The organism is Actinoplanes awajinensis subsp. mycoplanecinus, from assembly GCF_001509495.1.
Taxonomy (GTDB): domain Bacteria; phylum Actinomycetota; class Actinomycetes; order Mycobacteriales; family Micromonosporaceae; genus Actinoplanes; species Actinoplanes palleronii.
Genome location: NZ_LLZH01000257.1, coordinates 1 through 91077, shown reverse-complemented (window position 1 = coordinate 91077; position 91077 = coordinate 1). Strand labels below are relative to the sequence as shown.

At 69.5% G+C, this 91077-nt stretch carries 103 protein-coding genes, 4 tRNA genes, 2 pseudogenes and 1 riboswitch; of the genes and pseudogenes, 21 read left to right on the top strand and 88 right to left on the bottom strand.

All coding sequences use genetic code 11. The annotated features are described in order from the left end of the window. Positions 1 to 112: 112 nt before the first annotated feature. Entirely contained in the window at positions 113 to 484 is a 372-nt protein-coding gene (locus ADL15_RS25465; RefSeq protein ID WP_067696211.1) for a hypothetical protein, read from the top strand. A gap of 72 nt (positions 485 to 556) precedes the next feature. On the opposite strand, the gene thiC is transcribed toward ADL15_RS25465, so the two are convergent. From thiC to ADL15_RS25420, 9 genes and pseudogenes are all read right to left on the bottom strand, one after another. Further along, complete coding sequence (gene thiC, locus ADL15_RS25460; protein ID WP_067696204.1) at positions 557 to 2074, bottom strand: phosphomethylpyrimidine synthase ThiC; 1518 nt, start codon at positions 2072 to 2074, stop codon at positions 557 to 559. Between the two features lie 70 nt (positions 2075 to 2144). Further along, on the bottom strand, positions 2145 to 2918 hold the full coding sequence (gene thiD / locus ADL15_RS25455; RefSeq protein WP_067696201.1) for a bifunctional hydroxymethylpyrimidine kinase/phosphomethylpyrimidine kinase: 774 nt from the start codon (positions 2916 to 2918) through the stop codon (positions 2145 to 2147). A gap of 152 nt (positions 2919 to 3070) precedes the next feature. Then, positions 3071 to 3661 (bottom strand): annotated as a pseudogene (locus ADL15_RS25450) (thiamine phosphate synthase); the annotation flags it as partial. Further along, complete coding sequence (locus tag ADL15_RS25445; RefSeq protein ID WP_067696193.1) at positions 3655 to 4401, bottom strand: thiazole synthase; 747 nt, start codon at positions 4399 to 4401, stop codon at positions 3655 to 3657. The pseudogene ADL15_RS25450 and the gene ADL15_RS25445, both read right to left, overlap by 7 nt. Before the next feature lie 2 nt (positions 4402 to 4403). Then, positions 4404 to 4604 (bottom strand): sulfur carrier protein ThiS, encoded by a 201-nt coding sequence (gene thiS / locus ADL15_RS25440; RefSeq protein WP_067696191.1) that lies wholly within the window; start codon positions 4602 to 4604, stop codon positions 4404 to 4406. Then, the gene (gene thiO, locus ADL15_RS25435) at positions 4595 to 5653 is read right to left on the bottom strand and encodes a glycine oxidase ThiO (RefSeq protein WP_067696188.1); all 1059 of its coding nucleotides are present in this window, start codon (positions 5651 to 5653) and stop codon (positions 4595 to 4597) included. The genes thiS and thiO overlap by 10 nt, the downstream gene beginning before the upstream one ends. Next, positions 5650 to 6216, bottom strand: a complete 567-nt coding sequence (locus ADL15_RS25430; protein ID WP_232344325.1) for a thiamine phosphate synthase — start codon at positions 6214 to 6216, stop codon at positions 5650 to 5652. Before ADL15_RS25430 ends, thiO begins: the two co-directional genes overlap by 4 nt. A 32-nt stretch (positions 6217 to 6248) precedes the next feature. Beyond that, positions 6249 to 6359, bottom strand: a riboswitch (TPP riboswitch). A gap of 34 nt (positions 6360 to 6393) precedes the next feature. Beyond that, positions 6394 to 8040 (bottom strand): ABC-F family ATP-binding cassette domain-containing protein, encoded by a 1647-nt coding sequence (locus ADL15_RS25425; RefSeq protein ID WP_067696185.1) that lies wholly within the window; start codon positions 8038 to 8040, stop codon positions 6394 to 6396. Between the two features lie 26 nt (positions 8041 to 8066). After that, positions 8067 to 8687, bottom strand: coding sequence for a class I SAM-dependent methyltransferase (locus tag ADL15_RS25420; protein WP_067696183.1), 621 nt, complete (start codon positions 8685 to 8687; stop codon positions 8067 to 8069). Positions 8688 to 8782: 95 nt separating this feature from the next. On the opposite strand from ADL15_RS25420, the gene ADL15_RS25415 reads away from it, so the two are divergent. After that, positions 8783 to 9619 (top strand): hypothetical protein, encoded by an 837-nt coding sequence (locus ADL15_RS25415; protein WP_067696179.1) that lies wholly within the window; start codon positions 8783 to 8785, stop codon positions 9617 to 9619. On the opposite strand, the gene truA is transcribed toward ADL15_RS25415, so the two are convergent. The 56 genes from truA to ADL15_RS53220 form a co-directional block, all read right to left on the bottom strand. Beyond that, complete coding sequence (gene truA, locus ADL15_RS25410; protein ID WP_067696176.1) at positions 9608 to 10432, bottom strand: tRNA pseudouridine(38-40) synthase TruA; 825 nt, start codon at positions 10430 to 10432, stop codon at positions 9608 to 9610. The genes ADL15_RS25415 and truA overlap by 12 nt on opposite strands. Positions 10433 to 10507: 75 nt before the next feature. Beyond that, the gene (gene rplQ / locus ADL15_RS25405; RefSeq protein ID WP_067696173.1) at positions 10508 to 11068 is read right to left on the bottom strand and encodes a 50S ribosomal protein L17; all 561 of its coding nucleotides are present in this window, start codon (positions 11066 to 11068) and stop codon (positions 10508 to 10510) included. Positions 11069 to 11104: 36 nt separating this feature from the next. After that, positions 11105 to 12127, bottom strand: a complete 1023-nt coding sequence (locus tag ADL15_RS25400; RefSeq protein WP_067696170.1) for a DNA-directed RNA polymerase subunit alpha — start codon at positions 12125 to 12127, stop codon at positions 11105 to 11107. 84 nt (positions 12128 to 12211) lie between these two features. Further along, on the bottom strand, positions 12212 to 12838 hold the full coding sequence (gene rpsD / locus ADL15_RS25395; RefSeq protein ID WP_067696167.1) for a 30S ribosomal protein S4: 627 nt from the start codon (positions 12836 to 12838) through the stop codon (positions 12212 to 12214). A gap of 15 nt (positions 12839 to 12853) precedes the next feature. Next, positions 12854 to 13261: a 30S ribosomal protein S11 gene (gene rpsK, locus ADL15_RS25390; RefSeq protein ID WP_014440747.1), complete on the bottom strand. Its 408-nt coding sequence runs from the start codon at positions 13259 to 13261 to the stop codon at positions 12854 to 12856. Between the two features lie 17 nt (positions 13262 to 13278). Continuing rightward, positions 13279 to 13659, bottom strand: a complete 381-nt coding sequence (gene rpsM / locus ADL15_RS25385) for a 30S ribosomal protein S13 (protein WP_067696164.1) — start codon at positions 13657 to 13659, stop codon at positions 13279 to 13281. Between the two features lie 169 nt (positions 13660 to 13828). After that, complete coding sequence (gene rpmJ / locus ADL15_RS25380) at positions 13829 to 13945, bottom strand: 50S ribosomal protein L36 (protein ID WP_014687778.1); 117 nt, start codon at positions 13943 to 13945, stop codon at positions 13829 to 13831. Between the two features lie 50 nt (positions 13946 to 13995). Continuing rightward, entirely contained in the window at positions 13996 to 14217 is a 222-nt protein-coding gene (gene infA / locus ADL15_RS25375; protein WP_007073013.1) for a translation initiation factor IF-1, read from the bottom strand. A 214-nt stretch (positions 14218 to 14431) separates the two neighbouring features. After that, positions 14432 to 14872 carry a DUF1707 SHOCT-like domain-containing protein gene (locus ADL15_RS25370; protein WP_232344324.1) on the bottom strand — a complete coding sequence of 147 codons (441 nt, stop codon included), beginning with the start codon at positions 14870 to 14872 and terminating at the stop codon, positions 14432 to 14434. 107 nt (positions 14873 to 14979) lie between these two features. Continuing rightward, positions 14980 to 15813 carry a type I methionyl aminopeptidase gene (map, locus tag ADL15_RS25365; protein WP_067696160.1) on the bottom strand — a complete coding sequence of 278 codons (834 nt, stop codon included), beginning with the start codon at positions 15811 to 15813 and terminating at the stop codon, positions 14980 to 14982. 3 nt (positions 15814 to 15816) lie between these two features. Beyond that, positions 15817 to 16470: an adenylate kinase gene (locus tag ADL15_RS25360; RefSeq protein ID WP_067696155.1), complete on the bottom strand. Its 654-nt coding sequence runs from the start codon at positions 16468 to 16470 to the stop codon at positions 15817 to 15819. Positions 16471 to 16544: 74 nt separating this feature from the next. Further along, positions 16545 to 17885: a preprotein translocase subunit SecY gene (gene secY / locus ADL15_RS25355; protein ID WP_067696152.1), complete on the bottom strand. Its 1341-nt coding sequence runs from the start codon at positions 17883 to 17885 to the stop codon at positions 16545 to 16547. A 231-nt stretch (positions 17886 to 18116) separates the two neighbouring features. Continuing rightward, positions 18117 to 18566 (bottom strand): 50S ribosomal protein L15, encoded by a 450-nt coding sequence (rplO, locus tag ADL15_RS25350; protein WP_067696149.1) that lies wholly within the window; start codon positions 18564 to 18566, stop codon positions 18117 to 18119. Then, the gene (gene rpmD / locus ADL15_RS25345; RefSeq protein ID WP_014687772.1) at positions 18566 to 18748 is read right to left on the bottom strand and encodes a 50S ribosomal protein L30; all 183 of its coding nucleotides are present in this window, start codon (positions 18746 to 18748) and stop codon (positions 18566 to 18568) included. The genes rplO and rpmD overlap by 1 nt, the downstream gene beginning before the upstream one ends. Then, positions 18748 to 19371, bottom strand: a complete 624-nt coding sequence (gene rpsE / locus ADL15_RS25340) for a 30S ribosomal protein S5 (protein ID WP_067696146.1) — start codon at positions 19369 to 19371, stop codon at positions 18748 to 18750. Before rpsE ends, rpmD begins: the two co-directional genes overlap by 1 nt. A 13-nt stretch (positions 19372 to 19384) precedes the next feature. Then, positions 19385 to 19780, bottom strand: a complete 396-nt coding sequence (rplR, locus tag ADL15_RS25335) for a 50S ribosomal protein L18 (RefSeq protein ID WP_067696143.1) — start codon at positions 19778 to 19780, stop codon at positions 19385 to 19387. Beyond that, positions 19777 to 20316, bottom strand: coding sequence for a 50S ribosomal protein L6 (gene rplF, locus ADL15_RS25330; protein ID WP_067696140.1), 540 nt, complete (start codon positions 20314 to 20316; stop codon positions 19777 to 19779). Before rplF ends, rplR begins: the two co-directional genes overlap by 4 nt. A 14-nt stretch (positions 20317 to 20330) precedes the next feature. Then, positions 20331 to 20738 carry a 30S ribosomal protein S8 gene (gene rpsH, locus ADL15_RS25325; RefSeq protein WP_014440735.1) on the bottom strand — a complete coding sequence of 136 codons (408 nt, stop codon included), beginning with the start codon at positions 20736 to 20738 and terminating at the stop codon, positions 20331 to 20333. 77 nt (positions 20739 to 20815) lie between these two features. Then, positions 20816 to 21001 (bottom strand): type Z 30S ribosomal protein S14, encoded by a 186-nt coding sequence (locus ADL15_RS25320; protein WP_014440734.1) that lies wholly within the window; start codon positions 20999 to 21001, stop codon positions 20816 to 20818. 1 nt (position 21002) lies between these two features. Beyond that, complete coding sequence (gene rplE / locus ADL15_RS25315; RefSeq protein ID WP_067696137.1) at positions 21003 to 21572, bottom strand: 50S ribosomal protein L5; 570 nt, start codon at positions 21570 to 21572, stop codon at positions 21003 to 21005. Continuing rightward, positions 21572 to 21892: a 50S ribosomal protein L24 gene (rplX, locus tag ADL15_RS25310; RefSeq protein ID WP_157441595.1), complete on the bottom strand. Its 321-nt coding sequence runs from the start codon at positions 21890 to 21892 to the stop codon at positions 21572 to 21574. The genes rplE and rplX overlap by 1 nt, the downstream gene beginning before the upstream one ends. Then, positions 21889 to 22257, bottom strand: a complete 369-nt coding sequence (gene rplN / locus ADL15_RS25305; protein WP_007465279.1) for a 50S ribosomal protein L14 — start codon at positions 22255 to 22257, stop codon at positions 21889 to 21891. The genes rplX and rplN overlap by 4 nt, the downstream gene beginning before the upstream one ends. A gap of 92 nt (positions 22258 to 22349) precedes the next feature. After that, the gene (rpsQ, locus tag ADL15_RS25300; RefSeq protein ID WP_067696132.1) at positions 22350 to 22625 is read right to left on the bottom strand and encodes a 30S ribosomal protein S17; all 276 of its coding nucleotides are present in this window, start codon (positions 22623 to 22625) and stop codon (positions 22350 to 22352) included. After that, positions 22622 to 22855 carry a 50S ribosomal protein L29 gene (gene rpmC, locus ADL15_RS25295; protein WP_067696129.1) on the bottom strand — a complete coding sequence of 78 codons (234 nt, stop codon included), beginning with the start codon at positions 22853 to 22855 and terminating at the stop codon, positions 22622 to 22624. The genes rpsQ and rpmC overlap by 4 nt, the downstream gene beginning before the upstream one ends. Beyond that, positions 22855 to 23280, bottom strand: coding sequence for a 50S ribosomal protein L16 (gene rplP / locus ADL15_RS25290; RefSeq protein WP_014687763.1), 426 nt, complete (start codon positions 23278 to 23280; stop codon positions 22855 to 22857). The genes rpmC and rplP overlap by 1 nt, the downstream gene beginning before the upstream one ends. A gap of 3 nt (positions 23281 to 23283) precedes the next feature. Beyond that, on the bottom strand, positions 23284 to 24111 hold the full coding sequence (rpsC, locus tag ADL15_RS25285; protein WP_067696127.1) for a 30S ribosomal protein S3: 828 nt from the start codon (positions 24109 to 24111) through the stop codon (positions 23284 to 23286). Continuing rightward, positions 24111 to 24569, bottom strand: a complete 459-nt coding sequence (gene rplV, locus ADL15_RS25280) for a 50S ribosomal protein L22 (RefSeq protein ID WP_067696124.1) — start codon at positions 24567 to 24569, stop codon at positions 24111 to 24113. The genes rpsC and rplV overlap by 1 nt, the downstream gene beginning before the upstream one ends. 31 nt (positions 24570 to 24600) lie before the next feature. After that, positions 24601 to 24882, bottom strand: a complete 282-nt coding sequence (rpsS, locus tag ADL15_RS25275; RefSeq protein ID WP_067696121.1) for a 30S ribosomal protein S19 — start codon at positions 24880 to 24882, stop codon at positions 24601 to 24603. Positions 24883 to 24896: 14 nt separating this feature from the next. Next, positions 24897 to 25736: a 50S ribosomal protein L2 gene (gene rplB / locus ADL15_RS25270; RefSeq protein WP_067696117.1), complete on the bottom strand. Its 840-nt coding sequence runs from the start codon at positions 25734 to 25736 to the stop codon at positions 24897 to 24899. 12 nt (positions 25737 to 25748) lie between these two features. Beyond that, the gene (rplW, locus tag ADL15_RS25265; protein WP_067696114.1) at positions 25749 to 26051 is read right to left on the bottom strand and encodes a 50S ribosomal protein L23; all 303 of its coding nucleotides are present in this window, start codon (positions 26049 to 26051) and stop codon (positions 25749 to 25751) included. Further along, on the bottom strand, positions 26048 to 26695 hold the full coding sequence (gene rplD, locus ADL15_RS25260) for a 50S ribosomal protein L4 (RefSeq protein ID WP_067696111.1): 648 nt from the start codon (positions 26693 to 26695) through the stop codon (positions 26048 to 26050). The genes rplW and rplD overlap by 4 nt, the downstream gene beginning before the upstream one ends. Then, on the bottom strand, positions 26692 to 27342 hold the full coding sequence (gene rplC / locus ADL15_RS25255; RefSeq protein ID WP_067696108.1) for a 50S ribosomal protein L3: 651 nt from the start codon (positions 27340 to 27342) through the stop codon (positions 26692 to 26694). Before rplC ends, rplD begins: the two co-directional genes overlap by 4 nt. Before the next feature lie 10 nt (positions 27343 to 27352). Beyond that, positions 27353 to 27661 (bottom strand): 30S ribosomal protein S10, encoded by a 309-nt coding sequence (gene rpsJ, locus ADL15_RS25250; RefSeq protein ID WP_007073037.1) that lies wholly within the window; start codon positions 27659 to 27661, stop codon positions 27353 to 27355. 373 nt (positions 27662 to 28034) lie between these two features. Next, positions 28035 to 29228: an elongation factor Tu gene (gene tuf / locus ADL15_RS25245; protein ID WP_067696106.1), complete on the bottom strand. Its 1194-nt coding sequence runs from the start codon at positions 29226 to 29228 to the stop codon at positions 28035 to 28037. Positions 29229 to 29346: 118 nt separating this feature from the next. Then, positions 29347 to 31443: an elongation factor G gene (gene fusA / locus ADL15_RS25240; protein ID WP_067696228.1), complete on the bottom strand. Its 2097-nt coding sequence runs from the start codon at positions 31441 to 31443 to the stop codon at positions 29347 to 29349. Positions 31444 to 31527: 84 nt separating this feature from the next. After that, positions 31528 to 31998, bottom strand: a complete 471-nt coding sequence (gene rpsG / locus ADL15_RS25235) for a 30S ribosomal protein S7 (RefSeq protein ID WP_067696103.1) — start codon at positions 31996 to 31998, stop codon at positions 31528 to 31530. Between the two features lies 1 nt (position 31999). Continuing rightward, positions 32000 to 32374, bottom strand: coding sequence for a 30S ribosomal protein S12 (gene rpsL, locus ADL15_RS25230; protein WP_007465318.1), 375 nt, complete (start codon positions 32372 to 32374; stop codon positions 32000 to 32002). A gap of 411 nt (positions 32375 to 32785) precedes the next feature. Continuing rightward, positions 32786 to 33265 carry a hypothetical protein gene (locus tag ADL15_RS25225; RefSeq protein WP_232344323.1) on the bottom strand — a complete coding sequence of 160 codons (480 nt, stop codon included), beginning with the start codon at positions 33263 to 33265 and terminating at the stop codon, positions 32786 to 32788. An 80-nt stretch (positions 33266 to 33345) separates the two neighbouring features. Further along, a complete protein-coding gene (locus ADL15_RS25220; RefSeq protein ID WP_067696100.1) occupies positions 33346 to 33690 on the bottom strand; it encodes a hypothetical protein in 345 nt (114 codons plus the stop codon). Between the two features lie 82 nt (positions 33691 to 33772). After that, the gene (locus tag ADL15_RS25215; protein ID WP_067696097.1) at positions 33773 to 37663 is read right to left on the bottom strand and encodes a DNA-directed RNA polymerase subunit beta'; all 3891 of its coding nucleotides are present in this window, start codon (positions 37661 to 37663) and stop codon (positions 33773 to 33775) included. Positions 37664 to 37766: 103 nt separating this feature from the next. After that, positions 37767 to 41207 (bottom strand): DNA-directed RNA polymerase subunit beta, encoded by a 3441-nt coding sequence (gene rpoB / locus ADL15_RS25210; protein WP_067696094.1) that lies wholly within the window; start codon positions 41205 to 41207, stop codon positions 37767 to 37769. 603 nt (positions 41208 to 41810) lie between these two features. Beyond that, positions 41811 to 42188: a 50S ribosomal protein L7/L12 gene (gene rplL, locus ADL15_RS25205; protein ID WP_067696091.1), complete on the bottom strand. Its 378-nt coding sequence runs from the start codon at positions 42186 to 42188 to the stop codon at positions 41811 to 41813. A 54-nt stretch (positions 42189 to 42242) separates the two neighbouring features. Next, positions 42243 to 42791: a 50S ribosomal protein L10 gene (gene rplJ / locus ADL15_RS25200; protein ID WP_067696089.1), complete on the bottom strand. Its 549-nt coding sequence runs from the start codon at positions 42789 to 42791 to the stop codon at positions 42243 to 42245. Between the two features lie 286 nt (positions 42792 to 43077). Further along, a complete protein-coding gene (locus ADL15_RS25195) occupies positions 43078 to 43773 on the bottom strand; it encodes a hypothetical protein (RefSeq protein WP_067696086.1) in 696 nt (231 codons plus the stop codon). Then, the gene (locus ADL15_RS25190) at positions 43770 to 44573 is read right to left on the bottom strand and encodes an ATP-binding cassette domain-containing protein (RefSeq protein ID WP_067696083.1); all 804 of its coding nucleotides are present in this window, start codon (positions 44571 to 44573) and stop codon (positions 43770 to 43772) included. Before ADL15_RS25190 ends, ADL15_RS25195 begins: the two co-directional genes overlap by 4 nt. 71 nt (positions 44574 to 44644) lie before the next feature. Then, positions 44645 to 45361, bottom strand: a complete 717-nt coding sequence (rplA, locus tag ADL15_RS25185; protein ID WP_067696080.1) for a 50S ribosomal protein L1 — start codon at positions 45359 to 45361, stop codon at positions 44645 to 44647. Positions 45362 to 45436: 75 nt separating this feature from the next. Next, positions 45437 to 46159, bottom strand: a complete 723-nt coding sequence (gene nusG / locus ADL15_RS25180; protein ID WP_067696077.1) for a transcription termination/antitermination protein NusG — start codon at positions 46157 to 46159, stop codon at positions 45437 to 45439. Between the two features lie 46 nt (positions 46160 to 46205). Continuing rightward, positions 46206 to 46589, bottom strand: a complete 384-nt coding sequence (gene secE / locus ADL15_RS25175) for a preprotein translocase subunit SecE (RefSeq protein ID WP_067696074.1) — start codon at positions 46587 to 46589, stop codon at positions 46206 to 46208. 108 nt (positions 46590 to 46697) lie between these two features. Continuing rightward, positions 46698 to 46770: transfer RNA gene (locus ADL15_RS25170), tRNA-Trp, on the bottom strand. Positions 46771 to 46850: 80 nt separating this feature from the next. Then, positions 46851 to 47246, bottom strand: a complete 396-nt coding sequence (locus ADL15_RS25165) for a MaoC/PaaZ C-terminal domain-containing protein (RefSeq protein WP_067696071.1) — start codon at positions 47244 to 47246, stop codon at positions 46851 to 46853. Continuing rightward, positions 47246 to 47698 (bottom strand): MaoC family dehydratase N-terminal domain-containing protein, encoded by a 453-nt coding sequence (locus tag ADL15_RS25160; RefSeq protein WP_067696068.1) that lies wholly within the window; start codon positions 47696 to 47698, stop codon positions 47246 to 47248. The genes ADL15_RS25165 and ADL15_RS25160 overlap by 1 nt, the downstream gene beginning before the upstream one ends. Before the next feature lie 74 nt (positions 47699 to 47772). Then, a complete protein-coding gene (rpmG, locus tag ADL15_RS25155; protein ID WP_014687739.1) occupies positions 47773 to 47940 on the bottom strand; it encodes a 50S ribosomal protein L33 in 168 nt (55 codons plus the stop codon). A 109-nt stretch (positions 47941 to 48049) separates the two neighbouring features. Beyond that, a tRNA-Met gene (locus tag ADL15_RS25150) sits at positions 48050 to 48122 on the bottom strand. Between the two features lie 47 nt (positions 48123 to 48169). Then, positions 48170 to 48242, bottom strand: a tRNA-Thr gene (locus tag ADL15_RS25145). Between the two features lie 95 nt (positions 48243 to 48337). After that, complete coding sequence (locus ADL15_RS25140) at positions 48338 to 50869, bottom strand: putative bifunctional diguanylate cyclase/phosphodiesterase (RefSeq protein ID WP_067696065.1); 2532 nt, start codon at positions 50867 to 50869, stop codon at positions 48338 to 48340. 53 nt (positions 50870 to 50922) lie between these two features. Further along, positions 50923 to 51105 (bottom strand): hypothetical protein, encoded by a 183-nt coding sequence (locus ADL15_RS53220; RefSeq protein WP_157441594.1) that lies wholly within the window; start codon positions 51103 to 51105, stop codon positions 50923 to 50925. A 221-nt stretch (positions 51106 to 51326) separates the two neighbouring features. Between ADL15_RS53220 and ADL15_RS25135 the strand changes: the two genes are divergently transcribed. Continuing rightward, a complete protein-coding gene (locus ADL15_RS25135) occupies positions 51327 to 51722 on the top strand; it encodes a hypothetical protein (RefSeq protein ID WP_067696062.1) in 396 nt (131 codons plus the stop codon). A 4-nt stretch (positions 51723 to 51726) separates the two neighbouring features. Here ADL15_RS25135 and ADL15_RS25130 read toward each other — a convergent pair whose 3' ends face one another. From ADL15_RS25130 to ADL15_RS25120, 3 genes are all read right to left on the bottom strand, one after another. After that, positions 51727 to 52536: a sulfurtransferase gene (locus ADL15_RS25130; protein ID WP_067696221.1), complete on the bottom strand. Its 810-nt coding sequence runs from the start codon at positions 52534 to 52536 to the stop codon at positions 51727 to 51729. 88 nt (positions 52537 to 52624) lie between these two features. Beyond that, positions 52625 to 53260, bottom strand: a complete 636-nt coding sequence (locus tag ADL15_RS25125) for a LysE family translocator (RefSeq protein WP_067696059.1) — start codon at positions 53258 to 53260, stop codon at positions 52625 to 52627. 54 nt (positions 53261 to 53314) lie between these two features. Further along, entirely contained in the window at positions 53315 to 53806 is a 492-nt protein-coding gene (locus ADL15_RS25120) for a YajQ family cyclic di-GMP-binding protein (protein ID WP_067696056.1), read from the bottom strand. 148 nt (positions 53807 to 53954) lie between these two features. Between ADL15_RS25120 and ADL15_RS25115 the strand changes: the two genes are divergently transcribed. From ADL15_RS25115 to ADL15_RS25075, 9 genes are all read left to right on the top strand, one after another. Continuing rightward, positions 53955 to 54035: transfer RNA gene (locus tag ADL15_RS25115), tRNA-Tyr, on the top strand. Positions 54036 to 54218: 183 nt separating this feature from the next. Continuing rightward, positions 54219 to 55106 carry a zinc metalloprotease HtpX gene (gene htpX, locus ADL15_RS25110; RefSeq protein WP_067696053.1) on the top strand — a complete coding sequence of 296 codons (888 nt, stop codon included), beginning with the start codon at positions 54219 to 54221 and terminating at the stop codon, positions 55104 to 55106. 127 nt (positions 55107 to 55233) lie between these two features. Further along, positions 55234 to 56502, top strand: a complete 1269-nt coding sequence (locus ADL15_RS25105; RefSeq protein WP_067696050.1) for an MFS transporter — start codon at positions 55234 to 55236, stop codon at positions 56500 to 56502. Positions 56503 to 56580: 78 nt separating this feature from the next. Beyond that, positions 56581 to 57057 (top strand): DUF1707 SHOCT-like domain-containing protein, encoded by a 477-nt coding sequence (locus tag ADL15_RS25100; RefSeq protein ID WP_067696047.1) that lies wholly within the window; start codon positions 56581 to 56583, stop codon positions 57055 to 57057. A gap of 100 nt (positions 57058 to 57157) precedes the next feature. Continuing rightward, positions 57158 to 57724, top strand: a complete 567-nt coding sequence (locus ADL15_RS25095) for a TetR family transcriptional regulator (RefSeq protein ID WP_067696043.1) — start codon at positions 57158 to 57160, stop codon at positions 57722 to 57724. Continuing rightward, positions 57721 to 58728 (top strand): LLM class flavin-dependent oxidoreductase, encoded by a 1008-nt coding sequence (locus ADL15_RS25090; RefSeq protein WP_083971715.1) that lies wholly within the window; start codon positions 57721 to 57723, stop codon positions 58726 to 58728. Before ADL15_RS25095 ends, ADL15_RS25090 begins: the two co-directional genes overlap by 4 nt. A gap of 19 nt (positions 58729 to 58747) precedes the next feature. Beyond that, positions 58748 to 59554, top strand: a complete 807-nt coding sequence (locus tag ADL15_RS25085) for a GNAT family N-acetyltransferase (protein ID WP_067696035.1) — start codon at positions 58748 to 58750, stop codon at positions 59552 to 59554. Then, positions 59551 to 60210 carry an MOSC domain-containing protein gene (locus ADL15_RS25080; RefSeq protein ID WP_067696032.1) on the top strand — a complete coding sequence of 220 codons (660 nt, stop codon included), beginning with the start codon at positions 59551 to 59553 and terminating at the stop codon, positions 60208 to 60210. Before ADL15_RS25085 ends, ADL15_RS25080 begins: the two co-directional genes overlap by 4 nt. Before the next feature lie 30 nt (positions 60211 to 60240). Continuing rightward, positions 60241 to 60627: a GNAT family N-acetyltransferase gene (locus ADL15_RS25075; RefSeq protein WP_338025572.1), complete on the top strand. Its 387-nt coding sequence runs from the start codon at positions 60241 to 60243 to the stop codon at positions 60625 to 60627. 642 nt (positions 60628 to 61269) lie between these two features. Here the strand turns inward: ADL15_RS25075 and ADL15_RS25070 are convergent. The 8 genes from ADL15_RS25070 to ADL15_RS25040 all read right to left on the bottom strand — a co-directional run bounded on the left by ADL15_RS25070 (position 61270) and on the right by ADL15_RS25040 (position 68571). After that, on the bottom strand, positions 61270 to 61647 hold the full coding sequence (locus tag ADL15_RS25070; RefSeq protein ID WP_067696026.1) for a hypothetical protein: 378 nt from the start codon (positions 61645 to 61647) through the stop codon (positions 61270 to 61272). A 384-nt stretch (positions 61648 to 62031) separates the two neighbouring features. Next, complete coding sequence (locus tag ADL15_RS25065; RefSeq protein WP_067696024.1) at positions 62032 to 63486, bottom strand: NADH-quinone oxidoreductase subunit N; 1455 nt, start codon at positions 63484 to 63486, stop codon at positions 62032 to 62034. After that, positions 63483 to 63608, bottom strand: a complete 126-nt coding sequence (locus ADL15_RS56520; RefSeq protein ID WP_269748375.1) for a hypothetical protein — start codon at positions 63606 to 63608, stop codon at positions 63483 to 63485. Before ADL15_RS56520 ends, ADL15_RS25065 begins: the two co-directional genes overlap by 4 nt. Next, on the bottom strand, positions 63605 to 65167 hold the full coding sequence (locus ADL15_RS25060; RefSeq protein WP_067696021.1) for a complex I subunit 4 family protein: 1563 nt from the start codon (positions 65165 to 65167) through the stop codon (positions 63605 to 63607). The genes ADL15_RS56520 and ADL15_RS25060 overlap by 4 nt, the downstream gene beginning before the upstream one ends. Continuing rightward, positions 65167 to 67080: an NADH-quinone oxidoreductase subunit 5 family protein gene (locus tag ADL15_RS25055; RefSeq protein WP_067696018.1), complete on the bottom strand. Its 1914-nt coding sequence runs from the start codon at positions 67078 to 67080 to the stop codon at positions 65167 to 65169. Before ADL15_RS25055 ends, ADL15_RS25060 begins: the two co-directional genes overlap by 1 nt. Continuing rightward, on the bottom strand, positions 67077 to 67439 hold the full coding sequence (gene nuoK, locus ADL15_RS25050) for an NADH-quinone oxidoreductase subunit NuoK (protein ID WP_067696015.1): 363 nt from the start codon (positions 67437 to 67439) through the stop codon (positions 67077 to 67079). Before nuoK ends, ADL15_RS25055 begins: the two co-directional genes overlap by 4 nt. Beyond that, positions 67439 to 68047, bottom strand: coding sequence for an NADH-quinone oxidoreductase subunit J family protein (locus tag ADL15_RS25045; protein WP_067696012.1), 609 nt, complete (start codon positions 68045 to 68047; stop codon positions 67439 to 67441). The genes nuoK and ADL15_RS25045 overlap by 1 nt, the downstream gene beginning before the upstream one ends. Further along, entirely contained in the window at positions 68044 to 68571 is a 528-nt protein-coding gene (locus ADL15_RS25040; RefSeq protein ID WP_373872938.1) for a 4Fe-4S binding protein, read from the bottom strand. The genes ADL15_RS25045 and ADL15_RS25040 overlap by 4 nt, the downstream gene beginning before the upstream one ends. 175 nt (positions 68572 to 68746) lie before the next feature. On the opposite strand from ADL15_RS25040, the gene ADL15_RS25035 reads away from it, so the two are divergent. After that, entirely contained in the window at positions 68747 to 69337 is a 591-nt protein-coding gene (locus tag ADL15_RS25035; RefSeq protein ID WP_067696006.1) for a Uma2 family endonuclease, read from the top strand. On the opposite strand, the gene ADL15_RS25030 is transcribed toward ADL15_RS25035, so the two are convergent. Together ADL15_RS25030 and ADL15_RS25025 are read right to left on the bottom strand one after the other, a co-directional pair. After that, positions 69309 to 70268, bottom strand: coding sequence for a complex I subunit 1/NuoH family protein (locus ADL15_RS25030; RefSeq protein ID WP_067696003.1), 960 nt, complete (start codon positions 70266 to 70268; stop codon positions 69309 to 69311). The two genes, ADL15_RS25035 and ADL15_RS25030, sit on opposite strands and share 29 nt — an antisense overlap. Continuing rightward, on the bottom strand, positions 70268 to 70939 hold the full coding sequence (locus ADL15_RS25025; protein ID WP_083971709.1) for an NADH-quinone oxidoreductase subunit C: 672 nt from the start codon (positions 70937 to 70939) through the stop codon (positions 70268 to 70270). The genes ADL15_RS25030 and ADL15_RS25025 overlap by 1 nt, the downstream gene beginning before the upstream one ends. A 64-nt stretch (positions 70940 to 71003) precedes the next feature. Here ADL15_RS25025 and ADL15_RS25020 point away from each other — a divergent pair, with 64 nt between their 5' ends. Next, a complete protein-coding gene (locus tag ADL15_RS25020) occupies positions 71004 to 71549 on the top strand; it encodes a SigE family RNA polymerase sigma factor (RefSeq protein ID WP_083971708.1) in 546 nt (181 codons plus the stop codon). Then, positions 71546 to 72520, top strand: a complete 975-nt coding sequence (locus ADL15_RS25015; RefSeq protein ID WP_067695993.1) for a hypothetical protein — start codon at positions 71546 to 71548, stop codon at positions 72518 to 72520. Before ADL15_RS25020 ends, ADL15_RS25015 begins: the two co-directional genes overlap by 4 nt. Before the next feature lie 6 nt (positions 72521 to 72526). Here ADL15_RS25015 and ADL15_RS25010 read toward each other — a convergent pair whose 3' ends face one another. The 4 genes from ADL15_RS25010 to ADL15_RS24995 all read right to left on the bottom strand — a co-directional run bounded on the left by ADL15_RS25010 (position 72527) and on the right by ADL15_RS24995 (position 77425). Next, positions 72527 to 73828: a DUF2252 domain-containing protein gene (locus ADL15_RS25010; protein WP_067696218.1), complete on the bottom strand. Its 1302-nt coding sequence runs from the start codon at positions 73826 to 73828 to the stop codon at positions 72527 to 72529. 228 nt (positions 73829 to 74056) lie between these two features. After that, positions 74057 to 74596, bottom strand: a complete 540-nt coding sequence (locus tag ADL15_RS25005) for an NADH-quinone oxidoreductase subunit B (protein WP_067695990.1) — start codon at positions 74594 to 74596, stop codon at positions 74057 to 74059. A 4-nt stretch (positions 74597 to 74600) separates the two neighbouring features. Continuing rightward, entirely contained in the window at positions 74601 to 76046 is a 1446-nt protein-coding gene (locus ADL15_RS25000) for a pyridoxal phosphate-dependent decarboxylase family protein (protein ID WP_067695987.1), read from the bottom strand. Continuing rightward, positions 76043 to 77425, bottom strand: a complete 1383-nt coding sequence (locus ADL15_RS24995; RefSeq protein ID WP_083971706.1) for an MFS transporter — start codon at positions 77423 to 77425, stop codon at positions 76043 to 76045. The genes ADL15_RS25000 and ADL15_RS24995 overlap by 4 nt, the downstream gene beginning before the upstream one ends. On the opposite strand from ADL15_RS24995, the gene ADL15_RS24990 reads away from it, so the two are divergent. Further along, the gene (locus ADL15_RS24990) at positions 77424 to 78815 is read left to right on the top strand and encodes a gamma-glutamyltransferase (protein ID WP_067695980.1); all 1392 of its coding nucleotides are present in this window, start codon (positions 77424 to 77426) and stop codon (positions 78813 to 78815) included. The two genes, ADL15_RS24995 and ADL15_RS24990, sit on opposite strands and share 2 nt — an antisense overlap. 33 nt (positions 78816 to 78848) lie before the next feature. Here ADL15_RS24990 and ADL15_RS24985 read toward each other — a convergent pair whose 3' ends face one another. Beyond that, entirely contained in the window at positions 78849 to 79775 is a 927-nt protein-coding gene (locus tag ADL15_RS24985; RefSeq protein ID WP_067695977.1) for an NAD-dependent epimerase/dehydratase family protein, read from the bottom strand. Positions 79776 to 79876: 101 nt separating this feature from the next. Between ADL15_RS24985 and ADL15_RS24980 the strand changes: the two genes are divergently transcribed. Beyond that, entirely contained in the window at positions 79877 to 80581 is a 705-nt protein-coding gene (locus ADL15_RS24980; RefSeq protein WP_067695974.1) for a TetR/AcrR family transcriptional regulator, read from the top strand. Positions 80582 to 80742: 161 nt separating this feature from the next. On the opposite strand, the gene ADL15_RS24975 is transcribed toward ADL15_RS24980, so the two are convergent. Both ADL15_RS24975 and ADL15_RS24970 read right to left on the bottom strand, forming a co-directional pair. Further along, positions 80743 to 81546 (bottom strand): class I SAM-dependent methyltransferase, encoded by an 804-nt coding sequence (locus ADL15_RS24975; protein ID WP_067695971.1) that lies wholly within the window; start codon positions 81544 to 81546, stop codon positions 80743 to 80745. After that, positions 81524 to 81847 carry an MGMT family protein gene (locus tag ADL15_RS24970; RefSeq protein WP_067695968.1) on the bottom strand — a complete coding sequence of 108 codons (324 nt, stop codon included), beginning with the start codon at positions 81845 to 81847 and terminating at the stop codon, positions 81524 to 81526. The genes ADL15_RS24975 and ADL15_RS24970 overlap by 23 nt, the downstream gene beginning before the upstream one ends. A 62-nt stretch (positions 81848 to 81909) precedes the next feature. On the opposite strand from ADL15_RS24970, the gene proB reads away from it, so the two are divergent. From proB to ADL15_RS55625, 3 genes and pseudogenes are all read left to right on the top strand, one after another. Next, a complete protein-coding gene (gene proB, locus ADL15_RS24965; protein WP_198171005.1) occupies positions 81910 to 83022 on the top strand; it encodes a glutamate 5-kinase in 1113 nt (370 codons plus the stop codon). A 20-nt stretch (positions 83023 to 83042) separates the two neighbouring features. Next, positions 83043 to 84287, top strand: coding sequence for a glutamate-5-semialdehyde dehydrogenase (locus ADL15_RS24960; RefSeq protein ID WP_067695962.1), 1245 nt, complete (start codon positions 83043 to 83045; stop codon positions 84285 to 84287). 148 nt (positions 84288 to 84435) lie between these two features. Further along, positions 84436 to 84642, top strand: a pseudogene (locus ADL15_RS55625) (SigE family RNA polymerase sigma factor); the annotation flags it as partial. An 83-nt stretch (positions 84643 to 84725) separates the two neighbouring features. Here ADL15_RS55625 and ADL15_RS24955 read toward each other — a convergent pair. From ADL15_RS24955 to ADL15_RS55620, 3 genes are all read right to left on the bottom strand, one after another. Then, entirely contained in the window at positions 84726 to 85532 is an 807-nt protein-coding gene (locus ADL15_RS24955; RefSeq protein ID WP_067696216.1) for a prenyltransferase/squalene oxidase repeat-containing protein, read from the bottom strand. A 145-nt stretch (positions 85533 to 85677) separates the two neighbouring features. After that, positions 85678 to 86859: an adenylyltransferase/sulfurtransferase MoeZ gene (moeZ, locus tag ADL15_RS24950; protein ID WP_067695958.1), complete on the bottom strand. Its 1182-nt coding sequence runs from the start codon at positions 86857 to 86859 to the stop codon at positions 85678 to 85680. A gap of 110 nt (positions 86860 to 86969) precedes the next feature. Then, positions 86970 to 89558, bottom strand: a complete 2589-nt coding sequence (locus tag ADL15_RS55620) for a DUF3152 domain-containing protein (RefSeq protein ID WP_232344322.1) — start codon at positions 89556 to 89558, stop codon at positions 86970 to 86972. A 1120-nt stretch (positions 89559 to 90678) separates the two neighbouring features. On the opposite strand from ADL15_RS55620, the gene ADL15_RS56515 reads away from it, so the two are divergent. Next, positions 90679 to 90804, top strand: a complete 126-nt coding sequence (locus ADL15_RS56515) for a hypothetical protein (protein WP_269748374.1) — start codon at positions 90679 to 90681, stop codon at positions 90802 to 90804. Positions 90805 to 91077 lie beyond the last annotated feature (273 nt).

Genomic DNA, 91077 nt, shown 5'->3' with positions numbered 1-91077 from the left:
CCCGGCCCGCAAGACCGCCCCCCGAGCGCCCCGGGCACCCCGCAAAGCGGCACCCAAAACCCCACCCCCGGCCACCGGTGACAAAACACCCGCCACCCAGGACATCCCGGCTATGGCCGTACCGGAAAAAGACGCCGCGGCGAACGACGCACCCGGACCGAAGCCACCAACTCCCCGGAAGCGCGCCGCCCGCCGCAAGCCCCGCAAAACCGCGGCAACCGGAACCGATCCGCAGACCGCAACCGCAAAGGCCGACACCACAACGGCCGACAAGACGAAGGCCGAAGCGGAACGCCAAGCCGCCACCGACCTCGCCACCCGCAACCAGGCCGTCGACGCCGCCATCACCCGCAAAGCCGAGCGCGACCAGGCCGCCGCCGACCGCGCCCGCCGCGAGCGCGTGGCCCGCCGCACCGCCCCCCGCGACCCGGTCTTCGACTTCCTCCCCCGCGCCGCCAACCAGCCCCCGGACGAAACCGACTAGCCCGCGCCGCCAACCAGCCCCGGACGAAGCCGACTAGCTCGCGCCGCCAACCAGCCCGCCGGACGACACCGGCTAGTTCGTGATCGGCAGGTAGACCCGCGCGCCGCCGTCCACGAACTCGGTCGACTTGGCCTTCATCCCGGCCGCCCGCAGCTCGTGGCTGATCTTCATGGAACAGAATTTCGGGCCGCACATCGAGCAGAAGTGCGCCGTTTTCGCGGGTGCCGCCGGCAGCGTCTCGTCGTGGTAGGCGCGGGCGGTCTCCGGGTCGAGGGCGAGCTCGAACTGGTCCTCCCAGCGGAAGTCGAACCGGGCGTGCGACAGCGCATCGTCCCAGTCCTGCGCGCCGGGGTGGCCTTTCGCCAGGTCCGCGGCGTGTGCCGCGATCTTGTACGCGATCATCCCGGCCTTGACGTCCTCCTTGTTCGGCAGGCCCAGGTGCTCCTTCGGGGTCACGTAGCAGAGCATCGCGGTGCCGAACATCCCGATCATCGCGGCGCCGATCGCGGACGTGATGTGGTCATAGGCGGGCGCGATGTCGGTGGTCAGCGGCCCGAGCGTGTAGAACGGCGCGCCGGCGCACAGTTCGACCTGCAGGTCCACGTTCTCCTTGATCTTGTGCATCGGCACGTGGCCGGGGCCCTCGACCATCACCTGGACGTCGTACTCCCAGGCGATGTGGGTCAGCTCGCCGAGCGTGCGCAGCTCGGCGAACTGGGCCTCGTCGTTGGCGTCGGCGATCGATCCGGGGCGCAGGCCGTCGCCGAGGGAGAACGTGATGTCGTACTCCCGGAAGATCTCGCACAGGTCCCGGTAGTGCTCGTAGAGGAAGTTCTGCCGGTGCTCGGCCAGACACCAGGCCGCCATGATCGAGCCGCCGCGGGAGACGATGCCGGTGACCCGTTCGGCGGCCAGCGGCACGTATTCGAGCAGCACCCCGGCGTGGATCGTCATGTAGTCGACGCCCTGCTCGGCCTGTTCGATAACGGTCTCCCGGAACAGCTCCCAGGTCAGCTTGAGCGGGTCGCCATTAACCTTCTCGAGGGCCTGGTAGATCGGCACGGTCCCGATCGGCACCGGCGAGTTCCGGACGATCGCCTCCCGGGTCTCGTGGATCCGCGGCCCGGTGGACAGGTCCATCACGGTGTCCGCGCCCCACCGGGTGGCCCAGGTCAGCTTCTCCACCTCCTCGGCGACCGACGAGGTCACCGCGGAGGTGCCGATGTTCGCGTTGACCTTCACCAGGAACTTCGACCCGATGATCATCGGCTCGGACTCCGGGTGGTTGCGGTTGACCGGCAGCACCGCGCGCCCGGCGGCGATCTCGTCGCGCACCAGCTCGGGGTCGACGCCCTCGCGGACCGCCACGAACTCCATCTCCGGCGTGATGTCACCGGCGCGGGCGGCGGCCAGCTGTGTCCGTCCGTCCCACCAGGGTTTCCGCAGTTGCGGCAGCCCGACGGTCGGCTCGCTGCCCGGGCCGGCCGTGTCGTAGAGCCGGACCGGTGCGTTGTCACCGGTCAGCACGACCTCGGTGAACGGCACCTGGATCTCGGGACGGGAGCCTTCGACGTAGACCTTGCGCCTCATGTTTCCTCCTAATTAGGTACAAAACCGCCGGAAAAAGGCAGCACGGAACCCCGGCCGCCCTCACAAAGCCTCAGAAGGAGCGGCTGTTCCAGAAGTGATCAAGCGGTCCGGGACCCGCGCCCAGCCGCCATCGAGCGCCACCCAGCAGCGCCCCGCGCACGTACCGTTTCGCCGCCGCGACCGCCTCCGGCACCGGATCACCGGCCGCCAGCCGCACCGCGATCGCGGACGAGAACGTGCACCCCGACCCGTGGTTGTTCCGCGTCGGCACCGGTTCCCCGCGCAGCGTCGTCACGTCGCCGCCGTGCCAGAGCACGTCGCACGCGAGTTCGCTTCCGGTCACCACCACGGCGCGCGGCCCGGTCGCGCCGATCTCCGCCGCTGCCGCGGCCATCTCCGAGGTGGTCTCGACCCGGCGTCCGATCAGGGCGCCGGCTTCCTGCCGGTTCGGCGTGACAACTGACGCGTACGGCATGAGCACCGCCACCACCCCCGCCTCCCCGAGCCGGCTGCCCGACGTCGACACCAGCACCGGGTCCACCACGAGGTTCGGCAGATCCGCGACCCGTTCCGCGATCACCTTCGCCACGGCCGGGTCACCGATCATCCCGACCTTGACCGCGGCCACCGGCAGATCACTGAGCACCGCGTCGAGTTGCGCGGCCACGCTCTCGGCCGGCACCGAGTGGATCCCGGTCACCCCGAGCGTGTTCTGCGCCGTGATCGCGGTGACCACCGAGACGCCGTAGGCCCCGAGCGCCGCAAAAGTCTTCAGATCCGCCTGAATCCCGGCTCCCCCACCGGAGTCCGACCCGGCAATGGTCAACACCACCCGCGGCGTCACCCGCCCACCCCCAGCTCCGGCAGCCGGCTGGCTCCCAGAGGTGCATCCGGCCCCCCGAGAGACCCCTCAGAACCAGCCGGGCCCCGCGAGCCGGCCAAACGCCCGGACCACTGGCTGGTCGTCAGGGGTGCCTCCGGCCCCCCGACACACCCCTCAGGACCAGCCGGCAGGCGGGGGCGGGCGGCGGCGAACGCGCCGGCCAGGGTGCGGGCGACCCGCTCCGGGTTGGCGGCTCGCATGATCGCGCCGAGGACGGCGATCCCGGCCGCGCCGGCCGCCGCGCACTCGGCCGCCCGGGCCGCCGAGTCGATACCGCCGAGCGCCAGCCACGACACCGCGCCGGCCAGCGCCGCCGCGCGATCGGGGCCCAGCGCCGGCCCGTATCCGGGCTTGGTCGCGGTCGGGTAGACCGGCGAGAGCATCACGTAGTCCACGTCGGACATCGACTCGGTGCCGTGGCAGGAGCGCCCGACCAGCGGCACCCCGGCCGGCACCGGGTCGGCCGCGGCCAGGTGCACGGCACCGCCGCCGAACGGGTCCGGGCCGGCCACGATCAGCCGTCCGGACGGGACCACCCGACGGAGGGCGGTGATCAGGGCGGCTCTTTCGTCGTACGGTAGATCGCGCTCCCGGAGGACCACCCACCCGGCGCCGCCGCGGACCGCCGCGGCCACCACCTCGATCAGCGGCCCGGCAGCGGACCGCCGGTCGGTGAGCACCACGAGCCCGCCCGGCGTCACCACACCGGGATCCCTTCGTCCTGAGTGGACGCCACCGCGTGGAAGCGACGCGGGATCCGGCCGGCCTGACGAGCGAGTCGCCCGGCCGCCACCGCGTGCCGCATCGCGGCCGCCATCACGGCCGGCTCGTCGGACCGGGTGATCGCGCTGGCGACCAGTACCGCGTCGCAGCCCAGCTCCATCGCGAGCGCGGCGTCCGAGGCGGTGCCGATCCCGGCGTCCAGCACCACCGGCACGTCGACGGTCTGCCGGATCAACTCGATGTGGTGCGGGTTGGCGATCCCGAGACCGGAACCGATCGGCGAACCGGCGGGCATCACCGCGGCGCATCCGGCGTCGGCCAGCCGGCGGGCCAGGATCGGGTCGTCGGTGGTGTACGGCAGGACCGTGAACCCGTCGGCGACCAGCACCTCCGCCGCCCGGAGCAGCTCGACGCCGTCCGGCAGCAGGGTCCGCTCGTCGCCGATCACCTCCAGCTTGATCAGGTCGGTCTCGAACGCCTCCCGGGCCATCTGCGCGGTCTTCACCGCGTCCCCGGCGGTGAAGCAGCCGGCCGTGTTCGGCAGGATCCGCACCTTGAGCCGCTCCAGCATCGGCAGCAGCCCCGGCCCGGCCGCCTCGACCCGCCGCAGCGCGACGGTGACCAGGTCGGTTTCCGAGGCGACGATCGCGTCCTCGAGCGCGGCGAGGCTGTGCGCGCCGCCGGTGCCGAGGATCAGTCCGTTCGGTGGCAGCAGGCTCATGCTCAGCCGCCCTGTGCCGCGGTGAGCACTTCGACCGCGTCCCCGTCGGCCAGATCGACCTGCGCCCAGGTGGAGCGCGGGACGACCGAGCCGTTCACGGCGACCGCGACGCCGCGGTGCGCGTCGGTGATCTCGGCGACCAGGGTGGCCACCGAGCAGACGTCAGGCCGGGTCTCGTGCCGGCCGTTGACCATCAGGCGCATCCGAACCTCCCGGGGGTGAAATCCTCGATGAGCGGGTCGGCCGAGCCGGTCAGGACCAGGTCGGCGATGAGCTGGGCGGTGATCGGCGCGAGCAGGATCCCGTTGCGGTGGTGCCCGGAGGCGACCACCACCCGGCCGGTGAGCCGGCCCAGGACCGGCGCGTTGTCCGGGGTGCCGGGGCGGTGCCCGACGGTGACCTCGGCGAGTTCGTGCTCGGACAGGCCGGGCACCAGGTCGAGGGCGGCGCGCAGCAGGTCGTGCACCCCGCCGGCGGTGGGCCGGGAGTCGGTGCGCTCCTCCTGGGTGGCGCCGACCACCACCTCGCCGTCGGCGCGGGGCACCAGATAGACGTGCCGGCCGTCGGCGGCGCCGTCGATCACGTGCCGCAGGATGCCGGGTTCGCCGCGGAGGCGGAGCACCTGACCCTTGATCGGCCGGATCGGCAGGCCGGTGAGGGCGGCGGTGCCACAGCCGGCCGCGACAACAACGGTGTCTTCCTCCAACTCGGACAGATCGGAGATCACGGCTTTCTTCCAGCGCGAATCCAGGATCGCCCGGAGGCGGGCGACGACCCGCCGCGGATCCACCTGCCGCTCGGTCGGTGCATAGGCGCCGGCCCGGATCCGCGGCGACAGCGCCGGCTCCCGGTCCCGCACCTGTGACCCGGTCAGCGGCGACAGTTTCTGGTGCTTCCACTCCCGCGCCATCTCGGCCACGTCGTCGGCGGTCAGCGCGACCCCGAGCGTCCCCACCTCGTCGTAGCCCACGTCACCGAGCGACGCGGCGAACGCCGGCCACAGCCGGTTGGACGCGTCAAGAAGCCGCTCCAGCTGCGGAAACTCGAAGAGCGACTCACCGCCCGGCGCGAGCATCCCGGCGGCGACGTGCCACGCTCCGGCGGATCCGTCCGGCGCCGGGTCATAAACGGTGACGTCCGCCCCGCGCCGCAGCAGTTCCGCGCCGATCGCCAGCCCGATGATCCCGCCGCCGACGATCCCGACCCGCTGGCCGTTCTTGTCAGGGCCGCGCTTGCCAAGGCCGCTGCTCATGTCAGGGCCGCCAGGAACGCCGCGGCCTGGCCGCGCGGGTCGACGGCGAAGGCGGAGACGGCCGCGATCCCGTGCGCGTGCTTGGCCAGCAGCCCCGCCCGTTCCAGGATGATGCCGCCGATCGCCAGCACCGGCACGCCCGGGACGGCGGCGGCCACGACCGCTATCCGGTCCGGGCCGAGGGGCGGTGGCAGGCCGTCTTTTGTGGAGGTCTCAAAGGCCGGACCCACCCCGAGGTACGTCGCGCCACTCGCGACCGCGGCCCGTGCCGCCTCCGGGGTACGACAGGTCGCCCCGACCACCAGGTCCGGCCCGAGCACCCGGCGCACCACGTCGACGGGCAGGTCGTCGGCGCCCACGTGCACGCCGTCCGCGCCGGCCGCGAGCGCCACCCCGATCCGGTCGTTGACCAGGCACATCGCGCCCGCCGCCCGGCAGATCGGGATCGCTTCGAGGGCCAGCGCATAGGCCTGCGCGTCGGTGGTCTTGACCCGGATCTGCACGGCGACACCCGGCTGGGCCACCCCGCGCACGACGTCGATCGAGTCGGTGATGACATGCAACCTGGGGAATGCTTGCCTAGATCCAAACAAAGCGTCCACGACGCACTCCTCCCTGCGCCGGCATTACCCGGATCAGGTTCTACGGTCGGAGGCCGCTTCAGCCTCCCTCTCAGCCCGGTGCCCGGACTCCCGTGGGTTTCTTGTAACCGGACCATAACCGGTCCGTGATGGAGTTGGCTAGCGCACATCCCAGACGGGTTCCGGCACCTCGACCACCTCGTTGTCCGCTCTGAACAGCACGAAACGATCGAAGGACCTGGTGAACCAGCGGTCGTGGGTGACAGCTATCACGGTGCCGTCGAACGCCTTCAAACCCTCTTCGAGAGCCTCCGCCGAAGCCAGGTCCAGGTTGTCGGTCGGCTCGTCGAGCAGCAACAACGTCGCACCGGACAGCTCCAGCAGCAGCACCAGGAACCGGGCCTGCTGTCCACCGGAGAGGGTGCCGAACCGCTGGTCGCCCTGCGCGCCAAGCTCGTACCGGCTGAGCGCCTTCATGGCGCCGGCCCGGTCCACACCGGAACGGTGCTCGTCACCCCGCCAGAGGATCTCGATCAGCGTCTTCTCGACAAGTTCGGGCCGGTCGTGGGTCTGCGAGAAGTGACCGGGCCGGACCCGCGCGCCGAGTCGCGCCACCCCGTTGTGCTTGACGTGGGCCAGCGGCGCGCCGTCGACCGGCTGGTGCTCCAGGTCGGGTTCGGTGCCGCCGGCCGCGAGCAGCCGCAGGAAGTGCGACTTGCCGGAACCGTTCGCGCCGAGCACCGCGACCCGGTCGCCGTACCAGATCTCCAGGTCGAACGGGAACGTCAGGTTCTCCAGCTCGACCTGCTGGCAGATCACCGAGCGCTTGCCGGTGCGGCCGCCGCGCAGGTTCATCCGTACCGACTGCTCCTTGGGCGGCAGCGGCGGCGGGCCGGCCTCCTCGAACTTGCGCAGCCGGGTCTGTGCCGCCTGATAGCGCGACGCCAGGCCGTCGTTGTACGCCGCCTTGTTCTTCAGCATGAAGACCAGCTCGCGGATCTTCTCGTGCTCCTCGTCCCAGCGGCGGCGCAGCTCTTCCATCCGCTCGTGCCGGTTCATCCGGGCCTCGTGCCAGGACGCGAAGTTGCCCGGATGGGTCCACGCCCCGCCGCCCTCGACCGCGACCACCCGGTCGGCGGTCTGTGCGAGCAGCTCCCGGTCGTGCGAGACGAACAGGATCGCCTTGCTGGACTCCCGGATCCGTTGCTCCAGCCAGCGCTTGGCCGGCACATCGAGGAAGTTGTCCGGCTCGTCGAGCAGCAGCACCTCGTCGTTGCCGCGCAGCAGCAGGTCCAGGGCGAACCGTTTCTGCTCACCGCCGGAGAGGGTGCGGACCACCCGGTCCTTGGTCTCTTCCCAGGGCTTGCCGAGGATGGCGACCGCGACCGTGTCGAAGACCACCTCGGCGTCGTACCCGCCGACTTCGCCCCAGGTGGCCAGCGCGTTCGCGTACGCGATCTGGCTCTTCTCGGTCTCGTCCAGCGCGGCCGTGGCGCCGGCCAACCTCGAGCCCGCGTCGCGCAGCGGCGGGGCGACCAGCGACAGCGCCAGGTCCTCCAGCGTGCGGTCGTCGCCGATCATGCCGATGAACTGGCGCATCACGCCCAGCCCGCCGACCCGCGCGACGGTGCCGGACTGCATCGGGATGTCCCCGGCCACCATCCGCATCAGCGTGGTCTTGCCCGCACCGTTCGGACCGACCAGCGCGACCTTGGCGCCCTCACCGACTCGGAACGACACGTCGGCGAACAGCTCCCGGCCGTCCGGCAGCACAAAACCGGCACCGGCGACATCCACGTAACCCATGCCCGGCATCCTGCCCGGTCAGAGCCTCAGACGGCAGCGGGTTTTCTGGTAACCCTCAGCACGCGGAAGCCCTTCTGGCTGGCGATCCGCTCGACCTGCCAGTCCAACTCGGTCAGCCAGGTGTGCAGCGAGTCACCACCGAGGTTCCGGTTGATCACCAGCCAGGCCACGCCGTCCGGCGCCAGCCGGGGCAGCCAGCGGGCCATCAGCGCGCGCAGCTCGGTCTTGCCGACGTGGGTGGGCGGGTTGCTCCAGATCTGGTCGAACACCACGTCGGCCGGCACCTCGTCCGGCGCGTGCACCCGGATCCGGGCGGCCAGGCCGAGGGTGGCGGCGTTCTCCACGGTCAGCTCGCGGGCCCGGGAGTTGACGTCGATCGCGTGGACCGTGGTCAGCGGCGCCTCGGCGGCGAGCACGCAGGCGATCGGGCCGTATCCGCAGCCCAGGTCGAGCAGGGTGCCCTCGGTCTCCGGGCCGGGCAGGCCGGCCTTGCGGAGCAGCACCGCGGTGCCCGGGTCCAGTCGCCCGGCGGAGAACACCCCGTTGGCGACGGCGAGCCGGTAGTCCCGGCCGGCCACGCTGAACTCGATGTCTCTCCGGCGCAGCGGGGTGTCCGGATCGGTGCTGAAGTAATGCTCGGCGGTCACCCGACCAGTCTCCCGCGTCATAACGGACGAGCAACCGCCGGGTGCCGGACACGCTGTGCGTTCATAGATCGACGTCCGCGCCTAGCTTGTCACCCATGCGGTACGCCACCCCGAACCGCTCCGCTCACCGCGCCACCTCGGCCCCCGACTTGACGCTCCTGGTCCGCCCCCTGGTCCTGTTCCGCACGTGGCTCGTCCGCCAGGCTCCCCGGCCCACCGCCGGTCAGCATCGGCAGCCCGCGCGGCCCCGGGTGCACACACGGCTTCTGGTCCGCCCGCGGCGGCACGCCTGGCGCGAGCCCCACGCCACAATGCACCTGCTGACCCGCGGCCTGGCCGCCCTGATCGTGCTGGGCATCTGCCTGATGCTCGGTTTCCTCATCGTCTCCGACGAAGGCCGTGATCCGGCCGCGGCCACCGACCGGACCATCGCATCCCGGGCCGCCGATCCGAGTCCGCTCACCGTCGCCGAGACGTTTCCGGCCGGCGCCGCCGGCTACCAGGTGGAGAACGCGGTGGCCGAGACCGATTGCACGGTCGCTGTCACCGGCGCCTTGCGGTCCGAGCTTTCCGGGTACGGATGTTCGCAGGCGGTCCGGGCCACCCTCGCCGTGCCGGACAGCGGGTACCTGGTCACCGCCGGGGTGCTGAACCTCGCCGACACGCAGAGCGCGAACGCGGTCGCCGACCGGGTCCGCGCCCTGGTCGAGACGGGTGACGGCAGCTTCACCGCGATGACCGGCGCGCAGATACCGTCCGGCACCCCGGTCGGCTGGCGGGCCCGCGGCCACTACCTGCTGTACTGCGTGATCACCGGGCCGGCCGGTGAGCCGGTGCCGAGCGGCGAGCCACTGCTCGGGCAGATCACCAGCCACCTGCTCGACGACTACCTGAGCGACCTGGTCCTGGCCCGCCGCGCGTCAGGCTCGTAGCCGCCGGGTGGCGTCGGCGCGGGACGCGTACTCGTCGGCGGCCGGGTAGCCGACCGCGACCAGGGTCAGGCCGTGCGCGCCGGCCACGGTCACCTGGTTGGAGCGTTCCCGCAGGGTGAGCAGCGTCGCCGGCCACTCCGGCCCGCGGCGGCCCTCACCGACCGCGATCATCGCGCCGACCAGGCTGCGCACCATGGCCTGGCAGAACGCGTCGGCCTGCACGGTGGCCACCAGGGTCCGGTCCGGGTCGCGCCGCCAGTCCAGCTTGTTGATCGCCCGGATCGTGGTGGCGTGCTCCTTGCGCTTGCAGTACGCGGCGAAGTCGTGCTCGCCGAGCAGCCCGATCGCGGCGGCGTTCAGCCGGTCCAGATCGAGCGGGCGGGGCCAGCCCAGGGTGTCGTGGCGGCGGAGCGGGTCCGGGCCCCAGGGGTCGTCACAGACCCGGTACTCGTACCGGCGGAACGTCGCGGAGAAGCGGGCGTCGAACGTGTCGGGGACCGGGATGATCGCCTTGACCCGGGCGTCGCCGGGCATCAGCCCACCCAGCCGGCGCAGCAGCGACCCGGCCAGCTCCGCGTACCGGCCGGCCGGCAGGTCGATGTGGCAGACCTGGCCGGTGGCGTGCACCCCGGCGTCGGTACGCCCGGCCACGGTCAGGCCCAGCGGCGTCTCAGCCCCCGGGTCGCCGAGGATCCGGTGCAGTGCCTCGGCCAGCACCCCGGCCACCGTCCGCTGGCCGGGCTGGACGGCCCACCCGGCGAACGCGGCGCCGTCGTACGAAATCTCAAGTCGTAGGCGGATGGTGTCGGTCATCCCGCAGCGCGCTCCTCTAACCGCAGCCAAAGGAAAAGCCCGGCACCCATCGGGTGCCGGGCCGTTCCAGAAAAATCACGCCTTGGCGTCGTCGTCCTTGGCGTCTTCCTTGGTCTCGCTCTTGTCACCGGAAGCGCTGACCGGAGCCTCGGCGTCCTGGTCGTCGGCGACCGCCTCGGGGGCGGTCTCCTCGGGAGCCAGGGCCTCGAGCTTGTCCTGCTGCGCGGTGGCCTTACGAGCGGCGGCCTTGGCGGCCGGCGCGGTGGTGGCCGCGACCTGAGCCTCCTCGACCAGCTCGATGACGGCCATCGGAGCGTTGTCGCCCTTGCGGGGACCGGTCTTGGTGATCCGGGTGTAGCCACCGGGACGACCCGCGTACCGCGGAGCGATCTGCTCGAACAGGGCGTACACGACGTCCTTGTCCTTCACGATGCCCAGAACCCGGCGACGGGCGTGCAGGTCACCGCGCTTGGCCTTCGTGATGAGCTGCTCGGCCAGCGGACGCAGCCGCTTGGCCTTCGTCTCGGTGGTCTTGATCTTCCCGTGCCGGAAGAGCTCGGTGGCCAGGTTCGCCAGGATGAGCTTCTCGTGGGCCGGGCTGCCGCCGAGGCGGGCACCCTTGGTGGGCGTGGGCATTTCAGATGCTCCTTGAAAAGATGGCGCAACCGAGCTTTACAGCTGCTCGGTCTCGCGGTAGTCGTCGGTGTCGTAGTCCACGTCGCCGAACGAGTCCACGACGTGCGCCGGGTCGAAGGAGGGCGCGCTGTCCTTCAGGCCCAGGCCCATTCCGGCGAGCTTCATCTTGACCTCGTCGATCGACTTCTGGCCGAAGTTCCGGATGTCCAGAAGGTCAGCCTCCGTACGCCCTATCAACTCGCCCACGCTATTGATGCCCTCGCGCTTGAGGCAGTTGTACGACCGGACGGTGAGGTCCAGCTCCTCGATCGGCAGCGCCAGGTCGGCAGCGAGCTGCGCGTCCTGCGGCGACGGGCCGATGTCGATGCCCTCGGCGGTCTCGTCCAGCTCACGGCACAGGCCGAAGAGCTCGACGAGGGTCGAGCCGGCCGAAGCCAGCGCGGTCCGCGGCGAGATGGACGCCTTCGACTCGACGTCGATGATCAGACGGTCGAAGTCGGTGCGCTGCTCGACACGGGTCGCCTCGACGCGGTACGTGACCTTGAGCACCGGCGAGTAGATCGAGTCGACCGGAATCCGGCCGATCTCGGCGCCCGCGCTCTTGTTCTGGGCCGCGGTGACGTAGCCACGGCCACGCTCCACGGTCAGCTCCATGTCGAGCCGGCCCTTGCTGTTCAGCGTCGCCAGCTTCAGATCCGGGTTGTGCACCGAGACACCGGCCGGCGGCTGGATGTCGCCGGCGGTCACGTCGCCCGGGCCCTGCTTGCGCAGGTACATGCTGACCGGCTCGTCGTGCTCTGAGCTGACGGTCAGTTCCTTGACGTTCATGACCAGCTCGACCACGTCCTCCTTGACACCGGGGATCGTGGTGAACTCGTGCAGCACGCCGTCGATCTTGATGCTGGTGACCGCCGCGCCCGGGATGGACGACAGCAGGGTCCGCCGCAGCGAGTTACCGAGGGTGTAGCCGAAGCCCGGCTCCAACGGTTCGATGGTGAACCGGGAACGGGTCTCGCTGATCGACTCCTCAGAGAGAGTCGGCCGCTGGCTGATGAGCACGCTGTACTTCTTTCTGTCAGGCCAACCGCTATTTGATGGCCGTCTGATGTGCCCGGCGCTTGAAGAAAGCGCCGGGCAGCTTTGTTACTTGGAGTAGAGCTCGACGATCAGCTGCTCTTGCACCTGCGTGTCGATGACAGCGCGGGCCGGGAGCGTGTGAACGAGGATCTTCATCTCCGCCGGGATGGGCTCGAGCCACGCCGGCACCGGCCGGGAACCGGCCTGGGCCTGCGCGACGACGAAGGGGGTCATTTCCTTCGACTTCTCGCGGAGCGTGACGATGTCGTGCTCCTTCACCCGGTACGACGGGATGTCGACCTTGACACCGTTCACCAGGAAGTGGCCGTGCTTGACCACCTGGCGGGCAGCGTCCCGGGACGAGGCGTAGCCAGCCCGGTAGACGACGTTGTCGAGCCGCGACTCGAGGATCTGCAGCAGCACCTCACCGGTCTTGCCGGGCTTGGTGACAGCCTCCTCGTAGTAACCGCGGAACTGCTTCTCGAGAATGCCGTAGACGCGACGCGCCTTCTGCTTCTCACGGTGCTGGAGCAGGTACTCGGTCTCCTTGGTCCGTCCACGGCCGTGCTGGCCGGGCGGGAAGGGACGCGACTCGAACGGGCACTTCGGCCCGTCGCACTTGCTGCCCTTGAGGAACAGCTTCATTTTCTCGCGGCGGCAGCGCTTGCAGTCCGCCCCTGTATAACGAGCCATGCTTCGATCTCTCCCTTAGACCCGACGACGCTTGGGCGGACGGCAACCGTTGTGGGGCTGCGGCGTGACGTCGGAGATCTGACCGACCTCGAGGCCCGCGGCCTGCAGCGAACGGATGGCGGTCTCCCGGCCGGAGCCGGGGCCCTTGACGAACACGTCGACCTTGCGCATGCCGTGCTCCATGGCCCGACGCGCAGCAGCCTCGGCGGCGAGCTGAGCGGCGAACGGAGTCGACTTGCGGGAGCCCTTGAAGCCCACCTGGCCGGACGAGGCCCAGGAGATGACCGCACCGGTCGGGTCGGTGATCGACACGATGGTGTTGTTGAAGGTGCTCTTGATGTGCGCCTGCCCGTGGGCGACGTTCTTGCGTTCTTTGCGCCGGACCTTTTTGACTGCGGCCCCTGCGCGTGCCTTCGGTGGCATAAGTCAGTGCGCTCCTATTACTTCCGACCGGGCTTCTTCTTACCGGCGACCGTCCGCTTCGGACCCTTACGGGTACGAGCGTTGGTCCGGGTCCGCTGTCCTCGCACGGGCAGGCCCTTGCGGTGGCGGATGCCGGCGTAGCAGCCGATCTCAACCTTGCGGCGGATGTCCGCGGCGACCTCGCGGCGCAGGTCGCCCTCAACCTTGAAGTTGGCCTCAATGTATTCGCGGAGCTTGAGAAGCTCCTCTTCCGTGAGGTCCTTGGCGCGCTTGTTCAGGTCGATCGCCGTAGCGGTCAATGCTTCGACGGATCGGGTACGCCCGATGCCGAAGACGTAGGTGAGCGCGATCTCCATTCGCTTTTCGCGGGGGAGATCGACGCCGACGAGACGTGCCATTTCTGGGCGTGCTCCTCAGATGTCTCTCGGAGGTCTGTGCCCATCCCATCCCGCCTGCCCCGGCGGGCCCCGGCCTCCGACCGGGGGTGTGGCCGCTCCGTCATCGGGATGACGTCACGACCGGGACGAGCTCGTTCTGTGGTGCGGATCCTGCGCAGAAAGGCTGGACTCAGCCCTGACGCTGCTTGTGGCGCGGGTCGGTGCTGCAAATCACCATGACCCGGCCGTGCCGCCGGATGATCCGGCAGTTGTTGCAGATCCGCTTGACGCTCGGCTTGACCTTCACGGTTTGCCTTAACTCTCAGTCAGACGGGATGTGGAATCCCCGTGACCCGCTTACTTGTAGCGGTAGACGATTCGCCCACGGGTCAGGTCATACGGCGAGAGTTCGACGACGACCCTGTCCTCGGGAAGGATGCGGATGTAGTGCTGGCGCATCTTCCCGGAGATGTGTGCCAGGACCTTGTGACCGTTAGCGAGCTCAACGCGGAACATAGCGTTCGGCAGAGGCTCGATCACTCGGCCTTCGATCTCGATGGCTCCGTCTTTCTTAGGCATGTCCTCCGCTACCTGTACATCGGGTTCTGGGGCAGGCTTGCAACGTCATACCCGAGCCTGAGAGGGCTCGGACCAGCCGCGGCTTCCCTCGGTCCTCGAAGCGCTGAGGACATGAAGGAGAGGACGCTGCGCGCCAGCAAGCCAGTCTACGCGCCCCCACCTGGGACACCAAACGCAGGCTCCGCTACCCGGGGTCGGGCGTGTCAGATCGGCCTCAGCGACTGCGCCGGCCCCGGTCGGTGAGTGCACCCACACCGGTGATAATCACCGGTATCAGCACCCAGGCCGGCCAGAAGTAGTAGGCGTGTCCGGAGCTGAACGACGAGATCGCCCAGATCACCGTGCAGATCAGAAACGCGGTCAGCGCGCTCGTGAAGGTGTGCCGGCCGCCGTGGTCCGTCTCACCCTTGGCCACCGCCGCCGCCGGCTGTGGCGCCGGGCTGTGCGGCTGGACCTGTGAGTGCTGGACTCCCACGGTGCCCGGGAGATCGTCGAGAAGTCCATCGAGATCCCCGTAGGTCCGTGCGGAGTAGGCACGCTGGACCCGTTCGTCGTACTCGTTCAGATCGAGCCGGCCCTCATCGAGCGCGGACTTCAACTGATCCGCAATACGCTGGCGATCAGCATCGCCGGCGCGCATCCCCTCGCGACCCATGGGTCACAGCATGCCAGGCGAGCGCTCGGGAGCCCAGACGGCAGTCGTCCGGGCTCCGCAGTGGATTCTGCGCGATCGGGCGCCGCGCGGGTGGACCAGGCCGATTCTCAGGGCTGGCGAGCGGTCACCAGATCGCCCAGGCGGGCCCGGCCGCCGTCCGGGGCGGTGGTGACCCACACCCCGTCGTCCAGGAGCGCCATGGTGTGCTCAACGTGCGCGGCGCGGGAACCGTCCCGGGTCACCACGGTCCAGCCGTCGGAGAGCTCCACGGTCCGCGGCGAACCCATCGTGATCATCGGCTCGATGGCCAGTGCCATGCCCGCGGTGATCCGCGGGCCGCGGCCCGGCTTGCCGTGGTTGAGCACGTGCGGTTCCTGATGCATCTCGGTGCCGATGCCGTGGCCGCCGTACCCGTCGACGATCCCGTACCGGCCGCCCTTGCGGACCACCTTCTCGATGTTGAACGAGATGTCGGTGAGCCGGCCCCGGCCGTTCGCCACGCCCCGGGCCGCTGCCGCGATCCCGGCCCACATGGCGTCCTCGGCGACCTCGGCCATCTTCAGCAGCGCCGGGTCGGTGGCGCCGACCCCGACGGTGATCGCCGAGTCGCCGTGCCAGCCGTCCAGGACCGCGCCGCAGTCCAGCGAGACCAGGTCACCCTCGACAAGCACCTGCTCGGCACCCGGGATCCCGTGCACGACCTGCTCGTTGACCGAGGCACAGATCGAGGCCGGGAACCCGTGGTAGCCCTTGAACGACGGGACGGCGCCCGCGTCGCGGATCACCTTCTCCGCGACCGCGTCCAGATCGGCGGTCGAGACACCGGGCGCGACAGCGTCCCGCATCGCTTCCAGCGCGGCGAAGACCACCAGACCGGCGGCCCGCATCTTCACGATCTGTTCCGGCGTCTTCAGCTGAATGTCCAGCTCCTGACGTCGCATCTCTTAGCCCCCGTAGGACCGCAGGGCGTCTATTGCGCGCACCGTGACGTCTTCGACCGGCCCGGTCGCGTCGATGCCCACCAGCTTGCCCTGGGCGCCGTAGTAGTCGACCAGTGGCGCGGTCTTGTCCGCGTACTCCACCAGCCGGTTAGCGATGGTTTCGGCCTTGTCGTCGTCCCGTTGGAACAGCTCCGCGCCACAGCGGTCGCAGATGTTCTCTTTGCTCGTCGGGTCGAACTCGACATGCCAGATCTTGCCGCACCCGCGGCAGGTCCGACGGCCGGAGAGCCGCCGGACCACCTCGTCGTCGTCGACGACGAGTTCCATCACGAGGTCCAGCGCGGTGCCGAGGTCCGCGAGCAGCTTGTCCAGCGCGTTCGCCTGCGGCACCGTGCGCGGGAACCCGTCGAGCAGGAACCCGTCGCCCGCGTCCGGCTCGGCGAGCCGGTCACGGACCATGTTGATGGTCACCTCGTCCGGCACCAGCTGCCCGGCGTCCATGTACCGCTTGGCCTCGACCCCGAGCGGGGTCCCCTGCGACACGTTCGCCCGGAAGATGTCGCCGGTGGAGATCTTCGGTACGGCGAGATGGGCGGCGATGAACTCAGCCTGGGTCCCCTTGCCGGCCCCCGGAGGGCCCACCAACACCAGCCGCACCTACATCGCCTCGCTTCGGTCGCAAGAAGCCACGCCTACCGTCGACGCCAGAGCCCCCCGGCCCCGCGTGCCCACTACCGGAGGAACCCTTCGTAGTTCCGCTGCATGAGCTGGCTCTCGATCTGCTTGACCGTCTCCAGACCCACACCCACCATGATCAGCACCGCGGTGCCGCCGAAGGGGAAGTTCTGGTACTGCTTCTGGTCCAGCCAGATGAAGAAGAAGTTCGGCAGAACCGAGATCAGGCCCAGGTACAACGCGCCCGGCAGGGTGATCCGGCTGAGGATGAAGTCCAGGTAGTCGGCGGTCGGCTTGCCCGGGCGAATACCCGGCACGAAACCACCGTACTTCTTCATGTTCTCCGCGACCTCAGTCGGGTTGAACGTGATCGACACGTAGAAGTACGTGAAGAAGATGATCATCAGGAAGTACACCGTGATGTACAGCCAGCTGGTCGGACTCGCGAGCCAGTTCTGGATCCAGATCTGGTAGTTCGTCAGATTGTTCGAGTCGAAGAACTGCAAGTACAGCTGCGGCAGGTAGAGCAGCGACGACGCGAAGATGACCGGGACGACACCCGCCTGGTTCACCTTCAGCGGGATGTAGGTCGAGGTACCGCCGTACATCCGCCGGCCGATCATGCGCTTCGCGTACTGCACTGGGATGCGACGCTGCGCCTGCTCGATGAAGACCACCAGGCCGATGATCACCAGGACCAACGCGATCACCAGGAGGAACTTGCCGGTGCCGGCGGTCTGCTTGATCGTCCAGCCCTCGCCGGGGAGGCGAGCGGCGATCGAGGTGAAGATCAGGACGGACATGCCGTTGCCGACGCCGCGGTCGGTGACCAGCTCGCCGAGCCACATGACCACGCCGGTGCCGGCGGTCATCGTCATGACCAGAACGGTAAGAGTGAGCCAGATCGGGATGCCGGTGTTCTCCGGGATGATCTGGTAGGACGGGTTGTCCTGGTCGCACAGACCGCCGAACAGCTGGCCGGTCCGAGCCAGGGCGACGAACGCCGAGGACTGCAGGATCGCCAGGCCGAGGGTCAGGTAGCGGGTGTACTGGGTGATCTTCGCCTGACCGGACTGACCCTCCTTGCGGAGCTGCTCGAGCCGCGGGATGACCACGGTGAGCAGCTGCAGGATGATCGACGCGGTGATGTACGGCATGATGCCGAGCGCGAAAATCGAGAGCTGGAGCAGAGCACCACCGGAGAACAGGTTCAGCAGGTTCAGAACCTGGTTGCCCGACTGCTCGGTGATCTTGAGGCAAGCCTGCACATTGGTGTACGAGACGCCTGGGCTGGGCAAGGTAGCGCCGAGCCGGTAGAGCGCAATGATCGCCACCGTGAACAACAACTTCTTGCGCAGGTCAGGCGTCCGCAACGCACTCGAAAAGGCGGAGAGCAACTTCTTCCTCCTGCGCGAGGTCACCGCCGAATGGCGGATCGGGGGGAAGGCATCGGTCCGGATGACCGATATCCCTAGCTGGGAACGGACTCTAACAGTCTTGAGCCGCCGTGGTCAGCCACGGTAGCCGTCAGTGCGGCGGTGCGTTACGAGCAATCACAGAAGTGCAGGTCAGACGCCACAAGGGGATGCTCGCCGAACACGAAGTCCGGACGAGCACCCCCACAAGCCTCACAGCTGAGTGGCGGAACCACCAGCAGCAGCGATCTTCTCCTTGGCGGAGTCACTGAACGCGTGCGCCTTGATGGTCAGCGACACGCCGTTCAGCTCACCCGAGCCGAGGACCTTGACCGGGAGGTTCTTGCGAACCGCGCCGGACTCGACGAGCTCGGCCGGGCCGACCTCGCCGCCGTTCGGGAACAGCTCAGCAAGGCGGTCCAGGTTCACGACCTGGAAAACAACCTTGTTGCGCGGCTTGTTCCGGAGGCCCTTCATCTTCGGCAGACGCATGTGGATGGGCATCTGCCCACCCTCGAACGACGCCGGGGTGTTCTTGCGGGCTCCGGTGCCCTTGGTGCCGCGACCGGCGGTCTTGCCCTTGGAGCCTTCACCGCGACCCACACGGGTCTTCGCAGTCTTGGCACCGGGCGCCGGGCGCAGGTGGTGGACCTTGATCGCCATTACTCGACCTCCTCGACAGTGACGAGGTGGTTCACGGCGAAGATCATGCCCCGAATCTCGGGACGGTCCTCCTTGACCACCACATCGTTGATCCGCTTGAGGCCGAGCGACCGCAGGGAGTCCCGCTGGTTCTGCTTACGGCCGATCTCGGACCGGATCTGGGTGACCTTCAGGCGGGCCATCAGCGCACCGCCGCTTCCGCACGCGACGCCAGCATGGCCGCCGGCGCCACGTCCTCCACCGGCAGGCTACGACGAGCCGCGACCTGCTCCGGGGACTCGAGGCCCTTCAGAGCGGCCACCGTGGCGTGCACGATGTTGATCGGGTTCGAGGAGCCGAGGCTCTTCGACAGGATGTCGTGGATGCCCGCGCACTCCAGCACGGCACGCACCGGGCCACCGGCGATAACACCGGTACCAGCGGACGCCGGCTTGAGCAGGACGACACCTGCGGCAGCCTCACCCGTGATCGGGTGCGGGATGGTCGCACCGATCCGCGGGACCTTGAAGAAGTGCTTCTTGGCCTCTTCGACGCCCTTGGCGATCGCCGCGGGCACCTCCTTGGCCTTTCCGTAACCGACACCGACGGTGCCGTCACCGTCGCCGACGATCACCAGGGCGGTGAAGCTGAAGCGACGACCACCCTTGACGACCTTGGCGACACGGTTGATCGCGACGACCCGCTCGAGGTGAGGGGTCTTCTCGACGGGCGCGTTGCCGCGACCGCCCTCACGACGGTTGTCGCGGCGGCCGCCACCTTCGGTGCTACCGCCGGACCCGCCGCCACGGCGCTGCTGACCAGGCATTGGTCAATCCCTCCTAGAACTCGAGTCCGGCTTCGCGAGCGGCACCGGCAAGCGCGGCGATACGCCCCGCGTACTTGTTGCCACCGCGGTCGAAGACGACCTTGGAAATACCCGCGGCCTTGGCGCGCTCGCCGAGGAGCGTGCCAACCTTGCCGGCCAGCGCGCTCTTGTCGCCCTCGGTGCCCCGGATCGAGGTGTCGAGGGTCGAGGCCGAAGCGAGCGTGTGACCCTTGAGGTCGTCGATGATCTGCGCGGTGATGTGCCGCGAGGACCGGGTGACGACCAGGCGGGGACGCTCGGCCGTACCGGCCACGTTCTTGCGGACCCGGAAGTGACGACGCGCCTTGCCAACGGCGCGCCGTGAGGCGACACCGCCGCCATTGCGGCGCTTGAGCAGCGTGGCGGTCACTTCTTACCTGCCTTTCCAGCCTTGCGGCGGATGACCTCGCCCTGGTACTTGACGCCCTTGCCCTTGTAGGGCTCCGGCGGGCGGATCTTCCGGATGTTGGCGGCGACCTCGCCGACAAGCTGCTTGTCGATGCCCGCCACAGTGAACTGGGTGGGCCTCTCGACCGAGAACGTGATCCCCGTCGGCGGCACGATGTTCACCGGGTGCGAGAAGCCCAGAGCGAACTCCAGGTCCTTGCCCTTGGCGGTGACACGGTAACCGGTGCCGTTGATCTCGAGGGTCTTCTTGTAACCCTCGGTCACGCCCACGATCATGTTGGCGACCAGAGTGCGCGAAAGACCGTGCAGCTCCTTGGCCTTGCGCTCGTCGTTGGGGCGGTTGACGACCAGCTCGCCGCCGTCCTGAGAAACCGTGATCGGCTCCGCGACGGTGTGCGACAGTTCGCCCTTGGGGCCCTTGACCTTAACGGTCTGCCCCGTGATGGTGACGTCGACGCCGGCCGGGACCGGGATCGACTTACGTCCGATTCGCGACATGTCTAAGTCTCCAGTTACCAGACGAAGGCGAGGACTTCCCCGCCAACGCTCCGCTTGCGGGCCTGCTTGTCGGTCAGCAGTCCCTGGGACGTCGAAATGATCGCGACACCGAGACCACCGAGCACGCGGGGCAGCTCGTCGGACTTGGCGTATACACGCAGGCCCGGCTTCGAGACGCGCTTGATGCCGGCGAGGCTGCGCTCGCGGTTCTGGCCGTACTTGAGCTCAACGACCAGACGCTTGCCGACCGCGCCCTCCTCGGGCTCCTCAGACGTCCACGACGCGATGTAACCCTCGGCCTTGAGGACCTCGGCGATGTTCGCCTTGATCTTCGAGTAGGGCATCGTCACTTTGTCGTGGTACGCCTGGTTGGCGTTGCGCAGACGCGTCAGCATGTCTGCGATCGGGTCCGTCATCGTCATGGGTATTCGTCAACCTTTCTCGCCGGGGTTCCCGGGGGACCCGGGCCTACGGCGAAGCGGTATTACTAAGTCGGGTGTTACCAGGAGGCCTTGGACACGCCGGGCAGCTCACCACGGTGAGCCATGTCCCGCACGCAAACCCGGCACAGACCGAACTTGCGGTAGACCGAGTGCGGGCGACCGCACTTCTGGCAGCGGGTGTAGGCGCGCACGGCGAACTTGGGCTTCGCGGCCGCCTTGATGATCAGCGCCTTCTTAGCCATATCAGTTCTCCTTGAACGGGAAGCCCAGGAGCTTCAGCAGCGCCCGGCCCTCGTCGTCGGTCGTGGCGGTGGTGACCACCGTGATGTCCATGCCCCGCGTGCGATCGATCCGGTCCTGGTCGATCTCGTGGAACACCGACTGCTCGGTGAGGCCGAACGTGTAGTTGCCGTGGCCGTCCAGCTTGCGCCCGTCGAGACCGCGGAAGTCGCGGATACGCGGCAGCGCGATGGACAGCAGGCGGTCCAGGAACTCCCACATCCGGTCGCCACGCAGGGTGACCTTGGCGCCGATCGGCATGCCCTCACGGAGCTTGAACTGCGCGATCGACTTGGTCGCCCGGCGAACCAGCGGCTTCTGACCGGTGATGGTGGTCAGATCGCGGACCGCGCCGTCGATGAGCTTGGCGTCGCGGGCAGCCTCGCCGACACCCATGTTGACCACGACCTTGACCAGGCCCGGGGTCTGCATCGGGTTGCCGTACTTGAACTGCTCCCGGATCGCCGGCACCACCTCGGTGCGGTACTTGCTCTGCAGGCGGGGCAGCGTCTTGGTCTCAGTGGGGGCAGTCATCAGAGTTCCTTACCGGTCGTACGCGCGATCCGGACCTTGGTCCCGTTATCGTCGATCCGGTACCCGATGCGGGTCGGCTTACCCTGGTCGTCCAGCACCTGCACGTTGGAGATGTGCACGGGGGCTTCCTGAGTGACAATGCCGCCGGTCTTCGAACCACGCTGGTTGGTACGGATGCGTTCGTGCTTCTTGACTCGGTTGACGCCCTCGACCAGGACCTTGTCCTGCCTCGGGAAGGCCGCAATGACCTTACCCTTGGCACCCTTGTCCTTGCCGGCGATGACGACGACCGTGTCGCCCTTCTTGATCTTCACGGTCAGAGCACCTCCGGCGCCAGGCTAATGATCTTCATGAACCGCTTGTCGCGCAGCTCGCGCCCGACCGGGCCGAAGATGCGGGTACCGCGGGGGTCCCCGCCGTCCTTGATGATGACGGCGGCGTTCTCGTCGAAGCGGATGTACGAGCCGTCCGGACGACGACGCTCCTTGGCGGTGCGAACGACGACAGCCTTGACGACGTCGCCCTTCTTCACACCGGCACCCGGAATGGCGTCCTTGACCGTGGCCACGATGACGTCGCCGATGCTCGCGTAACGGCGACCGGAGCCACCGAGTACGCGGATGCACAGGATCTCCCGGGCACCCGTGTTATCGGCGACACGCAGTCGCGACTCCTGCTGGATCACGTCTGTCTCCTATGTCTGCCAGTTCTCCGGTGACGTACCGAAGCTTGGCGGAACGATGGTCCGCTGGGCCGGCCGCAGCCGGCCCAGCGTACTCACTTGGCCTTTTCGAGGATCTCCACGATCCGCCACCGCTTGGTGGCGGAGAGCGGACGCGTCTCCATGATCGAGACCCGGTCGCCGGTACCCGCCGAGTTGGACTCGTCGTGCACCTTCAGCTTCCGCGTACGGCGGATGACCTTGCCGTACAGGGCGTGCTTGACCCGGTCCTCGACCTCGACGACAACAGTCTTGTCCATCTTGTCGCTGACCACGAGACCCTCACGCACCTTGCGCTGAGCGCGCGGAGCGGCGGTGGTGTTCTCACTCATGCCGTCACCTCATCCGGCGCGACCGAGAGCCCAAGCTCACGTTCACGCATGATCGTGTAGATCTTCGCAATGTCCTTGCGGACGACCTGCAGTCGACGGTGATTGTCGAGCTGCCCGGTCGCACGCTGCACACGAAGATTGAACAGCTCCGCCTTGGCCTCCCGCAGCTTCGCGACCAGCTCCTCGTCGGAGCTCTCGCGCAGCTCGGCTGCCTTAACGCCCGCTGCCATTAGCTTTCACCCACTTCGCGCGTCACGATGCGGCACTTCATCGGGAGCTTGTGGATCGCGCGGCGCATCGCCTCGCGCGCGACCGTCTCGTTCGGGAAGGACATCTCGAAGAGAATGCGTCCCGGCTTGACGTTCGCGACCCACCACTCGGGAGAACCCTTACCGGAACCCATGCGGGTCTCGGCAGGCTTCTTCGTCAGGGCCTGGTCCGGGAAAATCGAGATCCAGACCTTGCCGCCACGCTTGATGTGGCGGGTCATCGCGATACGCGCCGACTCGATCTGCCGGTTCGTCACGTACGCCGGCTCAAGAGCCTGGATACCGAACTCACCGAAGACGACCCGGTTACCGCCCTTGGACGCGCCGTGGCGGTCCGGGTGGTGGGGCTTACGGAAGCCCTTCGGGGGCTTACGGGGCATCAGCACAGGTCAGCCCTCCTGCTGCGTTTCAGCCGCAGCCGGAGCCGCAGCGGTGTCATCGGCGGTCGCCGCGGCCTGAGCGGCCCGGCCGGCCTCGGTGCCGCCCGCAGTCGTGCCGGACGAACCGGAACGGCCACGGCGCGGACGCTCGGGGCGGTCGGCGCGGTCACGGCGCGGACGCGCGGGCGCCTCAGCGACGGCCTCGCGACCCGGTACGGCGTCGCCCTTGTAGATCCAGACCTTCACACCGATCCGGCCGAACGTGGTACGGGCCTCGAAGAAGCCGTACTCGATGTTCGCCCGCAGCGTGTGCAGCGGAACGCGACCCTCACGGTAGAACTCCGTGCGGCTCATCTCCGCGCCGCCGAGGCGACCGGAGACCTGCACGCGGATGCCCTTGCAGATCGGGTTCTTCATGGCCGACTGCATGGCCTTGCGCATCGCCCGACGGAAGCTGACCCGAGAGGACAGCTGCTCGGCGACGCCCTGCGCCACGAGCTGAGCGTCCGACTCGGGGTTCTTCACCTCGAGGATGTTCAGCTGGACCTGCTTGCCGGTGAGCTTCTCGAGCTCGCCACGGATCCGGTCGGCCTCCGCACCCTTACGGCCGATGACAATGCCCGGCCGGGCGGTGTGGATGTCGACGCGAACCCGGTCACGGGTGCGCTCGATGTCCACCTTGGAGATGCCGGCGCGCTCGAGGCCCTTGGACATCATGCGGCGGATCTTGACATCCTCGCCGATGTAGTCCTTGTAGAGCTTGTCGGCGAACCAGCGGCTCTTCCAGTCGGTGGAAATGCCGAGGCGGAACCCGGTGGGGTGAACCTTCTGACCCATTACTCGGCACCCTCCGTGCTCTGGGACTCGGCGGCGGCCGGCTCTGCGGCCTTGTTGGCCTTCTTCGCCGAAGCCTTCTTCGCCGGGCGGGCCACCTGGACCGCCTCGACCGCGATAGTGATGTGACACGTGCGCTTGCGGATCCGGTAAGCCCGGCCCTGCGCCCGCGGACGGAACCGCTTGAGCGTCGGACCCTCGTTGACGTACGCCTCGCTCACGAGGAGTGCGTCCGGGTCGAGCCGCTCGTTGTTCTCCGCGTTCGCGATAGCGCTCGCGAGCACCTTGTAGACCTGCTCGCTCGCCGACTGCGGCGCGAACTGCAGGACCGTCAGAGCCTCCTTCGCGGGCAGACCGCGGACGAGGTTGACGACACGGCGTGCCTTGCTCGCCGACATGCGGACGTGCTTCGCAACTGCGCGAGAGCCCGGAAGCGCCGGAGCGTCATTCTTTACTGGCATCGCTGTAACCCCTTTCTTATCCGTGGACTGACTAGCGACGACGGCTCTTGCGGTCGTCCTTCTCGTGACCCTTGAACGTACGGGTCAGAGCGAACTCGCCGAGCTTGTGGCCGACCATGGCTTCGGAGATGAAGACCGGGACGTGCTTGCGGCCGTCGTGCACGGCGATCGTGTGCCCGAGCATGTCGGGAATGATCGTCGATCGACGCGACCAGGTCTTGATGACGTTCTTCGAGTTCTTCTCGTTCTGGACTTCCACCTTCTTGAGCAGGTGGTCGTCGACGAACGGGCCCTTCTTCAGGCTGCGAGGCATCTTTTAAACTCCCGTTACCCGCGCTTGCGGGTGGCGTAGCGGCGGCGAACGATCAGCTTGTCGCTCTCCTGGCCCTTGCGGCGGGTACGGCCCTCCGGCTTTCCAGCCGGGTTGACCGGGTGACGACCACCAGAGGTCTTACCCTCACCACCACCGTGCGGGTGGTCGACAGGGTTCATGGCGACACCACGGACGGTCGGGCGCTTGCCCTTCCAGCGCATGCGGCCGGCCTTACCCCAGTTGATGTTCGACTGCTCGGCGTTACCGATCTCGCCGACCGTCGCGCGACAACGAACGTCGACACGCCGGATTTCACCGGACGGCATACGCAGAGTGGCGTAAACACCCTCACGGCCGAGCAGCTGGATACCCACGCCGGCCGAACGGGCCAGCTTGGCGCCACCGCCGGGACGAAGCTCCACACCGTGGATCGTCGTACCGACCGGGATGTTGCGCAGAGGAAGGTTGTTCCCCGGCTTGATGTCCGCGCCCACACCGGACTCGATGCGGTCGCCCTGCTTCAGGTCCTTCGGCGCGAGGATGTAGCGCTTCTCGCCGTCGGCGTAGTGCAGCAGTGCGATGCGGGACGTACGGTTCGGGTCGTACTCGATGTGAGCGACCTTGGCCGGCACGCCGTCCTTGTCGTTGCGCTTGAAGTCGATCAGCCGGTACTGCCGCTTGTGGCCACCGCCCTGGTGCCGCGTGGTGATGCGGCCGTGGACGTTGCGACCACCCTTTTTGGGCAGCGGAACCAGCAGAGACTTCTCCGGCGTCGACCGGGTGATCTCAGCGAAGTCGGCGACGCTCGAGCCGCGGCGGCCCGGCGTAGTCGGCTTGTACTTACGGATAGCCATGTCTACAACCCCTTAGCTGACCGGGCCGCCGAAGGCCTCGATGCGGTCACCGTCAGCCAGCTTCACCATGGCGCGCTTGGTCGCTTTACGCTGACCGAAGCCCGTCTTGGTGCGCTTGCGCTTGCCCTGGCGGTTGATGGTGTTAACCGTCAGCACGCGGACATCGAAGATCTGCTGGATCGCGATCTTGATCTCGGTCTTGTTCGCGTCCGGGCGGACGAGGAACGTGTACCAGTTCTGATCGAGAACGCTGTAGCTCTTCTCGGAGACCACCGGAGCGACGATGATGTCGCGCGGGTCGGCGATCGTGCTCACTTGTCGCCCTCCTCGGACTTCTCGGAGCCGCCCAGGAACTCGTCGAGCGCGACCTTGGTGAAGACGATCTCGTCGGCCACCAGCACGTCGTACGTGTTCAGCTGGCCGGCTTCGATCAGGTGCACGGAAGGCTCGTTGCGCAGCGACACCCAGTTCAGCTCGTCCTGGCTGTCCAGAACGACGAGAACCTTGTTGGTCTGCACGACCTTGCGCAGCGTCGCGATCGCGGCCTTGGTCGACGGCTTGTCGCCGTTGACGAACGCCTCGACGACGAACACGCGGCCGTCGCGGGCCCGGTCCGAGAGGGCGCCACGGAGAGCGGCGGCCTTCATCTTCTTCGGGGTCCGCTGGCTGTAGTCGCGCGGCACGGGGCCGTGCACGACGCCACCGCCGGTGAACTGCGGCGCGCGGATCGAGCCCTGACGGGCGCGACCGGTGCCCTTCTGCTTGTACGGCTTCTTGCCGCCACCGGCGACCTCACCGCGGGTCTTCGCCTTGGCGGTACCCTGCCGCGCCGCGGCGAGCTGCGCCACGACGACCTGGTGCATCAGGGGGATGTTCGCCTGAACGTCGAAGATGTTCCCGGGCAGCTCGACCGAACCGGTCTTGGTGCCCTCAATGTTGATCACGTCAACCGAGCTCACTTGGCACCGCCCTTCTTGGCTGCGGTACGGACCAGGATCAGCGCGCCCTTGGGACCGGGCACTGCGCCACGGACCAGGATCAGGTTGCGCTCGGCGTCGACCGCCTGAACCGTGAGGTTCTGCACGGTGAAGCGCTTGCCGCCCATGCGGCCGGCCATCTTGACGCCCTTGAAGACGCGACCGGGGGTCGCGCAGGCGCCGATCGAACCGGGCGAGCGGTGCTTGCGCTCGACACCGTGGCTGGCCCGCAGACCGTGGAAGCCGTGCCGCTTCATGACGCCGGCAAAGCCCTTGCCCTTGGTCTTACCGGTGACGTCGATCGAGGTACCGGCCGCGAACTCCGCGAGGGAGATCTCCTGGCCGAGCTCGTACTCGCCGGCGTCGCTGGTGCGGAGCTCCACGATGTGGCGCCGCGGCGACACACCCGCCTTCGCGTAGTGGCCGCTCTCCGGCTTGTTGACCTTACGAGGGTCAATCGCGCCGTACGCCAGCTGGACCGCGGAGTAGCCGTCCTTTTCAGAGGTGCGGACCTGGGTCACGACGCAAGGGCCGGCCTGCACCACGGTTACCGGGACAACCTTGTTGTTGTCCCAGACCTGGGTCATGCCGAGCTTGGCGCCCAGGATCCCCTTAACTTGCCTGTCCATTGTCCGGTCCCTACAGCTTGATCTCGATGTCGACCCCGGCCGGCAGGTCGAGGCGCATAAGCGAGTCGACCGTCTTCGGAGTCGGGTCGATGATGTCGATCAGACGCTTGTGCGTGCGCATCTCGAAGTGCTCGCGCGAGTCCTTGTACTTGTGCGGCGAACGGATCACGCAGAAACGGTTGATCTCCGTGGGCAGCGGCACCGGGCCTGCGACCTGCGCCCCCGTACGCGTCACCGTCTCGACGATCTTGCGCGCCGAGGAGTCGACGACCTCGTGGTCATAGGCCTTGAGCCGGATGCGGATCTTCTGTCCCGCCATGGTGGCTTCTGTTTCCTTCTCTCGATGCCGCTACGTGCAGAAGCGGTGGCTTCCGCATGCCCGCAGGACCGTTGATCCTGCGTTGTCCGACCCCCGCGGTCGGGCGTGTCGCGCCTCGTCGCAGAATGCTGTGCATTCAGCTTCCAGCCTCCACCCCCGATCTTGCTGGGGGCGGACGCGATCACGGGGATCTGGGGTACCAGGTGGCAACGAAAACACACCCGGACACCCGGCGAGGGTGGGTACCTGAACGAAGCCAGCTACCCACCCCGCGCGGACGCAACCTGACTAGTATGCCGGATTGAACCCAGCATTGCTAATCGGGGTCACCAATGAGGGGTTGTCCGCGACGTAGGTCACGGACAACCCGTCATCACTTAGTGATCTTCGTGACCGTGCCGGCGCCGACGGTGCGGCCACCCTCACGGATCGCGAACTTCAGACCCTGCTCCATGGCGATCGGCTGGATCAGCTTGACCTCCATGGAGGTGGAGTCACCCGGCATGACCATCTCGGTGCCCTCGGGCAGCGTGACGACGCCGGTGACGTCCGTGGTGCGGAAGTAGAACTGCGGGCGGTAGTTCTGGAAGAACGGCGTGTGCCGGCCGCCCTCTTCCTTCGAGAGGATGTAGACCTGACCCTCGAAGTCGGTGTGCGGGGTGCTGCTGCCGGGCTTCACGACGACCATGCCGCGCTCGACGTCCTCGCGCTTGATGCCACGAAGCAGCAGGCCGACGTTCTCGCCCGCGCGGGCCTCGTCGAGCAGCTTGCGGAACATCTCGATGCCGGTGCAAACGGTCTTGGTCGACTTCTCGCGGATGCCCACGATCTCGACCTCCTCGTTCGGCTTGAGGATGCCACGCTCGGCCCGACCGGTCACCACGGTGCCACGACCGGTGATCGTGAAGACGTCCTCGATCGGCATGAGGAACGGCTTCTCGATGTCACGCTCGGGCTGCGGGATCGCGGTGTCGACCGCGTTCATCAGCTCGAGGAGCTTGGCGGTCCACTCCGGGTCGCCCTCGAGCGCCTTGAGCGCCGACACGCGAACGACCGGCAGGTCGTCGCCCGGGAACTCGTACGTGCTGAGCAGCTCGCGGACCTCGAGCTCGACGAGCTCCAGGAGCTCCTCGTCCTCGACCATGTCGCTCTTGTTCAGGGCGACGACGATGTACGGAACGCCGACCTGGCGGGCCAGGAGCACGTGCTCCTTGGTCTGCGGCATCGGGCCGTCGGTGGCGGCCACGACCAGGATCGCGCCGTCCATCTGCGCGGCACCGGTGATCATGTTCTTGATGTAGTCGGCGTGGCCGGGGCAGTCCACGTGCGCGTAGTGGCGCGACGCGGTCTGGTACTCGACGTGCGCGATCGAGATCGTGATACCACGGGCCTTCTCTTCAGGCGCCTTGTCGATCTCGTCGAACGGGGTGTACGGGTTCAGGTCGGGGAACTCGTCGTGCAGGACCTTCGTGATGGCCGCAGTCAGCGTCGTCTTACCGTGGTCGATGTGACCAATGGTGCCGATGTTGACGTGCGGCTTAGTCCGCTCGAACTTCGCCTTCGCCACTGGTGTCCTCCTGTGGACTGGTACTTACTGGTCGCCCGGCACGCCGATAAGGCGCTCAGGACTCTGTCGACTGCTTGTGCACGTGCGGCCCTCGACGGGCCGCACGTGCCTCAACGCGTCAGGCGCCGGTGGCCTTAGCGATGATCTCCTTCGCGACGTTCCCGGGAACCTCCGCGTAGGAGTCGAACTGCATGCTGTAGCTGGCCCGGCCGGCCGTCTTCGACCGCAGGTCGCCGACGTAGCCGAACATCTCCGACAGCGGGACCAGAGCCTTGACGACGCGGGCGCCGGAGCGCTCCTCCATCGACTGGATCAGGCCGCGGCGGGAGTTGAGGTCGCCGATGACGTCACCCATGTTGTCCTCAGGGGTGGTGACCTCAACCGACATCATCGGCTCCAGCAGCGCGGGGTCGGCCTTGCGGGCCGCTTCCTTCATCGCCATGGAGCCAGCGATCTTGAACGCCATCTCAGACGAGTCGACCTCGTGGTACTGACCGTCGATCAGCGTGAACTTCACGCCGACCAGCGGGTAGCCGGCGAGGACGCCGTACTGCAGGGAGTCCTGGGCGCCCGCGTCCACCGAGGGGATGAACTCCTTGGGGATGCGACCGCCGGTGACCGCGTTGACGAACTCGTACGTGGGACCGTCGGTGGCGAGCTCAAGCGGCTCGACCGTGACGACGACCTTCGCGTACTGGCCGGAACCACCGGTCTGCTTCTTGTGCACGTACGTGAGCTTCTCCACCTTGCCGCGGAGAGTCTCGCGGTACGCCACCTGCGGCTTACCGATGTTGGCCTCGACGTTGAACTCGCGGCGCATGCGGTCCACCAGGATGTCCAGGTGGAGCTCGCCCATGCCGGCGATGATCGTCTGACCGGTCTCCTCGTCGTTGAAGACGCGGAAGGTCGGGTCCTCTTCGGCCAGGCGCTGGATAGCGGTGCCCAGCTTCTCCTGGTCCGACTTGGTCTTCGGCTCGATGGCGACCTGGATAACCGGCTCCGGGAAGGTCATCGACTCCAGGATGACCGGGTTCGCCGGGTCGCTGAGCGTGTCACCGGTGGTGGTCTGCTTGAGACCCTGGACGGCGATGATGTCGCCGGCCTGCGCGGTGGCGCGCTCCTCACGCTTGTTCGCGTGCATCTGGTAGATCTTGCCGATCCGCTCCTTGCGGTCCTTGGTGGAGTTGACCACCTGGGAACCGGAGTCGAGCGTGCCGGAGTAGACCCGGACGTAGGTGAGCTTGCCGAGGTGCTTGTCCGTCTGAATCTTGAACGCCAGGCCGGAGAACGGCTCGGTGTTCGACGGCTTGCGCAGGATCGGGGTCTCACCGTCGAGCGCGGTGCCCTCGATCGCCGGGATGTCCAGCGGCGACGGGAGGAAGTCGACGACGGCGTCGAGCATGGGCTGAACGCCCTTGTTCTTGAACGCCGAGCCGCACAGGACCGGGTTGGCCTTGCTGGCGATCGTGGCCCGCCGGATGGCGGCCCGGATCTCGTCGATCGAGACCTCTTCGCCCTCGAGGTACTTCTCCATGACCGCGTCGTCGACGTCGGCCAGGGTCTCGATCAGCTTCTCGCGCCACTCGTTCGCGGAGTCGACCAGGTCGGCCGGGATCTCCTCGATCGCGTAGTCGTCACCCTTCTGGGTCTCCCCGCGCCAGGTGAGCGCCTTCATGTTGATCAGGTCGACGACACCGATGTGGTCGCCCTCGAGCCCGATCGGGATCTGCAGGACGAGCGGCGTGGCGTGAAGCCGGTCGATCATCATCTGCACGCAACGGAAGAAGTCCGCGCCGGTCCGGTCGAGCTTGTTGACGAAGCACATGCGAGGGACGTTGTACTTGTCGGCCTGGCGCCAGACGTTCTCCGTCTGCGGCTCCACGCCGGCCACACCGTCGTACACCGCGACTGCACCGTCGAGCACACGCAGCGACCGCTCGACCTCGACCGTGAAGTCGACGTGGCCGGGCGTGTCGATGATCTGAATCGTGTAGCCCTTCCACTCGCACTTCGTGGCGGCGGAGGTGATGGTGATGCCGCGTTCCTGCTCCTGCTCCATCCAGTCCATGACGGCCGCGCCCTCGTGGACTTCACCGATCTTGTACGTGATGCCGGTGTAGAACAGGATGCGCTCGGTCGTCGTGGTCTTACCAGCGTCGATGTGCGCCATGATGCCGATGTTGCGAACCTTGGCGAGCGCGTCTGCGGCAGCCACTTCCATCCCTACTTTTCTTCGTCGTCGTCTCGTGGACCGGTACGAATGCCGTGGCCCGGCGGTTGCCGGGCCCGCAGCAGGGTCTTACCAGCGGTAGTGCGCGAAGGCCTTGTTGGACTCCGCCATCTTGTGAGTGTCCTCGCGACGCTTCACAGCGGCACCGAGGCCGTTGCTGGCGTCAAGCAGCTCGTTCTGCAGCCGCTCGATCATGGTCTTCTCGCGGCGGACCTTGGAGTACTGAACCAGCCAGCGCAGGCCCAGGGTCGTCTGGCGCGGGGTGCGCACCTCGATCGGCACCTGGTAGGTCGCGCCACCAACGCGGCGGCTGCGGACCTCGAGGGTCGGCTTCACGTTGTCCATCGCTCGCTTGAGGATGACCACCGGGTCGGTGCCGCTCTTCTCACGGGCACCCTCGAGGGCGGCGTACACGATGCGCTCGGCCAGCGAACGCTTGCCGCCGACCAGGATCTTGTTCACCAGCTGGGTCACCAGCGGCGAGTTGTAAACCGGGTCAGCGACCAGAGGGTGGCGCGGAGCGGGGCCCTTACGCGGCATGTCAGCTCTTCTCCTTCTTCGCGCCGTAACGGCTGCGGGCCTGCTTGCGGTTGCGGACACCCTGGGTGTCCAGCGAACCGCGGACGATCTTGTAGCGGACGCCCGGGAGGTCCTTAACACGGCCGCCGCGCACGAGCACGATGGAGTGCTCCTGCAGGTTGTGGCCGACGCCCGGGATGTACGCCGTGACCTCGATCTGGCTGCTCAGCTTCACGCGAGCGACCTTGCGCAGCGCAGAGTTCGGCTTCTTGGGGGTGGTGGTGTACACGCGGGTACACACGCCGCGCCGCTGAGGGCTTCCCTTCAGTGCCGGCGTCTTCGTCTTGGTCGTCTTCGCCTGGCGGCCCTTTCGGACCAGCTGCTGGATCGTGGGCACCGGGTTTCTCCGCTCCCTTCGGCCGCTTCCTGTAATACGGCCGCACCGAGTGTTCTGCCTGTGTGCGGCGACTCTCCCTGGTGGGAGTGTCCCGCACCCGCGGTCGGGCGTGTCGTCCGGCTCACGGTCCCGCCACGCGTGATTGATTCACGCGTACCGGATGTTGTCTTGGTCGAGCACGGGTTCACACCGAACCCAGCCCGTCGTGCGGCAATACCCGTCGTACGTTCCGATTCGGGTGCACGCACGAGTTGCCCGGGCGAGCCCGGGCACGAGGGGAAAGAGTACCCACCCCGAGCACCCAGGTCAAAATGAGCCCCGAGCTCCCGCGATGGACATCTCCGTATACCAGTGTACCGGGTGCCCCGGCGTGGCCATGCCGCGGTGCCGGATCCGCGCCCGCGAGGCCCCTCAGGAGCCCTCTACCACAAAGCCCAGCACCAACGCCAGCAGCGATATTCCCGCGCCGGCGCTCCCGCAGGCGATGCCGGCGGTGGCCAGCCCGGAACCGGTGAACCGCACCCGGCCCGGCGCTCCGGAGCGCCTGATCTGGCGCTTCGCGATCAGCGACGCGGTCACCGCTCCCCCACCGGCGAGCACACCGAGCAGCGTGAACGCGCCGGCGACCCAGGCGCCCGCGCCGCCGACACCGAAGCAGATGACCAGGACCGACACCAGGATGGCGCCGATGCCGGCGGTCAGGCCGCCGATCGCCAGACCGGAAGTGATCGGCACGACACGCAGCTGGACCATCCCGAACCCGGTCCCGCCCACGACGTCCATCCGCTCCACCTCCCAGCCACTGGCCGGGGGGTTCACCGGCGCCCAGCGCGGCGGCGGTCCGGACGGCGGGGGCGGCGGGTACGCGGCGGTCCCCGGGGGCTGCGTCATGTTCAGAAGCATGTCACCCGGACGAGCCGTCCCGCACCCCGGCAGGGACGCTCAGCGGGCGTGTAAGGCCGCGGGCGGGATCAGTCGGTGCCGGGTGCCAGGTTCGGCCCGGGCGCGGTCGCCAGGTGCAGCAGGCCGGCGATGGCGGCCACCACCAGCGCGGTCAGCGCCAGCACCAGCCCGATCCAGGCGAGCGTGCGGCCGCGGCGGATCCAACGGCCACCGGTCAGGTAGCCGCCGGCCGCGTACGCCTCCCTGGCGGTCTGCCGGGCCAGAAGTAACGCGATCGTGGCCGGAATCACGCCCCCGACCATCGGGCCGGTCAGCAGCCCGATCAGGCCGAGCACGAAGACCGCGCGGGCCTTCGTCGACGGCACCGGCTCCGGGTCCAGCGGGTGGCGGGTTTGCACGGCGTGAACGGTCACCCGTACATCCTAGAAGCGCCGCTGGGGCGGCCGCGCTGTTGCGCGACCGCCCCAGGCGGAACAAACGATTACCGTACGACCGTCAGCGGTACGACCCGAAGTCGAAGTCGTCCAGCGGAACTGCCTGGCCGCTGGCCGGTCCGAAGCCGTAGTCGGTCTCCGGGTACCCGGTCATCGAGTACACCTTCGCCTTGGCCTCCTCGGTCGGCTCGACCCGGATGTTCCGGTACTTGGAGATACCGGTACCGGCCGGGATGAGCTTGCCGATGATGACGTTCTCCTTGAGGCCCACCAGCGAGTCGCTGCGCGAGTTGATCGCAGCGTCGGTGAGCACCCGGGTGGTCTCCTGGAAGGAGGCCGCCGAGAGCCAGGAGTCGGTCGCCAGCGAGGCCTTGGTGATACCCATCAGCACCGGACGACCGGCGGCGGGCTCGCCACCCTCGCCCACGAGCCGGCGGTTCTCCGACTCGAAGAGCGCCCGGTCCACCAGGATGCCCGGCAGGAACTCGGTCGCACCGGAGTCGATGACCGTCACGCGCTTGAGCATCTGGCGAATGATGATCTCGATGTGCTTGTCGTGGATCAGCACACCCTGCGAGCGGTAGACCTCCTGGACCTCACTGGTCAGGTGGACCTGGACCGCGCGCGGGCCCATGATGCGCAGCAGCTCGTGCGGGTCGATGGTGCCCTCGGTGAGCTTCTCGCCGACGCCGACGTGGCCGCCGTCCGGGATGCGCAGCTTGACGCGCTTGGAGATCTTGTCGTACACGATCTCCTCGCTGCCGTCGTCCGGCACCACGATGATCTTCCGCGAGCGCTCGCCGTCCTCGATGCGCACGCGTCCCGGGGTGTCGGCGATGGGCGCCTTACCCTTCGGCACGCGGGCCTCGAAGATTTCCTGAACACGCGGCAGACCCTGGGTGATGTCCTCACCCGCGACACCACCGGTGTGGAAGGTACGCATCGTCAGCTGGGTACCGGGCTCACCGATCGACTGGGCCGCGATGATGCCGACCGCCTCGCCGATGTCGACAGCCTTGCCGGTCGGCAGCGACCGGCCGTAGCAGGCCGCGCAGACGCCCAGCTTCGACTCACAGGTCAGGACGCTGCGCACCCGGACGATCTCGACGCCGGCCGCGACGAGCGCGTCCACCATGATCGAGTTGAGGTCGTCACCACGCGACACCACACGGTTGCCCGCCGGGTCGTCGATGTTGTCGGCCAGGGTCCGGGCGTGCACACCGGTCTCGGCGTGCACGTGCACGACCAGGGTGCCGTCCGGCTCCCGCTCGCCCACCTGCATCGGAATCGCGCGGTCGGTGCCGCAGTCCTCCTCGCGGATGATGACGTCCTGCGAGACGTCCACCAGACGACGGGTCAGGTAACCCGAGTCGGCGGTACGCAGGGCGGTGTCCGCCAGGCCCTTACGGGCACCGTGCGTGGAGATGAAGTACTCCAGAACGGTCAGACCCTCGCGGTACGACGAGGTGATCGGGCGCGGGATGATCTCGCCCTTGGGGTTGGCCACCAGACCACGGATCGCGGCGATCTGCCGGAGCTGGAGGAGGTTACCGCGAGCGCCGGAGTTGATCATGACCCAGAGCGGGTTCTCCTGCGGCAGCGCGGACTCCATCTCCTTGGAGATCTCGTTCGTCGCCTTGGTCCAGATCTCGATGAGCTCGCCGCGACGTTCCTCGGCGGTCATCAGACCACGCTGGTACTGCTTGTCGATCCGGTCGGCCTCGGCCTGGTACTTGGCGAGGATCTCCGGCTTGCGCGGCGGCGCGATGACGTCGCCCATACCGATCGTCACACCGGACCAGGTGGCCCAGTGGAAGCCGGCCTCCTTGAGCGCGTCCAGGGTCGCGGCCAGCGCGACCTTGGGGAAGCGCTCGGCGAGGTCGTTGACGATCGCCGACAGCTGGCCCTTGCGGATCTCGTAGTTCACGAAGCGGTAGCCCGGGGGCAGCGTCTCGTTGAAGATCACTCGGCCGAGCGTGGTCTCGACGAGCAGCTTCTCGCCCTCGACCCAGCCCTCCGGAGCCACGGCCGGCTCGGCCTTGGCGCCGTTGTCGACCCCGATCACGTCGTGGAGACGGATCTTGACCTTGGCCTGCAGGTGCAGCTCGCCGTTGTCGAACGCCATCCGCGCCTCGGCGTCGGAGCTGAAGACCCGGCCTTCACCCTTCGCGCCCTTGGTGAGGTGCGTCAGGTAGTACAGGCCGATGACCATGTCCTGGGTGGGCATGGTGACCGGCTTGCCGTCGGCCGGCTTGAGGATGTTGTTCGAGGACAGCATCAGGATCCGGGCCTCGGCCTGCGCCTCGGACGACAGCGGCACGTGGACTGCCATCTGGTCGCCGTCGAAGTCCGCGTTGAACGCGGTACAGACGAGCGGGTGGATCTGGATGGCCTTGCCCTCGACCAGCTGCGGTTCGAACGCCTGGATGCCCAGGCGGTGCAGGGTCGGCGCACGGTTCAGCAGCACCGGGTGCTCGCTGATGACCTCTTCCAGCACGTCCCACACGACCGGGCGCTGACGCTCGACCATCCGCTTGGCGGACTTGATGTTCTGTGCGTGGTTCAGGTCGACCAGGCGCTTCATCACGAACGGCTTGAACAGCTCCAGGGCCATCTGCTTGGGCAGACCGCACTGGTGCAGCTTGAGCCGCGGGCCGACGACGATGACCGAACGGCCGGAGTAGTCGACGCGCTTGCCGAGCAGGTTCTGACGGAACCGGCCCTGCTTGCCCTTCAGCATGTCGGAGAGCGACTTCAGCGGGCGGTTACCCGGACCGGTGACCGGCCGGCCACGACGGCCGTTGTCGAACAGCGCGTCGACGGCCTCCTGCAGCATCCGCTTCTCGTTGTTGACGATGATCTCGGGAGCACCGAGGTCGATCAGTCGCTTGAGGCGGTTGTTGCGGTTGATGACCCGGCGGTACAGGTCGTTCAGGTCCGAGGTCGCGAAGCGGCCACCGTCGAGCTGCACCATCGGGCGCAGGTCCGGCGGGATGACCGGCACGCAGTCGAGCACCATGCCGAGCGGGGAGTTGCGGGTGTTCAGGAACGCCGCGACGACCTTCAGCCGCTTGAGCGCCCGGATCTTCCGCTGGCCCTTACCGGTGCGGATGATCTCCCGAAGGTTCTCCGCCTCGGCGTCCAGGTCCATGTTCTGCAGCAGCGCCTTGATCGCCTCGGCGCCCATGCCACCGGTGAAGTACTCACCGAAGCGGTCCCGCAGCTCGCGGTAGAGCAGCTCGTCGGTGACCAGCTGCTTCGAGTCGAGCTTGCGGAACGTGTCGAGCACCTCGTCGAGGCGGTCGATCTCGCGCTGCGCCTTGTCCCGGATCTGGCGCATCTCGCGCTCGCCGGCTTCCTTGACCTTGCGGCGCACGTCGGCCTTGGCACCCTCGGCCTCGAGCTCGGCGAGGTCCTGCTCCAGCTTGCCGGCGCGCTTCTCGATCTCCGAGTCGCGGCTGTTCTCGGACTGCCGCTTCTCCGCGAAGATCTCGTTCTCGATCGTGGACATGTCACGGTGACGCGACTCGGCGTCAACGCTCGTGATCACGTACGAGGCGAAGTAGATGATCTTCTCGAGGTCCTTGGGCGCCAGGTCGAGCAGGTAGCCCAGACGGCTCGGCACACCCTTGAAGTACCAGATGTGCGTGACCGAGGCGGCCAGCTCGATGTGGCCCATGCGCTCACGCCGGACCTTGGAGCGGGTCACCTCGACGCCGCAGCGCTCACAGATGATGCCCTTGAACCGGACACGCTTGTACTTACCGCAGTAGCACTCCCAGTCCCGCTGCGGACCGAAGATCTTCTCGCAGAAGAGTCCGTCCTTCTCGGGCTTGAGGGTGCGGTAGTTGATCGTCTCGGGCTTCTTGACCTCGCCGTGCGACCACTGCCGGATGTCGTCAGCGGTAGCCAGGCCGATGCGCAACTCGTCGAAGAAGTTGACGTCGAGCACTTGGACTATCCCTCGTGTTTCGTTGCTCGGGTGAATTCCAGGCCGGCGGGGGCGTCCCCGGTCGCTACCGACTCGCGTCGATGCCTACCGGGGACGCTCTCCGTCAGATCTCTTCGACGCTGCTGACGCCCTCGTTCGGGCGTCGCGACAGGTCGATGCCGAGTTCCTCCGCGGCCCGGAAGACCTCGTCGTCCGTCTCGCGCATCTCCAGAGCAACGCCGTCGCTGGAGAGCACCTCAACGTTCAGGCACAGCGACTGCAGCTCCTTGAGGAGCACCTTGAAGGACTCCGGGATTCCCGGCTCCGGGATGTTCTCGCCCTTGACGATGGCCTCGTAGACCTTCACGCGGCCAAGGACGTCGTCGGACTTGATGGTCAGCAGTTCCTGCAGCGCGTAAGCGGCGCCGTAGGCCTGCATCGCCCAGCACTCCATCTCGCCGAACCGCTGGCCACCGAACTGGGCCTTACCACCGAGCGGCTGCTGCGTGATCATCGAGTACGGACCGGTCGACCGCGCGTGGATCTTGTCGTCGACCAGGTGGTTCAGCTTCAGGATGTAGACGTAGCCGACCGAGATCGGGTCCGGCAGCGGCTCACCGGAGCGGCCGTCGAACAGCTGCGCCTTGCCGTCGCCGTTGACCAGGCGCTTGCCGTCCCGGTTCAGCAGGGTCGACTCGAGCAGGCCCTTGATCTCCTCCTCCTGAGCACCGTCGAAGACCGGAGTCGCGACGTTGCTGTCGGCGGGGGACTCGTGCGCCTCGATCGAGCGGAGCTGACGCTTCCACTCCTCGTCCTCGCCCTCCACCGACCAACCGGTCTTGGCGATCCACCCGAGGTGGGTCTCCAGAACCTGGCCGATGTTCATACGCGAGGGGACACCGAGCGGGTTCAGCACGATGTCGACCGGGGTGCCGTCCTCGAGGAACGGCATGTCCTCGACCGGCAGGATCTTGGAGATGACGCCCTTGTTGCCGTGACGACCGGCGAGCTTGTCACCGTCCTGGATCTTGCGCTTCTGGGCGACGTACACCCGGACCAGCTCGTTCACGCCCGGGGGCAGCTCGTCGCCGTCCTCGCGGGAGAACGTCCGGACACCGATGACGGTGCCGGTCTCGCCGTGCGGAACCTTCAGCGAGGTGTCCCGGACTTCCCGGGCCTTCTCACCGAAGATCGCGCGCAGCAGGCGCTCCTCCGGGGTCAGCTCGGTCTCGCCCTTGGGCGTGACCTTGCCGACCAGGATGTCGCCGGGCACGACCTCGGCGCCGATCCGGATGATGCCGCGCTCGTCCAGGTCCGCCAGCATTTCCTCGCTGACGTTCGGGATGTCGCGGGTGATCTCTTCCGGGCCGAGCTTGGTGTCGCGGGCGTCGACCTCGTGCTCCTCGATGTGAATCGAGGTGAGCACGTCCTGCTGCACGAGGCGCTGCGACAGAATGATCGCGTCCTCGTAGTTGTGGCCTTCCCAGCACATGAACGCGACCAGGAGGTTGCGGCCGAGGGCCATCTCCCCCTCGTCGGTGCACGGACCGTCGGCGATGACCTGGCCGGCCTCGACCCGGTCACCCTCGAAGACGACAGGCTTCTGGTTGACGCAGGAGCCGGCGTTCGAGCGACGGAACTTGTGCAGCAGGTAGGTCCGGCGGTGGCCGTCGTCCTGGTGCACCGTCACGTAGTCGGCGCACAGGTCCTCGACCACACCGGCGACCTCGGCGACGACCACGTCACCGGCGTCGACCGCGGCGCGGTACTCCATGCCGGTGCCGACCAGCGGCGCCTCGGCCTTGACCAGCGGCACCGCCTGGCGCTGCATGTTCGCACCCATCAGGGCGCGGTTGGCGTCGTCGTGCTCGAGGAACGGGATCATCGCGGTGGCGACCGAGGTCATCTGCCGCGGCGACACGTCCATGTAGTCGACCTCGGTGCCGGGCACGTAGTCGACCTCACCGCCCTTACGGCGGACCAGGACGCGGTCCTGGGCGAACGTGTTGTCGCTGGACAGCACGGCGTTCGCCTGCGCCTTGATGTACCGGTCTTCCTCGTCCGCCGTGAGGTAGTGCACCTCGTCGGTGACCACACCGGCCTCGACCTTGCGGTACGGGGTCTCGATGAAGCCGAACGGGTTGACCCGCGCGAACGTGGAGAGCGCGCCGATCAGACCGATGTTCGGTCCCTCGGGCGTCTCGATCGGGCACATCCGGCCGTAGTGCGACGGGTGCACGTCACGGACCTCGAAGCCGGCCCGCTCACGGGACAGACCACCCGGGCCGAGCGCCGACAGACGGCGACGGTGGGTCAGACCCGCGAGCGGGTTGGTCTGGTCCATGAACTGCGACAGCTGCGACGTACCGAAGAACTCCTTGATCGCAGCCACCACGGGGCGGATGTTGATCAGGGTCTGCGGCGTGATCGCCTCGACGTCCTGCGTCGTCATGCGCTCGCGGACGACACGCTCCATCCGGGACAGGCCCACGCGGACCTGGTTCTGGATGAGCTCGCCGACCGTGCGCAGGCGCCGGTTGCCGAAGTGGTCGATGTCGTCGGCCTCGTAGCCGTCCTCACCGGCGTGCAGCCGGCAGAGGTAGTCCACGGTCTTGACGATGTCTTCCTCGGAGAGCGTGCCCCGGACGATCGGGACGTCGATCTCGAGCTTCTTGTTGAACTTGTACCGGCCGACCTTGGCGACGTCGTACCTCTTCGGGTTAAAGAAGAGGTTGTCGAGCAGGGTCTGCGCGTTCTCCCGGGTGGGGGGCTCGCCGGGGCGCAGCTTCCGGTAGATGTCGAGTAGGGCCTCATCCTGTCCGGCGATGTGGTCCTTCTCCAGCGTCGTCATGAGCAGTTCGGACCAGCCGAAGCGCTCACGGATCTGGTCTGCGGACCAACCGATCGCCTTGAGCAGGACGGTGACGGCCTGACGACGCTTGCGGTCGATGCGGACACCCACGGTGTCACGCTTGTCGATGTCGAACTCGAGCCAGGCACCCCGGCTCGGGATGACCTTGACGCTGGTGAGGTCGCGGTCGGAGGTCTTGTCCGGCTCCTTGGTGAAATACACGCCCGGCGAACGGACGAGCTGGCTCACCACGACCCGCTCGGTACCGTTGATGACGAACGTCCCCTTGGGGGTCATCATCGGGAAGTCACCCATGAACACGGTCTGGCTCTTGATCTCGCCAGTGGTGTTGTTGGTGAACTCCGCGGTCACGAACAGCGGGGCACAGTAGGTCAGGTCCTTCTCCTTGCACTCCTCGATCGAGGCCTTGACCTCGTCGAAGCGCGGAGCTGAGAAGGACAGCGACATGGTGCCGGAGAAGTCCTCAATGGGACTGATCTCTTCGAGGATCTCTGCGAGGCCCGAGTGGGCATGCGGGTCGTCCGTCGTCCGGGCCTGCCAAGCCTCGTTGCCGACCAGCCAGTCGAACGACTCCGTCTGGAGGGCGAGGAGGTTGGGGACCTCTAGCTGCTCGGTGATCCGGCCGAAAGAGACCCGGCGGGGTGCGTAAGCGCTCGACGTACGGCTGGTCTTCGCAGGGCGGGAAGCTGCCAAGATGCGTCCTTCCGAGGACCGGTGCTGCTATGCGGCTGAGTTGCTGATGCAACTGGTCTGCGTGCACTCCAAAAGACACCCATCGAAATCCACAGACGTGGATATCAGGACAGGCGTCAAGACAGAAGGCAGCGCAAACTAGCAGTGTAGCCGCTTGGCTAACCGCTGTCCAGCCCACACCCGAAGTGTCCTGCGGAACGTGTCCCCGACGCCGCTGACCTGGCACTTCATGGTCAACGCCGTGGCCGGGGCCGCTCTGGAAACGCGGCGACTCTTCCTCGGGTGCCGGTCAGTGGGTCACCGGTGGAAATCCGATTACCCACGGTCTGGCTGTCGCAAGCGCGGAAACTTGCTGCCATCAGCGTGCCTGTCAGCGGACACACAGTCAAGGGCTGTGCCGCGGGTCGGACCGGACCGGTCGTCCGGCCGGCGCACCCAGAGGACCTTAACGCATGGATCGCCAGCTTTGGCAGCCTTTGTCGGAGCAGCCGTAACGCGCTCACCGGGGTCGCGCTGACCAGTGCGGACACTGGCCGGAAACACCGATGGCGAAGACCCGAAACGGGCCTCCGCCATCGACGAACAACGCTCTGGAGCGTTAGATCACTTGAGGGTGACCTTGGCGCCCTCGGCCTCGAGCTTGGCCTTGGCGGCCTCGGCCTTGTCCTTGGCAACACCCTCGAGGATCGCCTTGGGGGCGGCCTCGACGGCGTCCTTGGCCTCCTTGAGGCCCAGGCCGGTCAGCTCACGCACGACCTTGATGACCTGGATCTTCTTGCCGCCGTCGCCCTCGAGGACAACGTCGAAGGAGTCCTGCTCCACAGCGGCCTCGACAGCCGGGGCGGCCGGGCCGGACGCGGCGACAGCCACGGCAGCCTTGACGTCGAAGACCTCTTCGAACGTCTTCACGAACTCGGAGAGCTCGATGAGGGTCATTTCCTTGAACGCGTCGAGCAGCTCGTCGGTGCTGAGCTTCGCCATATCAGGCAACCTTTCCTAGCTTCTGATGTAAACGGTGTTCGGTTCGCGAGGCCATCAAGCGGCCTCGGCGGAACCGTCCTTCTCACGCTTGTCACGCAGGGCGTCCACCAGGCGCACGGCCTGGGAGAGCGGAGCCTGGAACGTGGCCGCGGCCTTGCTCAGGTTGCCCTTCATGGCGCCGGCCAGCTTGGCCAGCAGCACCTCACGGGACTCGAGGTCGGCAAGCTTGTTGACGTCCTCGGCCGAGATGGCCTTACCCTCGAAGACGCCGCCCTTGATGACCAGGACGGGGTTGGCCTTGGCGAAGGCGCGAAGCACCTTGGCCGCGTCAACCACGTCACCCTTCACGAAGGCGAGCGCGGTAGGACCGGTGAACAGCGTGTCGAGGCCCTCGATGCCCGCGTCGCCAGCCGCACGCTTCGCGAGCGTGTTCTTGGCAACGGAGTACTTGGCCTGCTGGCCGAGCGACCGCCGCAGCTCAGTGAGCTGCTTCACGGTGAGGCCCCGGTATTCGGTCAACACGGTGGCCGCGGAGTCACGGAAATTGTCCGTCAGCTCGGCGACGGCCGTGGCCTTGTCGGCCCGGACCGGCTTGTCCGCCATGTCCCTCCTCTCCTCAGTGCTATTGCCACTGGTCGAGAGGGTCCGAACAAGCAAAACGCCCCGGTGCAGGGGCACGGGGCGGAGTCCGGCACGCCGAGGCATGCCGCAGAATCACGAACCGTCCGCCCTGCACAGGTCGCCCGTTTGTTGCGGGACCTTCGGCCGCGATGTCCGTCTCACGACGGTCACTGCGGCGACCAGCGGTCTATGGGTGGAACTTCACGAGGAACAGTACGCGGCACACCGACAAAATTCCAAATCCCTTTCCGGTACGACCTGAGCACGATCAGGCGCGGGCCCGGCGCAGGCGCGCGTACGCGATCAGGGCGACCGAGCACCAGGCGAGACACCAGCCGGCCAGCACACCCAGCTCCCCCGCCGACGGGGCGGTGTCGTTGAGCGCCCGCGCGGTGGCCATCACCGGCGGGACCAGCCACGGAGCGACCGACCCGGTCAGACCCAGCACGATCGCCAGCACCGAGCCGGTGGCCAGGACCGCGACGCCCGGCAGCACCCGGCGGGTGACCGCCCGGGCGGACAGCGCGCCCAGCGCCACCGCGGCGGCCAGCGACAGCAGGTGAGCGAGCACACCCAGCAGGACCCCGACCGGCAGGGACGGTTCGCCCGAGCCGGCCTCCGGTCCACGGACGGCGTGGAACGGCAGCGGGGCGAGCATGGCGACGGCGCAGACCGCGGCTCCGGCCGTCAGGGCGGCCAGCAGACCGGCCACACCCTCGCGGACCGGGCCGACCGACAGCCGGGCCAGGCGGCGCTGGACGTCCGGCTCGGTGTCCAGGACCACCTTGGTCAGCCAGGCCAGCACCGGGAAGAGCGCCGCGGCGGAGTAGCCGTAGGCGGACGCGGCCGGCGCCGGTCCCCCGCCGTGGATGACACCGAGCACGGCGAGCACGGTGATCAGCGGGGCCAGCACCCGGCCGCCGTGCCAGAACCCGGCGAGCCGCATCCGGACCAGCGCGATCATCGAGCTTCCTCCTGGTGTGCGGTCAGTCGCTCCGGTCGTACCCCATCGGGCTCCCGGACCCGCAGGATCCGGTGACCGGAAGCGATCAGCTGGACCACCGTCGCGTCGGCTTCCGTGCGCGGCACCGCGATCTCGACCACCACCTCGTCGGGCCCGGCCGGGCGGCGGTCCGGCGGCGGAGCGGCCACCGGTGGCGGAGCGGACCCGAGCTGCAGCGCGCCGGCCGCAACCGTCCAGTGGGTGGTGTCCGGCAGCCCGGTGATCTCGCCGCGGTGGTCGCTGACCAGGACCGCGCCGCCGGAAGCGGTGACCTCGGCGACGATCTCCGGCACCAGCGTGCGGGCCTGCGCGTCCAGGCCCTCCCACGGCTCGTCGAGCACCAGCAGGCCGGGCCGGACCAGCAGGGCCTGGGCTAGGCCGACCTTCTGCGCGGTGCCCTTGGACAACGCGTTCAGCGGGGTGTCGGCGTGCGGGGTCAGGCCGAGACGGTCCACCCAGTGCGCGGCGGCGGTCGCCGGGGCGTGGCGCAGCCCGGCCATCGCGCGCAGATAGCCGATCGCGGTGAACGGCTGATCGGCCGGGAAACGCTCCGGGACCCAGCCGACCACCGCCGGACGAGCCCGGACGGTGCCGCGGACCGGGCGCAGCACACCGGCCGCCAGCTGCAGCAGGGTGGACTTGCCGGCGCCGTTCGCGCCGAGCACCACCACGGTCTGGCCGGGCTCGACCGTCGCGGCGGCTTCACGCAGCGCCCACGGGGCACGGCGGGCGTACCGGAACCAGACACCGTCGAAAAGCATGGCCGCAAGCTTGGCACGAAAAAGCCCCCGGGGATGTCCCCGGGGGCTTCGACGTTCGAGCGGTCAGGCGATCAGTTCTGGTTCTCGCCGCGCAGGTTCTTCACGACGAGCGGGTCGATCTGGATGCCCGGGCCCGTCGTGGTGGAGACGGTGACCTTCTTGAGGTACTTGCCCTTGGCGGCGGACGGCTTCGCCCGCAGGATCTCCTCGAGCACCGAGGCGTAGTTGTCGACCAGCTGCTCGGCCGTGAACGACGCCTTGCCGATGATCAGGTGCAGGTTCGAGTGCTTGTCCACCCGGAAGGTGATCTTGCCGCCCTTGATCTCGTTGACGGCCTTGGTCACGTCCATGGTGACGGTGCCGGTCTTCGGGTTCGGCATCAGGCCACGCGGGCCGAGGATGCGGGCGATCCGGCCGATCTTGGCCATCTGGTCCGGCGTCGCGATCGCGGCGTCGAAGTCCAGCCAGCCACCCTGGATCCGGGCGACGAGCTCGTCGGTGCCGACCTCGTCAGCGCCGGCCGCGACGGCCTCTTCGGCCTTCGCGCCCTGGGCGAACACGATGACGCGGGCGGTCTTGCCGGTGCCGTGCGGCAGGTTGACCGTGCCACGGACCATCTGGTCGGCCTTACGCGGGTCGACACCGAGGCGCATGGCGACCTCAACGGTGGCGTCGAACTTCGCGGAGCTGGTCTCCTTGGCGAGGGCGACCGCGTCCTTGGGCTCGTAGAGCTTGTCGATCTCGATCTTCTCGAGGGCGGCGCGGAACGCCTTGCTGCGGTGCGACATGTTTTTACTCCTGTGGTTGTTGGCGGGACCGCGCGACGACGGTCCCTCCCACTGAGATCACCGGTTTGCCGGTGATCAGATCTTGGTGACCTGGTTGAAGTTCAGCTCGACCGGGGTCTCCCGGCCGAAGATCGACACCAGGACCTTCAGCTTCTGCTGGTCAGCGTTGATCTCACTGATCGACGCCGGCAGCGAGGCGAACGCGCCGTCGGTGACCGTGACCGAGTCGCCGACCTCGAAGTCGAGCACCTTGATCTCGGGCTTCGACTTCTTCTCCTCGGTCTGAACGGCCGGGGCCAGCCACTTCAGCACCTCGTCGAGGGAGAGCGGCGCCGGACGGTCGACCCGGTCGGTGGCGCCGACGAAGCCGGTCACACCCGGCGTGTTGCGCACGCAGGAATACGACTCCGGCGTCAGGTCCATCCGGACCAGGATGTAACCGGGGAAGACCTTGGCCTGCACCTGGTTGCGCTTGCCGTTCTTGACCTCGACCTCTTCGCGGGTCGGCACCTCGACCTGGAAGATGAACTCCTCCATGTCGAGGCTCGTGATCCGGGTCTCGAGGTTGGTCTTGACCTTGTTCTCGTAACCGGCGTAGGAGTGCACCACGTACCAGTCGCCGGGCGCGTAGCGCAGCTTCTGCCGCAGCTCCTTGACCGGGTCATAGTCCTCGTCGGCCTCGGGCGCCTGGGCCTCCACCGGCGTTTCGTCAGCCGACTCGACCTCGACCGACTCGTCGATGTCCGGCGACGACTGCTCGTCAGCGGACTGCGCGGTCTCGTCGTCGTACTCAGGCACGCTCGCTCACTTCCAGATAAGTCACTCGGTTCGGGGTCGCGACGGGCTAGGACTTGCCGCCGAGCGCCCAGAGGATGCCCTTACCGAACCCGTAGTCCAACACCGCCACGAGCGCCGTCATCACCGTGACGAACACGATCACGACGCCGGTGTAGGTCAGCAGCTCCTTGCGCGTCGGCCAGATGACCTTGCGCAGCTCGCTGATGACCTCGCGGAAGAATCCGCCGATCCGGCCGAAGACCCCGGTGCGCTTGCGCTCCCGCTTGGTCTTCGGGGTTTCGTCGTCCTTCGTACGCTCGGCGACCGCGGTTCCGCCGCCGCGGCTTACCGGCGTGTCGTCGGTCTCGGGGGCGTCGTCACCGGCGGCGGCATCGGGGAGCAGCTCGTCGTCGCCCGGGACGTCGTCACCGGAGCGGTCCTTGTCGGCCACTGCGCCCTACTTCCGTCGTCGGTGGTGTTGAAGTTCCTGTCAGCACTCGACCGGACGCGGGAAGTTGAGCGACCCGCGCACCGGGCGGGCACGTCGAGGAGAATTGCGCAGGGGTGACAGGACTTGAACCTGCAGCCTGCGGTTTTGGAGACCGCTGCTCTGCCAATTGAGCTACACCCCTTTGCGGGACCGTCGTCTTGCGACTCACAGCCCCACGGCGCACCAGTGTACGGGTACGCCCTTGGTTATCCCAACCCGGGCCTACCGCTTCCTGACAAGCGCCTGTGCCAGAGACAGTACCTTGTCTCCGTGGCACGTGGCAGTCAGGGCGAGCTTGGTGTCGCCGTCCTCGGTGACTTCCTTCACCGTGGCCGTGACCACGACCTCGGTGCCCTCGTCGGTGTCCGGCACCGGCACCGGCCGGGCGAACCGGACGCTGAACTCCTTGACCGCGTCCGGCGCGCCGGCCCAGGCGGTCACCGCGCGGCCGACCAGCGCCATCGTGAACATGCCGTGCGCGATCACACCGGGCAGGCCGACACCTGTCGCGACCCGGTCACTCCAGTGGATCGGGTTGAAGTCGCCGGAGGCGCCGGCGTACCGGACCAGGTCGGCCCGGGTGACCCGGAAGGTCTGCGGTTCTGACACGTCAGCCATCAGGCGTTCTCCTCGCCGCGCTGGACCAGCTTCGACCACACCGTGACGACCGGCTCGCCGGCCTCGGTGCGCACCTCGGTGCGGGTGGTGATGAACCAGTGGCCACCCCGCGTGGTGATCTCGTCGACCGAGTTCACGCAGACCAGCGCGTCGCCGGCCACCACCGGGCGGGTGTAGGCGAACCGCTGGTCGCCGTGCACCACCCGGCTGTAGTCCAGGCCGAGCGCCGGGTCACCGATCACCTGGCGGCTGGCCGACATGGTGATGGCGACCGGGAACGTCGGCGGGGCCACCACGTCCGGGTAGCCGAGCGCCCGGGCGGCCTCGGGGTCGTGGTACTCGGCGTCGGTGGCACCGATCGCGCGGGCGAACTCGCGGATCTTCTCCCGCCCGACGAGGTAGGTCTCGGTGGGCGGCCAGGTGCGGCCGACAAACGTCTGATCCAGGGGCATACCCCACAAACTACAATGCGCCGCCCGGAGTGACTCCGGGCGGCGCAAAGAGAGAAACTATGTGGTGCGAGGGCTCAGCGAGTCTCGCGGTGCAGGGTGTGCTTGCCGTCGCGCGGGCAGAACTTCTTCAGCTCGACGCGGTCCGGGTCGTTGCGCCGGTTCTTCTTGGTGATGTAGTTCCGGTCCTTGCACTCCGTGCACGCCAGGGTGATCTTCGGACGTACATCTGTCGCCTTGGCCACGGCGGGGTGCCTTCCTGCTAACGGAATCTCGCTTGACGACCAGTCAGCGTAGACGCTCGGTCGGTCAACCTGCAAATAGGGCCCCGGATGAGGCCCTATTGTAAATAAGTAGCGGTGGCCGGACTTGAACCGGCGACACAGCGATTATGAGCCGCTTGCTCTACCATCTGAGCTACACCGCCGAGTCAGGCTCACGTTCAGCGCCGGGCGGCGGGAACGAGCCCGGTAGAGCCCCCTTACGGAATCGAACCGTAGACCTTCTCCTTACCATGGAGACGCTCTGCCGACTGAGCTAAGGGGGCTTGCCGCTTGCGATCACTCGCTCGCTGCAGAAGTAAGACTACACGGCCCCGGACCCGGGGTGAAATCGGTACCCCCAACAAACCGAAGACGCAGGTCAGATGACCGCTCGGAGCCTGCGCACCTCGCCCGTCGGCGTGCTCTCCGGCTCGGTCTGAGCGCTCAGCCAGGCCTCCAGCCGCTCGAACGGCAGCGGCCGGCTGAAGAGGTAGCCCTGACCGATTTCGCAGCCCATCTCCTCCAGCAGCCCGAGGGTCAGCTCGCTCTCCACGCCCTCGGCGACCACGGTCAGGCCGAACTCGCGGGCCAGCCCCACCACCGCCCGGACGATCGCCAGGTCACCGGTGTCGGTCGCCATCCCCTGCACGAAGGTGTCGTCGATCTTCACCTCGTGCACCGGCCACTGACGCAGGTAGCCGAGCGAGGAGGCGCCGGTGCCGAAGTCGTCGACGCTCAGCCGGACACCCAGGTCGCGCAGGCGATAGAGGCTGGGCAGCACCCGCTCGATGTCGCTCAGCATGCCCGGCTCGGAGATCTCGAAGGTGACCTGGCCGGGCTCCACCCGGTGCTCCTCCAGCAGCTCCTGGACCAGGTCCGGGAAGCGCGAGTCGAGCAGGGTGCGCGCCGACAGGTTGACCGCGATGGAGAGCGGGCGGTCGGCGTCCGCCCAGAGCTTGCAGTGCCGCAGGCCGGCGGTGAGCACCACTTCGGTGAGCCGGGCCAGCTGTCCGGTGTGCTCGGCCACCGCGACGAAGTCCTCCGGGGCGACCTCGCCGTGCGCCGGGTGCACCCAGCGGGCCAGGCACTCGACGCCGATCACGTGCCGGTCGGCGAGCGTCACCTTGGGCTGGAAGTAGACCTCCAGCTGGTCGTTGTCGATCGCCCGGCGCAGGTCCGCGGCGATACCCAGCCGTCGGACGGCGCGGGACTCCAGCGCCGGGTGGAACGGCTGCACGCCGTACGGAAGGGCCTTGGCCGCGTTGGCCGCCAGCTCGGCCCGCTGGAGCAGGGTCTCCGGGTCGCTGCCGTGGTCGGGGTAGACCGAGACGCCGACCGCGGTGTCCACATCGAGCGTGAGTGAGCCGACCGCCATCGGGCCGCGCAGCCGCTCGCGCATCTTGGTGGCCAGCTCCAGGGTCTCGTCGATTCCCTCGGCCCGCAGCGTCACCATGAACTCGTCGCCGCCGACCCGCCCGACCAGGGCGCCCGGACCGGCGATGCCGCGCAGGCGCTCGGCCACCTCGGCGAGCAGCTTGTCGCCGGCCGCGTGGCCCATCGACTCGTTGACGGTGCGCTGGCCGTCCACATCGAAGAGCAGCACCGCCACCACCTCCGCCTCGACCTGCACGGTCACCGACTCGGCCAGCGCGTCGATCATCCGGCGGCGGTTCGGGAGGGCGGTGAGCCGGTCGTGATAGGCGTCGTAGCGCAGGCGGTCGACCAGCCGGGAATTCTCCACCGCGACCGCGACGTGGGCCGCGATCGTCTCCAGCACCTGCACATCGGCCGGGCGGAAGGTGTTGTAGGGGCCGAGCCGGTTCATTACCTCGAGCGTGCCGATCGTGGTCTGCCCGGAACGCAGCGGAACCACGATCAGGTCGCGGGCATTCGCAGATCGCAGCTCAGCACGCCGGTCGTCGGTATCCTCAAGCTGTGGTCCGACCGCGATCGCCCGGCCGTCCCGCACCACGCCGTCACGGACCGTAACGGGAGTCGGGGAGATGTCGAACAGCCCGGCCTCGTCGTCGACCCGGGAGGTGAGCAGCACCTCCGGGTGCCGGCCCTGCGGGGCCAGCCACAGCGTGGAGAACTCGGCACGCATGAGCGTGCGGACCCGGCCGAGCAACACGTCGGGCAGGGCCCCGTCGGCCGCCTGGTCCCGCACCGCGAGGGTGAGCTCGTAGACCTCGGCCAGAGTGCGGTGCTGCCGGAAGAAGTCGGTGAAGGAGCGGAAGACGAAGACCAGCGCGGCGGCCAGGACCGCGAGCAGCAGGATCGCCCACCAGGTGGTGTCGACCACGAGCAGGACGACCAGACCGACCGCGATGTTGATCGCGGCGGTAATCAGGGCCGAGAGGCCGGCGCGCAGGGCGACCTGACCGGCATAGCGGCCCTGGACCACGGCGATGACGCTGGCGACGGCGATGTGTGAGGCCATCGCTCCGGCCATGACCGCGGTGAAGAGGACCGCCCAGGTAGCCGGTCCGACGCCTTCAGCCTTCGGCAGCGCGGCGATGACGATGAGGGTGACCGTCGCCCGGGCCGCGGAATTCGCGACGTTGAAGAAGAGCTTGGTCGGTTCCATCCGGATACGCAGGAACGACGCCGCGGCACCGACCGTCACCGCGAGGATCACCATCGGCGGCGAGAGGTAGTGCAGAGCCAGGACGAGCGGGATCTCGGTAATCGTGACGGAATACGTCTGCCGCCGAATGAAGATGTTGGTGACCGCCAAGCCGGAGGCGAAGAGTCCGACAGCTGCCAGCAGGCCGCCAGCCCAGTGGTGATACCAATTGTCGTCGGCGATCGAGAACCCGATCAAGCCGAGCATCGCGAACAGCGCCAACGGTCCAGTGATCAGCCAGGCATAGTCGGAGGAACGTCTGCTCGATGGGCGACGCCCGCTCATGACTCTCCTTGGTCAGTCGATCTGCCCGCGAGGTCGCCAACCGTTGGGGTTCGTCAGCCCCAGACGCTCTCGAGCGTGTGGTAGAGGACCGCGGAAGTGCCGGCGACCTCGTCAGAAGCTCCAGCGAAGCCGAGACCACCGATCACCACTGCGAGCGCCAAAACCAAGCCGGCAAAGCGGCCCAGCTTCCTTGAAGACATGTCGGCTCCCATGTTTTGCACGTCGCTGTTTTGCAAGCACCATGATGGTGCCACACCGCCTGTGCGACAGGGAGTGTTCAACAGCGGGTCGCCACGGCGCCGCAGTAAAACCTGGCCGAACGGCTGAGTCGACCATGGCTGTCCTCGTTGAAGAATTGGCGGCTTTATGGGCGATTTATTGGTAGAAGTGAGAACAATTCACCAAGGCGCGTCAAGGCTCCTTGACGTCAGGCTGACCTGACGGCCAGAGTGGTTGTATGGCGACTCCCGACGAGTTAGAACGACAGCACACGCTGATCACCGCTACTCGGCGTTATGACGACCTGCGGATGCGGGACGCCCTCGCGGCCATGAACCCGGATCACGACACCTCCGGCCTCTCCCCCACCGAGATCCTCGAGATGCTCGCGCTCAGCGAGGTGGTGATCCGCAAGGCCGGGTACGGCCGGCAGGCCATGGTCGGGTCCGCGCGAGCCGCCGGCACCTCGTGGACCCAGATCGGCGCCGCGCTCGGCAGCAGCAAGCAGGCCGCCTGGGAGGCGCACCAGCGCTGGATCGAGGAGCAGACCCGGCTGCACGAACAGGCCGGGTACCAGGGACTTGACCCCGACGCCGCGGACGCCGCCCGAGGGCTGGCCGGCCGCCCGGACTGAGCGGTCAGTCGCCGGTGGCGGCCGGGCGGTCGGTGGCGGCGTACTGCGACCAGGATCCCGGGTAGAGCCGCCCCTGGCCCAGGCCGGCGTGCTCCATGGCGATCAGGTTGTGGCAGGCGGTCACACCGGAACCGCAGTAGGAGATCACCTCGGCGGTGCCGTCCGCACCCGCCGCGGCGAACCGGTCGCGCAGCTCGGCGACCGGGAGGAAGCGGCCGTCCGGTGTCACGTTGTCGCGACAGGGCAGGTTGCGGGCGCCCGGGATGTGACCGGGACGCGCGTCGACCGGCTCGGTGTCGCCGCGGAACCGGGGAGCGTCCCGCGCGTCGAGCACCACGTGGCCGCCGTCGGCGGTGTCGGTCAGCGAGGCCAGCCGCTCGGCCGGCCACTCCCGCGGGGTGAAGTCGGCCCGCGGCGGGGACGGGACGTCGGTGGTGAGCTCACCGTCGTACGACAGAAGGCCTCCGTCGAGGAGCGCGGCCTGGCGGCCGATCGACCGCAGCAACCAGATCAGACGAGCGGCGATGACGCCGCCCGCATCGTCGTAGGCAACCACCCGGTCCGCGTCGCCGATGCCGGCGGCGGACATCGCCGCGGCGAAGACCGCCGGATCCGGAAGCGGATGCCGGCCCTCCGCCGGCGAGGCCGGAGCGGCAAGCGCGGTGTCCAGGTCGATGAAGACCGCGCCGGGCAGATGACCTTTCCGGTACGCCTCGGCGCCGGAACGACCGTCGAGGTACCAGCGGACGTCGGCCAGGATCACGTCACCGGCGTTGGCGCGCAGCCAGGCCAGGTCCACCACGGGGTCGATCACGCTCGCCACCTGCCTAACGGTTTCTCATCGGCTTCTCATCGGCCGAGATCTGTCACCGGCCGGAGTTCTGTCACCGGCTCGAGTTATTTCATCGGCTGGACAGGCCCAGGCGCAGGCCGAAACCGATCAGGACGGCGCCGGTTCCGGCATCGACGCTACGCCGGACCGCGCGCCGGGCCAGGAAGCCACGCGCCGCCTGCGCGCCGAAAATGATCAACGTGAACCAGGCCAGGCCCTCCACGTCGTGCACCAGGGCCAGCAGCAGGCCGACGCCGAGCGGCGACTCCCCCGGCGGCAGGAACTGCGGGATCACCGCGATGTAGAAGGCACCGATCTTGGGGTTCAGCAGGTTGGTGAAGAAGCCCTTGCCGAACGTGCTCCACAGGGTCGGCGCCACCAGCGCGGCAGCCGCCACGTCATCGGCGGCGGCGGACCGGAACGCGGCGCGGATCATCCGGGCGCCGAGGTAGAGCATGTACGCCGCGCCGGCCACCCGGAGCGCCGTGTAGGCGACGGTGGACGCGGTGAGCAGCGCGGAGACCCCGACCGCGGCGGCCGCGCCCCACACCAGGGCGCCGGTGCCGATGCCGAACGCGGTGGCGAAGGCGGGACCGCGGCCCATCGTGACGGCCGCGCGCAGCACCAGCGCGGTGTCCAGGCCGGGCGTGATGGTGAGCAGGGCACCGAGGACGGCGAAGGAGAGGACGGCGTGGGTCAGATCCATGTGCGCATTCCTGCTCCTTCTCCGAACCCGGCGATGATCAAGCCATTCGGGTGATCAGCGGTAGTTGTCGAACTGCAGGGCGACGCCGAAGTCCTCCTGCTTGAGCAGGGCGATCACCGCCTGCAGGTCATCGCGCTTCTTGCCGGTCACCCGGAGGCTGTCGCCCTGGATCTGGGCCTGCACGCCCTTCGGGCCCTCGTCCCGGATCTTCTTGCTGATCGCCTTGGCCTTGTCGGTCTCGATCCCCTCGACGATCTTGAGATCGATCTTGAAGGTCTTGCCGGACTGCCGGGGCTCCCCCGCGTCCAGGGACTTCAGCGAGATGTTCCGCTTCACCAGCTTTTCCTTGAACACGTCGAGCGCGGCCAGAGCACGATCCTCGGTCTCGGACGTGATGGTGAAGGCCTCTCCCGACTTGGCGAGCTCGGTGCCGGTGCCCCGGAAATCGAATCGGGTGCTCAGCTCCTTCTCCGCCTGGTGGAAAGCGTTGTCGACCTCCTGCCGGTCGACCTTGCTGACGACGTCGAACGACGGGTTGGCTGCCATGATCAGACTCCTGCGGCTGGGTGCTTGTCGATGTCGCTCACGGGCCGGTGAGGACCCCGCGACATGCCGACCGTACCCGGTTGCGGACCGGCCCCGCGGTACGGCTATTCTGATGTCCGCTGCTGCGGGAAACCACGGCAGTTGCCCAGGCGGATTGCCCGAGCGGCCAATGGGAGCGGACTGTAAATCCGTCGGGAAACCTTCGCAGGTTCGAATCCTGCATCCGCCACAGGCAGGAAGAACGGCCCCGGTGTCCACGGAAACGTGGCGCCGGGGCCGTTCTCGTTGTGGCGGACGACATGTCACTCTCCGGTGTGCCCAGCGAACTCACAGCGACCTCGGGGATGAACGTGCAGGAAGTTCGCGTTCTCTGGAGAGCGGGTCACGAACCCGCTCGCTGAAGGAGTCGAACGTGCACAGCCATCACAACGGACTCAAGACTGCCGCCCTGCTCGGCGTGCTCACCGGTCTCATCCTGGCCGTGGGGTATTGGCTCGGCGGCAGCACCGGACTGGTCATCGCGGTGGTCTTCTCGCTGGTCACCAACGCGGTCAGCTACTTCTTCTCGGACAAGATCGCGCTGCGGGCGATGGGCGCGCAGCCGGTCAGCGAGGCCGAGTTCCCGGCGTTGCACCACATGGTGCGTGAGCTGGCTCAGCAGGCGGGGCAGCCGATGCCGCGCCTCTACGTCTCACCGTCGATGCAGCCGAACGCGTTCGCGACCGGGCGGGACCCGGAGCACGCGGCGGTCGCCGTGACGGTCGGCATCACCCGGATCCTCGACCAGCGTGAGCTGCGCGGCGTGATCGGGCACGAGCTGTCGCACGTCTACAACCGGGACATCCTGATCTCCAGCGTGGCGGGTGCGCTGGCCGGGATCATCACGATGTTCGCGCAGCTGGCGATCTTCCTGCCGTTCGGCGGGTCGGACGACGAGGACTCGCCGAACCCGGCGTCGCTGCTGCTGATGCTGATCCTCGGCCCGCTGGCCGCGTCGGTCATCCAGCTGGCGATCAGCCGCAACCGGGAGTTCCAGGCCGACGCGTCCGGCGCCACCCTGACCGGGGACCCGCTCGCGCTCGCCAGCGCCCTCGAAAAGATCCACTACGGTACGCAGCGGGTGCCGCTGCCCGCCGACAGCCGGCTCACCAGCACGGCGCACCTGATGATCGCCAACCCGTTCGCGGGTGGTGGCCTCTCCGCGCTGTTCTCCACCCACCCGCCGATGGCGGAGCGGATCAAGCGGCTGCACGAGCAGGCGTCGCTCACCCGTGGGGCGGCTCGGCCTTACCTGCGCTGATCCGTCGTACCAAAAAATCGGACGCCGTGAGGAGCGCGACAGCGGCCTTTATTTCCGTGATGTTTCGGTGGCGCGGCGTTAGCGTCGGAGACCTTCCCGCCCGCCGCGCCCCTCGGAGGTCCCGCCCGTGACCGCATTGCGTCAGTACCTTGGCGTGTGGCAACTGCCGGGCGGACGGACCCTGCTGGTCGTCGGCATCCTGGCCCGGCTCGGCACCGGCATGACACCGCTCGGACTGCTCCTGCTCGTCGAGCAGGCCACCGGGCGGTACGCCGCGGCCGGGCTCGCCGGCGGCATCTACGCACTGGCCGGTGCGGCCCTCAGCCCGGTCGCCGGACGGCTCGCCGACCGGATCGGCCCCGCCCGCATCCTGCTCGCCACCGGAATCCTGCACCCGCTCGCGCTCGGTGGCGTGCTGCTGGCCACCAGCGGCGGCGAGGACGCGCTGCCCTGGATCTTCGTGGCGTCGGCGGCGGGCGGCGCGACCTATCCCACGCTGACCGCGGCGATCCGGCGCGCCTGGACCGACATGACCTCGGTCGGCACCGGGCAGCACGGGCTGCGGGCCGCCGCGATGGCCGCCGAGACGTCACTCTTCGAGCTGGTCTTCGTGGTCGGTCCGATGCTCGTCGCGGTGTTCATGGTGATCACCGGGCGACCGGCCACCGCGCTGATCTGCTCGGCCGTGACCACGCTCGTCGGTACGACGTGGATCTCCCGCCTGCCGGTCATGCAGCACCGCGGCGCGATCCACCCCGACCACGTGACGAAGGGGCTCGGCCCGCTGCGGGTCAGCGGCTTCCCGGCGCTGGTGCTCTGCGCCGGCGCGCTCGGTGTCGCGTTCGGGGCGGCCGGCGTGATCGTGCCGGCCTACGCGGCGCAGCACGGTGGCGGCGATTCGCTGGGCGGGGTGCTGCTCGGCGTCTGGGGTGTCGGCAGCGCGATCGGCGGCATCTGGTTCGGCACCCGGCACCCGGACATGGCGCTGTCCCGGCAGTTCGCCTGGCTGCTGGGCGCGGTCGCGGCGAGTTTCGTGGTGCTGGCGCTGATGCCCGGCCCGGTTTATCTGGGTGCGGCCCTGGTGCTCGGCGGCGTGGTCATCGCGCCCGCGCTGACCGTGGTGAACAGCCTGGTGAGCCGGGTCGCCCCGGCCGGGATGCTGAACGAGGCGTACACCTGGATGGTGACCGTGTCGGTCTCCGGCAGCGCCGCGGGTGGTGCGCTGGCCGGGGTGATCGTCGACCAGCCGGGCGGGCTGCCGTGGGCGTTCCTCTTCGCGGCCGGGGTGCTGTTCCTGGCGGCCACGGTGGCCGCCGCGCCGGAGGGGCCGGTGGCCCGGGCCGACCGGCACGCGACGATCCGGCTGGACGACGCGGTCGCCGCCGAGGCGATCTGAGCGGCACGCCGCCCCCACCGGTTGGTCTGGTTTGGATAGCCTGACGCCGAGAGACGGCGTGCGCGAAGGAGTCCGGCCATGGCCAAGGAAGTCACCGGTCCCGGCCGGCGTGCGGAGCGGCTCGACACCCTGCGCGCGGCCGACACCGACCGGCAGCAGGTCGCCGAGCAGCTGAAGGACGCGCTCGACGAGGGCCGGCTGTCGCTGCACGAGTACGACGAGCGGGTCGCCGGGGCCTACTCCGCTCAGACGTACGCGGAACTGGTTGTCCTGGTCCAGGATCTGCCCCGGCCCGGAGTCAGCGCGGCCGAGGTGCAAGCCCGGCAGAGCGCCGAGGCACGGCGCGCGGCACGACGGCTGCCGGTCGCGCTGATGGTGCTCTGGACCATCCTGGGCTCGCTGGCCGCGGTCAACGTGGTGGTGTATCTGCTGGTCTGGGCGACTGTCGACGGCTACGTCTACCCCTGGCCGGTCTGGCTGACGGTGCCCGGCGCCGCCCTCGGGGCCGTCACGGTCGGCGTCCAGGTGATCCGCCGCCATCATCGCCGGTTCTAACCCACATCCGGCGCCACCATCGCCGGTTCCAACTCACATCCGGCGCCACCATCGCCGGTTCTAAGTTGCACTCAGTGCACGCCGCGCTAGTGTCGGGAGCGTGCGACAACGCAGCCCGGAGACCTGGCGCCTGATCCGTGACTCGGCCGTCGATCTGATGGCCGAGCGGGGCTTCGACGCGGTCTCGGTCGACGACATCGTGGCCAGCGCCGGGATCTCCCGCCGGACGTATTTCAACTACTTCGCCGGCAAGGAGTCGGTGCTCTTCGACCCGGACCCGGACGACCCGCGGCTGTGGGCCGAGCTCACCGCCGCCCGGCCGCCGGGCGAGCCGCTCTGGACCGCGCTGCACCAGCTGATCCTCGGTTACACGGCGGCAACCGCCGACCGGATGATCCGGCAGCAGCGGGTGGTCGGCGCCTCCCCCGAGCTGGGCGCCTGCTCGCGGGACACCTGCGACCGGTTCTGGGACGCCGTCCGCGACTGGGCCGCGCACCGCGGCACCGCCGCGACCGACCTGCAGCTCGACCTTCAGATCAACACCGCGCGCACGGTGCTCAACACGGTGGCGCCGCGCTGGGACACGCACACCGGCATCGCCGGCCTGCACCGCTTGATCGACGAGGGCTTCACCCTCCTGCAATCTCCGGAATGGACGACCTCATGACCCGCGTACCGCTTTCCGTCCTGGACCTGGCCACCGTCCGCGAGGGGCACAGCAGCGCCGACGCGCTGCGCGGCACCGTCGACGTCGCCAAGACCGCCGACGAGCTGGGCTACTCCCGGTTCTGGGTGGCCGAGCACCACAACATGCCGGCCGTCGCGTCGACAACGCCGCCGGTCCTGATCGGTGCGGTTGCCGCGCAGACCCGGCGGATCAAGGTGGGCTCCGGCGGGGTGATGCTGCCGAACCACATGCCGTTCGTGGTGGCCGAGCAGTTCGCGCTGCTCGAGGCGCTCTACCCGGACCGGATCGACCTGGGCATCGGGCGGGCGCCGGGCACCGACCAGGCCACCGCGGCGGCGCTGCGCGGGGTCTCGCCCTACCTGACCGTCGAGCAGTTCCCGGAGCACCTGCAGACCGTGCTGGGGCTGCTCGGGGACGAGCGGGCGGCCGGCAAGACCGGGCGGCTGATGGCCACCCCGGCGCCGGAGACGTTCCCCGAGGTCTGGATCCTCGGATCGTCGACCTACGGCGCGCAGATCTCGGCGGCGCTGGGCCTGCCGTTCTGTTACGCGTACCACTTCGCCATCGCGTCCGACGTGGACAGCGCGCTGCAGCTCTACCGGTCCGGCTTCCAGCCGTCCGAGCGGTTCCCGGAGCCGCACGTGATGGTCAGCGCCTCGGTGATCGCGGCCGAGACGACCGAGGAGGCGCAGTACTTGGCCGGCCCCAGCCGGATCATGGCGCTGAGCCTGCGCACCGGACGACTCGGCCCGATCATCTCGCCCGCCGCGGCCGCCGAGCGTGAACTGTCCGATCTTGATCGGCAGATGCTGAACTCGCTGCCCGGCACCCAGTACGCGGGCACCGCCGACGAGGTGGTCGCCGACCTGGACGCACTGGTCGAGCGCACCGGCGCGAACGAGCTGATCCTGGCCGGGACCACCTATGACCCGGCGACCCGGCAGGACACCCTGGCCCGAATTGCGAAGGCGTGGGGCCTCTAGGCCGTCTTAGGATGGCGGCATGGCTTGGCAGCTGACGTCCGATGTGGAGGAATTCGCCGCGGTCACGGGCGAATTCCTCAGGTCCGCGCCGGTCCGGCACACTGTTTTTCTCACGCTTGTCGACACCTTGCGATCGCGAGGACCGCATGCGTACGGACCGGAAGACCCGTTCTTCGGCTGGTGGACGACGCCCGGTGCCGCGATCAGGGGTGTGCTCCTGCAGACGCCACCACACCCGGTGCTGTTCAGCGAGCTGCCGGCCGACGCTGTCCCGGCGGCGGTCACCGCGCTCGCCGACCGGCCGATCGCCGGGGTGAACATGCTCGCCGGCGACATCCCGCGATTCGCCGGTGATCGGCCGTACGTCGCCGGCATGAGGACCCGGCTGCATCGGCTCGGTGCCCTGACCCCACCCGAGCCGGCACCGCCCGGTGTCGCGCGCCCGGCCACCGCCGCCGACCGGGACCTGCTGGTCGACTGGTTCGCCGGCTTCGACGCGTTCATCGGCAACCGCGGGCCCGGCATCGACACCATCGAATACTCCCGCGTCACGCTCTGGACCGACGACGGCGTGCCGGTCGCGATGGCGGTCCGCTCCCGGCCACAAGCCGGGATGGTACGCATCCTGACCGTCTGGACACCTCCCGAGCTGCGGCGGCGCGGCTATGCCGGCGGGGCGACGGCCGCCGCCACCCGGGCCGCGCTCGACGAGGGCGCGAGCGAGGTGGTGCTCTACACCGACCTGGCGAACCCGACCAGCAACGCGCTTTACCACCGGCTCGGCTATCGGCCGGTGGAGGATCGAGCGATGGTGGAGTTCAGATGACGACCGGAACAGCGCTGTCGGTGAACGTCGGCCCGCCCGCGCCGAGCCTGGGCAAGGACGTGCCGACCACCGGGATCCACAAGCAGCCGGTGACCGAGCCGGTGACGGTGCGCGCGCCCGGGCCGAAACGCAGCGGCCTGCACAGCGGCGTGGTCGGCGACCACATCGGCGACACCAAACACCACGGCGGAAACGATCAGGCCATTTATGCGTACGCCAGCGAGGACTACGCGTGGTGGTCCGCCGAGCTGGGTCGCCCGCTCCCGCCGGGGCTGTTCGGGGAGAACCTGACGACGTCCGGGCTGGACCTGGCCGGTGCGGTGATCGGCGAGCGCTGGGAGTTCGGGTCCGGGCTGGTGCTGCAGGTGACGTTCGGGCGGATCCCGTGCGTGACGTTCCAGAACCGGATGGCGGAGCCGCGCTGGGTGAAGCGGTTCGCCCGGGAGAACCGGACCGGGGCGTACCTGCGGGTGGTCGTTGAAGGCCCGCTCGGCCCGGGTGACCGGATCGCGGTGGTGGACCGGCCGGCGCACGGGCTGACGGTTGCCGAGGCGTTCGAGATCTACATGCACGACCAGTCCCGGCTGGCGAGGCTGCTTGACGCCCCGGAACTGCCGCCGGACCTGCTGGCGGAGGTCACAGACCGCCTCTCCTGACCTACCCCGCCCGAGAATCTCCCCGGCGCGGTGATCCCCCCGCGGCGTGGGCTTCCCGGCGGGGTGATCTTCCCCGCGGCGCGGGCTTCCCCGCGGGGTGATTGGATGGCCGGTATGGAGATCGTGGTGACCGATGTGCCGGACAAGGGACGCTTCGAGGCCCGGGACGAGGCCGGGGCGCTCGCCGGGGTGCTGACCTACCAGATCACCGGCCCGATCATCGTGTTCACGCACACCAAGGTCGACCCGGAGTTCGAGGGGCACGGGGTGGGTTCGGCGCTGGCCAAGGCAGCCCTGGACGACGCCCGGGCCAAGACGCGAACGGTGGTCCCGATGTGCCCGTTCGTCTCGGAGTGGGTCGACAAGCACCCGGAGTACGAGCCCTTGGTCGCCCGCTCCACCCGCCGCGTGAAGTAGCCCCACCCCCGCTCCGCCCCGCCCCGCCCGGCCCCGCCCGGCCCGGTTCGGTTCGGCCCGGCTCGGTTCGGCCCCGCCCAGTTCGGCCCAGCCCCGCCCGGCGAGCACCCACGGTTCCTGTAGCGGCCCATTCCTATCGCAACCGCTCGCCAGCCCGGACCAGCGAGCGCCCATGGCGGGAATGCCGGCCCCGAAACGACGATGGGCGCTCGCCGACAGCGCGGCTGGCGCTCACGGCGGTCAAACCGGACACGACACAGCCCTGACCACCAGCCACAGGCACCCAGCTGGTCCTGAGCGCCGTTATGACAGGCCGATAACGGCCCCCACAGCCAGCCGGAAACGCCCAGCTAGCCGCCAGCGCCCTTATGACCCACCCATAACGGCCCCCACAACCAGCCGGAAACGCCCAGCTAGCCGCCAGCGCCCTTATGACCCACCCATAACGGCCCCCACAGCCAGCCGGGGAGGCCTGGCTGGCTGCCAGCGCCGTTATTACCTGGCAAAACGGGCTTGAGGACCAGCCGCTGCGTGGTGGACGCCGTCGCCTTCTGCGGGGTGCGGCTGGCGCAGCGCATCGTTACCCGCCGCCCGCCCCGCCTGGCCCCACCACGAGCGAGTCCGCTCCCGGACATGGCGGATTTAGCCCTTCTTGTCCGGCTCTGCCGCGGAAGTGTCGGTGCTGGGGGGAGAGGTAGCGGGGGCGTCGCCGGACCAGTCGACGCTCATGGCTCGGTTCACGTCGCCGCGGCGGTTGGCCTGGCGGGTGCGCAGCCACTCCGCGCAGATGTGCCGGACCGCATACCAGCGGACGCCGACCAGTCGCTGATCACTTACATCGACTACCGGGATCATGATGACGCCGTCGCGGCCCGGTGCCGGGATGTAGCGCAGTTCCTCCGGAAGGTCCGCGTCCACCGACACCAGGTCGTTGTCGAACGGCCAGGACTTGCCGGCCTGGGTCATCCGGATGACGACGGGACGGCCGCAGTGGCGGCACGGTTGGGCCCGGCTGCTCATGAAGGTTCCATCCCGTCAGATCTTGGGTGGGCCACGCTACCGGAGACAGGGCCGGGCCGAGGCTGGGCAGGCCGAATACGGATCAGGCCCGAGAACCGGCCAGGAAGAAACGCAAAGCCTCCCAGAGAAGAAACGCGAACCCGGCCGGTCAAGAGACGCCTGGCGAGTCAGGGCGCGAAACGCGGAGCGGGAAAAGGAAGAAACTCGGCATGGGCCAAGGCCGGAGAGCAGGCGCGAGGCAGGAGCACGGACGCGATACAAGGCGGGGCCTGGGGCGCGGGGCGGGAGCACGAACGCGAGGCAGGGCGAGACCCGGGACAGGGCACGGCGCGGGACAGGGCGCGACCCGCCACAAGGCGCGACCCGCCACAAGGCGAGAAGTGGTCAGGTCAGGGCGTTGAAGAGGAGTTGGGGGGCGAAGCCCACCAGTACCGCCACCACCGCTGAGATCGCCAGCGCCGCCGCCACCGGGCGGGTGACCGGCAGGCGGGGGTGCAGGGCCGCGTCCAGCAGGACCGGGTCGGCGACGGTCAGGCCGATGCGGGCGGGCAGGGTGTAGAGCGAGGTGGCCACCCGTACGTAGTACGCCAGGGCGATGACCGCGTTCAGGACCACCACGCCGGCCAGCCACGCCCAGCCGTGCTGTACCAGTGTGTTGACCACGGACAGCTTGGCGAACAGGCCGGCCAGGCCGGGTGGCAGACCCGCCAGACCGGCCAGGGACAGCACCAGCGCGGCGCCCAGCCACGGGCTGCGGCGACCGGCGCCACGGAAGTCCAGGAGGGTGCCGCCGTCGGCTTCCGGCGGGCGGAGCGCGACGACCACGCCGAACGCGATGAATTCCAGAACCACAAAGAAGATCGCGTACGCCAGGGCGGCCGGGATGCCGGCCGCACCGATCGCGAGCGCGGCCAAGATGTAGCCGGCCTGTGCGATCGACGACCACGCGAGCAGCCGGACCATCCGGGTCTGGCGCAGGGCGACCAGGTTCCCGATGGTCATGGTGAGGACCGCGAGGACGGCGAGTACGGCCCGGGCGTCCAGATGGGCGACCACCGCGGCCAGCGCCAGGACGCCACCGAGCTTGGACGCCGTGGAGAGGTAGGCGGCGATCGGTACGGGGGCGCCGTCGTAGGTGGCCGGAGCCCAGGCGTGCAGCGGGACCGCGGCGACCTTGAAGGCCAGGCCGATCACCAGCAGGGCGACGCCGACACCGGCCAGCGGGCGGAACGGGCCGGCCGCGGGAGTGAGCAGGGCCAGGTGCAGAGCGCCGGTGGCGACGTAGTTCAGGGCCGCGCCGAGCAGGGTCACCGCCGTGGAGATCACGCTGATCAGGAAGAACGTCAGCGAGGCGGAGGCGCCGGTGGTGGTGGGGCGCTGGTCGTGGGCGAAGCGGCGCAGGCCGACCAGCACGTAGAGCGGCAGCGTGAGGGTCTCCAGGCCGACGATCAGGGTGATCAGGTCGCCGGCGTAGGCGACGACCACGCCGCCGGTCATCGAGCAGGCCAGCAGGAAGCAGAACTCGCCGGCCGGTGCGGCGCCGAGACGCAGGGCCGGCGCGGAGAAGGCGAGGACACCCACGGTCAGGGCCGCGAAGAGCACCGTGGTGACCGCGGCCGGCCAGGTCGCGACCCAGGAGCAGGCGCCGGTGGTGCAGAACGTTCCCGCCGAAGGGCCGACGACCAGGGCGAGCACCGCGGTGGCCAGGCCGCCGAGCGCGGTGACGGCGAGGACCGCGGCGCGCTTGGCGACAAACAGGTCGGTCAGGAAGGCGAGGATCGCGGTGCCGGCCGCCGCATAGAGCGGCAACAACGCAAAATGATCAACCGACTGGCTCACCGCAGAACCCCCAGGCGACCGAAAACGAACAGCGGAACCCGCGCCAGGCCGCCGACAAACGGCAAGATCAGCGCCAGGTCGATGCCGAACAACAGGACCCGCAGACGACCGGAAGCGATCACGGCTGGACCCCCAACAAGGTGGCCAGCGGCAACGCCGTGTCCACCAGCACCAGCACCGGGAGCACCCCGACCAGCAGCGTCAACATGACCAGCGGCACCCAGGCGAACCACTCCACCCCGGCGATCGTCGTGCGCAGCGAGTGCACCGACGGCGTGGTCGGCCCCTGCGTCAGCCGGCGCAGCAGCCGCAGGAAGTAGGCCGCGGTCAGCGCCCCGCCCAGCGCCGCGACGGCCGCGAGCGTCAGCCACAGCGGGCCGCCCCGCTGCACCGCGCCCACCACGGCGAACGCCTCGCCCCAGAAGCCGGCCAGCCCGGGCAGGCCCAGCGAGGCGATCGCGGCGAACCCGAACAGCCCGGCCAGCCGCGGCGCGGTCTCCCGCAGGCCGCTGAGCTGGTCGAGCGAGCCGGTACCGGCGCGGTCCTTGATCGTGCCGGCCAGGAAGAACAGCAGGCCGGTGATCAGCCCGTGTGCGACGTTGCCGAGCAGCGCGGCCTGCAGGCCGGTGACGGTCAGCGTCGCGATGCCGAGCAGCACGAAGCCCATGTGGCCGACGCTGGAGTAGGCGATCAGGCGTTTCAGCTCACGCTGGCGCAGACAGATCAGCGAGCCGGCCAGGATGGCGATCACGGCGAGGACGCCGAGGGCGGGTGCGGCCCACGCGGCACCCTCCGGCGCGACACCGACGCCGACCCGGATCAGGCCGTAGGTGCCCATCTTCAGCAGGACGCCGGCCAGGATCACCGAGCCGACCGTCGGCGCCTCGGTGTGCGCGTCGGGCAGCCAGGTGTGCAGCGGCCAGAGCGGGGCCTTGATCGCGAACGCGACGGCGAGCAGGGCGAACACCACGCACTGGGTGGTCCGGGTGAGCCCGGAGGCGCCGGTCAGCATGATCAGGTTGCCGGTGCCCGCCTTGGTCACCACCAGGACCACGCCGAGCAGCAGCAGGACCGAGCCGGCCAGCGTGTAGAGCACGAACTTGCGGGCCGCCGCGCGCCGCTCCGGGCCGCCCCAACCGGCGATCACCGCATACATCGGCAGCAGGACCACTTCGAAGAACACGAAGAAGAGCAGCAGGTCCAACGAGAGGAAGGTGCCGAGGACACCGACTTCCAAGATCAAGAGCAAGACCGCGAGGGTACGACCGGAGCCGCCGTGCGGAACCTTGCGCACCGTATAGGCGCAACACAGCAGCGTCAGCAGCCCGGTCAGGACGACCAGCGGATAGGACACCCCGTCCACCCCGAGGTGGAAGCGCAGCCCGAGCGCCGGGACCCAGGACAGGTCGAGGTTCACCCAGGGCAGCAGCGGCGGCACCGGCGGTCCGTCGCCGTACGCGAACCAGCCGAAGTCGGTGGTGCTCGGTCGCACCAGCGGCACCAGGAGCGTGAGCCCGAAAGTGATCGCCGCGAAGACGGTCGCGACGATCCGGCCCTGGCGATCCCGGCCGGCCGGGAGCAGCGCCACCACGGCGGCACCCAGCGCGGGCACCAGCAGCATGGCCAGCAGCACCATCGACCCGGCGGACCAGGTCGAGTCGGCAACGTAATCGCGGTACATCAGGTGCCCACTCCCAACCACGCGACTACGCCGAGCACGAGTGCGCCCAGGAACACCAGCACCGCGGCGCCGGACAGTGCCACCCGGTGCGCCTCGGCGAACATGCCGCCGAGTTCCCGTGTCGCCGTGCCGGTGCCCTCGACCGCGGCGTCCACCACCTGCTCGTCGGCGACGGTGACCAGCCGGGCCAGTGCCTTCGCCGGCCGTACGATCAAAACGCCTTGAACGGTGTCCAGGTGGAACCCGGAAGCGAACAGCGGCCTGGCCCGGCCCAGCGCCTCGACCGGGTCCACGCCGGGCGCGGCCCACCAGAGCCACCACGCGGTGCCGGCCCCGGTCGCCAGCAGCAGCATCGGCAGCAGGATCGCGACGCCCAGGTGCGGGTCGTCCATCTCCAGGGCGTGCCGGAAGCCGGGCGCGAACGCGGCGAGCCCGAGCAGCGCGGCCGGGACCGTGAGGATCAGGATCGGCCAGCGCATCAGGCCGGGTGGGTCGTGCGGTACGGCCGTGGTGCGGTACCGGGCGTCGTCGAAGCCGATCTCCCAGCGCGGCCCGTCCGGACCGTGCTCGCGGGACGGCCCGAAGAACGCGCGGAGCAGCAGCCGGGTCGCGTACCAGGCGGTGACACCGACCGCGAGCAGCGCGGACAGCCAGACCAGCCAGGCGGCCCAGACCGGCACCGGCTCGCCGCCGTCGGTGGCGTGCGCCGCAGCGGTCAGCACGTTCTCCTTCGACCAGAACCCGGCCAGCGGTGGCAGCCCGGCCAGCGCGCCCAGGCCGATCACGAACGACCAGAACGTGACAGGCATGTGCTCGCGCAGCCCGCCCATCCGGGACAGGTAGTTGGTGCCCACCGCGTGGATCACGGCGCCCGCGGCGAGGAACAGCAGCGCCTTGAACGCGGCGTGGGTGAGCAGGTGGAACAGCGCGGCGGCGGGCGAGCCGACGGCCAGCGCGCCGGTCATGTAACCGATCTGGGAGACCGTGGACCAGGCCAGCACGCGCTTCAGGTCGTCCTGGGCCGTCGCGGACAGCGCACCGAGCAGGATGGTGATCGAGGCCATCACCGCCAGAGTCGCCAGCGCGGCGGGCGACTGCTGGAACAGCGGGTAGGTGCGGACCACCACGTACACGCCGGCCGCGACCATCGTGGCGGCGTGGATCAGCGCGGAGACCGGCGTGGGGCCGGCCATCGCGTCGGGCAGCCAGGTGTGCAGCGGGAACTGCGCGCTCTTGCCGGCCACCCCGGCCAGGAGCAGCAGCAACGCGGCGGTCAGGGTGCCGCTGGAGTAGTCGTGGGCCAGCACGTCGGCGAGCCGGGACGTGCCGGCGTCCGCGATCAGCAGCGCGATGCCGAGCAGGAAGCCGACGTCACCCACCCGGGTGACCAGGAACGCCTTCATCGCGGCGGCCGGCGCCTCGGGCAGCCGGCGGTCGTGCCCGATCAGCAGGTAGGAGCAGGCGCCCATCACCTCCCAGCCGATCAGCAGCCCGATCAGGTCACCGGACGTCACCACCAGCAGCATCGCGCCGGTGAACAGGCTGACCTGCGCGGCGTACGGCGCGTACCGCGGATCGTCGTGCAGGTAGGTGACCGAGTAGACCTGCACGCACAGCGCCACCACACAGACGGCGAGCGCGACGTAGAGCGCGGCCGCACCGGCCGAGAAACCGACGGTCACCTCGATGCCGCCGAGCGACAACCAGTGTGCGTTCGCGGTCAGCGGCGCACCCCGGCTGGTCGAGACGGCGAGCAGCACGATCGTGTCGAGCAGCGCGAGAGCCGCGCCGGCGACGCCGAACAGGGCCGCGGTCCGTCGCGGTCCGCCGTCACCCGGCGGGAGGACGAGACCGACAAGACCCAAAAACAGGGGTACGCCCGGAAGCAGCGCCCCGAGCCAACCCGCGATCACTCGGTCACCTGTTCCTCGGCGAGCGGCACCTCGTCGATCGCGACGGCCTTCCGCATCCGGTAGTACTGCAGCACGATCGCCAGCCCGACACCGACCTCGGCGGCGGCCAGCACGATCACGAAGAGCGCGAACACACCGCCCGAGCCGGCCTGCGAGTTCGGCGCGGCCCACGCCTCGCCCGGCACCCCGCGCAGCGCGGACTGCAACGAGACGTCCGCGGTGACCAGGATCAGGTTGACCGCGTTGAGCATCAGCTCGACGGCCATCAGCACCAGGATCGCGTTGCGGCGGCGCAGCACACCGTAGACACCCAGCCCGAACAGGGCGGCGGCGACGACGTACGGAATCGTCACATGCATCAGGCCGGGACCTCCGCGTCCTTCTCCTCGTCCTGGGGGGTCTCCGGCTCCTCGGGCCCCTCGGGGTCCTCCGGCTCGTCCGGCACCGGCTCCTCGACCGGCGGGGCCGGGCGGGCGCCGATGTCCGGGCGGGACAGCACGATCGCGCCGACCAGCGCGGAGAGCAGCAGGATCGAGAGCACCTCGAAGGGCAGCACCCAGGTCCCGAAGATCTGCTCGCCGAGGCGTTCGGCGGTGCCCGGGTCCCGCTGCGGGTACTCGATCCAGTGGAACGCGTCGACGAAGAGCGCGGCCAGGCCCAGGCCGATCCCGGCGCCGATCAGCGCGGACGGGCCGATCGGGCGGTCCAGGTCGGTGGACGGGCCGACCGGTGCGCGGGTCAGCATCACCGCGAACAGCAGCAGCACGACCACGGCGCCGACATAGACCAGCACCTGCACCCAGGCGACCAGCTCGGCGCCGAGGACCAGGTAGAGCCCGGCGATCGCGCCCAGGCTGACCACCAGGTAGAGACCGGAACGGACCAGGTGGGTGCTGGTCACCACGAGAGCGCCGGACCCGACGGCGAGGGCACCCAGGGCGATCATCAGGATGTCGGCGACGGTCACGGTTCCGGCTCCGGACGGGGCTCAGGTCGTACCGTGGAAGGTCTTGCGGTCTTGGCGGCAGTGGCCGCGCCCGGACCAGCGGCCTTGCGTGCCGCGGTCGCCTCTTCCTTGGACGGCTCGCCGAGCACGTCGTGGGCCGGCGGCGGCGGAACGGTCCGCATCCAGTCGCCCAGCCGGTCCTTGTCGTGCAGCAGGTTGAGGACGTCGGTCTCGGCGTATTCGAACTCCGGCGTCCAGTGCAGCGCGTCGAACGGGCAGACCTCGATGCAGATCCCGCAGTACATGCAGAGGGAGAAGTCGATGTCGAACTTGTCCAGCACGTTGCGCTGGCGGGCGCGCGCGGCGCCGGGAACGACGACCTCCTCCTTGTGCGAGTCGATGTAGATGCACCAGTCCGGGCACTCCCGGGCGCAGAGCATGCAGACCGTGCAGTTCTCCTCGGACAGCGCGATCACACCGCGGCTGCGTGGCGGGAGGTCCGGTTCGACGTCCGGGTACTGCTGTGTGGTGGTCTTCCTGGTCATCGTCTTGAGCGTGACGGCAAGGCCATTGATCAGACCCTTGCCAGGAACCGGGCGGTCGCCGTCATCAGTCACAAGGGCATATCCTGCCCGCTTCGGACGAGTGACGCGACCTCGACCCCGTCCGATCTTCCGGTACGGTCATCCTCAAGCGTCCAAGACGACATTGGGGCGACCGATGACTGCCTTTGACCTGTATCCGCCAAGCGGCGAATGGACAGTCGAGGACGTCGAGCGATTCCCGGAGGACAACCGGCGCCGCGAGCTCGTGGACGGATCGTTGATCTTGCGGCCCGGGCAGACACCGACCCACAGCATCATCACGACGCACCTGTTCGCGATTCTCGATCAAGGCTGTCCCGCCGCCTTCGAGGTCATTCCCGGGATACAGATCCGATTCTCGGAAACGACCGCGCTCGTTCCGGATCTTGTCGTGGTCCATGCCGGTCGCAATCCGGGGAGCGTGACCTACTTCAACCCGGAAGACGTGGTGCTCGCCGTCGAGGTCCTCGAAGAGCGCTCGCAGAACCTCGATCGGTTCCTCAAACCGGCGGTCTACGCCGCGGCCGGCATTTCTTGTTTCTGGAGAGTCGAGACCGGCGGCGGCATCGTCGTGCAGGAACACCACCTGGCGGATCCCGCCACCGGCTATCGAGCGGCAGGAAATCACACCGACCGGCTGACGGTGGAGAAACCCTGGTCCATCGATGTGCCGGTCAGCACCCTCGCACCACGCTCGCTCAGAGCAGCGACTTCACCGCGACCGTGAGGACCAGCTGGGCCAGGGCCAGCGGGACCAGGATCAGCCAGCAGAGCCGTTGCAGCTGGTCCTCGCGCATCCGGGGGAACGTCACCCGGAACCAGATGATCACGAAGGACAGCGCGCCGACCTTCAGCAGCGTCCACAGCCAGCCCAGGTGCTCGGCGTCCGGGCCGTGCCAGCCGCCCAGGAACAGCACCGTGGTCAGGCCGGCGATCACGATGATCCCGACGTACTCGGCGAGCAGGAAGAACGCGAACCGCAGGCCGGTGTACTCGGTCATGTAGCCGAAGACCAGCTCGGAGTCGGCGATCGGCATGTCGAACGGCGGCCGGCGGATCTCGGCCAGCCCGGCGATGAAGAAGACCAGACCGGCCGGGGCCTGCCAGATCAGCCACCACGGGCGCCACGCCTCGACGATCCCGGGCAGGCTCAGCGTGCCGGCCGCCATCGCGACGCTCGCCGCGGCCAGCACCAGCGGCAGTTCGTACCCGAGCAGCTGGGCGGCGCCGCGCAGGCCACCGAGCAGGCTGTACTTGTTGGCCGAGGCCCAGGCGGACATCAGCACCGCCACCACGCCGATCCCGAGCACCGCCAGCACCAGGAACAGGCCGATGTCCAGGTTCTGCGCCACCAGGCCGTTCGGGCCGAGCGGAATCGTCAGGATGACGACCAGGTAGGGGAACAGGGCGACGATCGGGGCCAACCGGAAGACGGTCCGGTCCGAGCCGTCCGGATGGATGTCCTCCTTCTGTACGAACTTGACGCCATCCGCGATGAGCTGGGCCCAGCCGTGGAAGCCACCGGCGTACATCGGCCCGACCCGGCCCTGCATGTGCGCCATGACCTTGTGCTCGGCCTGGCCGACCACCAACGGGAGGACCAGGAAGCCGACCATCACGGCGGCCACCCGGATCAGCAGATCCAGCCAGAGCGGCATCAGGGGGTGCCCCCGTCCGTCTTCCGGGCCGGTCGCGCCGGGCGGGCCGGTGCCTCCGGCGGGGGGATCTTGCCCTTCATCGGACCCCACTCGTTCGGGTCGGGTACGCCGGGCGGGCGCATCGGGGCGCGTTTGGCCGTACCGGCCTCGGACTCCCCCGGCTCCTTGGCGCCCGGCCACGGTTTCGCCACCCGGGCGGCCAGGATGAACTCCTTGCGCAGCGGGTGCCCCTCGAACTCCGGCGGCAGCAGCAGCGGGCGCAGATCGGGGTGCCGGGCGAAGACGATGCCGAACATCTCGTACGTCTCCCGCTCGTGCCAGGCCGCGCCGGGATAGATGTCCACCAGCGACTCCACCTCGGCGTCGACCCGCGGCACCCGGGCGCGCAGCAGCACACCGTGCCGACGCCGGGTCGACCACAGGTGGGCGATCACGTCGAACCCGTCGTCGCCCTCGTCGACGGCCGACAACCAGTCGAAGAAGTCGCAGCCCAGCGCACCGGGATCGTGCGCGATCGTGGCGGCGTGCCACCAGCGGGCGACCGGCACGTCGACCACCGCCCGGGCGTGACCCGGGCCGCCGCCGGACACACCCGCGGCGACCGCTCCCTGCGCCGGATCGTCCGTCTCCAGCAGGTGGATCAGCCGCTCTCCGACCTCTTCGGGCGTCATGCCCGTCATCCTATGATCCGGCGAACGTCTGCAACCTCCCGGCGGGCACGCGCGTGTAGTCGTCGTGACAGCCAGCGTCGAACACCGATCGGAGACGTCGAGCGCCGTGCACCGTGACCCGCCGACGTTCGACGAGGTCTATGCCGCCCACTACGCCGACCTCACCGTGCAGTTGTTCGCGTATTTCGGCGATCGGCAGGAGGCCCAGGACGTCGTACAGGAGGCGTTCTGCCGGGCTCTCGCCCGCTGGCGCAAGGTCTCCCGGTACGACGATCCGGTGGGTTGGATCCGCCGGGTCGCCTGGAACCTGGCGGTCAGCCGCTGGCGCCGGGCTCGGACCGCCGTCGGTTTCCTGCGCCGGCAACCGACCGCCGAGCCGTGGGCCGACGGCCCCGAACCGGACCGGGTGGCGCTGATCGCCGCGCTGGCCGGGTTGCCGGGCAACCAGCGCCGCGCCCTGGTCCTGCACTACCTGGCCGACATGCCGGTCACCGAGGTCGCCCACCGGTGCGGTGTCGCCGAGGGGACCGTGAAGTCCTGGCTGCACCGCGGCCGGGCGGCGATGGCCACCCAGCTCAACCTGACCGAACCCCTCGGAGGCGAGCGATGACCGACCAACTCGAGCGACTCTTCGCCGACCTGCGCTCCGAGACGATGCCGCGGATCGTCCCGCCGGGCGTGGAAGCGGCCCGCGGCACGGTCCGGCGCCGGCGCCACCGGCGGACCGCGGTGGTGACCGCCGGGCTGGCGGTGCTGGTGGCCGCCGGCCTCGGGTTCGGTGTCCCGGCGCACCTGACCACGAGCGCGCCCACGCCCGCGACGCTGACCAATGCCGAACGGGACGCGCTGGCCGCCCAGGCAGCCGAACGGGTCGGCCTGACCCCGGACGAGACGCTGCTCGGCCACTCCTTCGGCCAGGCCTTCCACGTGACACACCAGCTCGTCACCGGCGACTACCTGGTCAAGATGGTCTGCGTCGGCGCGCAGGGCCACGCGGACGTGCGGGTGGCCGGGAGCGTCACCACCCTGACCTGTTCGGCGACGCCGGCCGTCATCTCCGTTCCGCTGACCGTCGGCGAGCCGGATCTCGTGGGCCGCACGGACGTCCTCGTGGACGTCCGTCCGAACGCGGTGGCGACGGGGCGCACCGCGGTGGCCTACCTGATCGAGATGGGCTCCGGCTCACAGGATCGGTTGCGGACCGCCGCCACCGACGCGATCGGAGCTGCGGGCACCGCCGGCGAGGTGTCCACCATGTCGGACTTCATCACCAGCAGCGGGGGCTCCGGTCTCACCGACGCGACGATGGGTCCCGGGAATTACCGGCTCATCGCGGCCTGCGTCGGAGCCGGGTACCTCACGATCGCTGTCGGCCGGGAGGAGCCCGGCAACCCCGGCTTCATCACCGAGCCGGTCAAGACGCTCGGCATGAGCTGCTCCGACGGCCCCCTCGGCACCGCCACCCCCGAGACCATCGACTTCACCATGCCGAAGGGCACCAAGGCGACGATCGTCGACACGAGCACCAACCTGGAGGCTCGGGGGCAGGCCGGGGTGGCGGTACGCGTCGTCCGCCGCTGACCCGCCCTACAGGCCGGGGATGCGGCCGTTGCGGAACACGTCGACGAAGTCCTGGTGGTCCTCGCGCGCCTGGTCGCCGTACTTGTGCGCGAACTCGACCAGATGCCGTACGAAACCGGCCTCGTCCTTGTCGACCACCGCGACGATCGCCTCCTCGGTCGAGAAGTCGACCAGGTCGTGGCTCGACTCGTCGTCGGCGACCGAGTGCATCCGGGCCACCGCCCGGCCCAGGTCGGCGACCACCCCGGCCAGCTCGTCCGGCTCGTTGACGTCCGACCAGTCCAGATCCGCGGCGTACGGCGACACCTCGGCGACCAGCTGCCCGACCCCGTTGAGCTCGGTGAACCCGAGCCACGGGTCGGCGTGCGCCTGCAGTGCCCGCTGCGACTCGGCGGTCCGGTGACCCTGGTGCTGGAAATACGACCGGACCCGCTCGTCGTCGACCCACCGCGCCACGGCCGGCGCCTGAGCCTGCTTCATGTAGATGACGACGTCGTTCTCCAGCGCCTCGGTGTGCCCCTCGAGCAGCAGGTTGTACGACGGCAGCCCGGCCGACCCGATCCCGACACCCTTGCGCAGCTTGATGTCCTTGATGTGCGTGGCGATCGGCCGGCCGGCTTCCGGCAGCGTGCCCAGGTACCGCTGGAACGCGTCGGTGACCTGCGCGGCCACGTCCTCGTCGACCTCGTAGACCCCGTCGCCGAGCGAGAACCGGCGCTCGTAGTCGTCGACCGTGGTCTGCGCGTCGAGCAGGTCGACCCGGGTGTTGAGCCGGGCCTCCTGCAGCACCCGGCGCAGCGTCCCGGTCGCGTTCTCCAGGGTGATCGAGCCGATCGCGTCGTCGCCGCCGCGCGCGATCGCCCGCAGCTCGGTCAGATATGCCGCCGCGAACGCGGTGACCAGGGCGGTGATGTCCTCGTCGGAGAGCGCCTTGGAATACCCGATCAGGGCGACGCTCGCGGAGAACCGCTTCAGATCCCAGGAGAACGGCCCGACGTACGCCTCGTCGAAGTCGTTGACGTTGAAGACCAGCCGGCCGGACGAGTTCATGTAGGTGCCGAAGTTCTCGGCGTGCAGGTCACCGTGGATCCACACCCGGCTGGTCCGCTCGTCGAGATAACTGTCGTCGTGGTAGTCGCCGACCTGATCGGCGTAGAACAGCGACGCGCTGCCCCGGTAGAACGCGAACGGCGACGCCGCCATCTTCCGGAACTTGCGGCGGAACGCCGCCGGGTCGATCGCCATCAGCTCGCCGAACTCACGGGCCAGCACGTCAACGATGAAGTCAGCACGAGACGCTTCGCTCATGCCGATCACGCTAGCCCGGCCGAGCCACCCCGAACCCCATCTCGTCCCCACCCAGCGTGGGGAGTTCGGGTGCGGAGCGCACCACAACTTCACACGCAAGGGGGTGACACACACAGCGTGGGGAGTTTGGGTGCGGACCGCACCACAACTTCACACACAAGGGGGTAACACACACAGCGTGGGGAGTTTGGGTGCGGAGCGCACCACAACTTCACACGCCGGGGGGGGTCAGGCTGTGGGGCGGGGGATCAGGGGGGCGGTCAGGGTGGCGGCGTCCTTGGCCAGGGGGTCCGGGCGGGAGACGCCGCCCGGGCCGGACTGCTCGGCGGCGATTTTCTCCTGCAGGCGGAGGATGCCGTGCAGCAGGGCTTCCGGGCGGGGCGGGCAGCCCGGGACGTAGACGTCAACCGGGATGATCTGGTCGACGCCCTTGGTGACCGAGTACGAATCCCAGTACGGGCCGCCGCAGTTGGAGCAGGAGCCGAACGAGATGACGTATTTCGGCTCGGGCATCTGGTCGTAGAGGCGCTTGATGGCCGGCGCCATCTTGTCGGTGACCGTGCCCGAGACGACCATCAGGTCGGCCTGGCGCGGGCCGTGCGCGAACGGGATGACGCCCAGCCGCATGAAGTCGTGCCGGCTCATGCTGGACGCGATGAACTCGATCGCGCAGCAGGCCAGGCCGAAGTTGAAGACCCAGAGCGAATAGCGGCGACCCCAGTTCAGCACGAACCGGATGGGTTCACCGAGCACTCCAGGTAGGGCCATCGGGTCAACCTAACGCATCCGGGTCGGGCTCGGTCAGCGCGGCCGGGCGCTGCAGGAGGCTGAGGAAGCCGGTCAGCAACGCCTCGCGCAGGTCCGGCGGTGCCGCGTTCAGCAGGGCGTTCACCGGGGCCATCCGGCTGAAGTCGCCGCCGCCCAGGCCCAGGCCGGCCGCCAGCTCGGCGACCAGGGCCGGGGTGATCATCTCCGGGGTGAGCGGCGGCAGGTCCGGCAGTGCGATCGGGCCGCGGGCGCGGGTGGCCGCGACGGCGTCGGCCAGGTCCGGGGCGAACGACTCGGCGGTGGCCCAGACAGCGGCGGTCACCGTCAGGTGGATGGTGGGTTCGAGTTCCCGGTACGCCATCTGGGGCTGGGTGTGCCAGCCGCGCGCGGCCAGCTCGTCGGCGAGCACGAACAGGTCGACGCCGTCCGAGCCGAGGCAGACCACGCTGGTCTCGGCCGGCGCGTACAGGAAAATGCCGTCGACGGCCGTGACCGCGTCGCTGAGAATGCGGACCGCTTCCCGGGTCGAGGCCGCCAGGCCGAGATATCCCTCGTCGCCGATCGAGCGCAGCGTGGCGAGGGCCGCGGCGATCGGGCCGCCGGAGCGGGTGGACGAGATCACCGGGTTGATCATCGTGTAGCCGGGCCAGTCCGCGTAGGCGAAGTACTGCGGGCGGCGCAGCTCCTCGGTCGCGTGCAGCAGGATCGACACGCCCTTCGGCGCGTAGGCGTACTTGTGCAGGTCGACCGAGATGCTGGTGACGCCGGGCAGGCTCAGGTCGAAGTCCGGCAGGTCGGCGCCGAGCCGCCGCAGGTAGGGCAGGATCCAGCCGCCGAAGCAGGCGTCGACGTGGAACCGCACGCCGCGTTCTTCCGCGATCGCGGCGATCTCCGGGATCGGGTCGACCACACCGTGCGCGTAGGACGGGGCGGAGGCCGCGATCAGCACGGTTTCCGGTCCGATCACGGCGGCCATCGCCGCCGGGTCCGCCCGAAGATCTTTTACTGGTACGACGTCAAGCGCGACCCGCAGGTAGTGCGCGGCCTTCGCGAACGCGGCGTGCGCGGTGGACGGCACCACCAGCCTCGGGTTCGCCACCTCGGGGTGCGCGTCCCGGGCCGCCTTGACCGCGAGGATCAGTGACTCGGTGCCGCCGCTGGTCACGCTGCCGACCGTGCCGGCGTTGCCGCCGAGCAGCTTGGCGGCCGCCCCGACCAGCGCGTTCTCCATCGCGAGCAGGGACGGGAACGCGGTCGGGTCGAGCCCGTTGACCGAGGCGGAGACGGCGTGCGCGGCGCGGGCCAGCTCGTCCAGGCCGTCCAGGGCCGGGTCGTAGACGTAGGCGAAGAGCCGGCCGCCGTGGGTGGGCAGGTCGCCGCCGCGCAACGCCCGCAACTCGGCCAGGATCTGGTCGGCGGGCACACCCTTCGCGGGAAGCGCGTCGATCATTTCGCGATCCTCTCCTGGTACCCGCGCAGCAGCAGCACCGCGACGCCGACCAGCACCGCCGGGATGATGGTGAAGCCGAGCAGCACACCGAGCCGGGCCGTCGAGTCCTGCGCCGCGGCCTCGCCGGTCGCCGACGAAACGTAACCGAAAACCTGCAGGACCAGGGCGTAGATGCCGGGACCGAGGGCCAGGCCGAGGGTCTCCCCGGCGGTCCACAGCCCGGTGAAGACGCCGGCCTGGCGGCGGCCGGTGCGCGCGGTGTCATAGGCGATGCAGTCCGGCAGCATCGACATCGCGAACACCTGCTGGCCCGCGTACCCGGCGCCGATCAGCGCGACGACCAGGTAGACGACGAGCGCGGGCAGTGCCGGGGAGGCGAGCAGGACCAACGCGCCGGTCGCGAAGAGCAGCGAGGCCGCGATCAGTGAGCGCAGCTTGCCGTGGCGCTTGCCGATCGCCGTCCAGAGCGGCATGACCAGCAGCGCGGGTCCGACGAACGCGGCGAAGAGGAACGTCCCACCGGCGTCCTGGCGCAACACGTGGTCGGCGAAGAACTGGACGCCGGCGAGCATCGTGCCGATCCCGGCGGCCTGCACGATCCAGCACAGCAGCAGCGCCCGGAACGGCGCGTTGGCGGAGGCGACCCGGAGCTGGGCGACGAGGCTCGGTTCGGCGTCCCGAGCGGTGCGGGACTCGGCTCCACGCGTACCGAAAAAGGTCGCCAGAGTGCCCACGACGATCAGCAGGCCGACGAACAACCCGGACCACCGGTGTCCGATCCGGCCGCCGCCGGTCGCCTCGACGACGAGCGGCGCCAGCGCCCCGGAGATCAGGATGGCCAGGGCCAGAACCGCGACCCGCCAGGTCATCAGGCGGGTCCGCTCCGCGTAGCCGTCGGTGAGTTCGGCGGGCATCGCGACGTACGGGACCTGGAAGAACGCGTAAGCGGTGGCGGCCGTGAGGAAGGCGATCGCGACGTAACCACCGGACGCCGCGCCACCCGCGAACGGCGCCGCGAAGATGGCCGCAAACAGTACGCCCAGCAATAGTCCCGCGACAAGGAGGAAAGGACGGCGAGTGCCACTGCGGTCGGAGAGCCGCCCGGCGAGCGGGTTGACCACCACGTCCCACGCCTTCGGCAGCAGCACGAGCAGGCCGGATACGCCCGCCGCGACACCCAGCGTGTCGGTCAGATACGGCAGAAGCAACAATCCGGGCACCGTACCGAAGGCGCCCGCGACCAGGGACCCGAGGGCATACCCAGCCAAAACACGTCTGGGCAGGCCACTCGCCTGGGTTACCACGGGAGAGGGACCGGCGGGCGTCATCGACGCGCATCGTAACCATGATCGGGTCTTCCCGCCTACGCTCGCTCGCATGGAAAGCGTTGCGGCCGGCGTCGCCGCGAGCCATCCGGCAACCGCTCGCACCGGGGTGCGGATCCTCGAAGCGGGCGGCTCTGCCGCCGACGCGGCGGTCGCCGCGGTCCTGGCCTGCTGCGTCGCCGAGACGATCTACACCGGGATCGGTGGCGGCGGGTTCGCCACGTTCTTCGATGCGCGCACCGGCGAAGTCACCTGCCTGGACTTCTTCGTCGCGGTGCCAGGCCTGGACAACGACCGGAAGCCGGAACCGATGGTCGCAGTCGACGTGTTCTTCGGCGGGCTGCCACAGATCTACTCGATCGGCGGGGCCAGCGTGGCGGTGCCGGGCGTGCCGGCCGGGCTCGGCGAGGTGCACCGGCGCTGGGGCCGGCTGCCCTGGCCCGAGGTGGTCGCCCCGGCGGCCGGCCTGGCCCGGACCGGCGTGCTGCTGCCGGCCGCGCACGCGCAGACCCTGAGATCGTGCGCGCCGGCCCTGGCGTACGGCGCCGGCGCGACGCCGTACCAGCCGGGCGGCCGGCTGCTGGAGAGCGACGAACTGCTCTTCCACCAGGGCCTGTCCACCGCCATGGACGCTCTCGCGACGGACGGCCCGGAGGTGTTCTACACCGGGGAGTACGCGGATCTGATGGTGACCACGGTGCGCGCGGCCGGTGGCACGCTCGGACCGGCCGACCTGTCCAGCTACCGGGTCGCCGAGGCGCCGGTGGACCACGCCGAGCTGGCCGGATACCGCGTGTGCGCCAGGCATGACCTGAATCGGACGGTGGACACCATCGGCGCGCTGCCGTTCGACCTGACCCGGCCGGGCCGGGCCGTCGGGGTGGCCTCGGCGCTGCGGAACATCGGGGGGCAGCGACTCGGCGACACCACAAACGTCTCGGTGGTCGACCCGGAGGGCAACGCCTGCGTGATCACCACGACGCTCGGGCTGGGCGCCGGGGTGTGGCTGCCCGGGCTGGGGATAAACCTCAACTCGATGCTCGGCGAGGGAGAGCTGCTCACCGACGATCTGGTGCCGGGGCGGCGGATGTCGTCGTACATGTGCCCGCTCGTGGTGGTCGGGCCGGATCACGGGCTGGCGGTGGCGGCCGGGTCGGCGGGAGCGTCCCGGATCCGTACGGCGCTGGTGGACACGCTGCTCGGGGTGCTGGTGGACGGGCTGGACGTGGCGGACGCGATCGCCCGGCCCCGGTTCCACGCGGTGGAGGACACCATCCATGCGGAGTACGGCTGCGATCCGGCCGAGCTGGCCGCGCTGCGGGCCGCCGGGTGGCAGGTGGTCGAGTGGCCGGACCTGAACCACTACTTCGGCGGCGTCACCGCCGTGGGCCAGGCCGGTGCGGCCGGTGACCCACGGCGCGGTGGCGTCGGTCTGCTGCTCTGATCGGTCGTCACATCTCGCGGGCTTTTCCTGCGCTCACATCTTGCGGGCCGCTGTCGCCCCGGCGTCGGCAGCCGTCTCGCGCAGGGCCACGTCCAGGTCGGTCGGGGTGAGGCCGAACGTGCGCTCGGTGCGCGAGCTGTCCATCTCGAACGGCGCGTAGAACTGGTAGTCCATCTCGGCCAGCTCGCGGGCGATCGGCACGGCGACACCGGCCGTGCGCATCACGAACCGGGGCAGGCTGTGCACCTTGACCTGGGGCACACCCGCCAGCTCGCAGTACCGCGCGGCCAGCTGCCGGAACGAGACCGGCGCGGGCGAGGGCACGTGCCAGGCCTGGCCGTGCGCCCGCGCGTCGCGCGCCAGCGTGACCAGGGTCCGGGCCATGTCACCGGTGTAGCTGAACGTGTGCGGCAGGTCGACGTTCGCCGGCGCCCAGGCCGCGCGACCGGAATTGATCGCGGGCAGCAGCACGGCCGAGATCGTGCTGACCGCGCCGGCGCCGATGTAGTCCGAGGCGCGGGCTTCGATGGTGCGGACCCCGCTGGCCAGGGCGTCCTGCCACATCTTGATCCGGATCCGGCCCTTGCGGCCGGTGGCGGCGAGCGGGCTGTCCTCGGTCATCCGGCCACCGGGCTGGGGTCCGTAGCCGTACAGGTTGCCGGTGATCGCGTAGACCGCGCCGGACGCCTTGGCCGCGGCGATCATCGCGTTGTTCATCGGGAACCACTTGTCGGCCCACTCGGTGTATTTCGGGTTCGCGCAGTTGTAGATCACCTCGGCGTCCTGGGACAGCTCGGTGAGCCGGCGTGCGTCGGACGCGTCAGCGGTGGCCCGCTCGATCAGCGGGTGCTCCGGGCCGCTGCCGCTGCGCGTGATGATCCGGACCTGCTCGCCCTGCCCGGCCAGGATCCGGGCCACCCCGGAGCCGATCGGACCGGAACCGATGATCACGTGCGTCATGATGTTCTCCTTTGCGAGCAGTGCTCTCTGTTGAGGACAACGATTACACGTTTCTCGCCGCCGTGCAAGAGCAGTGCTCTCGTCGTGGCACACTGGTTCCCATGACTGCCGCCAACCTGCGCGCCCGGGTCCGGGCCGAGATGACCGAAGAGATCAAGCAGGTGGCCCAGCGCCACCTGGCAACCGACGGGGCGAACCTTTCGTTACGGGCCGTCGCCCGCGATCTCGGGATGGCCTCGTCCGCGGTGTACCGCTACTTCGCCAGCCGTGACGAGCTGCTCACGGCGATGATCATTGACGCGTACGAGGCGGTCGGCGCGGCGGCGGCTCGGGCCGACGCAGCCGCGACGGTGGCCTCGTCGCCGGCGGTGGCCCCGGCCGAGCGCTGGGTGGCGATCTCGCACGCGGTCCGCGACTGGGCGGTGGCCAACCCGCACCAGTGGGCGCTGATCTACGGCAGCCCGGTCCCCGGGTACGAGGCCCCGCAGGACACCATCGAGTCGGCGATCCGGGTGATCATGCTGCTGGCCGGGGTGCTGCGGGACGCGCTCGCCGCGGGAGAGCTCCCCGCGGTGCCGGGGCAGCCGGCCGGGCGGTTCGGCGAGGAGTTGGCGGCCGTCGCGGCGCAGTTCGGCCCGGACGTCCCGGCCCACCTGGTCGGCGCGACCATGTACGGCTTCGTGCACCTCTGCGGCGCGATCAGCACGGAGCTGTACGGCCAGCTGAACAACTCGATCGACGAGGACCGGCGGGGCTTCTTCGAGTGGCAGATGCGCGCGACGGCGGCGTTCGCGGGCCTGAGGTGATCCCGACCCGCGCCGTGGCCTGGATCAGCGCGAGGCCGCGCTCGCGCGGGTGACCCGGACCCGCGCCGCGGCCCGGATCGGCCGGGACGCCGAGCGGGACGCGCCAGGGCGTGGGCCGATAGGCCTGACGCGGGGGCTCCTCGCTCGTACCGGAAAGGGTTTTATCGGCGGGCGTGCAGGACGTGACCGCCGGCGGTTTCCGGAGGGACGTCCGGGCGGTCGAAATAGCGGGCGGCCAGGCCGGACGGGCCCAGGTCCTCGATCTCGCCGAAGCCGTGACCGGCGAGATCGGCGGCGATCTCCTCGGGCTCGAAGAAGGTGAGCCACGGTTCGCCGATCTTGGCGACCCGGGCGGCCCGCTCCTCCAGGGCGGCCCGGCGCGCGGCCGGCATCCGCTCCGGCGACTGGGCATAGTCGAAGACCACCTCGTTGCCGGGCCGGTCGGCGACCCGTTTGAGGGTCGCGGCGAAGCCCTCGGCCGAGAGGTACGGCACCACCCCGAGCCACAGGAAGAACGCGGGCTCGTCCAGGTCGAGCCGGTCGGCCAGGCTCTCCCGCTCGAAGTCGACGCCGAGGTAGCGCAAGCTCGCCGGGCGGCTCACCCCGGCCTCGGCAAGCCGCTGCTGCTTCCACACCTGCGTGTCCGGGTGGTCGATTTCGATCACCTGAAGCGCCGGGTGCGGGTTGCGGTACGCGAACGTGTCCAGCCCGGCGCCCAGCACCACCGCGGTCCGCACCCCACGGCCCACCGCGGCCGCCAGGTGATCCTCGGCGAACCGGTGCCGGGCCGCGATGAACAGCCGCATCCCTCGCCGGGGCGCGTCCGCCAGCAGCTCCTCCGCGTCACCGCCGAGAATGCGCAGGGCGAGCGGGTCTCGGAAGATCGAGCCCTGCTCCAGCACCTGGTGCGCAGCGCGATACCGCGCCGCGCTGTACGCGGTTTTACTCGCCTGTCCGGTCTTCATCAGGTGTCCACCCGGCCTTGTCGATCACTACCCGGTCGCCGCGCAACGGTACGCCCTCGGCCAGCAGTCGCGCCCGTGCTTCCTGCTCGTGGCCGGGTGGCATCCGGCCGGCGCTGTTCACCACCCGGTGCCACGGCACCCCGCCGCCGTGCCGGGCCATGATGCCGCCGATCAGCCGGGGCGAGTTGCGCCCGGACCGCTCGGCCAGCGCGTCGGCGACCGCCCCGTAGGACATCACCTTGCCCTCCGGGATGCTCTCGACGAGGGCCAGGACCGCTTCGGTGTACTCCTCCGGTGTCATCACCGGCCACGATATGGGATCGGACACGGATCTTCGCGAGGCGGCCGAGCACAATGGGCCGGGTGCGGGAATTGGTGACCGGTGCGCGCCGGATCGTGGTCAAGGTGGGGTCGTCCTCGCTGACCACCGCGTCGGGCGGCATCGACGATCAGCGGCTGGACACCCTCGTCGACGTCCTGGGCGGGCTGGCCGGCGCGGGTCGTGAGGTCGTCCTGGTCTCCAGCGGCGCGATCGCCGCCGGGCTCGCCCCGCTGCAGCTGCGCCGCCGCCCGCGCGACCTGGCCACCCAGCAGGCCGCCGCCGCGGTCGGCCAGGGCCTGCTGATCGGGCGATACACCGCCGGTTTCGCCCGGCACGGCCTGACCGTGGCCCAGGTGCTGCTCACCGTCGACGACGTGACCCGGCGGGCGCACTACCGCAACGCCTATCGGACGCTGCGCAAACTGCTCGACCTGGGCGCGCTGCCGATCGTCAACGAGAACGACACGGTGGCCACCGAGGAGATCCGGTTCGGCGACAACGACCGGCTGGCCGCGCTGGTCGCCGCGCTTGTCGACGCCGACCTGCTGGTGCTGCTCTCCGACGTGGACGCGCTCTACACCGGCAGCCCGTCCGACCCGGCCTCGGTGCGGATCCCGCTGGTCCGCAGCGACGCCGACCTGGCCGGGGTGACGATCGGCGCGGCCGGCAAGGCCGGCGTCGGCACCGGCGGCATGGTCACCAAGGTCGAGGCGGCCCGGATCGCCACCGGCTTCGGCATCCCGGTGGTGCTGACCGCCGCGCCGCTGGCCTCGGCCGCGCTGGCCGGCGACGAGGTGGGCACGCTCTTCGAGGCCGCCGCGACCCGGCCCGCCGCCCGGCTGTACTGGCTGGCGCACGCCACCGCGCCGCGCGGCCGCCTGCACCTGGACGAGGGCGCGGTGGCCGCGGTGGTGGCCCGGCGCAAGTCGCTGCTGGCCGCCGGGATCACCGCGGTGGACGGGTCGTTCGCGGCCGGCGACCCGGTCGACCTGGTGGACGCGGGTTCCGGCACGCCGGTGGCCCGCGGGCTGGTCAACTACGACGCCGTGGAGATCCCCGCGCTACTCGGACGCTCCACCCCGGAGTTGGCCGCGGCGCTCGGGCCGGGCTATGAACGAGAGGTCGTCCACCGCGACGACCTCGTCCTCCTCTGAGACTCCCTGAAAGGTTTGTCATGAGCGTGCTGGAGCAGGCGGCCGCAGCCCGGATCGCCGCCATCGACCTGGCCGGAGCCACCCGCGCGGAGAAGGACGCGGCGCTGCTGCTGATGGCCGACCGCCTGGTCGAGCGGGCCGATGACATCGTCGCGGCGAACGCCGTGGACATCACCACCGCCCGGGAGAACGGCACCTCCGAGGCGATCATCGACCGGCTCGCGCTGAGCCCGGAGCGGGTCGCCGCGATGGCCGACGGCCTGCGCCAGCTCGCCGCCCTGCCCGACCCGATCGGTGACGTGGTGCGCGGCTCCACCCTGGCCAACGGCTTGGAGCTGCGCCAGGTCCGGGTGCCGTTCGGCGTGGTCGGCATGATCTACGAGGGCCGGCCGAACGTGACCGCGGACGCCGCCGGCATCTGCCTGAAGTCCGGCAACGCGGCCCTGCTGCGCGGCTCCCGCTCGGCCTTCTCGTCGAACGCCGCGATCGTGTCGGTGCTGCGCAAGGCGGTCGCCGACGCCGGTCTGCCGGCCGACACCATCCAGCTGCTGGACGCCACCACCCGCGACTCGGTCAAGGAACTGATGCGGGCCCGCGGCCTGGTCGACGTGCTGATCCCGCGCGGCGGCGCCGACCTGATCCGGACGGTCGTCGAGCAGTCCACCGTGCCGGTGATCGAGACCGGGGTGGGCAACTGCCACGTGTACGTGGACGCCGCCGCCGACCTGGAGAAGGCCCTGGCGATCACGATGAACTCGAAGACCCAGCGCAACTCGGTCTGCAACGCGGCCGAGTCGCTGCTGGTGCACACCGAGATCGCCGACGCGTTCCTGCCGCTGGTGCTGGATTCGCTGCTCGACGCGGGCGTCACGGTGCACGGCGACGCCCGGGTCGCCGGGTTCAACGACGCGGTGGTCGCCGCCACCGAGGCCGACTGGGGCACCGAATATCTCTCGGCGGACATCTCGGTCGCGGTCGTGGACTCGCTGGACGACGCGATGGACCACATCCGGTTGTACGGCACCGGCCACACCGAGGCGATCGTGAGCGAGTCGCTCGGCGCGACCCGCCGGTTCGTGGCCGGCGTGGACGCGGCCGCGGTGGTGGTGAACGCGTCGACCCGGTTCACCGACGGCGGCGAGTTCGGCTTCGGCGCCGAGATCGGGATCAGCACGCAGAAGCTGCACGCCCGCGGGCCGATGGGCCTGCCCGAGCTGACCTCCACAAAGTACGTAGTGACCGGGAACGGCCACACGCGAGGCTGAAAGCTATTCAAACTTCCCTGCAACCTCCCTCGCACCATGCGCGTGTGATCCCCGAACCGGCCGAGAACGACGGTCGTCGAGGGGAACGAGGAACGAGTGGTTACGGTGCGCAGCGGGGGCCCAGCCGACGGGGTGACTGACGTCGGACCGCCTTCGGACGGTCTCCCGGTACGACGACCCGGGCGCCTGGGTGCGCCGCGTCGCTTGGAACCTCGCGACCAGCCAGTGGCGCCGGGCCCGTACCGCCGCGCTGTTCATGCGCCGGCAGCGCGAGGAGTACGCCTCCGCTCCCAGCCCGGACCGGGTCGCCCTGGCCAAGGCGCTCGCCACCCTCCCCGCCCAGCAGCGGCGCGCGGGCACGGCTTCACCGTCTCCCGCGCGAAGTACAAGCTGTTCTAGCCAGGAGCGACCTCGGCCGGGAGCTATTCCCGGCCGGGGTCAGCGGCAGGCCCGCAGCGCCGTCAGCGTGACGTTGACGTCGAAGACCGGGCCCTCGTTGCTGTCCCACCCGCCGTCGGTCCGCTGCGTCTCGCCCAGCCGCTTGCGCGCGTTCCGCAGCAGCCAGTCGTCGCCGAGGTTGACCCGGCGCAGCGCGGACGCCATCGCGGCGACGTCGGCCGGCGACATGTTCGGCAGGCGCTCGCCGAGGACCAGCTGCACCCGGGACGACTCGTAGAAATACTGCTGCTGGTGCAGCAGGCCGGCGGTGTGCCAGCCGGCTGCCAGGAACGACGGCCAGGAGCCGTCCGGCCGCAGCTGGGAGACCACGAACCCGGCCGCGCGGGCCAGGACGTCGGTGTAGCGGCCGCGGGTCTGGTACGCGTCGCTCTCCACCGCGGCGGCGGTCAGCCAGAAGCCGGCCACCGAGGTCAGATAGAGCGTGGCCTCCGGGTCGCCGGGCAGCGCCCAGGCCGGGGCCTCGCCGGCCAGCGACTCGTGCTCCTGCCAGGTGCCGTCGGCGCGCTGGGAGCCGGCCAGCCACTGCAGAGCCCGCTCCGCGACCGGACCGGCCTGCAGGCCGCCGAGGTCGTCGAGCTCGCCGAGGCGGAAGCAGGTGGCGTCGACGGAGGGAACCTGGCCGTCGGCGGAGGCGGGCCAGCCGCCCTCGGCCATCTGCCCACCGGAGATCCGATCGATGATCTCTGGAGACGCCGGTTGGCCCGTCCTCAGGTAGGACAGGCGGGCACGTTCGACCGGGTCACCATGGGCGACTACGTACCCGATCGCGGCATCGATATCGACCACGGTGGAGACGTTACCCGGCAAAGCTGTGATTCGCGGGACGTATCGACCTTCTGTCGCATTGGTCCGATTCGGTGATCGAACTGTCACACTGGGGAGTCAAGATCAATACTCCCCAGTGTGAACAATGCCGATCAGCAGTGTCCGATCAGTAGGTCGGCTGCGACGGGTCGACGGTGCTGACCCAGGACACGATGCCGCCCTGAACGTGCACGGCGTCCTTGAAGCCGGCCGCCTTCAGAGCCGCGAGGGCCTCCGCCGAGCGCACACCCGACTTGCAGTGCAGCACGATCTGCCGGTCCTGCGGGAACTGCGCCAGCGCCGCCCCGGACAGGATGTCGCCCTTCGGGATCAGGATCGCGCCCGGGATCCGGTTGATCTCCCACTCGGCCGGCTCGCGGACGTCGACGAGGAACACGTCCTTGCCGGAGTCCTGCCACTCCTTCAGCTCACGGGCGGTGATGGTCGAGCCGGTCACCGCTTCCTGAGCCTCGTCGGAGACCGCGCCGCAGAAGTCCTCGTAGTCCTCGAGCAGGTCGGTGACGGTCGGGTTGTCGCCGCAGAGCGCGCAGTTCGGGTCCTTGCGGACCTTGATCTTGCGGTACTCCATCTCCAGGGCGTCGTAGACCATCAGCCGGCCGACGAGCGGCTCACCGATGCCGGTGATCAGCTTGATCGCCTCGTTGACCTGGATCGAGCCGATCGACGCGCAGAGCACGCCGAGGACGCCGCCCTCGGCGCAGCTCGGCACCATGCCGGGCGGCGGGGGCTCCGGGTAGAGGCAGCGGTAGCAGGGACCGTGCTCCTCCCAGAAGACCGACGCCTGACCGTCGAACCGATAGATCGAACCCCAGACGTACGGCTTGCCGAGCAGGACCGCAGCGTCGTTGACCATGTACCGGGTCGCGAAGTTGTCGGTGCCGTCGACGATCAGGTCGTACTGGCTGAAGATCTCTTTGACGTTGTCGCGGTCCAGCGCGGTGTTGTGGATGACCACGTTCACCAGCGGGTTGACCTCGGCGATGCTCCGGGCCGCGGACTCCGCCTTGGGCGTGCCGATGTCGGAGACGCCATGGATGATCTGGCGCTGAAGGTTCGACTCGTCGACGGTGTCGAAGTCGATGATGCCGAGCGTGCCGACGCCGGCCGCGGCGAGGTACAGCAGCGTGGGCGAGCCGAGACCGCCCGCGCCGACGGCGAGGACCTTGGCGTTCTTCAGCCGCTTCTGCCCGTCCATCCCGACGTCCGGGATGATCAGGTGGCGCGAATAGCGACGGATCTCTTCGACGCTCAGCTCGGCAGCCGGCTCGACGAGCGGGGGCAGAGCCACAGTTCACTCCCCGGGGTTCGGTGGTAAGGATCGCCGCCCATTGTCGCTCGTTCGGCGCTGATCTGCCCATGACGTCGGACACCGGCCCGACATGCGGGATCGCGGAATATTTACGGCCGCGGCTCGCCCTGATACCGCTTGCCGTTGCGGAACGGCCAGGCGTTGCGGTCGCAACCCTCCAGACCGTACGTCTGCGGCAGCATCACCGGCGCCGGTTTGCCCTTGCCGGGGCAGGCCTCGTGACCGTGCCCGAGCTGGTGGCCGACCTCGTGGTTGAGGGCGTACTGGCGGTACTGGTCGAGCTCGCCCTCGTACTCCGGGATCGCGGTCGCCCAGCGCTCGGCGTTGATCACTACCTTGCCCGGCACCCGGCACGAGGTGAAACCCTCGGTGTGCAGGCCGCCGGTGGCGCACATCCGCTCCGACGTGGCCGGCGTGGCCAGGTAGATGGTGAACTCGGCGTCCCCATCGGACTTCGGCACCCGGCGCAGGCGCAGCTTGCCGCTGCCGATCCAGCTCCGGTCGTCACCGAGGGTGCTGTCCACCGACTCGGCAAAATCGGTCAGCTCGACATCGGTCACGGTCTCCTCGACGGCCACCCGGAACTTGTGCAGTTTGCCGGACTCGCCGAGCATCGGACCGCGCGTCTTGACGTACCGGAAATCCCCGGCCTTGCCGGCCGACTCCCCGGCGGCCGGGGCCGCACCTTGCACCGAGCCTCGCTGGTCCGTCTCCGCCGCCACATCCGGCTCCTGCTGCGCCTGACCGACCTGATCCTGCTGCGGTGCGGCAGGTTCCGCCGACCGCTGCGCGGCTTGGCGATCAGAAGCGGTCGGTCGCTGCCGATCCCGCAACTCATGACCGACGACCAAGACCATGGCGACAACCAGGATGTACGCCATGAAAGTCACCGTACGGCGGCGCCGGAGCAGCTTGCGCCCGGACGGGGACAGCCTCGCGCGGATCTCGGCGTGCCCGTCGGTGTCCTCCGGGGCGGGGCCGGGCCGATCGATCTCGAGGATCGAGTCCGGAGCAGCATCTCGTGCGTCCAGGAACGCGACCGGCATCTGGCCGGGTGACTCGGCCGTGCTGGGCTGGTGCGTGATCGCCTGCTCGATGGCCGGCTGTTCGGCGGCCGGAGGTTCCGTGTAGACCGGCTGCTCGCGCGTGGGCTGCTCGTCGGCGGGGTGCTCGTCGGCAGGGTGCTCGTCGGCGGGGTGCCACAGGCCCTCGGGGATGCTCGCCGGGAGGCGGACGCTCTCCGGGAGGCCGATCGGCTGGTCGGTGGTCGGCCAGAACCAGTCGGTTTCCTGGGCCTCGGGGTGAGATTGACCGGCTTGCTGGGTTCGCTCGGCGGGGTGAGCTTGGCCGGCTTGCTGGGCGAGTTGGGCTCGCTCGGCCAGGTAGGCCTGCTCGGCCAGCTGGGCCTGCTCGGCGAAGCGGGCCTGTTCGGCGAGGCGGGCTTGCTCGGCGGTCAGGTGCGGCAGCTCGGCGGTGTCGTGCGCGAGCGCCAGGGGGGTGCCGTCTGCGGTGCTCGTGGGCTCCGGACCTGCGGCCTCCGGATCGGGGAGCGCGGTGCCGGGGAGCGCGGCATCAGGGATCCCGGCGTCGGGGATCGCGGCTGGTGTCGGATATGTCGGCTCCGGGGCGGCGGCGGGCAGGGTCTGGGGCGCCGCGGGCCGGGCCGCGGACGGCTGCTGGGTGAGTGGGGCCGGGGATGCGGGCTGGGTCGGGCGGTTGATCGGGCGTCGGCGGGTGGGGCGTTCCGGCAGCAGTTCCGGCTCGGGCAGCACCTGCTCGTAACCCTCGTGACCCTCGTCGCCTTCTTCGCCTCGCAGGTCCGATGCGGCGTCGAACGGCTCGGCGATCGGCGGACGGGTGCCCCGAAGCCGGCGGGCGGTGGGCGCTGCCTCCGTGCCCGTCGCCTCCATGCCCGTTGCCTCCGCGCCCGTTGCCTCTGCGCCCAGCGACTTCGTGCCCGACGGCGTCGCGGCTGACGGCTTCGCGGCCGACGGTTTCGCGGCCGACGGCTTCATGCCCGACGGTTTCGCGGCCGACGGGAAGTAGGGGTCGGCGGCGAGCGGGGTGGTCGGCGGGCGGACCGCCTCGGGCGGGCCCGCGGGCGGCCGGGACGACAGCGGCGGCCGGGAACCCGAACCAGGCCGGGTCCCGGCAGCGGGGGCGCTCGGAGCACGCAGTCCGGCCGACCGGCCACCTCGCCGGGACGACGGCCGCTGGCCCTCGTCACCCGGCTGCCCGGGCTCCGCTCCCTCGGCCCCGTCGTCGGCCGGCGGGACCGGACGGGAGGCGGCCAGGCGCTCGGCGGCCAGTTCCAGGATGCCGCGGGTCATCCCGGGCGGCAGACCCGTCGCCGGATCGACCACCGGCCGAGCAGACAGAGGCTGAGCCGCGTGCTTGGCCCCGGTGTGCCGGACCGGCGTCACCTCCGGCGTTTCCGCCGGAGTCGCGGCCTGCTCGCCGGCCTGGCTGTCGGCATGGCGTCCAGCCGAGTCGTCGGCCTGGCTTTCGGGCGGCAGCGGCGGCTGGGGCTCGGCGGGCTGCGGTGTGGCGGAGCGGCGCGGGCGCATGGTGGGCGGCTGCTCCAGTTCGTCGGCAGTGTGGGTGGGGTGCTGGTCGGCTCGGTGCCGGGCCGGGGGGTCGTCCGCTGCTCGCGGCTCCCCCGCAGGTATGTGAGACATCAACCGGTCCGGGAGTCCTCCTCCCGCCGCAACGGGTTCTCCCGGTGCCACCAAGGCCCGGTCCTCCCCCGGCACCGGCCTGGATGTCGGATCTGCCGCGACCAGCCGGGTGGACGGGTCCGGCATGGGCGCCGGATCGCCAGCCGGTTGGAGCGGCGGCTCGCCCGAGGTTGCCGGGCTCTCCGCGGGCAGCCGGTGGCGGCCCACTGAGGGTTCGTGTGGCTCAGCGTTCAGCCGATGGCGGCCGCCGCCGGGCGTGGTTGATTCCGCCGGGTCCGCGGCGGCGTGCAAGGCCGGTCGGATCGAGCCGGTGGCCCGGATGATGATCTTGCGCGGGGTCGCGGCATAGGCGGTCCCCTGCGTGTCGCTGGACAGGATCTTGCGGGGCTTCGCGGCGGTGCTCGTCTCGGCCGGGACCGCCCGGCTCCGCGCCGGTTTGCCCTCCGCAGCAGCCTGCCGTGCCGCCCGCGCCTCGGCCGCACCGTCACCGGCCTGGGCAGCCTTGGCGGTCCGGGCCATCGTGGCCTTCCCGGAAGTTCCGGCAGCGCTCACCTTGCCCGCGCTCCCCCGCCCGGCCGACCTGGCAGCCGCACCGGACGCAGACCCGCTGGTCACCCGCCCGGCAGCCGCACCGGACGCCGACTTCCCAGCCGCGCTCCCGCCAGTCACCCGGCCGACAACCGACCGCCCGGCCGAAGCCCCGCCGGCCACTCGAGTGCCGACGGCCCTTCCGGTCACCGCTGAGCCGGCCGCTCGACTACCAGCCGCCCTCCCGGTCGCCGCTGAGCCGGCCGTCCGACTACCAGCCGTCCTACCGGTCACCGCTGAGCCGGCCGCTCGGCTACCAGCCGTCCTTCCGGTCGCCGCGCTGCTGGCCACTCGCCCGGCGGCGGCTCCGGAAGCAGACTTGCCCGCCGCTGTTCCCTTGGCGGGCTTTCCGGCGGAGCCGGTTGCCGGCTTTCCGGTGGCAGCCGCCGTGATCGTCTTTCGAGCAGGGGTGCCGGGCGTCACCGACTTTCCGGCACCCGCACCGCCCGCCACCGACTTGGTGGCCGCGGGCTTGATCGGCTCGAGGGCAACGCCCTTGCGGGTGGACTTCTTCGCAGAGTCGGCGCGCGCCGTGACAACACTCTTTGCCGACGTCGCGGTGGCCGCGGACGTCGACTTCGCCCGGGTCGGCTCGACACGGCCCCGGGTCGTCTCCTTGCGCCCCCGGGTCGGCTCGGCACGTCCCAGCGCCGGCTGAGTGCGGCCGCGGACTGGCTCGGTGCGGGCACGCCGACCGCTGGCCGCCGGGTTCGCACCGGCCGCCGGATCAGGGGAGGCATTTGTCGCATTTGCCATAACAAAGGCTAGCCTGCCACGACTCGCCGTGCGTCACAGGAGAATCGCATTCCCCACCGGAAGAACCGCACCCCAGGTCAGGCCCCCTTCCCAACCCGCCCCAGCCGCCCGAACCAGCCCCACAGCCAGCCCTCAAAGACCGCCCGGCCCCCCGACCGGCCGCACTCCCCGGCCC

Bases quoted from the DNA above. Each gene is read 5' to 3' on its own strand.
- ADL15_RS25465 (WP_067696211.1), top strand. From the start codon at position 113: ATGGCCGTACCGGAAAAAGACGCCGCGGCGAACGACGCACCCGGACCG.
- thiC (WP_067696204.1), bottom strand. From the start codon at position 2,074: ATGAGGCGCAAGGTCTACGTCGAAGGCTCCCGTCCCGAGATCCAGGTG.
- ADL15_RS25445 (WP_067696193.1), bottom strand. From the start codon at position 4,401: ATGAGCCTGCTGCCACCGAACGGACTGATCCTCGGCACCGGCGGCGCG.
- thiS (WP_067696191.1), bottom strand. From the start codon at position 4,604: ATGCGCCTGATGGTCAACGGCCGGCACGAGACCCGGCCTGACGTCTGC.
- thiO (WP_067696188.1), bottom strand. From the start codon at position 5,653: ATGAGCAGCGGCCTTGGCAAGCGCGGCCCTGACAAGAACGGCCAGCGG.
- ADL15_RS25425 (WP_067696185.1), bottom strand. From the start codon at position 8,040: ATGGGTTACGTGGATGTCGCCGGTGCCGGTTTTGTGCTGCCGGACGGC.
- ADL15_RS25415 (WP_067696179.1), top strand. From the start codon at position 8,783: ATGCGGTACGCCACCCCGAACCGCTCCGCTCACCGCGCCACCTCGGCC.
- truA (WP_067696176.1), bottom strand. From the start codon at position 10,432: ATGACCGACACCATCCGCCTACGACTTGAGATTTCGTACGACGGCGCC.
- rplQ (WP_067696173.1), bottom strand. From the start codon at position 11,068: ATGCCCACGCCCACCAAGGGTGCCCGCCTCGGCGGCAGCCCGGCCCAC.
- rpsD (WP_067696167.1), bottom strand. From the start codon at position 12,838: ATGGCTCGTTATACAGGGGCGGACTGCAAGCGCTGCCGCCGCGAGAAA.
- rpsK (WP_014440747.1), bottom strand. From the start codon at position 13,261: ATGCCACCGAAGGCACGCGCAGGGGCCGCAGTCAAAAAGGTCCGGCGC.
- rpsM (WP_067696164.1), bottom strand. From the start codon at position 13,659: ATGGCACGTCTCGTCGGCGTCGATCTCCCCCGCGAAAAGCGAATGGAG.
- infA (WP_007073013.1), bottom strand. From the start codon at position 14,217: ATGCCTAAGAAAGACGGAGCCATCGAGATCGAAGGCCGAGTGATCGAG.
- ADL15_RS25370 (WP_232344324.1), bottom strand. From the start codon at position 14,872: ATGGGTCGCGAGGGGATGCGCGCCGGCGATGCTGATCGCCAGCGTATT.
- map (WP_067696160.1), bottom strand. From the start codon at position 15,813: ATGCGACGTCAGGAGCTGGACATTCAGCTGAAGACGCCGGAACAGATC.
- rplO (WP_067696149.1), bottom strand. From the start codon at position 18,566: ATGGCGATCAAGGTCCACCACCTGCGCCCGGCGCCCGGTGCCAAGACT.
- rpmD (WP_014687772.1), bottom strand. From the start codon at position 18,748: ATGGCCCGCCTGAAGGTCACCCAGATCCGGTCCGAGATCGGCCGTAAG.
- rpsE (WP_067696146.1), bottom strand. From the start codon at position 19,371: ATGCCTGGTCAGCAGCGCCGTGGCGGCGGGTCCGGCGGTAGCACCGAA.
- rplF (WP_067696140.1), bottom strand. From the start codon at position 20,316: ATGTCGCGAATCGGACGTAAGTCGATCCCGGTCCCGGCCGGCGTCGAC.
- rpsH (WP_014440735.1), bottom strand. From the start codon at position 20,738: ATGACGATGACGGACCCGATCGCAGACATGCTGACGCGTCTGCGCAAC.
- ADL15_RS25320 (WP_014440734.1), bottom strand. From the start codon at position 21,001: ATGGCTAAGAAGGCGCTGATCATCAAGGCGGCCGCGAAGCCCAAGTTC.
- rplE (WP_067696137.1), bottom strand. From the start codon at position 21,572: ATGACTGCCCCCACTGAGACCAAGACGCTGCCCCGCCTGCAGAGCAAG.
- rpsQ (WP_067696132.1), bottom strand. From the start codon at position 22,625: ATGAGTGAGAACACCACCGCCGCTCCGCGCGCTCAGCGCAAGGTGCGT.
- rpmC (WP_067696129.1), bottom strand. From the start codon at position 22,855: ATGGCAGCGGGCGTTAAGGCAGCCGAGCTGCGCGAGAGCTCCGACGAG.
- rpsC (WP_067696127.1), bottom strand. From the start codon at position 24,111: ATGGGTCAGAAGGTTCACCCCACCGGGTTCCGCCTCGGCATTTCCACC.
- rplV (WP_067696124.1), bottom strand. From the start codon at position 24,569: ATGCCAGTAAAGAATGACGCTCCGGCGCTTCCGGGCTCTCGCGCAGTT.
- rpsS (WP_067696121.1), bottom strand. From the start codon at position 24,882: ATGCCTCGCAGCCTGAAGAAGGGCCCGTTCGTCGACGACCACCTGCTC.
- rplB (WP_067696117.1), bottom strand. From the start codon at position 25,736: ATGGCTATCCGTAAGTACAAGCCGACTACGCCGGGCCGCCGCGGCTCG.
- rplC (WP_067696108.1), bottom strand. From the start codon at position 27,342: ATGGACAGGCAAGTTAAGGGGATCCTGGGCGCCAAGCTCGGCATGACC.
- rpsJ (WP_007073037.1), bottom strand. From the start codon at position 27,661: ATGGCGGGACAGAAGATCCGCATCCGGCTCAAGGCCTATGACCACGAG.
- rpsG (WP_067696103.1), bottom strand. From the start codon at position 31,998: ATGCCGCGTAAGGGCCCCGCTCCGCGCCACCCTCTGGTCGCTGACCCG.
- ADL15_RS25225 (WP_232344323.1), bottom strand. From the start codon at position 33,265: ATGACGCAGCCCCCGGGGACCGCCGCGTACCCGCCGCCCCCGCCGTCC.
- rplL (WP_067696091.1), bottom strand. From the start codon at position 42,188: ATGGCGAAGCTCAGCACCGACGAGCTGCTCGACGCGTTCAAGGAAATG.
- rplJ (WP_067696089.1), bottom strand. From the start codon at position 42,791: ATGGCGGACAAGCCGGTCCGGGCCGACAAGGCCACGGCCGTCGCCGAG.
- ADL15_RS25195 (WP_067696086.1), bottom strand. From the start codon at position 43,773: ATGATCGCGCTGGTCCGGATGCGGCTCGCCGGGTTCTGGCACGGCGGC.
- ADL15_RS25190 (WP_067696083.1), bottom strand. From the start codon at position 44,573: ATGCTTTTCGACGGTGTCTGGTTCCGGTACGCCCGCCGTGCCCCGTGG.
- rplA (WP_067696080.1), bottom strand. From the start codon at position 45,361: ATGTCGCACCGCAGCAAGGCGTTCCGCGCCGCCCTCGAGAAGATCGAG.
- ADL15_RS25165 (WP_067696071.1), bottom strand. From the start codon at position 47,246: ATGGCTGACGTGTCAGAACCGCAGACCTTCCGGGTCACCCGGGCCGAC.
- ADL15_RS25160 (WP_067696068.1), bottom strand. From the start codon at position 47,698: ATGCCCCTGGATCAGACGTTTGTCGGCCGCACCTGGCCGCCCACCGAG.
- ADL15_RS25140 (WP_067696065.1), bottom strand. From the start codon at position 50,869: ATGAGCGGGCGTCGCCCATCGAGCAGACGTTCCTCCGACTATGCCTGG.
- ADL15_RS25135 (WP_067696062.1), top strand. From the start codon at position 51,327: ATGGCGACTCCCGACGAGTTAGAACGACAGCACACGCTGATCACCGCT.
- ADL15_RS25125 (WP_067696059.1), bottom strand. From the start codon at position 53,260: ATGGATCTGACCCACGCCGTCCTCTCCTTCGCCGTCCTCGGTGCCCTG.
- ADL15_RS25120 (WP_067696056.1), bottom strand. From the start codon at position 53,806: ATGGCAGCCAACCCGTCGTTCGACGTCGTCAGCAAGGTCGACCGGCAG.
- ADL15_RS25100 (WP_067696047.1), top strand. From the start codon at position 56,581: ATGGCCAAGGAAGTCACCGGTCCCGGCCGGCGTGCGGAGCGGCTCGAC.
- ADL15_RS25090 (WP_083971715.1), top strand. From the start codon at position 57,721: ATGACCCGCGTACCGCTTTCCGTCCTGGACCTGGCCACCGTCCGCGAG.
- ADL15_RS25085 (WP_067696035.1), top strand. From the start codon at position 58,748: ATGGCTTGGCAGCTGACGTCCGATGTGGAGGAATTCGCCGCGGTCACG.
- ADL15_RS25080 (WP_067696032.1), top strand. From the start codon at position 59,551: ATGACGACCGGAACAGCGCTGTCGGTGAACGTCGGCCCGCCCGCGCCG.
- ADL15_RS25070 (WP_067696026.1), bottom strand. From the start codon at position 61,647: ATGAGCAGCCGGGCCCAACCGTGCCGCCACTGCGGCCGTCCCGTCGTC.
- ADL15_RS25060 (WP_067696021.1), bottom strand. From the start codon at position 65,167: ATGTACCGCGATTACGTTGCCGACTCGACCTGGTCCGCCGGGTCGATG.
- nuoK (WP_067696015.1), bottom strand. From the start codon at position 67,439: ATGCATGTGACGATTCCGTACGTCGTCGCCGCCGCCCTGTTCGGGCTG.
- ADL15_RS25040 (WP_373872938.1), bottom strand. From the start codon at position 68,571: ATGACCAGGAAGACCACCACACAGCAGTACCCGGACGTCGAACCGGAC.
- ADL15_RS25035 (WP_067696006.1), top strand. From the start codon at position 68,747: ATGACTGCCTTTGACCTGTATCCGCCAAGCGGCGAATGGACAGTCGAG.
- ADL15_RS25030 (WP_067696003.1), bottom strand. From the start codon at position 70,268: ATGCCGCTCTGGCTGGATCTGCTGATCCGGGTGGCCGCCGTGATGGTC.
- ADL15_RS25025 (WP_083971709.1), bottom strand. From the start codon at position 70,939: ATGACGCCCGAAGAGGTCGGAGAGCGGCTGATCCACCTGCTGGAGACG.
- ADL15_RS25015 (WP_067695993.1), top strand. From the start codon at position 71,546: ATGACCGACCAACTCGAGCGACTCTTCGCCGACCTGCGCTCCGAGACG.
- ADL15_RS25010 (WP_067696218.1), bottom strand. From the start codon at position 73,828: ATGAGCGAAGCGTCTCGTGCTGACTTCATCGTTGACGTGCTGGCCCGT.
- ADL15_RS25005 (WP_067695990.1), bottom strand. From the start codon at position 74,596: ATGGCCCTACCTGGAGTGCTCGGTGAACCCATCCGGTTCGTGCTGAAC.
- ADL15_RS25000 (WP_067695987.1), bottom strand. From the start codon at position 76,046: ATGATCGACGCGCTTCCCGCGAAGGGTGTGCCCGCCGACCAGATCCTG.
- ADL15_RS24990 (WP_067695980.1), top strand. From the start codon at position 77,424: ATGGAAAGCGTTGCGGCCGGCGTCGCCGCGAGCCATCCGGCAACCGCT.
- ADL15_RS24995 (WP_083971706.1), bottom strand. From the start codon at position 77,425: ATGCGAGCGAGCGTAGGCGGGAAGACCCGATCATGGTTACGATGCGCG.
- ADL15_RS24985 (WP_067695977.1), bottom strand. From the start codon at position 79,775: ATGACGCACGTGATCATCGGTTCCGGTCCGATCGGCTCCGGGGTGGCC.
- ADL15_RS24980 (WP_067695974.1), top strand. From the start codon at position 79,877: ATGACTGCCGCCAACCTGCGCGCCCGGGTCCGGGCCGAGATGACCGAA.
- ADL15_RS24975 (WP_067695971.1), bottom strand. From the start codon at position 81,546: ATGAAGACCGGACAGGCGAGTAAAACCGCGTACAGCGCGGCGCGGTAT.
- ADL15_RS24970 (WP_067695968.1), bottom strand. From the start codon at position 81,847: ATGACACCGGAGGAGTACACCGAAGCGGTCCTGGCCCTCGTCGAGAGC.
- ADL15_RS24960 (WP_067695962.1), top strand. From the start codon at position 83,043: ATGAGCGTGCTGGAGCAGGCGGCCGCAGCCCGGATCGCCGCCATCGAC.
- ADL15_RS55620 (WP_232344322.1), bottom strand. From the start codon at position 89,558: ATGTCTCACATACCTGCGGGGGAGCCGCGAGCAGCGGACGACCCCCCG.